The 101,238-nt window shown below is 40.0% G+C and carries 95 protein-coding genes and 1 riboswitch; of the genes, 32 read left to right on the top strand and 63 right to left on the bottom strand.

Annotation, left to right across the window (positions count from 1 at the left end):
- Positions 1-91 precede the first annotated feature (91 nt).
- The 4 genes from O0V13_RS17690 to O0V13_RS17675 all read right to left on the bottom strand — a co-directional run bounded on the left by O0V13_RS17690 (position 92) and on the right by O0V13_RS17675 (position 5,513).
- Positions 92-1,603, bottom strand: coding sequence for a DUF4301 family protein (locus O0V13_RS17690; protein ID WP_268036315.1), 1,512 nt, complete (start codon positions 1,601-1,603; stop codon positions 92-94).
- Between the two features lie 99 nt (positions 1,604-1,702).
- Entirely contained in the window at positions 1,703-2,455 is a 753-nt protein-coding gene (locus tag O0V13_RS17685; protein ID WP_268036314.1) for a LytR/AlgR family response regulator transcription factor, read from the bottom strand.
- Positions 2,452-4,278 carry a sensor histidine kinase gene (locus tag O0V13_RS17680; protein ID WP_268036313.1) on the bottom strand — a complete coding sequence of 609 codons (1,827 nt, stop codon included), beginning with the start codon at positions 4,276-4,278 and terminating at the stop codon, positions 2,452-2,454. Before O0V13_RS17680 ends, O0V13_RS17685 begins: the two co-directional genes overlap by 4 nt.
- Positions 4,278-5,513 carry a histidine kinase gene (locus tag O0V13_RS17675; RefSeq protein WP_268036312.1) on the bottom strand — a complete coding sequence of 412 codons (1,236 nt, stop codon included), beginning with the start codon at positions 5,511-5,513 and terminating at the stop codon, positions 4,278-4,280. Before O0V13_RS17675 ends, O0V13_RS17680 begins: the two co-directional genes overlap by 1 nt.
- A 291-nt stretch (positions 5,514-5,804) precedes the next feature.
- Between O0V13_RS17675 and O0V13_RS17670 the strand changes: the two genes are divergently transcribed.
- The gene (locus O0V13_RS17670) at positions 5,805-6,830 is read left to right on the top strand and encodes a hypothetical protein (RefSeq protein ID WP_268036311.1); all 1,026 of its coding nucleotides are present in this window, start codon (positions 5,805-5,807) and stop codon (positions 6,828-6,830) included.
- 2 nt (positions 6,831-6,832) lie between these two features.
- Here O0V13_RS17670 and O0V13_RS17665 read toward each other — a convergent pair whose 3' ends face one another.
- From O0V13_RS17665 to O0V13_RS17655, 3 genes are read right to left on the bottom strand one after another with little or no spacing between them, the layout of a single operon-like run.
- Positions 6,833-7,705, bottom strand: coding sequence for a biotin-dependent carboxyltransferase family protein (locus O0V13_RS17665; RefSeq protein WP_268036310.1), 873 nt, complete (start codon positions 7,703-7,705; stop codon positions 6,833-6,835).
- Positions 7,702-8,391, bottom strand: a complete 690-nt coding sequence (locus tag O0V13_RS17660; protein WP_268036309.1) for a 5-oxoprolinase subunit B family protein — start codon at positions 8,389-8,391, stop codon at positions 7,702-7,704. Before O0V13_RS17660 ends, O0V13_RS17665 begins: the two co-directional genes overlap by 4 nt.
- Positions 8,388-9,110 (bottom strand): LamB/YcsF family protein, encoded by a 723-nt coding sequence (locus O0V13_RS17655; protein ID WP_268036308.1) that lies wholly within the window; start codon positions 9,108-9,110, stop codon positions 8,388-8,390. The genes O0V13_RS17660 and O0V13_RS17655 overlap by 4 nt, the downstream gene beginning before the upstream one ends.
- Before the next feature lie 130 nt (positions 9,111-9,240).
- On the opposite strand from O0V13_RS17655, the gene O0V13_RS17650 reads away from it, so the two are divergent.
- Positions 9,241-9,360 carry a 30S ribosomal protein THX gene (locus O0V13_RS17650; protein WP_268036305.1) on the top strand — a complete coding sequence of 40 codons (120 nt, stop codon included), beginning with the start codon at positions 9,241-9,243 and terminating at the stop codon, positions 9,358-9,360.
- Between the two features lie 59 nt (positions 9,361-9,419).
- On the opposite strand, the gene O0V13_RS17645 is transcribed toward O0V13_RS17650, so the two are convergent.
- Together O0V13_RS17645 and O0V13_RS17640 are read right to left on the bottom strand one after the other, a co-directional pair.
- Positions 9,420-9,719, bottom strand: coding sequence for a dihydrofolate reductase family protein (locus O0V13_RS17645; protein WP_268036307.1), 300 nt, complete (start codon positions 9,717-9,719; stop codon positions 9,420-9,422).
- A 6-nt stretch (positions 9,720-9,725) separates the two neighbouring features.
- Positions 9,726-11,237 (bottom strand): IS1634 family transposase, encoded by a 1,512-nt coding sequence (locus O0V13_RS17640; RefSeq protein ID WP_268036306.1) that lies wholly within the window; start codon positions 11,235-11,237, stop codon positions 9,726-9,728.
- A 230-nt stretch (positions 11,238-11,467) separates the two neighbouring features.
- Here O0V13_RS17640 and O0V13_RS17635 point away from each other — a divergent pair, with 230 nt between their 5' ends.
- On the top strand, positions 11,468-11,587 hold the full coding sequence (locus tag O0V13_RS17635; protein WP_268036305.1) for a 30S ribosomal protein THX: 120 nt from the start codon (positions 11,468-11,470) through the stop codon (positions 11,585-11,587).
- 59 nt (positions 11,588-11,646) lie between these two features.
- Here the strand turns inward: O0V13_RS17635 and O0V13_RS17630 are convergent, their stop codons facing one another.
- Both O0V13_RS17630 and O0V13_RS17625 read right to left on the bottom strand, forming a co-directional pair.
- Positions 11,647-12,189, bottom strand: coding sequence for a dihydrofolate reductase family protein (locus tag O0V13_RS17630; protein ID WP_268036304.1), 543 nt, complete (start codon positions 12,187-12,189; stop codon positions 11,647-11,649).
- Between the two features lie 2 nt (positions 12,190-12,191).
- A complete protein-coding gene (locus tag O0V13_RS17625) occupies positions 12,192-12,701 on the bottom strand; it encodes a YdeI/OmpD-associated family protein (RefSeq protein WP_268036303.1) in 510 nt (169 codons plus the stop codon).
- A 154-nt stretch (positions 12,702-12,855) separates the two neighbouring features.
- Here O0V13_RS17625 and O0V13_RS17620 point away from each other — a divergent pair, with 154 nt between their 5' ends.
- The 3 genes from O0V13_RS17620 to O0V13_RS17610 all read left to right on the top strand — a co-directional run bounded on the left by O0V13_RS17620 (position 12,856) and on the right by O0V13_RS17610 (position 14,905).
- A complete protein-coding gene (locus O0V13_RS17620) occupies positions 12,856-14,004 on the top strand; it encodes a methionine aminotransferase (RefSeq protein ID WP_268036302.1) in 1,149 nt (382 codons plus the stop codon).
- Positions 14,005-14,087: 83 nt separating this feature from the next.
- Positions 14,088-14,342 (top strand): GlsB/YeaQ/YmgE family stress response membrane protein, encoded by a 255-nt coding sequence (locus O0V13_RS17615; protein WP_268036301.1) that lies wholly within the window; start codon positions 14,088-14,090, stop codon positions 14,340-14,342.
- A 263-nt stretch (positions 14,343-14,605) separates the two neighbouring features.
- Complete coding sequence (locus tag O0V13_RS17610; RefSeq protein ID WP_268036300.1) at positions 14,606-14,905, top strand: hypothetical protein; 300 nt, start codon at positions 14,606-14,608, stop codon at positions 14,903-14,905.
- 96 nt (positions 14,906-15,001) lie between these two features.
- Here O0V13_RS17610 and map read toward each other — a convergent pair whose 3' ends face one another.
- Positions 15,002-15,766, bottom strand: a complete 765-nt coding sequence (gene map / locus O0V13_RS17605; protein WP_268036299.1) for a type I methionyl aminopeptidase — start codon at positions 15,764-15,766, stop codon at positions 15,002-15,004.
- A gap of 315 nt (positions 15,767-16,081) precedes the next feature.
- On the opposite strand from map, the gene O0V13_RS17600 reads away from it, so the two are divergent.
- A complete protein-coding gene (locus tag O0V13_RS17600) occupies positions 16,082-16,534 on the top strand; it encodes a COG2426 family protein (protein WP_268036298.1) in 453 nt (150 codons plus the stop codon).
- 18 nt (positions 16,535-16,552) lie between these two features.
- On the opposite strand, the gene O0V13_RS17595 is transcribed toward O0V13_RS17600, so the two are convergent.
- The 4 genes from O0V13_RS17595 to O0V13_RS17580 all read right to left on the bottom strand — a co-directional run bounded on the left by O0V13_RS17595 (position 16,553) and on the right by O0V13_RS17580 (position 18,562).
- Positions 16,553-16,729 (bottom strand): Lacal_2735 family protein, encoded by a 177-nt coding sequence (locus O0V13_RS17595; protein WP_268036297.1) that lies wholly within the window; start codon positions 16,727-16,729, stop codon positions 16,553-16,555.
- Positions 16,730-16,739: 10 nt separating this feature from the next.
- On the bottom strand, positions 16,740-16,970 hold the full coding sequence (locus O0V13_RS17590) for a hypothetical protein (protein WP_268036295.1): 231 nt from the start codon (positions 16,968-16,970) through the stop codon (positions 16,740-16,742).
- Between the two features lie 56 nt (positions 16,971-17,026).
- Entirely contained in the window at positions 17,027-17,434 is a 408-nt protein-coding gene (locus O0V13_RS17585; RefSeq protein ID WP_268036294.1) for a hypothetical protein, read from the bottom strand.
- Positions 17,435-17,536: 102 nt separating this feature from the next.
- Positions 17,537-18,562, bottom strand: coding sequence for a sugar phosphate isomerase/epimerase family protein (locus O0V13_RS17580; protein ID WP_268036293.1), 1,026 nt, complete (start codon positions 18,560-18,562; stop codon positions 17,537-17,539).
- Between the two features lie 196 nt (positions 18,563-18,758).
- On the opposite strand from O0V13_RS17580, the gene arfB reads away from it, so the two are divergent.
- Positions 18,759-19,184, top strand: a complete 426-nt coding sequence (arfB, locus tag O0V13_RS17575; RefSeq protein ID WP_268036292.1) for an alternative ribosome rescue aminoacyl-tRNA hydrolase ArfB — start codon at positions 18,759-18,761, stop codon at positions 19,182-19,184.
- A 43-nt stretch (positions 19,185-19,227) separates the two neighbouring features.
- On the opposite strand, the gene O0V13_RS17570 is transcribed toward arfB, so the two are convergent.
- Entirely contained in the window at positions 19,228-19,905 is a 678-nt protein-coding gene (locus tag O0V13_RS17570) for a metal-dependent transcriptional regulator (RefSeq protein ID WP_268036290.1), read from the bottom strand.
- 128 nt (positions 19,906-20,033) lie between these two features.
- Between O0V13_RS17570 and O0V13_RS17565 the strand changes: the two genes are divergently transcribed.
- Entirely contained in the window at positions 20,034-22,307 is a 2,274-nt protein-coding gene (locus tag O0V13_RS17565; RefSeq protein WP_268036289.1) for a TonB-dependent receptor, read from the top strand.
- Here O0V13_RS17565 and O0V13_RS17560 read toward each other — a convergent pair.
- The 18 genes from O0V13_RS17560 to O0V13_RS17475 form a co-directional block, all read right to left on the bottom strand.
- A complete protein-coding gene (locus O0V13_RS17560) occupies positions 22,304-23,140 on the bottom strand; it encodes a hypothetical protein (RefSeq protein WP_268036288.1) in 837 nt (278 codons plus the stop codon). The two genes, O0V13_RS17565 and O0V13_RS17560, sit on opposite strands and share 4 nt — an antisense overlap.
- A 101-nt stretch (positions 23,141-23,241) precedes the next feature.
- Positions 23,242-23,937: a PepSY domain-containing protein gene (locus O0V13_RS17555; RefSeq protein ID WP_268036287.1), complete on the bottom strand. Its 696-nt coding sequence runs from the start codon at positions 23,935-23,937 to the stop codon at positions 23,242-23,244.
- A gap of 33 nt (positions 23,938-23,970) precedes the next feature.
- On the bottom strand, positions 23,971-24,555 hold the full coding sequence (locus tag O0V13_RS17550; RefSeq protein WP_268036286.1) for a DUF2911 domain-containing protein: 585 nt from the start codon (positions 24,553-24,555) through the stop codon (positions 23,971-23,973).
- A 13-nt stretch (positions 24,556-24,568) separates the two neighbouring features.
- A complete protein-coding gene (locus tag O0V13_RS17545; RefSeq protein WP_268036285.1) occupies positions 24,569-26,644 on the bottom strand; it encodes a heavy metal translocating P-type ATPase in 2,076 nt (691 codons plus the stop codon).
- Between the two features lie 49 nt (positions 26,645-26,693).
- Positions 26,694-27,125 (bottom strand): CHY zinc finger protein, encoded by a 432-nt coding sequence (locus O0V13_RS17540; RefSeq protein WP_268036284.1) that lies wholly within the window; start codon positions 27,123-27,125, stop codon positions 26,694-26,696.
- An 87-nt stretch (positions 27,126-27,212) separates the two neighbouring features.
- The gene (locus O0V13_RS17535) at positions 27,213-27,818 is read right to left on the bottom strand and encodes a DUF3347 domain-containing protein (RefSeq protein WP_268036283.1); all 606 of its coding nucleotides are present in this window, start codon (positions 27,816-27,818) and stop codon (positions 27,213-27,215) included.
- Positions 27,819-27,828: 10 nt separating this feature from the next.
- Complete coding sequence (locus O0V13_RS17530; RefSeq protein WP_268036281.1) at positions 27,829-29,604, bottom strand: efflux RND transporter periplasmic adaptor subunit; 1,776 nt, start codon at positions 29,602-29,604, stop codon at positions 27,829-27,831.
- 11 nt (positions 29,605-29,615) lie between these two features.
- Entirely contained in the window at positions 29,616-31,019 is a 1,404-nt protein-coding gene (locus O0V13_RS17525) for a TolC family protein (protein WP_268036280.1), read from the bottom strand.
- A 3-nt stretch (positions 31,020-31,022) separates the two neighbouring features.
- Positions 31,023-34,856, bottom strand: coding sequence for an efflux RND transporter permease subunit (locus O0V13_RS17520; protein ID WP_268036279.1), 3,834 nt, complete (start codon positions 34,854-34,856; stop codon positions 31,023-31,025).
- 80 nt (positions 34,857-34,936) lie between these two features.
- The gene (locus O0V13_RS17515) at positions 34,937-35,350 is read right to left on the bottom strand and encodes an HYC_CC_PP family protein (protein ID WP_268036278.1); all 414 of its coding nucleotides are present in this window, start codon (positions 35,348-35,350) and stop codon (positions 34,937-34,939) included.
- Positions 35,351-35,459: 109 nt separating this feature from the next.
- Complete coding sequence (locus O0V13_RS17510) at positions 35,460-35,669, bottom strand: heavy-metal-associated domain-containing protein (protein ID WP_268036277.1); 210 nt, start codon at positions 35,667-35,669, stop codon at positions 35,460-35,462.
- 163 nt (positions 35,670-35,832) lie between these two features.
- Positions 35,833-36,798 (bottom strand): Kelch repeat-containing protein, encoded by a 966-nt coding sequence (locus O0V13_RS17505; RefSeq protein ID WP_268036276.1) that lies wholly within the window; start codon positions 36,796-36,798, stop codon positions 35,833-35,835.
- A gap of 290 nt (positions 36,799-37,088) precedes the next feature.
- On the bottom strand, positions 37,089-37,937 hold the full coding sequence (locus O0V13_RS17500; protein WP_268036275.1) for a prephenate dehydrogenase: 849 nt from the start codon (positions 37,935-37,937) through the stop codon (positions 37,089-37,091).
- Positions 37,938-37,942: 5 nt separating this feature from the next.
- A complete protein-coding gene (locus O0V13_RS17495; RefSeq protein WP_268036274.1) occupies positions 37,943-39,085 on the bottom strand; it encodes a pyridoxal phosphate-dependent aminotransferase in 1,143 nt (380 codons plus the stop codon).
- Entirely contained in the window at positions 39,085-39,906 is an 822-nt protein-coding gene (locus tag O0V13_RS17490; RefSeq protein WP_268036273.1) for a prephenate dehydratase, read from the bottom strand. Before O0V13_RS17490 ends, O0V13_RS17495 begins: the two co-directional genes overlap by 1 nt.
- On the bottom strand, positions 39,896-41,125 hold the full coding sequence (locus tag O0V13_RS17485) for a 3-phosphoshikimate 1-carboxyvinyltransferase (RefSeq protein WP_268036272.1): 1,230 nt from the start codon (positions 41,123-41,125) through the stop codon (positions 39,896-39,898). The genes O0V13_RS17490 and O0V13_RS17485 overlap by 11 nt, the downstream gene beginning before the upstream one ends.
- Before the next feature lie 24 nt (positions 41,126-41,149).
- A complete protein-coding gene (gene aroB, locus O0V13_RS17480; RefSeq protein ID WP_268036271.1) occupies positions 41,150-42,184 on the bottom strand; it encodes a 3-dehydroquinate synthase in 1,035 nt (344 codons plus the stop codon).
- Between the two features lie 73 nt (positions 42,185-42,257).
- On the bottom strand, positions 42,258-43,355 hold the full coding sequence (locus O0V13_RS17475) for a chorismate mutase (RefSeq protein ID WP_268036270.1): 1,098 nt from the start codon (positions 43,353-43,355) through the stop codon (positions 42,258-42,260).
- Between the two features lie 593 nt (positions 43,356-43,948).
- On the opposite strand from O0V13_RS17475, the gene O0V13_RS17470 reads away from it, so the two are divergent.
- The 3 genes from O0V13_RS17470 to O0V13_RS17460 all read left to right on the top strand — a co-directional run bounded on the left by O0V13_RS17470 (position 43,949) and on the right by O0V13_RS17460 (position 47,655).
- Positions 43,949-45,136 carry a proline dehydrogenase family protein gene (locus tag O0V13_RS17470; RefSeq protein WP_268036269.1) on the top strand — a complete coding sequence of 396 codons (1,188 nt, stop codon included), beginning with the start codon at positions 43,949-43,951 and terminating at the stop codon, positions 45,134-45,136.
- Positions 45,137-45,270: 134 nt separating this feature from the next.
- Positions 45,271-46,977 (top strand): lysine--tRNA ligase, encoded by a 1,707-nt coding sequence (lysS, locus tag O0V13_RS17465; RefSeq protein WP_268036268.1) that lies wholly within the window; start codon positions 45,271-45,273, stop codon positions 46,975-46,977.
- A 96-nt stretch (positions 46,978-47,073) separates the two neighbouring features.
- A complete protein-coding gene (locus O0V13_RS17460) occupies positions 47,074-47,655 on the top strand; it encodes a hypothetical protein (RefSeq protein WP_268036267.1) in 582 nt (193 codons plus the stop codon).
- 27 nt (positions 47,656-47,682) lie between these two features.
- Here the strand turns inward: O0V13_RS17460 and O0V13_RS17455 are convergent, their stop codons facing one another.
- The 10 genes from O0V13_RS17455 to O0V13_RS17410 all read right to left on the bottom strand — a co-directional run bounded on the left by O0V13_RS17455 (position 47,683) and on the right by O0V13_RS17410 (position 55,601).
- Positions 47,683-48,162 carry a hypothetical protein gene (locus tag O0V13_RS17455; protein ID WP_268036266.1) on the bottom strand — a complete coding sequence of 160 codons (480 nt, stop codon included), beginning with the start codon at positions 48,160-48,162 and terminating at the stop codon, positions 47,683-47,685.
- Between the two features lie 193 nt (positions 48,163-48,355).
- Positions 48,356-48,673, bottom strand: coding sequence for a hypothetical protein (locus tag O0V13_RS17450; protein WP_268036264.1), 318 nt, complete (start codon positions 48,671-48,673; stop codon positions 48,356-48,358).
- 94 nt (positions 48,674-48,767) lie between these two features.
- On the bottom strand, positions 48,768-49,280 hold the full coding sequence (locus tag O0V13_RS17445; protein WP_268036262.1) for a hypothetical protein: 513 nt from the start codon (positions 49,278-49,280) through the stop codon (positions 48,768-48,770).
- Positions 49,277-50,908, bottom strand: a complete 1,632-nt coding sequence (locus tag O0V13_RS17440; RefSeq protein WP_268036261.1) for a sulfatase family protein — start codon at positions 50,906-50,908, stop codon at positions 49,277-49,279. The genes O0V13_RS17445 and O0V13_RS17440 overlap by 4 nt, the downstream gene beginning before the upstream one ends.
- Entirely contained in the window at positions 50,905-51,729 is an 825-nt protein-coding gene (locus tag O0V13_RS17435; protein WP_268036260.1) for a cupin domain-containing protein, read from the bottom strand. Before O0V13_RS17435 ends, O0V13_RS17440 begins: the two co-directional genes overlap by 4 nt.
- Before the next feature lie 161 nt (positions 51,730-51,890).
- Positions 51,891-52,391: an SRPBCC family protein gene (locus O0V13_RS17430; protein WP_268036259.1), complete on the bottom strand. Its 501-nt coding sequence runs from the start codon at positions 52,389-52,391 to the stop codon at positions 51,891-51,893.
- Positions 52,381-52,617 carry a putative signal transducing protein gene (locus tag O0V13_RS17425; protein ID WP_268036258.1) on the bottom strand — a complete coding sequence of 79 codons (237 nt, stop codon included), beginning with the start codon at positions 52,615-52,617 and terminating at the stop codon, positions 52,381-52,383. Before O0V13_RS17425 ends, O0V13_RS17430 begins: the two co-directional genes overlap by 11 nt.
- A gap of 34 nt (positions 52,618-52,651) precedes the next feature.
- Positions 52,652-53,668: an alpha/beta fold hydrolase gene (locus tag O0V13_RS17420; protein WP_268036257.1), complete on the bottom strand. Its 1,017-nt coding sequence runs from the start codon at positions 53,666-53,668 to the stop codon at positions 52,652-52,654.
- 57 nt (positions 53,669-53,725) lie between these two features.
- Complete coding sequence (locus O0V13_RS17415; RefSeq protein ID WP_268036256.1) at positions 53,726-54,703, bottom strand: phytanoyl-CoA dioxygenase; 978 nt, start codon at positions 54,701-54,703, stop codon at positions 53,726-53,728.
- A gap of 172 nt (positions 54,704-54,875) precedes the next feature.
- Positions 54,876-55,601, bottom strand: coding sequence for a DUF4197 domain-containing protein (locus O0V13_RS17410; protein ID WP_268036255.1), 726 nt, complete (start codon positions 55,599-55,601; stop codon positions 54,876-54,878).
- Between the two features lie 232 nt (positions 55,602-55,833).
- Between O0V13_RS17410 and O0V13_RS17405 the strand changes: the two genes are divergently transcribed.
- On the top strand, positions 55,834-57,048 hold the full coding sequence (locus O0V13_RS17405; RefSeq protein WP_268036316.1) for an arginine deiminase: 1,215 nt from the start codon (positions 55,834-55,836) through the stop codon (positions 57,046-57,048).
- A gap of 154 nt (positions 57,049-57,202) precedes the next feature.
- Here the strand turns inward: O0V13_RS17405 and O0V13_RS17400 are convergent, their stop codons facing one another.
- From O0V13_RS17400 to O0V13_RS17365, 8 genes are all read right to left on the bottom strand, one after another.
- Entirely contained in the window at positions 57,203-58,270 is a 1,068-nt protein-coding gene (locus O0V13_RS17400; RefSeq protein ID WP_268036254.1) for a branched-chain amino acid aminotransferase, read from the bottom strand.
- Between the two features lie 71 nt (positions 58,271-58,341).
- The gene (locus tag O0V13_RS17395; RefSeq protein WP_268036253.1) at positions 58,342-58,896 is read right to left on the bottom strand and encodes a cob(I)yrinic acid a,c-diamide adenosyltransferase; all 555 of its coding nucleotides are present in this window, start codon (positions 58,894-58,896) and stop codon (positions 58,342-58,344) included.
- 58 nt (positions 58,897-58,954) lie between these two features.
- Positions 58,955-59,671, bottom strand: a complete 717-nt coding sequence (locus O0V13_RS17390; RefSeq protein ID WP_073569912.1) for an ABC transporter ATP-binding protein — start codon at positions 59,669-59,671, stop codon at positions 58,955-58,957.
- Positions 59,672-59,741: 70 nt separating this feature from the next.
- On the bottom strand, positions 59,742-62,522 hold the full coding sequence (locus O0V13_RS17385) for a tetratricopeptide repeat protein (protein WP_268036252.1): 2,781 nt from the start codon (positions 62,520-62,522) through the stop codon (positions 59,742-59,744).
- On the bottom strand, positions 62,522-62,809 hold the full coding sequence (gatC, locus tag O0V13_RS17380) for an Asp-tRNA(Asn)/Glu-tRNA(Gln) amidotransferase subunit GatC (protein WP_073569914.1): 288 nt from the start codon (positions 62,807-62,809) through the stop codon (positions 62,522-62,524). Before gatC ends, O0V13_RS17385 begins: the two co-directional genes overlap by 1 nt.
- A 4-nt stretch (positions 62,810-62,813) precedes the next feature.
- Positions 62,814-63,542: a lysophospholipid acyltransferase family protein gene (locus tag O0V13_RS17375; RefSeq protein ID WP_268036251.1), complete on the bottom strand. Its 729-nt coding sequence runs from the start codon at positions 63,540-63,542 to the stop codon at positions 62,814-62,816.
- Positions 63,535-63,912 (bottom strand): globin domain-containing protein, encoded by a 378-nt coding sequence (locus tag O0V13_RS17370; RefSeq protein ID WP_268036250.1) that lies wholly within the window; start codon positions 63,910-63,912, stop codon positions 63,535-63,537. Before O0V13_RS17370 ends, O0V13_RS17375 begins: the two co-directional genes overlap by 8 nt.
- A 25-nt stretch (positions 63,913-63,937) precedes the next feature.
- A complete protein-coding gene (locus tag O0V13_RS17365; RefSeq protein ID WP_268036249.1) occupies positions 63,938-65,287 on the bottom strand; it encodes an NfeD family protein in 1,350 nt (449 codons plus the stop codon).
- A gap of 231 nt (positions 65,288-65,518) precedes the next feature.
- On the opposite strand from O0V13_RS17365, the gene O0V13_RS17360 reads away from it, so the two are divergent.
- The 4 genes from O0V13_RS17360 (at position 65,519) to O0V13_RS17345 (ending at position 68,991) form a co-directional block, all read left to right on the top strand.
- Positions 65,519-66,673, top strand: coding sequence for a LysM peptidoglycan-binding domain-containing protein (locus O0V13_RS17360; protein WP_268036248.1), 1,155 nt, complete (start codon positions 65,519-65,521; stop codon positions 66,671-66,673).
- Between the two features lie 257 nt (positions 66,674-66,930).
- Complete coding sequence (locus O0V13_RS17355) at positions 66,931-67,533, top strand: DUF6992 family protein (protein WP_268036247.1); 603 nt, start codon at positions 66,931-66,933, stop codon at positions 67,531-67,533.
- Positions 67,534-67,669: 136 nt separating this feature from the next.
- Positions 67,670-68,224, top strand: a complete 555-nt coding sequence (locus O0V13_RS17350) for a hypothetical protein (RefSeq protein ID WP_268036246.1) — start codon at positions 67,670-67,672, stop codon at positions 68,222-68,224.
- Positions 68,224-68,991, top strand: coding sequence for a TIGR02757 family protein (locus O0V13_RS17345; protein ID WP_268036245.1), 768 nt, complete (start codon positions 68,224-68,226; stop codon positions 68,989-68,991). The genes O0V13_RS17350 and O0V13_RS17345 overlap by 1 nt, the downstream gene beginning before the upstream one ends.
- A 60-nt stretch (positions 68,992-69,051) precedes the next feature.
- Here the strand turns inward: O0V13_RS17345 and O0V13_RS17340 are convergent, their stop codons facing one another.
- The 5 genes from O0V13_RS17340 to aceK all read right to left on the bottom strand — a co-directional run bounded on the left by O0V13_RS17340 (position 69,052) and on the right by aceK (position 75,222).
- On the bottom strand, positions 69,052-69,618 hold the full coding sequence (locus O0V13_RS17340; RefSeq protein WP_268036244.1) for a hypothetical protein: 567 nt from the start codon (positions 69,616-69,618) through the stop codon (positions 69,052-69,054).
- 50 nt (positions 69,619-69,668) lie between these two features.
- The gene (locus O0V13_RS17335; RefSeq protein ID WP_268036243.1) at positions 69,669-70,886 is read right to left on the bottom strand and encodes an ATP-grasp domain-containing protein; all 1,218 of its coding nucleotides are present in this window, start codon (positions 70,884-70,886) and stop codon (positions 69,669-69,671) included.
- Positions 70,887-70,890: 4 nt separating this feature from the next.
- Positions 70,891-72,312: a leucyl aminopeptidase family protein gene (locus O0V13_RS17330; protein ID WP_268036242.1), complete on the bottom strand. Its 1,422-nt coding sequence runs from the start codon at positions 72,310-72,312 to the stop codon at positions 70,891-70,893.
- Between the two features lie 2 nt (positions 72,313-72,314).
- On the bottom strand, positions 72,315-73,418 hold the full coding sequence (locus O0V13_RS17325; RefSeq protein ID WP_268036241.1) for an alpha/beta hydrolase: 1,104 nt from the start codon (positions 73,416-73,418) through the stop codon (positions 72,315-72,317).
- Positions 73,419-73,497: 79 nt separating this feature from the next.
- Positions 73,498-75,222 (bottom strand): bifunctional isocitrate dehydrogenase kinase/phosphatase, encoded by a 1,725-nt coding sequence (aceK, locus tag O0V13_RS17320; RefSeq protein WP_268036240.1) that lies wholly within the window; start codon positions 75,220-75,222, stop codon positions 73,498-73,500.
- Positions 75,223-75,629: 407 nt separating this feature from the next.
- On the opposite strand from aceK, the gene O0V13_RS17315 reads away from it, so the two are divergent.
- The 4 genes from O0V13_RS17315 to O0V13_RS17300 are packed head-to-tail and all read left to right on the top strand — an operon-like array spanning position 75,630 to position 78,499.
- Positions 75,630-76,295: a hypothetical protein gene (locus O0V13_RS17315; RefSeq protein WP_268036239.1), complete on the top strand. Its 666-nt coding sequence runs from the start codon at positions 75,630-75,632 to the stop codon at positions 76,293-76,295.
- 1 nt (position 76,296) lies between these two features.
- A complete protein-coding gene (locus O0V13_RS17310; protein WP_268036238.1) occupies positions 76,297-76,932 on the top strand; it encodes an NUDIX hydrolase in 636 nt (211 codons plus the stop codon).
- Between the two features lie 56 nt (positions 76,933-76,988).
- Positions 76,989-78,242: a DUF819 family protein gene (locus tag O0V13_RS17305; protein ID WP_268036237.1), complete on the top strand. Its 1,254-nt coding sequence runs from the start codon at positions 76,989-76,991 to the stop codon at positions 78,240-78,242.
- Complete coding sequence (locus tag O0V13_RS17300) at positions 78,242-78,499, top strand: (2Fe-2S) ferredoxin domain-containing protein (protein WP_268036236.1); 258 nt, start codon at positions 78,242-78,244, stop codon at positions 78,497-78,499. The genes O0V13_RS17305 and O0V13_RS17300 overlap by 1 nt, the downstream gene beginning before the upstream one ends.
- Before the next feature lie 4 nt (positions 78,500-78,503).
- On the opposite strand, the gene O0V13_RS17295 is transcribed toward O0V13_RS17300, so the two are convergent.
- Positions 78,504-78,824, bottom strand: coding sequence for a YbjQ family protein (locus tag O0V13_RS17295; RefSeq protein WP_268036235.1), 321 nt, complete (start codon positions 78,822-78,824; stop codon positions 78,504-78,506).
- Between the two features lie 202 nt (positions 78,825-79,026).
- On the opposite strand from O0V13_RS17295, the gene O0V13_RS17290 reads away from it, so the two are divergent.
- From O0V13_RS17290 to O0V13_RS17250, 9 genes are all read left to right on the top strand, one after another.
- Entirely contained in the window at positions 79,027-83,316 is a 4,290-nt protein-coding gene (locus O0V13_RS17290) for a PAS domain S-box protein (protein WP_268036234.1), read from the top strand.
- Between the two features lie 64 nt (positions 83,317-83,380).
- Positions 83,381-84,706 carry a hypothetical protein gene (locus tag O0V13_RS17285; RefSeq protein WP_268036233.1) on the top strand — a complete coding sequence of 442 codons (1,326 nt, stop codon included), beginning with the start codon at positions 83,381-83,383 and terminating at the stop codon, positions 84,704-84,706.
- A gap of 86 nt (positions 84,707-84,792) precedes the next feature.
- A riboswitch (SAM riboswitch) is annotated at positions 84,793-84,892 on the top strand.
- Between the two features lie 62 nt (positions 84,893-84,954).
- Positions 84,955-86,007, top strand: coding sequence for a homocysteine S-methyltransferase family protein (locus O0V13_RS17280; protein WP_268036232.1), 1,053 nt, complete (start codon positions 84,955-84,957; stop codon positions 86,005-86,007).
- A gap of 14 nt (positions 86,008-86,021) precedes the next feature.
- A complete protein-coding gene (gene metH / locus O0V13_RS17275; RefSeq protein WP_268036231.1) occupies positions 86,022-88,712 on the top strand; it encodes a methionine synthase in 2,691 nt (896 codons plus the stop codon).
- On the top strand, positions 88,709-89,662 hold the full coding sequence (gene metF / locus O0V13_RS17270; RefSeq protein ID WP_268036230.1) for a methylenetetrahydrofolate reductase [NAD(P)H]: 954 nt from the start codon (positions 88,709-88,711) through the stop codon (positions 89,660-89,662). Before metH ends, metF begins: the two co-directional genes overlap by 4 nt.
- A 97-nt stretch (positions 89,663-89,759) precedes the next feature.
- Entirely contained in the window at positions 89,760-90,497 is a 738-nt protein-coding gene (locus O0V13_RS17265) for an energy transducer TonB (RefSeq protein ID WP_268036229.1), read from the top strand.
- A 38-nt stretch (positions 90,498-90,535) separates the two neighbouring features.
- Entirely contained in the window at positions 90,536-91,393 is an 858-nt protein-coding gene (locus tag O0V13_RS17260; protein WP_268036228.1) for a hydroxymethylglutaryl-CoA lyase, read from the top strand.
- Positions 91,390-91,938, top strand: a complete 549-nt coding sequence (locus O0V13_RS17255) for a PepSY-associated TM helix domain-containing protein (RefSeq protein WP_268036227.1) — start codon at positions 91,390-91,392, stop codon at positions 91,936-91,938. The genes O0V13_RS17260 and O0V13_RS17255 overlap by 4 nt, the downstream gene beginning before the upstream one ends.
- Positions 91,939-92,059: 121 nt before the next feature.
- Positions 92,060-93,613 carry an alpha/beta hydrolase gene (locus O0V13_RS17250; RefSeq protein ID WP_268036226.1) on the top strand — a complete coding sequence of 518 codons (1,554 nt, stop codon included), beginning with the start codon at positions 92,060-92,062 and terminating at the stop codon, positions 93,611-93,613.
- Between the two features lie 40 nt (positions 93,614-93,653).
- On the opposite strand, the gene dprA is transcribed toward O0V13_RS17250, so the two are convergent.
- From dprA to O0V13_RS17235, 3 genes are all read right to left on the bottom strand, one after another.
- A complete protein-coding gene (dprA, locus tag O0V13_RS17245) occupies positions 93,654-94,781 on the bottom strand; it encodes a DNA-processing protein DprA (RefSeq protein ID WP_268036225.1) in 1,128 nt (375 codons plus the stop codon).
- The gene (locus O0V13_RS17240) at positions 94,753-95,106 is read right to left on the bottom strand and encodes a MerR family transcriptional regulator (RefSeq protein WP_268036224.1); all 354 of its coding nucleotides are present in this window, start codon (positions 95,104-95,106) and stop codon (positions 94,753-94,755) included. The genes dprA and O0V13_RS17240 overlap by 29 nt, the downstream gene beginning before the upstream one ends.
- Before the next feature lie 86 nt (positions 95,107-95,192).
- Positions 95,193-95,897, bottom strand: a complete 705-nt coding sequence (locus tag O0V13_RS17235) for a 16S rRNA (uracil(1498)-N(3))-methyltransferase (protein ID WP_268036223.1) — start codon at positions 95,895-95,897, stop codon at positions 95,193-95,195.
- A 186-nt stretch (positions 95,898-96,083) separates the two neighbouring features.
- On the opposite strand from O0V13_RS17235, the gene O0V13_RS17230 reads away from it, so the two are divergent.
- Both O0V13_RS17230 and O0V13_RS17225 read left to right on the top strand, forming a co-directional pair.
- Complete coding sequence (locus O0V13_RS17230; protein ID WP_073569942.1) at positions 96,084-96,422, top strand: PadR family transcriptional regulator; 339 nt, start codon at positions 96,084-96,086, stop codon at positions 96,420-96,422.
- Positions 96,415-99,021, top strand: coding sequence for an FtsX-like permease family protein (locus O0V13_RS17225; protein ID WP_268036222.1), 2,607 nt, complete (start codon positions 96,415-96,417; stop codon positions 99,019-99,021). Before O0V13_RS17230 ends, O0V13_RS17225 begins: the two co-directional genes overlap by 8 nt.
- Before the next feature lie 214 nt (positions 99,022-99,235).
- Here the strand turns inward: O0V13_RS17225 and O0V13_RS17220 are convergent, their stop codons facing one another.
- On the bottom strand, positions 99,236-100,999 hold the full coding sequence (locus O0V13_RS17220; RefSeq protein ID WP_268036221.1) for a DEAD/DEAH box helicase: 1,764 nt from the start codon (positions 100,997-100,999) through the stop codon (positions 99,236-99,238).
- Positions 101,000-101,238: the final 239 nt, after the last annotated feature.

Raw genomic sequence — 101,238 nt, 5'->3', positions numbered from 1 at the left:
AGACATAAACGATAAGTGAATGTGAATATTCTACTTATACGAAAACCCCCTCTTTCATTACCGTTTGTGAAGCTCTAATTCATGAATGTTTTTATTGGTGTTCGTCTCTCAAAAGATCATTGACCGTCTTCACCGGGTTGAACGTGATCAAAGGAACTTCCACAAAAAGGGTATTCCATCCAGACATCGAACCATTCCATAGCCCAGGAAGCTCCAATGCTTTTAGATCTCTTCCACTTTTTGACTTTTCGGTGATGAAACCTGTTTTCATATCTCTATACTCCAACAGATCAAAATCTTTGCCTTTGTAATCTTTGGTTCCACAAACCAAATCCACTGGGTTAAAGTGGGTAGAGGCCATCATATGCTTTTTGGATTCAGGATCCTCCAAGTCAATTTGTGCTGTTTCCAAAATCTGCAGCGATTGACTTCCATCATCCTCCAAAATCCAAAAAGGTCCACCGCCCGGTTCACCGGTATTTTTTACCATTCCGCAAACTCTTATGGGTCTGTTTAGCTTGCTTTTAAGGAAATTGGCCTTTTCCACCATGGTTTTATCAGCAAAACCTTCAGGCAATTTAGCTCCTAAGTCTTCTGTAAAGACTTGTTGAGCTTGGTCGACTGTGTCTTGAGAAAACTCTCTGTTCAATTCTTCCAAGGCGGCAAAAACTTTGGCTTGGATTTCTAATAGAAGTCCGCCTATTGCCATTTTATACTTTTTGGTTTCAGGCTTGAGTCTATCAGGAACAACATTGTCGATGTTTTTGATGAAAATCAGATCTGCTGAAATGTCATTCAGGTTTTCCAATAAGGCACCATGTCCCGCAGGTCTGAATAATAGGGTTCCATCCTCTTCCAAGAATGGTTCATTTTCCATCGTAACGGCAATGGTATTGGTAGCTCTTTTTTGCTCGGAATATGTCACTTTGAATTTCAATCCAGTCAAGGATTCCAATTGGGCAATAATGCCATTGACTTCTTCCTTAAACTTGATTTCATGCTCTGGAGAAACTGTGAAATGGATTTGGACTGTATTTCCATGTCCTACCGCATACTGCATGCCTTCTACCAAGTGCTCATAGGCAGGAGTCCTTCTTGCATCTGGATAGGAATGGAATTTCAACAAACCTTTCGGGAGATTGCCATAGCCCAATCCATCATCTAAAAGGAGAGAGGCAACTATTTCTTTGTAATCCTTTCTATCCAGACAATCCGAAATACTGGTTCCTTTATTTTCTAAAACAGCATTCAGATCATCGTAGAAAGCGAATTTTTCTATTTTATCGATGAACTTCTGAACGAAAGCACTTTTGGACAAATCACCGTCTCCATCCAAGAAAGCAAACAAATCTTTAAACATTCGAGATGCTGCACCAGAAGCAGGGACAAATTTGACCACATCAATGGAGGCTGCATTCATGGGGTAGGTTTCCACAAAATGATTGAGCTCTTCCTCAGTCATTACTTTGATCCCGTCCACTGGTGTGGCAGGTGCTGTAATGGTCAAAAAAGGGAATCCGTTCTTAAAGTTGTTGATTTGTTCTTCAACTGGGCCTGGGCTCATGCCTTGGCCTATAATTTTTTCTTTCAACAGGGCATCCATTTGTGCTAGGGTTAATTCGTAAAAGACCTAAGTTAACAGGAGTATACCCTTGACTCAAAATTGAAGCCGCATTAATTTTAAAAAATTTGAGCGCCTCATCTAAATCCCCATTCTTTTCAAAAACTCTTCACGTCTGGAATTGGAAATACTTACTTGCTGATCTCCATTCATGACTATATAGCCCCCCTCTGACTTGACAAATTTTTTCACTTCAGAAAGATTGATCAAATAGCTATTGTGAACTCTCATGAAATTCATGTCCGAAAGCATGTTTTCATATTCCTTCAGGTTTTTACTTACCATCATTTTTCTGCCATCCGTCAAGAAAAAGTCTGTATAGGACCCGTTTGCCTCACAGTGAGAGATTTGATCAGTTGGGATGAACTCTATGCCCTCTGAAGTCGCCAAACATATCTTTTTAGCCTCTTTGCTTCCTGAACCGAGATTGTTGAGTAGGTTTTCAAACAAATTCTGTCTGGACTCCTGCTCAGCTTGTTTCAAAGCTTTCTGAACAGCCATCACCAGTTCATCGATGTCTATGGGTTTAAGTAAATAGTCAATAGAGCTGAACTTGATGGCTTTGATTGCATAATGTTCGAAAGCGGTAGTAAAGATCAGATGAAAATCCAAGTGGTTGACTTTCTGAAGGACATCGAAACCAGTACCTGTCTGGAGTTCAATGTCCAAAAATACTAGTTGTGGCCTCAATTGGGAGATTTTTTGAATGCCTTCTTCCACATTCGTAGCCATATCCAAAAGCTCCACTTCTGGGCAAAATTCCTTCAAAAAACTCTTTAATGTCTCTCTGCTATGTACTTCGTCTTCTACAATTACAGCGGTGATGGATTTCATAGTTTGGGGATTTTGATTAGAACTTTCGTTCCTGGGTGACAATCTGAGAATTGAATCAATTCTTCCCGATCGATGGATTTATGAGCCATTTTCAATCGCTCCTCAGTGAGCATCAGGCCTCTGGAAGGTCTTGAATTCGGGGTTTTATTAGCTTTGGAAGCTGTTATTCCGATTCCATTGTCCATCACTTCACAATGGATAAATAGATCACATTCGTGAAAATGGATTTTCAATTTTCTATCTCCTTCTTTTTTGGGGAGCAAGCCATGCTTGATGGCATTTTCTACAAAAGGCTGAACGATCATCATTGGCACTTCCTCTTGATCAAGATTGGAGTCTGGGTCAATCTCAATTTCGTAGGAAAAAGCATGATCAAACCGTAATGATTCCAGGTCCAAATAAACTTTAAGAAGCTCTATCTCTTTTTCCAAAGTAATATGAATGTCCAAGGAATTCTCCAAAACTTGGTGCACAAACTTGCTGAACTTGGATAGATACCGAAGTGCTGCTTGATTTTGTCCACTGCTAATCAAGTGTTGAATAGAGGCTAGGCTGTTGAAAATGAAATGGGGATTGATCTGGGCCCGGAGTGCACCGAGTTTGGTTTGATAGGCCTCGATTTCAGCTTTTTGTTTTTGTGAACTGATTGCTTTGATCTTGTAAGAAAGACCAAAGGAAAAGATGATGCTCTCTACAGCTGACCCAGCAACCATGTAGTCTAGATCAAGCAAAAACATCGTGCAAAGGGCTCCAGTAGTAAAAATGACCGTTCCTGAAATCACAAACCAAACTAGATTGTCTGGGTAATTTCTCCAGAGATAAATGACAGCGAATAAGGTGAATGTGGCCATAAAAATCCTTTCCACATTCATCAAATCAGCCTGCAGGCGGCTGTAGGGATTAATAATTACCAAAACAGCCATCAAGAGAGTGAATCCGCAAAGCCCGTAAGCAAGCCCTTTCACGATCCGATCAAACTTGGGCATCTTTTCCTTGAAATCAAGGAAGTGCCTGATAAACATCAAGTAGGTCAAATTGATGATGACTTGGGAAACGGTCGTCATCCAGAAAAAGAACTTTGAATAGTGATAGCCGAAAACCTGGGCTAGAGTTGGGCTGATCTGGGAATAATACATCAATTGGAACAGGATAAACAGTCCGTAATAGATGTATTGCCGATCCTTCATATAGGAGAAGAGAATCAGGTTAAAAACCAACAGTACAAAGGCAACTCCCAAGAAAAAATAGGCCAGTACCTGGGATTTGAAACTGTTTCTACTGACTAACTGTGAAAAAGTAGCGTGAGCCTGCGGAGTGCTGCTATAGAATACTTTATTGGTGAGATTGGGTGAAATTCGGATGTAATTAACCCGCATAAATAACTTGCTCCCATGAAATAGGTTTTGAACGGGGATGGGGACATAGTTCAAGCCTGAGAACTCAGACCGCAAGAGGACATTTTCTTCAAAGCGATTTAAGGATAGCGAATCAAAATGGTCTTGATTCCAAACAAATAGGTTTCCTTTTTCGATTCCTACCGGATAAAATATCAAACTGTCTAAATCAGGATGATTTTCTAAAAACTCAGAAAAGTCAACTTCAAACCAATAATTCGTCTTTGCACGTGCTGAACCTAGATTTTCAGAGCCATGGAAAGTCCTCAAATCTGATAGATTTTGAATTTGTTTGATTGAAGCGACTGTGTCTAAAGCAAGGACTTTAGTTGGAATTGGAATTTGATAGTTGAGAGAAATGGACTGCGAGAAGGCAAGGTTTGAAAGCAAGAATCCCAGAAAAAGCATTAAAAAAATAGTCTTTCTCATTACATCAAGTTAGGAAAAATCAGTTCAACAACTTTCAAACAATGTCCATTTTCTGACTTTTCTTGCTTCACTTGGCTTTTGATCTGGTAGGGACGGATTTCATTAATGAGTTTGACATAATCTTCCCAAGGGGTCAATTCTTTAAAATATTCTGATTTTGACTGGGATTCACATTCATTTTCAGGGATTTCCAATTGGACTTTAAAATGTACTTCAAATTCTTTGATAGAAAAGAGGGCTTTGATCTTTAGATTTCCCTGACTTTGATTGATATGTTCTTCAAGAAGGTTTTCAATTAAGCTTTGAACTACCACAGCAGGAATTTTACTGGTAGGAAGAGAATCTACTCTGTGTTCCTCGATATCGTAAACAAATTTCTCCTCATACCTCAGCTTTTGGAGCTGTAGGTACCAATCCAACATTTGGATTTCATCCCGTACCAAAACGGACTCCTGATGAATCTGCCCCAGAAAATACCTTAACAGCTTTCCAAAAATGCTCAAGAAGCGGAGAGATTTTCGCTTGTCTTCCAACAAGATATAGTGTTGAATGGCATTCAAAGAATTGAATACAAAATGAGGGCTCAATTGTGCGGAAATAGCCTCCATTTGCATTCTATAGATGCGTTGCTGGACTTTCCATCTTTCAAACTGCTCCTTTTTGGCCTTATTTTCAGCTCTAAGACGAGCTATTTGTCCTGAGTAGATAGAAGCTACCGCATTGAGTATTCGCAGATGCTGATCAGTAAAGTAGTCTACACTTGAGTTTTCACTGTCTATAACGCCGATTACTTTTCCTTCCAAAAGTATAGGGACAGCCAACTCAGAAAGGCGAAAGGTATCATCTTGAATGTATTCAGGTTCGAGCCTGGTGTCATTGATGACGATTGGAAGGCCTGTTTGGGCGACTTTTCCCGTAACTCCAGAACCCAAAGGAATCTTCAAGGCATTGATCAATTCTTTTCCGTCTGGACTTTTTGGCCCAAGGGCAGCTTTTTGAATTAAGAAATTACCGGATTCATCCATGAGATAAATGACAGCATCTTCAAAGTCCAGAATAGAGATGCAGTTTTTGACCATATCCCAAAGCAGCTCCTCCTCAGAATCTATGGTATTCATAGACTTTGAAAAGTGTAAGAGGATTTCCTCAATTTCTGAAGCTTGAATGCTTTTCACGATATGCTGTTTTAATCTCAAATCCATTAATGCTTCTGGCAAAATGCCTATTTGAAGCATGTGAAAATTAGAGAATTAGTGATGTTTTTTATGCTTGATTTTGATGAATAGGGCATTTCAATTGATGGATTGGTCTTTTCATTTGACGGATGAAATAGTCCTATTAAAAAACTGTAAATCAGTGATTTAAATTGGATTTTTGCGTCTATCAATTCAAATCCTTCATCCGTCAATTGGATCCTATTTTCAATAAATTCTCCGAGGTAAAGAATTTCGATCCATCCTAAGTTTGAATCGTCCAACAGGGGAAATGCCCCAGAGATCGAAACCAAAAATAAATTTTATAAAATCATGAAAAAGTATCTTTTAATCTTAGGTGTAGGAGTGATGATTCTCCAAAGTTCATGTGACAGCATGGAAAACGAAGTGGTTGACCCACAGGTGCAAAGTGGAGAGCTTTCAATTGCAAATGCAAGAATGGCTGAGGTAGAAATGCTAGCTACCAATAAAATTGACAAGAATTATCAATTGGCAGAATATGCCTATGAAGGTTTGGAAGTTTGTATTCCAAAAAATAAGGCTTTGGAAAAACTTTTGGGAAGCCGGGACGAAGTTCAGTTCATCAAAGAAATGATCCAGAAGTCCATGTCAGTATTTGATTCAACTTTGAAAAAAAGAGGGCAGTTTTTAAGTCCACTTTCTCAAAGAAACCATGATGAAATGGCAGGGGATGAGCATGAGATTGAATTTGATATTGCGGCCTTTATTGAGGATGAAACTGCTGCTATCGATTATTATTTGAGAATTCCCGATATACCAGGTGAATCAACCGATGGTAGAGAACCGGGATTCCATTTTTCAAAAATCATAGGCAATAGCTCCACAACTTCGGCTGCAGAACCTTGCGACAATATCTGGTGTGACAGTATTCCTCCAGTTAAAAAGCCGGAAACTGAGGAGACTGCAGCATTACTTCTAGAGCTGTCCTATCAAAGAGATCCGGCTCAATCTGCTAGGTTGATTGAATTATTGAAGGTAGGAACAGGAATGGAGCCTGTTCAGGTAAGTTTGCTTTTACCAGCGGTGCAAAGAGTTAGAGAAGCCGCTAGATTAGGTGCAACTGCCAGAGGTAAAGCAGATATTTTGATCGAATCTTTAGGTAACTATTATGGAGTGGATCTTGAAAGTAAGGAAAATAAAATCCTTGCCTATGGAGGAGCAGGATCACTGGCCGAATTAGTATCTGAAGGATATGATGATGAAGGAGATATTGATTGGGCTACGATTCAATTGAACAGGAAAAAGTTTGAGATGGAGATGTTATTTTTCTGGAAAGCGTTTTGGGAAACGTACCATGGTACCCCGACCTGGGAGTAGGTCTAATTTTTAACCAAAAGGAACCGGAGCTTTTGCCCCGGTTTTTTTTGTGCCAAAATCCTGAGATCATCCTCCATTACCTGAAGAATTCGTGGATAGCCTCCTGTCACTTGAGCGTCTTGTAAAAGACAAAGCAATTTTCCGCCTGATGTCAATTGAATAGTTCCCGGGAAAACGGGCGCAGAGGCAATCCCTGGAATTTCATTCGGAATCAATTCCTCCAATTGAACAGCCATGCTGTTTTTCATAGTGGAAATATGGAAGGATTGGCCTAGAAGGAATTCTTGAATATGGGGGGTAAGAAGATTCCATTCAGGTCCCGGAAAGACTCGGACTAACTCTTCAGAAAGATATCGACTGTTCCACTTCACTTGAGAAAGTCTATTAAACTGAGGGATTTCCTGATTGGTAAAGTAGGGGACTTCATCTCCTTTTGCTATTTGAAAGGTTTTGGTAATCCCTTTTAATTGACTTCTAGATTTCAGGATTTGCTCTGACTGAAAACCATGCTTTACACCAATGTAAACAATTGACCCTGATTCAATATTTCCGATTTCAAGAATATCTTCAAAGTTAATTTCCTGTAAACCAGTATTATTAATGAGTTTGTTGTTAAGTTTTACTTTAGATAAGGCTCCTGAGATTGAAATGAGGGTAGGTGCTAAAAATTGAATTTTAAATCCTGGTTGACTTAATTCTAGCTGAGCATCATTTTCATTATTTTGAAGCAAATGATTGTTCCATAGAAAAGCCTGCAAATCCGCTGGACCTGACAAAGGAACTCCATATTGGGCATAGCCCAATCTTCCAAGATCTCGAATACTTGTTCCAGGTCCCGTTGCCAGAATTTTAGCAAATGTCCAGTCTTTGATCATTTTGCCTTGGGAAATTTGGGGTGAGCGGACATCCTATCATATTCGGCCATTGTAATAGGAGTAAATCTGATTTGATCTCCGGGTTTTGCCCAAACAGGAGGATCACAAAAGGGATCGAAAAAAGGAGTAGGGGTTTTACCAATGACGTGCCAGCCACCGGGGCTATCATGAGGATAAATACCGGTTTGATTTCCTCCAATGGCCACAGAACCGGCTTCAATGATTCGATCAGGAACAGCTTTTCTAGGATGAGTCAAGAGTGGATTTAAACCAGAGAGGTACATGAAACCAGGTAAAAATCCGTAGAAATTCAATTGGTAGCTTGACTCAGAATGAAGACCAATGATTTCTTGGATTTGCATAGACTTAGTTTCTGATACTGCTTTTAGATCCTTTCCAAAAGTAGGATCGTAGCAAACAGGGATTTCCCAAACATTAAATTCCGGTGTTTTAGAAATGTTTTGAACTTGATTCAAAAACTTCGACAAAACTTCATTTTCGGGCTTTTCCTTCCAATGAATGCAAATTGTTTGATATCCAGCTCTTGTTTCCAGGATTTCATTGGAGAATTTTTTTTGGATTGAGCTTTCTACTTGGATACGTTTCATTAAAAGGTCTCCAACCATCCAAATAGGCCAGGAAATCTCTGTGAGTTTTGGACCTATATGTTTGATTTCTGGATTCATATCCACCATTTCTTTCTGATTTGGGGGAGAATGGTCAATGCAGCAGGGTTATCTCCATGAAAACAAATGGTTTCAGCATTTACCCGTAGCAAATTGCCATCAATAGATCTTATTGACTGATGTTCAAAAACTACTTCTAATTGTCTATTAACCTGCTCAAATGAATGGAATAGGCTGTTTTCTTCCGATCTTGGTCTTAATTTCAAATCATTACCATAAGCCCTATCTCCAAATATTTCCCTTCTGATTTTCAATCCTTTGAGAAGTGCTGCCTTTTCTGTCTCTGATTGGGGCGGAACAAATAGACAGGCATTTGGATAAGTTGAGGCAATGAAATCTACCAAGGCTTTGGCCAGCGTAGGATTCTTAGCTGCATCATTGTAAAGAGCTCCATGAAACTTGATATGATCCATTTCCATTTTCAATTCTTTTCGGATAGATTCAAAGAGCGCGATTTGCTGTTCAATTGACTCCAACAGCTTCTCAACGGGGATATTCATACTGATCCGTCCAAAATTCTCTGGATCAGGATAGGATGGATGAGCCCCCACTTTCTTTTTAGAATTTTGACAAGAAATTAGAGTTTTTCGAATGCTAGCTGCCTTCCCATAGTGACCTCCACAAGCTACACTAGCAGCGTCAATATAGGGGATAATTTGATCCTCCCATTCGACTCCTTCTCCTAAGTCACAATTGATTTCTATTCTGTTTTCAAGCATCGATGAAAATTAAAAAGAATTTTGAGCTCCTATGAAATTTTGAATAAAAAAGAGGAGAAAAGGGGTCAATTTGACATGTACTGATGTGTTTTTTATCTTAAAGGATCTTTAAACTTAAACCTGAAAAATTATGGGAAAAGGAGATTTGAAATCCAAAAGAGGAAAAATCAGCAGAGGAACTTTCGGGGCGAGTAGACCCAAAAAAGAAGCGAACCGAAGGACACAACGTGAGAAAAACGGGTCTGATTAAAGACTAGTTGCTGAAGATTCTAGCCCCGATTTATTCGGGGCTTTTTTGTTCCTATCTCTTTATTTTTTCAATCTGATAAAGTGATTCTGAACATAGTTTCCTAAATACACTTTTGAGGATTTCAATTCAAAATTGATCAATGAATTTAGCTCACCAAATAAAGAGAATCCTCCTCCAAGTAGAATAGGTATGGTAGTGATTATCAATTCATTGATTAATCCTTCTTTCAGGAATGATTGAATTGTTTTTCCTCCATCGATATATAGCCGACTAAAGCCTTTAGAATGAATGGTCTCCAAGATTTCTTTTGGTTTTCCCTGAATCAAAAAGACTTTTTCCTGACTTCGACACGGGGACACCCAAAATCAAAAATCGAACAATTTTGCCAGTTTTTGCTGACTTTCGTTCAAAAGCAAGGTTTTTCTGAGCTTTTTTCCTGAAGATTTGAGTCGTATTTCAACTGTATAAATTCCTTTTGCAATCTCTATTGCCTTCTGTGGAGATAATTTAGATCCCTTCTCTATCAATTGTCTTTCCAGCTCTTTGTAAACTTTGTAGGCCGTGAACGCGATGCTGATATGGGCTTCGATTCTACGTTGTTTATTATGGAAAACCGGCCTGACTTTGATTTCATTTTTGGTTATCCTGAAAGTCTTTTCGATTTTCCATAGGTTGTTGTAGTTCTCAATAACCTGGTCTTTTTCAAGGTTGGTGTTGGTAATATAACCTTTGAGCCCATCCCATTTCGCATCCAGTTCAAACTTTTCCATATCTAGGGCGATCTTTATCTCCCCTTCCATTTTAAGGTACTTGTTATAACCCCTGTTGTTGATATGGGTTTTGTTTAACTTTCCGGTTTTTAGTTGTTTATCGAGCTTTTTGATACCTTTTTCCCGGTTGATCCTATCCTTTTTGGCTCTCTTTTCCGAATAACTGACAACCATCCTTAGCCCATCCTCCCAGTCCAGTAATCTGCTCTCGCCGTTTTCAAGGTTAAGGGTCAATACCTGTTCTTTGTTTTTATTAGCGGAAGCTTTTAGCCTTGCTCCCAGAATAAACTCATATCCATTGTCGAGTAATTCTTTGATATTGCTTTTTGAAAGTAAGCCTGAATCAGCAACCACTATCGGGGCCGGTAAACTGTACTTCTTTCTGAAAGTTTCAATGACAGGAATCATGGTGTGGCCCTCAAACTTATTGCCCTCAAAAATCTCGTATGCAAGAGGATATCCTTCCAGACCCACCAGAAGACCCAAAACGATCTGGGGATTTTGATGCTTGCCTTCCTTGGAAAAGCCTGTCTTTCTCAGCTCATCTTCCTGATCCACCTCAAAATACAGGGTAGTGACGTCGTAAAATACGATGTTGATTGTTCCTCCAAGTATTTTCTTGGTGTGCTCAAAACTGATCAACTGGATGATCTCCTTGTAATTGTTGTAAAGCTTGTCCATGTACCTGTACAGGTCATGGACCTGGAATTCAAGACCGTGATAGGTGAGCAGATAATCACAGGTTTTCAGCTTACTGGCAGGAAAACATAGCCTGGAATAGACAAGCCATTTAAAAATATCATCTTTAATTACCCCGAATCCGATAGCGTTAAAAATCCTGTCCAAAAGCAGCTCTGTGCCTGACACAGTAATGTTGTCAACACTTTCCAAAACAGAATCGGCAATTCGCTCCTCATCATTGAAAGGGATATCCAGAGTACCTTTAAAGTTTTTGATCCAGTCTTCTGCCAAGCTAACCAGTTGTTCAACTTCTGATTCAACTGAACTGCTCCCAAGTGTTTTGGCAACCTTATACTTGCCCTTAATCTTCTCGATTACCTGGACGCTGATCTTACCACTTTTATTAGGCTTTCTACGAACAAACATGACTAAAAATACTCAAAAACACCTCCAGGACACCCAAATTAACAAACTGAAAAAAATAAACAATTAAATATCAGTCGCTTACAAAAAAATGGGACTGACGACTGTCGAAGTCAGGAGAATTTTGAGCTCCTATGAAATTTTGAATAAAAAAGAGGAGAAAAGGGGTCAATTTGACATGTACTGATGTGTTTTTTATCTTAAAGGATCTTTAAACTTAAACCTGAAAAATTATGGGAAAAGGAGATTTGAAATCCAAAAGAGGAAAAATCAGCAGAGGAACTTTCGGGGCGAGTAGACCCAAAAAAGAAGCGAACCGAAGGACACAACGTGAGAAAAACGGGTCTGATTAAAGACTAGTTGCTGAAGATTCTAGCCCCGATTTATTCGGGGCTTTTTTGTTCCTATCTCTTTATTTTTTCAATCTGATAAAGTGATTCTGAACATAGTTTCCTAAATACACTTTTGAGGATTTCAATTCAAAATTGATCAATGAATTTAGCTCACCAAATAAAGAGAATCCTCCTCCAAGTAGAATAGGTATGGTAGTGATTATCAATTCATTGATTAATCCTTCTTTCAGGAATGATTGAATTGTTTTTCCTCCATCGATATATAGCCGACTAAAGCCTTTAGAATGAATGGTCTCCAAGATTTCTTTTGGTTTTCCCTGAATCAAAAAGACTTTTTCATTTAAGTGATCTGGAATTGAATTAAGGGTATTGCTCAGGACAAACACTGGCCTTGGATAAGGCCATTCTCCTTGAAATCCCAAAACTGTTTCATAGGTCACTCTTCCCATTACCAAGGCATCAATATTTTCCATAAACGAATTATATCCCATATCATCATGGTCGGGATTGGGGACCGAAAGGAGCCAGTCTATTCCACCATTTTTATCAGCGATATATCCATCCAAGCTGGTGGCGATGAAGATTGAGTTTTTGAATTCCATGCTCAGAGATTATTATAATACTTGATCAGTTCATTGAGTTGTTTGTAGTCCAGAACACCTTTGGCTAGTTTTAGGTGATGCATGATTGCCAAGGCCTTTTTCATCCTGCTTTCTGCGCTTTTTACTTTGGTGATGATATAAACCAATCCTCTCTGATGACCCGGTGTCAAAGCTTTGAAAGAGGCAGCTCCTTCTTCATCCTGATCCATCAACACCTGAAACTCCTCGGGTAATTCATGACCATACTCACTATGATCCCGCTCCAATTTGACAGTCACTTGATCTCCCACGTCAATTCGAAGTTTTTTTCTGATATCCTGATTGACTAAGATATACCAATAGGCTTTTGCTTTCATCAAGGCCATGTGGTAGGCTTCACTATCATTGATCCAAACCAAAACCCTTCGATGATTTTTGTCCATCAATTGGGTGGAAAATTCATCTGCTACTGGGATATGAACTTGCCAGTGATTGAAATCAAACTTTTGGAGCTTTTCTTCGAATTGAACCATAGGATTAGGGAATTTCTTTAGAAACAGAATGTGGAAGTTATAGAAACTTTCATTCTTTAGAATTCTTCAAAGGCTTTGTTTCCAACAAAGCACAGGAATTGTCGCTTTTTTTGAAATAAATCGATTACTTGAAGTTTACAGTATTTTTAAACCTATGAGATCAAAATTACCTCAAGTAGGAACCACCATCTTTACGGTCATGTCCAAAATGGCCCATGAGGAAGGTGCCATCAATCTTTCACAAGGCTTTCCTGGTTTTGGAGCCGATCCTGTTTTATTGGATTTGGTGGCCCATTACACCAAAGGTGGTTATAATCAATATGCACCGATGTCTGGTATTCCTCAGTTTCGACAAAGAATGACTGAAAAGACCCTCAGGTGCTATGGGGTAGAAATAAATCCAGATGAAGAAGTGACCATCGTTTCTGGGGCGACGGAAGCTATTTTTTCAGCAATTACAGCAGTGGTTCACCCAGGTGACGAAGTGGTGATATTAGAACCAGCCTATGATTCCTATGAACCGGCAATTCAATTGGCAGGAGGAATTACCATTCATGTTCCATTGGATTCCAAGGACTTTTCTGTGGATTGGGAAAGAGTCAAGCATGCCATTACCTATAAAACCAAACTCATTGTTATTAATACTCCGCACAATCCCAGTGGATATGTCTGGACAAAAGAGGACATGAAGCAGCTAGCGGATTTGGTAAGAGATCGAAATATTTATGTGGTTAGTGATGAGGTCTATGAGCATATCACCTTTGATCAGAGGCCTCACTTATCTTTGGTTGGACATCCAGAATTAAGGAAAAAGACCTTCGTATGTGGTTCATTTGGGAAAACCTTCCATGTGACCGGTTGGAAAATCGGCTATTGCATTGCTCCACCAGAATTGACTAAAGAATTTCGAAAAGTTCATCAGTTTGTCACTTTCAGTACCGTCACGCCCCTTCAATTTGCTTTGTGTGACTATTTGGAAAAACCAGAGCGATATGAATCAATTCCCACATTTTATGAGAAAAAGAGAGACTTGTTCCTACAAGGTCTGAGAAAGACGGATTTGATTCTGCAACCCGCTCAAGGAAGTTTCTTTCAAACTGCACGGTATGGACATTTGAGTAAAATAAGAGATAAAGAACTCGCCGAAAGAATGACCAAGGAATTAAAGGTGGCTTGTATTCCTGTCTCTGCATTCTACCATGATCATCAAGATGACAAAATCATACGCTTTTGCTTTGCCAAAGAAGATCAGGAATTGGAAGAAGCTTTGAAAAGATTGGAAAGACTCAATGAGTTATTTTAAAGGGTAAATGAATTGATCTGAAAACGAATAAATTTTGAAATTAAATCATTAGCTTTATAGAGTAACATTTAAAAGTTAATACCATGTGGAATTTCATTGTTTGGATCGCTTTAGGATTAGTTGCCGGCGCATTGGCTAAATGGATCAAGCCAGGAGATCAGGGAGGTGGTTGTTTGATGACTACTATTCTGGGAGTCATCGGCGCCTTTGTGGGTGGTTGGTTAGGAAGTTTTCTGGGAATTGGGACGACAGGAGGATTTAGCTTCTCAAGTATCATCACCGCAGTTGTCGGTGCCTTGGTAGTTCTTTGGATTTATGATAAAGTTTCGAAAAAATAGTTTGAATCGCCCTCAAAATCGAAAAGCACAGGTTTTAGAATCTGTGCTTTTTTTATTTTTTGTGGAATCCATTCTACATCCTGTGCAAATGCAAAGAATAAAAACAAAAATTTCTCCAATCCACCAAAAAACCAACATCTCCTTAAGTTGTTAGTAATCAGTATATTGGTAAATAAAAGCTAAAAAGGTGGATCTCTGGCGGGATTTTTCGTTTAAGTAGTATAGAATTTTAATAAAAAGTATAACCACTAAAAACTACAGCTATGAAAACGAATAATAAATCTTGGATGTATTGGTTGGGAGGATTGGTTGCAGGTGTTGCTGCAGGAAGCCTAGTGTACCAAAACCGCGATAAAATCAACCAAAAGAATCTCGACAAAATGATCGGGAGCATGAAAAAGACCGGAAATGAAATCGGTAAGCTGGTCAAAGAGATTAGTGCTCAAGCCGCTGAAAGAAGTAAGGAATTGACTGCTCAGGCAGCTGAGAGAGGGAAGGAATTGACAGCTCAGGCCACTGAAAAAGGTAAGGAGTTGAGTAAAACAGTATTGAATGAGAATTAAGAATAGGTTCGAATAGATTGAAAAGAGACCGGGAGTGTTCCGGTCTTTTTTTTTGCTTCAAAATCTATTCTTTCTCTTTTTAATGAAAGGAATTTTTTAATTCCAGAGCTCATTCATTGCTGTTAAAATCAATGGGGAATTTTCTCTAACAACAATTGTATGTTCGTGTTGGGCCATAAATCCTCCTTTGTTTCCTACCATTGTCCAACCATCAGCAAGAGTATCTGCATAGGTTGAGTCGGTGGAAATAAAAGTCTCAATTGCTACAACTGAGTTCTTTTTAAATCTGGTTCGATTGAATTTGTCCCTGAAATTGGCGATTTCTGAAGGCTCCTCATGAAGGCTTCTACCCACACCATGTCCTGTCAAATTCCTAATGACCTTATAGCCTCGTTTTTTGGCCTCTGTTTCCATCAAATGACCAATGTCTGAGATTTTGACTCCGCCCTTAATATTTGATATGGCTTTCTGAAGGATTTCTTTGGAAGCATTTACTAGCTTTTGATATCCATGGATATCTTCTCCCAAGACAAAAGAATTCCCATTATCAGACCAGAATCCATCCAACTCAGCGGAAACATCAATATTGACCAAATCACCTTCTTGAAGAATTCTTTGGTGGGATGGGATTCCATGGCAAAATTCCTGATTCACACTGATACAAGTATATCCAGGAAATCCATATGTCAAGAAAGGAGCGGACTTGGCTCCAAAATCAGCTAATATTTTTGCTCCAAACTCATCCAATTCTTTAGTTGATATGCCTGTCTTGGCAAAAGCTGTCATTTCTTTTAAGGTACAAGCAACGGCCTCACTGGCTTTTTTCATTCCTTCTAATTCAAGATCATTGGTAATGGACATAGGTAGTGGATTAGGATATTGATTTTATTTAACCAAAAGGTCGGAGTTTTAGTTTGTGGAAGCTTCGTTTATTAATTCTGAAAGAAATTATTATGATTAAAAGAACCTTGTTTTACAGCTAATATAAAATATTAATAATGTAAAAAAATGTAAGTTACTGGTTTACAGTATTTAGAGTTGAAAGTGTGATTCGAAATGAAAATGAGATCAGTTCAGCAACTTTATTTTCTTGTAAAAAGAATACAACCTAGGAGCCACTTGATCGTTATTTACACTTCAAAACTGCTTATTTTCGCCCTCGTTCAATTCCTATCAATGTTTTTAGATCTTCTTACAGCTATGCTCTGGAGCATGTCTCCGCTTGGTGAAGCCAAAGTCGGGATTCCATATGCATTGTTAAATGGTGTAGATATTTATCTGGCTTTGATCTTTAGCTTTTTGGCAAACCTGCTGGTTTTCCCCATCATGAACTTCTTTTTTGATGTGTGCAATCGCTACTTTCTAAGATGGTACTATTACAAAAAGGCAGCGATTTTCGTTGGACGAAGAGCGAAAACAGGTGCTGGTAAAAATGTAGAGAAATATGGCTTCTGGGGCCTGATGTTTTTTGTAGCCATGCCTGTTCCGGGAACAGGGGTCTATGCAGGCACTATCGCCGGCTATTTGTTTGGCCTGGATAGAAAAAAGGCCTTTCTAGCGAATGCAATAGGAATTTTGATTTCCTGTTTGATCGTTTGGGTAGCTACCTTGACAGCGATGAAGCTTTGATTTAAAATTTGGATAAACCTAATTAGTCCCCTTTTTAATTTTCTCTATTCGGTTCAAGATTTCATTCGCTTCGGCACTCTTTTGATCGCTTTGCTTCCTATTTATATGAGAAAGCTTATAAGATTCATCGAGTAACTTCTTGTACTGGACTTCCAATTTTTCGAGCTCAGACTTCTTTTTGAATAAATTGAACATGGCTGATTATTTAAAGGAACAACTCCAAGTTTTTAGATTTGTTTAGCTTATTCTGGGACGGGACATCTCTTAAATAGCTGAAAAGTGCATCTCGGCCCAGTTTGATCCCCATTTCCTTGAATTTATCTCCCAGTAGATGATGTAGTTTCCTGGTTCCCAAACGGGACATCTTCATCCGCTTCTCCAAGATCAAAGGTTTAATTTTAGACAATTCCTCTTTTCGGTAAATGGCTCTCTGCATTCCCTGATATAAAGCTTGGCGACTGATCCCAAACACCCTATAAGTTCTAGAAATACTTATTTGTTTTTCTTGCTTGAGGTGCCAGACGGTTTGGGAGAAAACTTTTTTCTGATCGCTGTTCCGTATTGCTGATCGGAGATGTCGATCATCTTATTGAGAACCAGGTTTTTCAATCGCTCGTCTTCCAACTCTCGCTCCAGACGTTTGATCTTTTGAGCGGGGGTTTCTTCTTGCTTTTTTGGATTCATAAAATGGATGGATGGATTGGACCAATCCAAGCTACCATGTTTTCGCAACCAAACCAAAACTGTCGATCTTCCTTGTATCCCATACAATTGCTGGGCTTGCTTATAAGTCAGCTCGCCTTTTTCAACTCGGGAAACCAACGATAATTTAAAGCCCAGATTATAGTCTTTCTGACTTCGTTTTTTATGCTTTGGAGATTTGAATGATTCATTTTCCATAATAAGTCGATTTGTTGTCAACTTATTCTAGGATGAGACAGTAAAATAAAAAAAGGCAGCTTTAAAATATGCTGCCCTCAGTCGTGTTAAGTAATCAGGTATTTATGCTAAACTCTTTCTACAGAATTCCACGCATTTCTGAACTTCAGCCACTGGATTGGAATTTTCAGGAACCTGATATTCCAGCTCAATGGTTGCCGGGAACTTGTATTTATTTTTTTGTATCGTCTTCAAAACATCTCCGATTGGCGTATCACCTTCACCCCAAACGACATTTCCTTTTCCATGCGCTGGAGTCTGTCTATCCTTGGTATGCATGCTCAGGATACGTCCATGCTGCTTTTCCAATAGTGGAAACAAATCTGTATTGCCAGCAGCGATGTAATGGCCCATATCCAGGTTCAAGGCATTCTTAGGACTTTGTGCCAATGCGGTATCCCAAAAATCAAAGGTTTGCTGCTCATGACCATGGTAGGCCACAGACATGCCGTATCGCTCACCCATTTTGCCCAGCTTCAAGGTATGCTCATCGTTGGCAGGATGCTCCAAAGTCACATGGCTAGCTCCCAGGGCTTTTGCAGCTTTCATTCCATAGGCGATCTCGGCATCGGTATTATTTCTTCCAAAAGCAGAAGGTTTGAAGGCATAAATGCTTACACCGGCATCCTTATACATCTTTCGAATCTGCTCAAAAGGTTTCATATCAGCATTGGCTCTCCAAGTAGCTACAGCTTGAGAATAGGCAGCGGATTCCTTTTGAAGTTCTTCCCATTCTTTCTTCTCATCATCTGTCAATTGCCCATCTCTGGCTTTTCTCCCCAGTTGCCACATTTGACCTCGTTCAAACGTTGGCGTAGGCATACCTGCAAAAGATTCAGCAGGGTCTCCCATCAATTCGATGGCACTGAGACCAGAATCGGTTACATATTTTAATGTTGCCTCGGCACTTTGGTCTGGCAATGAACGGAAAGAGTAGGTAATACATCCGATTTGCACTCCATTGAAATTGCTATCAGGCTTGTTAAAATTCTTGATAATGGCAGGAGCCCCTTTCAACCAAGCTGGGGCTAAAGCCAATCCAGCCGCTCCAAGGGTTGATTTGATGAGGAATTCTCTTCTGTTTTTCATGATCTTGGGTCTTGTTAATCAGGTTTGAGTAATTGATTTAATTCATGACAATTTACATCATGAATTCAAATTCCCTGAATTTCTGCTTAAAAAAGGAGTTTTAGTGAACCGTTGGTGGAAAAATAAAAATTGAAAAATTTCAAAATTGAAAAATTCCTGATGGCATTGAAGGTGATATTTAGTTTACATTTGAGCTATGATTCAGTTAGAAGCTAGGATAGAACGAGGCGATTTTTTGAAAGAATTGACTTTCCAAACGGCAAGGAGTTCTGGGCCTGGGGGGCAAAACGTCAATAAAGTGGAGACGAAAGTTTTACTCTTTTTTGATGTTTCTAATTCCCAGATCCTTACTGAGGAAGAAAAAGAGAAAGTACTTTCCAAATTTCCTAATAAAGTAGATCAGACAGGCGTCCTTCAACTACAGAGTCAGGAAAAAAGGTCTCAAATCCAAAACAAGGACCTAGTCATTGGGAAGTTTTATGATCTGCTTAGAAAGTCTTTTGAAAAAAAGAAAATCAGAAAAGCCAGTAAACCCAGCAAAGGAGCCATTGAAAAGCGCTTGAAATCCAAAAAACAACAATCCGAGAAAAAGAAAGCCAGAAACTGGAAGAAAGACCTTTGAGTTTTTATTGGTTCGTGCAGAAGCAAAGAAGGGCAGAAAAGGTTTACTGCGAGCTGTCCTTTGACTCAAATATCTTGACAAGCAATTTTTCACAAACTTTCTGACTCAAGGTTTCTTTTTCTGAATCCAAAAAACTAACCACAATACTTTGATCAAAGGCTTCCTTAGAAATGATTTTCAATTCTGTTCCCAAGGTTAGTTTTCGGCTATTCAAATACTCCAGAAACTCAGTGGAAGAATCCGAAAGTGCTGCCAAAATCACTTCTTGACCTGGTTTGGCTTCAGAAAGGCTTTTAAACTGCAAATCTTGAATTCTCCCTTGTTTGTCAGGAATAGGTGAACCATGAGGATCAACCGTCGGATAACCCATCATTTCATCCATTCTTTCAAAAAACTTGCTTGCATGAATGTGTTCAACCTGTTCGGCTATTTCATGGACTTCTTCCCAACCAAATCCCATTTTGGTCACCAAAAACATCTCAGTCAACCTGTGTTTTCTGACGATTAAGGCCGCTTCCTTTTTTCCTTTGGGAGTCAGGACAACGGGTTTGTACTTCTCATAGATACAGGAGCCAGCCTTCTGCAAAGTCTTCACCATGCTATTTGCCGTTGGCATGCTTACTTCCAGTTGATTCGCTAATTCTGAGATGTTTACCTCGCCTCTCTCATTGGCTAGGTTAAATAGCGCTTTCAGGTAATTTTCTTCGGTTGTCGAGGCCATTTGAACTATTTGATTAATCAAATATGCAAAATTATTTCTTTAAAATAAATTTGTTAGAATAATCTAACAATATACTTTTGTGATAATAATAGGATAATGAAGACTAAACTATCTTTTCCGAAAAGTCTATGAAACAGCTATTTGCGGTTCTTGTTTTTTCCTTGACTAGTATTCAATCCTCATTGGGACAAGAAAAGATCTATGGAAAAGTGGAATCTAAATCTCATGCTTTGGAGTTTGCCAATGTGTTTGTACCGGAATTGGGAAGGGGAGTAGTGACGGATTCTTTGGGGCAATTTGAATTGGCTCAGCTCAACTCTGGCAAATTCAAGATTGAGGTGAGCCTGTTAGGTTTTAGAAAAGAGGTTTTGGAGGTTCAGGTTCCTCAACGTGAGCCATTGAAAATAGAATTGGAGTCCTTGGATAATAGTCTGGATGAGGTGGTGGTCAGTGGAACCATGCAGGAGGTGTCCAGACTGAATAGCCCCGTTCCGGTGGAGGTGTATAAGGATGGTTTTTTTAAGGCTAATCCTACGCCTTCCTTATTCGAATCACTTCAAAATGTCAATGGAGTCCGCCCCCAGATCAATTGCAACATTTGTAATACTGGAGACATTCATATCAATGGCTTGGAAGGGCCCTATACGATGGTTTTGATTGATGGGATGCCGATCGTAAGTGGCTTATCCACTGTATATGGTTTGACGGGTATACCACAGGCTTTAATTGACAGAATTGAAGTGGTCAAGGGACCTGCCTCTACTTTATATGGCTCTGAGGCAGTAGGAGGCTTGATCAATATCATTACCAAAAAGCCTGATTTGGCCCCTGTTTTCAATATGGATGTTTTTGGAACAGGTTGGGGAGAACTGAATCTGGATCTGGGCTTGAAAACTGAATGGGGGAAATCGGTCCAATCTCTCACTGGTATCAATGCATTTTATTATGACAATCCAATAGACAACAATGGAGATGGAATGACTGATTTGACTTTGGCGAAGCGAATTTCTGTTTTTGAAAAACTCAGTTTTTATAGGAAAAGACGGAAAAGCATGAATATCGGGATTCGCTATCTCTATGAAGATCGATGGGGCGGGCAGATGAATTGGAATAAAAGCTTTCGCGGAGGCTCACAAGTCTATGGAGAAAGTATTTATACGAGCCGATGGGAGCTTTTTGGCAATTACCAGTTGCCAGGATCCGAGAACTTCAATTTTCAATTTTCTGCCAATGGCCATGATCAAAATTCAGTGTACGGAAATGTCGAATACTTAGGACAACAAACCATTGGATTTGGGCAGTTTACCTGGACCAAAGAAGCAGGGAATCATCAGTTGCTGACCGGTTTAGCATATCGCTACACCTATTACGATGATAATACCCCAGCGACGGCAGGAATAAGCTTGGATGAAAATAAACCTTCAGAAATTCATTTACCGGGTATCTTCATTCAGGATGAAATCAGGATCTCTCCAACCCAAAGTTTGCTTTTGGGAGCCAGATCAGATTATAATTCTATTCACGGTACGATCCTTTCTCCGCGTCTCAATTACAAGCTGTCCACTTTGGATCAAACAACTGTTTTCAGGTTTTCTTTAGGAAATGGCTTTCGGGTAGCCAATGTTTTTACAGAGGATCATGCTGCTTTGACAGGGGCGAGAGAAGTGATTTTTGCCGAAGAATTAAAGCCGGAGAAATCCTGGAATGTCAATGCCAACATGGTGAAGAATTTCTATACCGATAAAGGTACTTTCTTCAATCTGGATGGATCGGTTTTTTATACTTATTTCACCAACAGAATCATTCCTGATTATGAAACCAACCCCAATCAGATAATTTATGCGAATTTGGACGGCCATGCCATTTCCAAAGGAGTTTCCTTGAATTCCAGCTTTGCATTTCCTTCAGGCTGGGAGGGGAGTCTGGGAGCCACCTTGATGGATGTGAGTTTTGAACAGGAAGGTGTGATGACAAGACAATTGCTATCCGAGCGCTTTTCTGGAGTTTGGAATGTGGCCTATACAGTTCCGGGTTGGGATCTAAAAATTGATTATACCGGAAATATTAATAGTCCCATGCGACTGCCACTTTTGGGCGAGCTAGATCAACGATCTGCCTATTCACCTTGGTGGAGTATTCAGAATATTCAGCTGACTCAAGGTTTGGGAGAGAGATGGGAGATTTTTGGAGGGATTAAGAACCTTCTGAATTATACTCCTCCAGCCAATAGCATTGCAAGGGCCTTTGATCCCTTTGATCAAGGAGTAGACTTCGCATCGGACGGTTCGGTTATTCCTACTCCTGATAACCCTCAGGCTTTGACCTTTGATCCAACTTATATGTTCGCTCCAAACCAAGGAATCCGAGGTTTTATTGGTGTCAGGTTCACAATTTTGGATTAATAGCAATTGGGAGCATTTTCTCCGCTATTGGTCCTGAAATAATGCTCTCCGTTTAAATAGAGCTTGTTTTCTGCAAATGATAAGTTGTATGACCAGGTTTCACCAGTATAAGATTTTAAGAGTAATGCAGGAGAGCCGTCTTCTCCTAACCCTATTTCCCAGCTTCCGTTTCCTTTCCCTTTGTCATTGTTCATCCCCAATCCATCCATTTGAATGCTGCTGGAATTATTCATACTAAAATACCCTTCCGAGCAGAGGTCAATCACTCGTTTTTGAGACATTCCACCGGATATACCTCCCTCTGTGGCGCTTGGAGAATAATAAGAACTCATGTAAGTCAATCTATATCCTGCCAGAAATGCTTTCCATTCTTCAAATTCCTTGCTTCGGTCAACTTCCCTGAATTCAAAAGATCGATAAAGTTCCATGCCGGCAATTTTGAGTTCTTCAGTAAACCGGTCTGAATTGGCAGCGATGGATATAGTTACCCCCAATCCTTTATAGGGATTTTCAACTCCGATGATATAGGCTTTTGCCATGGCTCCCTGCAGGTAGCCATCAAAAGTCCCAGCAACGGCAGTAGGTGATAGTTCCTCCAAAGAACCCAATAGGGTCATGTAGGTTCCTTGTTCATCCTGGATAGGCTTGAGGGCCTCAGCTTTGATTTGACTGATGTTTTGATTGTGAGTAGAGATTAGGATAATCCCTCCCAAACTTTGGTTTTGTAATAGAACTCCATGGTTGGCTTCCTGTCCTTGCCATCCATTGGGTATTAAAAAAGATATTCCCAATTGTTCGTAATTGACCCTATTGGACTCTTGAGAATGTGCCATAAGGGTAAAGGTTAGGTAAAAAGCCGATAGCAAAACAAACCTCATAAGACACTGAAAATAAGTGTATTTAAATATAAAAAAATAAACTGAGACTAGAAGCCTCAGTTTTTATGTTTTCTTTTCTTGGGAATAGTCATGAAATAAAGCGTAAATCCTGATCCGATGGTTAATAATCCGAATAAGGAGAAAGCTCTCAAGAGTAAATTGTTGAAATCATCTCTACCCGCATAATCCATCGTATGGAACATCCAAAGGAAGTCAAACCATCTCCAGCTCCGATGTCTGATAGATTGGAATGAACCACTTTTTGCATCGATGTAAGCAATCAGTTTTTCCGGATGATCATATTTTACGGCCCAGACTGGAAGAGGCTTCCCCCTGAACTCATGATGATTTCCTGTTTCTGTCAGGTATTCGGCAGATTCAATTCCATAGTCTCCCTTGATATATACTTGAGCAATTTCTTTTGCCTCCTCTTCGGTGATTTCTGGTTTGATTATGCCCGTCTGGGCATTGTAAAGGGTTTTCCCATTGACCCAATAATAGGGTTGGTGGAGGACAAATCGAAGTTCTAAAGATGAAATCTCCAAGGTTGAATCCAAAGTACTGGGCTCTACCAAATCAGTGGCTGTCATGTGCATCATATGATCCCGATGGAAATGGTCTCCATGAATCTCATCGATATCTGTCCAAGAGAAATAGAGTCCTGATAGGGTCCAAAAAAAGAATTGGATACCGATAAATACACCCAAAAAGCGGTGAATCCTTCGGGCGTAATACTGATTGTTTTTTCTCATAACTGGGTGAATTGGACTGGTGGTTTTGGGGGATTAATCGTTTTGGAAGGTAAATGAGGCCTGCGTGTCTGACCATGCAAATCGGATTTCTCCTTGGTTATTTTCTTTTGGAATGACTTCAAAGGTCAAGGATTCAACTGGCTGCTCTAATTTTGTTGGTATGGCAGAGATTCTAATGACATCTTTTTCCAGAGAATAATCATCTGCTAAGTGCATATCCCACACTTGGTTTACTATAAATGTCCATTCATTTTCACCTGGAATGGTAAACAATCCATATTTCCCTGAAGGAATTTTTTGACCGTCAATTTGGATTGGTTTATCTATTTGAATAGAAGTCGCCTTGTGTGCTCCTGTTACCCAAACTTCACCGTATGCCACTAAGCCTCCAAAAATTTGTCTACCTCTGACACTAGGGGATGAATAGTCAATGTGGATATGATTGCCATCGACTACTGCCATTGCAGCAGTTCTTGGACTTTTTGATTTTTGGTCTTCATTGGTAGGGGCTTGGTGTTCACTGTGGTCCATGACATTCGTTCCTTCTGCATGTTCATTTGAACCAGATTTACAACCAATAAATCCTACTAAAAGGAATAAGAGAGTGTAATTTTTCATCTAAATAAATTGTTTAAAGCTTTCGTCTGAGTAGCTGGGCATTCAATGCGCAAATGATGGTACTGATGCTCATCAATCCCGCACCCAAGGCCGGTTGGATCATCAATCCGGGGATAAATCCAGTAGCCAAAGGAAGTGCAATGGCATTGTAACCTACTGCCCATCCCAAGTTTTGAATCATTTTTTTATAGGTAGCCTGTCCAAATAGGATCAAATTACTAATGTCTTTGGGGTTGCTGTTGACCAAAATAATATCGGCTGTTTCTACAGCGACATCGGTTCCCGATCCCACAGCAATACCAATATCTGCTTTTGCCAAGGCTGGGGCATCATTCACTCCATCGCCGGTCATGGCAACGAATTGCCCCTTTGCTTGCAAGTCTTCGATGATTTTAACTTTCCCATCTGGCAGAACTTCGCTGAAATATCCATCCAGGCCTAGTTTTTCACTGACAGCTTTTGCGGTTTTTTCATTGTCTCCAGTGGCCATGAAAACTTGAATTTCTTTCTTCTTGAAGGTTTGAATAGCATCTGCACTTTCCTCTCTGATTCCGTCTGCCAGTGCGATAAACCCTATTAATTTTTTATCCTCCAATACATAAACAATGGTTTCTGCTTGATCGCTTGCTGCATCTTTTGGAATAGAAATGTCATTTTCTTTCAAATAACCAGGACTGATTACTTTGATCGATTTTCCTTCAATTTTCCCAGAAATCCCTTTTCCAGTGATGGATTCAAAATCCGACACCTTTGGAAACTCAAGGTTTTCTTCCTTGGCTTTATTGGTTATGCCTCTTGCGATAGGATGTTCTGAGTTTTCTTCCATCGCAGCTGCCCAAGCCAAAAGCTTTTGATCATCTGTTCCTTCCAGGCTTTCGATTCTGGTTACTCCAAATTTACCCTCGGTGAGTGTGCCTGTTTTGTCAAAAACTATCGCAGTGACCTTTCTGGAGTTTTCAAAAGCTGTTCTATTTCTGATTAAAAGGCCTTTTTCGGCTGAAATAGAGGTGGAGATCGAAACAACCAAAGGAATAGCCAAACCTAATGCATGAGGACAAGCGATCACCATGACGGTTACCATTCGGCCCAATGCGAAATCAAACTCTTTCCCTATCACAAGCCATACAACCAAGGTGATAATCCCCATGCTCAAGGAAATATAGGTGAGCCATTTAGCTGCTTTGTTAGCTAGATTTTGTGTTTTGGATTTACTTTCCTGAGCTTCTTTGACTAGTCCAATGACCTGGTTGAGGTACGATTCATCACCTGTTTTGGAGATTTCAACTTTTATGGATTGATTGCCGTTGATGGATCCTCCGATGATTTCATCTCCTTTCCTACGCTTGACAGGCTTGCTTTCCCCTGTTAGCATGCTTTCGTCCAGATAACTTTCCCCTTCTATGATTTTGCCATCGGCAGGGATTTTTTCATGGGCTTTTACTACTATTTTTTGTCCCGATTTCAATTCAGAAGCTGGAATATCCTTGGTTTGATCCCCTTCGATCAAATGTGCTTCAGAGGGCATCAAATCGGCTAGTTTTTCCAAAGCTTTGGAAGCTCCCAAAATGGATCTCATTTCCATCCAATGTCCCAATAGCATGATGACAATCAGAGTGGCGAGTTCCCAATAAAAATCCTTTCCCTCCAAGCCAAAAACTACAGCTGAACTGTATAAATATGCCACCGAAATCGCCAAAGCGATCAAAGTCATCATCCCGGGATTTTTGGCACTTAATTCTTCTTTTAATCCTTTTAAAAATGGCCAACCTCCATAAAAGAATAGAATTGTCGAAATACCAAAAACGACATAAGATTTTGATTCAAATTGGATAGAGAAACCCAGCCAATCCTGGATCATATCTGAAAAAAGTAATACCGGAATAGTCAAAATCAGAGAGACCCAAAACCTCTTTTTGAAGTCTTGGATCATATGCTGGTGGTGATTTCCATGCCCTTCATGTCCACCTTCGGAATGACTTCCATGATCCATGGATTCATGATTAGAAGGATGCTCATGCTTGTGGTCATGAGAATCATGCTTGTGAGAATGGTCTTTGTTTTCGGTAGGGTTGTGTTGAGAATGGTTCATGTTAGATGTTTTTTAACTAATTGAAAAACAATCTTCTAAATGAATTCATTTAATCTTTTGGATTAGTCTCGAAGTAAAGGTGGTAATGCTTACTGCATCCAGGGTTAAATGATGATTTACAAGATGGACAGGTATTATCGGAGGCCATGTAGTCAGAGATGCTTAGCTCTGTTCCACAGACTCCACATAGAATTGCTTTTTGATCAAATTCTATTTTGGGCCAAACGCGAGGCTCATGATCTGCATCTTCCTCATGGCATGAATAACATGGATAATATTTTTCACAGCATTTGAATTTGATCGCTATAATATCCAATTCAGAATGCCAATGGACACAGCGGGTTTGGTTATCTACCGGTTTTCCAAAGACATTAATTCCTCGGATCTGGGAAACTTTCAATGGCTCCAGCACTTTTTCCTGAGCCATCGCAGCTGATGAAATCATAGCAGTAAGGAAGAATAAAAAGAAGAATTTTTTCATGGTTAAATAACCTTTGATTTGGCGGATGTAAAAGAATCAAATCCCCCTTTTCCAAAAGGGGCAGGGGGATTTATATCCTCATTCAGATTAATTCAAAGCTAAAGTCTCCTCAACTCTTCCGCAAGTCAACATAGAGCTTCCGAAAAGCGGGTTTTTGATGTCTTCGGAAGCGCTCAACCAAATACCACCCGTGTTGTTTTTATACATCGGGCAATATTGCTGATACAAAGTTCTGTCTGTTCCGGCAATCTTGATAAAGTCTTTCATCAAAACACTTAGAGCCTGGAAGCTTTCTCTCTGGGCAGCGATATCATCTGCAGAAAGATTTTCTGCTACCATAGCAGCCTCCATTTGTAGCCTTTCTAGCTCTTCAATGTCTTCTCCCTTTGAAGAATTCAAATCAAAAGCCTTAAGAGCATTTACCAATTCTCCACTTTGAGCAGCAGCGGCTTTAGAATCGTCACTAACCAATGCATTTTTTACAGCAAGGTAAGTATCAATGATGGCTGTGGTTCCTTCTGCTTTCATCATGGTAGAATGTTCTGAATCCGAGCTTCCCATATCATGACCATCGTGCATCTCACTACCTTCCATCTCATGGTCTTCGTGCATGGAGTGATCTTCTGTTTTGGAACCTGAGCAAGAATACAATAGGATTCCGAGGGCTAGGGCAAATAAACCGGTCTTTTTCATAGTTTTTTAATTAATGATTATGTGTTGTTTGAATTGTTGTTTTCGGTAATTGGGTATCTAGAACTGGCTGGCCTTTTAAGTAAGTCTGTTTGACTTCCCCACAGGTAAGCATGGATGCTCCAAAGTAGGGATTGGTAATGTTTTTACTTTCTGAAAGCCAAAATGCTCCCTGATCTCCAAATGCCATAGGGCAATAATCTTTGTAAACCACTGCCTTGTTGAGACCAAACCTTTCTGTCATTTCCAGGACGGCAGTGGAAAGTTCGGAGAATAACTTCCGAGAACTCTCCAATTCTGTACTTTTTTCCATTTGGTCCAAATTGGACTGAATTTGTTTCATCAGCATCATCCAGTGTTCGTGGGCAGTTCCTTCCAATAGCATCATATCTACTTTAGAAAGGGTATTTTTTGCATCTCTGACTCCTTTTTGACTCTCGGTCAAATCGTCTGAAACTAAGCCGTTTTTGATTTCAAAATAGGCATCAGCCAAAGCTGTGATCTGAGTTCTAAAGGCTTCTGGAACATCCAATGATTTGGATTCAGGTCTATTCATCATGCTGTAGCTACCTGAAAGCTGAGCAGCAGCATCCACAGCAAATACTCCATTGGTGACAATTTCTTCCCCTGGCATAATCCCAGATTCAACTCTGTAATCTTCACCCACCTTGGATCCTAAATTGACCTCGCGCATTTCAAATGCCGGAACCTCTGAGTCAGGAACTTTGACATAGACAATGGACCTTTTGCCTGTCCAGAGGAGGGCTGTTCTAGGGATTGAAAGTTCAGTAGGAGTGGAGCTGCTTTTCGAGGAGATTGTTGCCGTAACAAACATTTCAGGCTTCAATTTTCCTTGGGCATTGGATATTTCTGCCCGGATAGAGGCTGCTCGCGTATTGGGATTGATCAATGGATCGATAAAGCTGACCTTTGCTTTAAAAGTCTCCCCAGGAACTCCTGCAGCAGTAAATGAAACTTCATCGCCCACTTTCATAAATGGCAAGTCAGATTCATAGGCATCCATTAAAACCCAGAGCTTGGAAAGATTGACTACCTGAAATAAGACACTACCGGTATTCACATAGTCTCCAACAGAGATATTTCTCTGGGTTACCACACCACCATGCTCAGCAATCACGTCCATTTGTTCCTGGATCTTTCCAACGGACTCAATGGAAGCGATTTGTTGTTCGCTCAATTTCCAAAGTTTCAACTTTTCCTTAGCGGCTTGGTAAAGTTCAGGGAATGTGCTTTTTGACTTGGCCGCTTCGATTAATTCCTGCTGGGCAGTCATCAATTCGGGAGAGTAAATGCTGGCCAATTTTTGTCCTGCACGAACTTGTTCACCGGTAAAAGAGACGTAGAGCTTTTCGATCCGACCTGGAAATTTGGCGGTTATTGCTGCATTTTCACGTTCGTCGGTTTGAATTTTTCCTGTTAAAACCACCTCATTTCCTGAAGTGGATCCACCTACTTTAGTGGTATGGATATTTGCCAGCGCAACTGCATCAGGGGTCATTTCATACACCAAAGGATTAGAGTTTCCAGAAGAAGAATTGCTAGAAACAGGGATTAGGTCCATTCCGCAAATCGGGCAGGATCCTGGCTCATTTAACTTGATTTGAGGATGCATGGAACAAGTCCAAAGTTGATTTTCAGCCGCTGCACTGTGGTCATGTTCATTCTCTAGGGAAGAATTGGAGCTTGGCTTGACAATCCATCCGATGACAACTCCTACTAGGAGAATAGCCACAATTTTGATCCATTTATTTTCTAATAGCTTTTGCATAGCTTGATTTTTTAATTGAGTGAGCTTTCGGAACCCAGGGATTCCAATAGCGCTAGACTTTTGTGTTGTTGTACAATCGCAATCATGCGTTGAAGTCTATAATTCAACAGCTGCTGATTGACCCGAAGGACTTCTTCCATTTCTTGACCATCTGATGAAAAGGAAGTAAGCAAAAGACTTAAAGTTTGTTCTGCCAGTTTACTTTGCTCATCATAGAGGACAATATTTCGGTTGGCATCTTCCAAATCACGAATGGCATTAGCCCATTGCATCGCCAGCATATTTTCTTCCTTTTCCTTTCGCAAAAGTGTAGCCTCTCTTAGGTAGTCGGTTTCTTTGAGTTTGGAATTGGTTTTTTTCCTATAAATAGGCAAGGTCATAGTTACCATGGGCATGACCATGTTTCTTCCACCCATAGACATACCACTTTCAAGTCGTGGCTGAAAAGGCATATAATCTACTCCGGCACCAAACATGGGTCTTCCGTCCAAACGAGCCATTTTTTCTTGCTGATCCAGAACTTCCATTTCGGTATCATACATGGCAAGCATTGGGTTTTGGCTGGTGATACTGTCCAGCAGAACCATTTTATCCCAAATTAAACTGGTACTCTCCAGTGAATCTAAATTGGAAATCGGGCTATTTATGTCTCTGTTTAGCAACTGATTGAATTTGATCTGAAGTGGTATTAACCGGTCTTTTTGACTAGCAATCGTGCTTTCGAGCTCCTTGACCTGCATCCTAATACGGAGAATATCACTCATTCCAGTTCCAGAAGAAGTCATTCCACCAACGCTTGCCATCCCTGGATTTCCAACTGGAGCGCGGTTCGCCTGAGAACCATTCATTGATCCCATCCCGGATGCAGAACTGCTTGTGCTAGCATTCATGGCGGGTTGGGGCATGGAAGAGGAAGTTGCCCCTGGAGTAGATGAACTTTTGAACTTTACCAAAGCCAAGCGCTCATATTCCTTCAAGTATTCCAGGTTTTCCTGATTAATCTCGATTTCCTCCTGTGTTTGATACAACTCGTAATAGGTGGACTTTACTTGATAGAAAAGCTTGTTTTTGGCATCCAAAAACACCTGGTATTTGGCATGGGCCATCAGGTTGGCTTCTTCTTTTTTGACACCCAAAGTTCCAAACCAAGGAAACATCTGCATCAGTTTGAGGTCTGCTACCTGATTTCCCATCCACCGCTCCATAGGGGAAAAGAAAATCCCCATCGACAATTCAGGGTCTGGTAGGCTACCTACCTGTGGCGCTTTTTCAAGAGATGCCAGATATTCATGATAATAAGCCTGCAGTTCAGGGTTGTTTTCTCCAGCCTGAATGAGGTAATCATCCAGATTTTGGCTTCTGGAGAAAGTAGAAACGGCCGTAAGCAGGAATAATAGAATTGAAATTTTTCTCATGGCCTATTGATTTTCATCTGAAGTAAATACAGCAGAATTGTTCTTTAATTTTCTTTCAGCCCACCAACAATAGAGAGTCGGCACGATGAATACGGTCGTTAGTTCCAATACCATTCCTCCCAATGAAGGAATTGCCATTGGAATCATGATATCCGATCCTCTGCCTGTGGAGGTAAGGATAGGAACCAATGCCAAAAGGGTAGTGGCTGTAGTCATCAAGCAAGGGAGTACTCTTCTTTTCCCTGCTTCAATGACTGCATTTCGAACTTCTTGAGCAGTAGTCGGTTGATGTGCTTTGAAGCTTTGATCCAAATAGGAAGCAACCACCACCCCGTCATCTGTGGCAATACCAAAGAGAGCAATAAAACCAACCCACACCGCAACTGATAGATTAATGGTCTTCATTTGGAAAAGATCACGCATCGGAACTTCGAAAACAGAGAAGTTCATAAACCAATCCTGTCCATATAGCCATAGCATCAAGAATCCACCTGAAAATGCCATGGCGATGCCCGTAAATACAAAGAGGGTAGTAGAAACTGCTCTAAATTGGAAATAGAGAATCAAGAAGATCACTATCAGAGAAAGAGGAACTACGATTGAAAGCCTTTTCTCAGCGCGAATTTGATTTTCATAGCTTCCTGAGAAGACATAGCGAACTCCTTTTGGAACGATCAACTCGCCAGAGTCTATTTTACTTTGAAGGTAGTTTTGTGCATCCTCAACCACTGAAACCTCAGCATATCCCGCTTGTTTATCCAATAACACATAACCTACTAGGAAGCTGTTTTCTCCACGGATCATGTCCGGTCCAGGTCTGTAGGTGATATCGGCCAGCTGACCTAATGGAATATAATTACCCAAAGGTGTTGGGACCTGGATATTCTCAATTGCTCCTGGATCATCACGGAACTCCCGAGCGTACCGAACGCGGATAGGATATCGCTCCCGACCTTCGACTGTGGTACTAAGTTGCATGCCGCCAATAGCTGTTTCGATAAAATCCTGAACGTCTACTACATTCATTCCATATCTGGAAATCTCATCCCGTTTGATATCCAATTCCAAATAGGGCTTACCGACAATTCTGTCTGCAAAAACGGCTTCTTTTTTGACTGAAGGAACCTCTTTGAGGTATTTCTCCAACTTTAAACCAAACTCTTCAATAGTTTGAAGATCAGGTCCATATACTTTGATTCCCATGGGTGCTCTCATCCCGGTTTGCAACATGACCAAACGGGTTTCGATAGGTTGTAATTTTGGGGAAGAGGTAACTCCCGGGATCTGGATAACTCCGACAATTTCATTCCAGATATCATCAGGATTTCTAATATGAGTCCTCCATTGTCGGAAATATTCTCCATCAGGATCTTCCACCAATTGGGAGGTTTCGATCAGATGAGGTTCCATCGTTTGAGGATCAAAAAAGCTCCCATTTTTTAATTCAAACTGGCCATCACCATTGACCTTGAACCGGACTCTATTTCCATTTTGATCACTTATAAATTCACTTTTATAATTGATCGTATTCTCAAACATGGTCAAAGGAGCAGGGTCAATAGCCGTTTCAGCTCGACCGGCTTTGCCAACTACCAACTCCACCTCCGGAATTGCTGTGACCAGCATATCCAATTTTTGGAGAACGTCCTTATTTTCCTGGACGCCGGCATGTGGCATTGTAGTGGGCATCAGAAGGAAAGAACCTTCATTCAAAGAAGGCATAAACTCCTCTCCCAAACCAGGAAATGTATGGGAAAGCCCAGACCAAAGCGAGGTAGTTCTCATATTGATACCTACTTTATCCAAAGTCTTGGGGATAAATCCAAAAACTGTGGAGAAACCCAACCAAACAGATGCACCTAGGACCAAGACCAGCATTGGGAATGCAAGGAAGGTCTTTTTATTTTCTAAACACCAATGAAGAATTTGAGGATAAACACGAATGAAAAGTGTAAATCCTCCCAAAACCAAGGTTAAGATAATGGCAATAAATCCAAAGTTAATTGCATAACTATTCGAGACTCCCAGGGGCATCCATTCTGAAGTCAGCAGAGATGCAACTGCCAAAAGAGTTACCGCAATGATTAATGCATTCTTTCTGGATTCAATTTTTTCTGGAAAATGGAATGCCAAGGAATGGATCAATCCATATCCAACTAGTACCCAACCTGCCCAAGACCAAACCGTAAAGGCGATAATCAATCCTAAAACCATGAGAGCATAGTTTCCAAATCTTGAGAATTTCCCTTTATAACTCTTGAAGGAGAAAAACCAGTGAGAAAATGCAGGCATGATCAACAAGGTGAAGATAACCGCTGAAATCAGGGCAAACGATTTGGTATAAGCCAATGGCCCGAATAGCTTTCCTTCTGCAGCCTGCAGGGTAAATACCGGTAGGAAACTGACAATGGTTGTGCTGACAGCCGTTAAAATTGCCCCACCAACTTCGGCTGTAGCTTCATAGACTATCTGAAGTTTGGACTTACCTTCTGCAGGCATTTCCAAATGACGGAGGATATTCTCATTGAGGATAATCCCCAAATCCACCATGGTTCCGATGGCGATCGCAATACCGGATAGGGCCACAATATTGGCATCAACCCCAACGTATTTCATGAAAATAAAACACATCAGAACTGCCAATGGCAAAAGGGCTGAAATCAGCAAGGAAGCCCGCAGATTGTAAACCATCACAATAATCACGATGATGGTAATCAAAATCTGTAAGGAAATGGCCTCGTATAAGGTGCCTAGAGTTTCATAAATCAGATTGGTTCTATCGTAGAAAGGAACGATAGTAACTTTAGAAAGGGTGCCGTCAGCTAGGGTTTTGCTGGGAAGGCCGTCGGAAATCTTTTCAATCTCAGCTTTTACACCTTCTATGACTTTCAGCGGATTGTCACCATATCGGGCGATGACCACACCTCCTACAGCCTCAGCTCCGGATTTGTCTAGGATTCCACCCATATTTCTAGGTTGCGGACCAATATTGACCTTGGCCACATCCTGAATTCGTATAGGAACGTTGTTGGTAACCTTGACCACCGCTTGATCTAGGTCACTTAAATTCTCCACATAACCTAAGCCTCTGATGAAGTAATCTACTTTATTGACTTCAATGGTATTGGCAGAAACATCCAAATTCGATTTTTTGACTGCGGACATGACATCCATCAAACTAACTCCGTTTGCTTTGAGGGCTGCAGGATCTACATCTACTTGGTATTCTTTGATATAGCCACCAACAGAGGCTACTTCCGAAACTCCATCTACGGCCGTGAGAGAATAGCGAACATAATAGTCCTGGATGGATCGTAACTCATGTAAGTCCCATCCCCCTGCAGGATTTCCTTCCGAATCCCTGCCTTCCAAAGTGTACCAATATACTTGACCTAATGCTGTTGCATCAGGTCCCAACTTTGGCTGAACTCCTTCCGGAAGAAGGCCAGAAGGAAGAGAATTGAGCTTTTCTAAAACGCGGGATCGACTCCAATAGAATTCAATATCCTCATTGAAAATGATGTAAATACTGGAAAAGCCGAATGCTGAACTACTTCTGACACTTTTTACTCCAGGTAGTCCCAGTAGGGAAGTAGTCAATGGGTAAGTAATCTGATCTTCTACGTCCTGCGGAGACCTTCCCATCCATTCGGTGAAAACGATTTGTTGGTTTTCGCCAATATCAGGGATGGCATCAACAGGCACTGGATCACGAGGAATGATTCCAGTCTCCCAATTGAAGGGAGCGGTCGCAATGCCCCAGGCTACAATTAAAAGCAGTAGCAGGACAGTGACTAACTTATTTTCTAAGAAATATTTAATGATTGAATTGAGCATGATTCATTCTGATTGTGCAAAAAGAAAAGCATTGGATACGAAGTATCCGGGCACGATTGACCGAAGCCATCAGAATGATTTTAAATCAAAAAACTTTGATGCAGGACACATAAATCCTGATCAAGTGGGGGAGAGAAGTAAGGTGAATAGGAATTATTGGTATCAGCTTGCTGATTCAAACCAAAAATAAAAACCTGAACAAAAGCGACCGCGAAATTGAAATCCAATTGGCTTTGCTGCTTTTTTAGAGAGGTTTCGTCATCGAGTTGGATTTGCTGACTCTGATTTTCACAGCATTTACTTTTTTCCAAATGCGCTTTTCCATCCTCATTGGAGTGGGAAGAGGTAGATTCCATTCCACAATCCAAATGGGTGGCTACAAAACCCAAAGCAGTTTCCATTTCCTCTCCCATACAGATATGGGTGGTCTTGGCCATTCCCACAGAGGAGAACAGAACCATCAAGGATAGCGCTATGGAGATCAGCTTTTTCAACTGTTCAAATTTACGGAATAAATTTATGAATGTTTATGGTTTTGTTAAAAAGCTGAATATCAGTTGTTTAAATTCTTCCATTCAGCTTTCTAAGGTCAGCTTTCTTATTTTACTTCGGTGTTGCCAAAAAGCCTGATTTCAAAACGGTTTTCTTCACTTCTTCTGGAGAGAGGCTTTCTGTTTCCACTGTCAGTGTTCTTTCGGGATCTTCCAAATCTACTTTCCAAGATTCGATATTGGATTCGGCGTTGAGAATCGGAGTTACTTTTGCAAGGCAATTCCCGCAATTGATATTGGTTTTGAATGTTAAAGTTTTCATGGTTTTAACTAATTATAATTCTTCGGCTATTTCCTGATACAAAGTTGGCAAGAATAGCTCTAGAAGATTTACAATTTATTGGATGGTTTTTATAAGATTATGACTTTCGATTTTTCAAAAGTCACCTAATCAAAAACTTCTTAAATCTTTAAATGAATATCCTTTATTTAAACTCCATGACCTCGATGGAATTCAATTCCGGACCACCACCTCTATTGGCAGAACCTGCTGCTACATAGATTTTACCTTTATAGAATACGGTTCCGGTTCCATGTCTTCCTTGGTTTAATGGAGCAAGGGTTTTCCAAGTGTGGTCTCGTGTGTCCAAAACCTCTACCTCTGCATGAGCGGATTCCTGAACGCCGCTTTCTCCGTTCATGACCACCAAATAAGGTCCTATTCCCAAATTTGAATTTCCGGCTCTTGGTGTGGGAATATCCGCTTCAATAGTTTCCCATTTTCCGGTTTCAAAGTCATAAAAATCCACTTCATCGATAGTTGTCTCCAAGACTTTCCCGATTGCCGCATGAGAAGTTCTTCCTCCTGCTAAATACAGCCTGTTGCCGACGATGGCAGCACTGACATGATCCCGTGCCCTTGGAGCATTGGGAAGAGCTGTCCATTTTCCGGTTTTTGGATCCAATACATCAAACCAAGGCACGAACCCCTCATAATGGCCATCTTGAATTCCGCAAACCATATAGATTTTATCCCCTTTGACAGCTACACCTGCAGAACCTCGGTATCTTCCTTCGGGCAGTTTGAGGCCTTTTCGCCAGGATTTTGATTCAGGGTTGAAAATCCAAAGGTCTTCGATAGGGGTTTCATGGGGATAACCTCCGGTGAAAGCGCCGACCACCCAAATTTCATTATTGTAACTGACTGCTTGAAAATGGCTGATTTCCATCGGGGCATCAGCTACTTTTTGCCAAGTATTGGAGGTAGGGTCAAATTCATCCACAGATCGATCTCCTCTTCCTCCCAAGGCATAAAACTTTCCATTGCATTCCACAAATGAGTTTTCATGGCGTTTCATAGCATCTCCTGTTGCAGGTATAACCTTCCAAGTTTCCTGAGCCAGAAGAGGGATGGAGAAAAATAGGCAAACAATAAACGTGAGTGATTTCATGGTTATGTAGGTTTAACCCGGATTATGTATTAGGATCCGTTGTGAGAGTTCAAATTACAAGAAAATCAAGCATTTAACGAATGAGGCAAAGCACCGCTCTGGTGAAAGAGTTAAATGCAGCGAAGCGATTGATTTCGAAGTGATTTGGGCTCGGAATAGGAAGTCTAATGCATATTGCGGGTTTAAGTAGTTCCAAATTACGAATCTTCGGGTTGAAAACCACAGCGATCTCAGAGACAACAAAAAAACCACGAATTGCTCCGTGGTCTTAGGTTATCGATTGGGTCTAATTATTTCCCCAAATCCAGGATGTCCCGGATTTTATTGATTTCTGAAAATTCTTCGTAGATACCTTCGCTATCTGATTTGGCTATCTTTTCTCGCATCGCAGTTAGATTGGAGATGTAGCCGTCCAAAGAAGCCAAGATGTTTTCTTTGTTTTCTGTCAAAATCGGCGCCCACATAGCAGGTGAGGACTTTGCCAATCGGACGGTAGAGGCAAAACCTGATCCAGCCATATCGAAAATGTTTTTCTCATCCTCCATTTTTTGCAGAACGGTCTTACCCAACATAAATGAGGTGATATGCGATAGATGTGATACGAATGCCAAATGCCTATCATGTTCCTCCGGATCCATGAACCTTAGTTTAAGGTTTAAAGCGTCAAAGAGCTCATAGGCTTTTTCTTTTAGATTCAAATCTGTTTTTTCCAAGTCACAGATTATCATCACCTTTCTATCCAAAAGATCTGCAAAAGCAGCCTTAGGGCCAGAGTATTCTGTTCCGGCAATAGGGTGACCGGCCAGGTATTGTTTCCTTTTGGGATGGTCTGCAATTTCTCTACAAAGCTTGGCTTTGGTAGAACCCAAATCAATGACCAAAGTATCATCTCCAATTTGGTCCAAAGTCTCTTTTAGCAAATCTCCCAAGGTATCGGCGGGAGTGGCCAAAATCACCAAATCTGTATCAGAATCAGGTTTTTCCTTTGCCTCGGTGATGATCCCCAATGTCAAAGCATCTTTTAGGTTTTGCTCAGAAATATCAGTGCCGGTTACCTGAAGCTCCGGAAATTTTCTCAAGGCTCCCAGACCAAATGAACCTCCTAAAAGGCCTAATCCAACGATATGAATTTTTTTCATGATTCTTATTTTTTGATTCTGTTAATTGCTTCCAGGATTTTGAATTCAGGCATACAAAGGGAGAATCTGACATAAGATTCCCCAACCGATCCAAAGATCTTACCCGGAGTGATAAAAATATTCTTTTCGTAAAGCAGGAAGTCTACTAATTCCTCGGCGGATTGCCCTTCTGGTACTTTGCACCAGACAAATAGCCCACCCGAGTTCTTTTGATAGGTTAAATTCAACAAATCTGCCAACTTCCAGATGAGTTTTCTACGGTTTTCGTAGTGCTCATTCATGTCCTGAAACCAGGTTTTTCCCAATTTTAAGGCTGCAATAGCCCCTTTTTGGATTCCAAGAAACATACCTGAATCCATATTGGATTTCACTTTTAGTACGGAGGCGATCCAGTCTTCTCTACCGGAAAGCATTCCCACTCTCCAACCTGGCATATTAAAGGATTTACTGAGTGAATTCAATTCCAAAGCAACATCCTTGGCGCCTTCTATTCCCAAAATGCTCAAGGGCTCAGGGTTTAGAATGTGGCTATAAGGATTGTCATTGATAAGAACCAAATCATTCTTTTTGGCAAAATCTACGAGTTTTTGGAATAAGGCTTTGCTTCCCAATGCTCCGGTCGGCATATGAGGGTAGTTGATCCACATGAGTTTAACCCGGGTCAGATCAATGGCCTCTAGAGCTTCCCAATCTGGTTCGCCTGTTTCCTTCAATGAATAATAAACAGGTTCTGCTTCTACTAAATTGGTAACCGAACTATAGGTTGGATAGCCTGGGTTCGGAATCAAAACTTGATCGCCTGGATTCAAAAAGCACATGCTGATATGCAGAATGCCTTCTTTGGAACCCATTAGTGGAAGAATTTCTTTTTGTGGATTTAGCTCAACTCCATATTCTTTGAGATAAAAATCTGCCATGGAAATCCTCAATTCCGGGATTCCCTGATAGGATTGATATCCGTGGGATTGTGAATTTTCAGCTGTGCTTTTTAAAGCTTGAATCACTTCGGGTGCAGGAGGGAGGTCTGGACTACCAATTCCCAAATTGATGATAGGTTTACCTGCTGCCACTAGTTGAGCAACTTCCCTTAATTTTGCCGAAAAGTAGTATTCTTGGACGGTTTCAATGCGTTTTGCAAAACCTTTCATTATTTCTGGCTTTTGTATTCTCCGAATATTTTTAACTCTCCAAAATTCTCCTGAACCAGCTTCATTGCTTCTTGATAGGAATCGTAATTGCTAAAGACTGCATCAATGAAAAATGCATATTCCCAAGGCTTTTGGATCACAGGAATGGATTGTATCTTACTTAAATCAAGCCCTTTTTCAGCCAGCATGGTAAGCAATTGAGCCAATCCACCTTTTTCATTTTGAATAGTTACCTTGAAAGAAACCTTGTTGACATCAGTAGGCTTTTCTGAAGACTCTTTTTCTAAAATAATGAATCGGGTAAAATTGTTTTTTACGGTTTGGATATCTTCAGCAATTATTTCCAATCCGTAGATTTCTGCTGCGATTTTAGAAGCGATTCCGGCAATTCCTTTGAGCTGATTTTCGGCAATTCTTTGAGCCACAGCGGCAGTATCCACATCATCCTTGGCATCCAAATGAGGATATTGAGCCAAAAATGGTTTACATTGGAGGATCGCCATAGGATGGGAACGAACCTCCTGAATATCTTCAATTTTCTGTCCTGGCAAAGCCATCAATTGATGGGCAATCGGCAGGTAATATTCACCCCGGACGAAAAGGCCGTTGCGGTCGATTATTTCATAATTGGGAAGAATAGCTCCTGCAATGGAATTTTCTATGGCCATTACTCCGTAATCAGCTTCACCAGTGGCAACAGACTTGGCAACTCCCTCAAAGGTATTGAAAGGCAATACGGTGGTATCTTCCCCAAAAAGATTTAAGCTGACCTGATGGTGAAAGGAACCAGGGACTCCCTGGATAGCGATTTTATGACTCATGATTGACACAGCTGATTCCAGCCAATTGACAGTGTTTCCAGAAACTTGGATAGGATTTGTTTACCACTTCAGGATCCTCAATCAAAACTTTGGTTTTGGTTAAAAGTGGCATAAAAGCCATGGCCATTCTATGGTCATCATAGGTATGGATTTGCACTTCATTCGGCATGGTTACCGATGGAATTACCTGAAAGACTTCAGGTTCAACTTCGTTGAATTCCGCATTGAATTTGGCTAACTCCTGCTGCAAGGCGTAGATCCGATCCGTTTCCTTGATTCTCAAACTTTCTAAGCCGGTGAATTTGGCATCTTGACCCAAAATGGCACAAGTCACGGCAACTGTTTGAGCTAAATCCGGGCAGTGGGTGAAATCAAATTCTTTTAAACCAGTTACCGGAATTTTTTCCAATTTGACTCCTTCCTTATTAAAGGTGCTTTTGATTCCCAAATGAGACATGATCTCCACGATTTTGGAATCTCCTTGCAAACTGTCTTCTTTTAGTCCCTTCAAAAATAGCTCTCCTGAATCAGCACAGGCTAGCAAACTAAACCAGTAACTCGCACCAGACCAGTCGCTTTCTACCATGAATTCGGTAGGTTGATAGCTTTGGTGAGCTACTTTGATGATATTTTCTTCCCAGGAGTAGTTGATACCAAATTTGGCCATCAATTCCAGAGTCATTTCAATGTAGGTTCTACTTCCTACTTTTCCTTCTAGTTCGATTTCCAGTCCTTTGGGAAGAATTGGAGCGATCATTAGCATGGCAGAAATGTATTGGCTGGAAACGTCTCCTCTGATTTTTACATTATCTGAAGTTTGTTCTGCCAATCCATGAATTGCCAATGGAGGATAACCTTCCACATTCATATAATGAATTTCTGCTCCAATTGCTCTTAATGCATCCACCAAAATACCGATAGGTCTCTGACACATTCTAGCTGTGCCAGTCATGACTTTATTTTGGTTGGTGATGGCTGCATAAGCAGTCAAAAAGCGCATCGTTGTCCCCGCATCCAATACATCATAGACTGGAGGATTCTTTCCCAGCAGTCGAATCATGGTTTGGGTATCCCGAGCCTCAGCGAGGTTGGAGATTTCATTTTTGCCCTCAGTCAAAGCATCAATGATCAGAACTCGGTTAGATTCACTTTTGGAGGAAGGAAGTGGTATGGTCGTAGGAGCGAAGGCTGATTTTTGGCTCAGTTCTAAAATCTCCATGGTTTCTGTAGACAAGGTTGAAAATTAAATAGTGCAATAATAGGAGAGTGCAGCTTCGATTTCTTTTCTGCTGACAGGGATATTGTATGTGCAATTCCCAATATTTTCAAGGAGGGAAAAGAGAATTTCCTTTCCTTCATTCTTTTTGTCCTGAAGACAAAGGTCCAATGCTGCTCCAAAGTCATCTTTGGAAAGCTGGATTTTGCCGTAGACCTGTAAAAGTTTCTCCTGAATCTGGTTCAGATCCTCTTGGGATAAACCTGTTTTTTGAACAGAAAGCCATGCTTCACAGATCATACCTGCAGCAATCGCTTCTCCGTGAAGAAGGTGCTTAGGGCCATCCAGAAAATGAGTTTCCAAGGCATGTCCAATAGTATGACCAAAATTCAAAATTTTTCGAAGTCCTGCTTCTTTTGGATCTTCTTGAACCACAGCCTTTTTGATGGCAACCGAATGTTCGATTAAGTATTCCCAATCATTGGTTTTCCAATCCTCAAAATTGAGCATTTCAAAATAGGTGTGATCCTTAATCAATCCATGCTTGATTATTTCTGCAAAACCGGACCTTAATTCATTTTCAGGAAGGGTTTTTAGAAATTCCGGACTGATTAATACAAATTCCGGTTCATTGAAAACTCCCAAATGATTTTTTAATCCTTCAAAATCAATTCCCAACTTCCCTCCAACACTGGCATCAACCTGAGAAAGTAGGGTGGTGGGCATATTGATGAATCGGATTCCTCTTTTGTAAATACTGGCACAAAATCCTCCCATGTCTCCCAATACTCCACCACCGATATTGAGGCAAAGTGCCTTTCGGTCTAGTCCGGCCTCGGTCATCTCAGACCAAATAGAAGCACAGGTTTCTAGGTTTTTGTGGGATTCCCCCGCAGGGAAAGTGAATAGGTGATGTTCTTTAGGGAGTGCTTTTTGAATCAATGGATAGCAATGTTGCTGGGTGTTTTCATCTGTCAATACGAAAAGAGAAGAAAAACTTAATCCCTCCAATAATTCGGAAAGCTTTAGGACTGGTGAGGTACTTATGTAAACAGGATTCACAGGATGTATTAAATTGGAGTGATAAAGAAAGGGAGAAGATGCCTCCCTTTCTAATTTTACTCAGCCAATTGTATTATTTTTTCAAAGCTTCAGCTTCACGGAGTTGTTTTTCTTGTCTCTTCACGGACTCTTCGTGAATACAATAAAGCAACTCCTTCATAAACTTCTCGCTCAAATGCTTTTCCATACCTTTTTTGGTACGGCTTTCCATTACGTCTTTCCATCTGTCAGATTGGAAAACTGTCAAATGGTGCTCTCTTTTGTGTGCTCCAATTTGGTCGATCACAGCGAATCTTTCTTGCAAAATATCCAACAATTGATCATCCAGATGATCGACAGCTCTTCTCAGATCCTGAAGTTTTTCGTCTGGGGCCATTTGCTCTAGCGGTTCTTTGAAATCAATTGCATTGATGATTTCTTTCAAGGCCTTAGGAGTCACTTGTTGTTTGGCATCAGACCAAGCTTTGTCAGGGTTGTGGTGAGTCTCGATCATTAAACCATCCAAACCGAAGTTCATGGCTCTTTGAGAGATTTCCAAAATACCGTCTCTTCTACCTGCGATGTGAGAAGGGTCGTTGATAACCTCCATTCCTTTCCAAACTCTCTTCAAGTGGATAGGCATAGACCAGTTTGGCTTATTTCTGAAACGCTTGTCATAAGCATCAGAGAATCCGCGGTGGATTGCTGCCAATTTATCCAGGCCTACTGCATGCATTCTTTCCAATGCACCCACCCAAAGATCCAAATCTGGGTTCATTGGGTTTTTCACCATCACTGGTACATCAGAACCACGAAGTGCTTCAGCGATTTCTTGAACAGCGAATGGGTTTACAGTGGTTCTGGCTCCGATCCAAACTACATCTACCTTGTGTTTCAAAGCCAATTCAGCATGAGCAGCATTACCAACTTCTACAGTAATTGGAATGTTAAGATGATGTCTTACGATCTCCATCCATTTCAAACCGTCTTCACCGATTCCTTCGAAAGAGCCCGGTCTTGTTCTTGGTTTCCAAATACCTGCTCTGAAAAGCTGAGGAACCATGTTTTCTTCCTTCATTTCTTTACAGATCTGCTCGATCTGCTCAGGAGTTTCAGCGGAGCAAGGTCCTGCGATAATCAGCGGGGTAGAGAGTCCTAGCCCCCAGTCTTTAATTTGTTTGTGAGATTTCATACGGCTGAGCGTGTTTAAATGAAAAAAGCCCGACTCTTTCGAATCGGGCTTTTAGTTGTTTATGTTCTTTTAGTTTTTGGCTAGACAATACACAGCTCCGATTCGATTTTGGCTTCGAAAGTAAAAGTAAAAGAAGGTAAAATAAATCGCGGCTGTGATTAACATGCCGTAAATGTAAGCTGGTAAATTCTATTTGCAAAATATTTTTTTCAAATTTTAATTAATGAATACACAATGTTAGTAACCAACATTTATAATTCTTTTAAAATTCAGGTTAAAAAATCATGAATTCATTAATTCGGGGTTAAAAATTAATTCAATTCAGAATATTATTTGGAAAATGGATGGGGAAATTTTATTTATCTCTTTTTTGAAAGAGGCAAAGGAAATATGGAGGTTGGATTCTGTGGCTTTCAAATTATTTTTCAAGGGTTAAAAACCAATTTGATAATCTTGAAAATAGAGCCAAAACCAAAGCTTGGAAAATCCCTTTTTGACTTCCTTTTATTTATAGGTAGGAATCCGGCAAAATCCCTAACAAAACATAAGCAAAAACCTTTTTATTAATATCTTTGCACCTTTATTTGAGCAAGATGCCTGTAAAACCCCAAATATCTTTCGAGAATCTGAAAGTTGCATTCGCCTCAAAAAGCGATGCGGAGCTGCGCAAAATGTATTTGATTTTTGCAACGCTGAATAATAATTTGATTTCTGACCTGGGAATCGGTCTGGCCAATTTGGCTTTTAAACTGAAACTGCCGGTAAAAGGAATCATGAAAAAAACCATGTTTGGACACTTCTGCGGTGGAGAAACTATTGCAGAAACAATCCAAGCTTGTCATAAATTGGCCAATTATGGTGTGAAGTCCATTCTGGATTTATCTATTGAAGGGAAGGGAGATGAGGAGAGCTTTGAAAAGACCACAGCTGAGATTTTGGAAACCTTGGTAGAATCAGCTAAAACAGACTACATGCCCTTTGGCGTTTTTAAAGTAACTGGATTGGGCGATTACCACATCATGACCAAGATCCAGGCTGGTGAGAAGTTAACTACTGATGAAGAGCTGGCTTTTGAAAGACTGAGAGGAAGGGTGGATAAACTTTGCAAAGCAGCCCATGATTTGGGAATCAAGATCCTATCTGATGCTGAAGAAACGTGGTTTCAGGATGTGATAGATGATTTGACTTATGAGATGATGGAGAAATACAACACCGAAAGATGCGTGGTGTATAATACCTATCAGATGTATCGTCATGATTCATTGGAGAGATTGAAAAAAGCTCAGGCCGTAGCTGCGAACAAAGGTTATTTGTTAGGAGCTAAGCCGGTTCGTGGTGCTTATATGGAAAAGGAGAGGGAGAGGGCAGAAGAAATGGGGTATCAGGATCCTATCCAACCGAATAAGGCTGCAACAGACCGCGATTACGATGCTGCTATCCAATTTGCGGTAGAAAATGGGGTTTATTTAGTCTGTGCCACGCACAATGAGAATAGTAGTCTTCAACTGACTGAGTTGATGAATTTAAATGGAATCGACCCAAAGAGCGAACGAGTTTATTTCTCACAGCTTTATGGGATGAGTGATAATATTTCCTTCAATTTGGCAAATGCTGGATACAATGTAGTGAAATATGTGCCTTATGGTCCGGTGGAAAAGGTAATGCCTTATCTGACAAGAAGAGCGGCAGAGAATACTTCCATTGCAGGACAAAGTTCAAGAGAATTTGAACTGGTCAAACGGGAGATGAAGAGAAGGAAAGCAGTGATCAGTGGTCAGTGATCAGTTTTCAGAGTACAAATGAAAATTACGAAGTAGATTCTTGATGTTTGGAGTGGGATAGAGAGGAATCATCGGACATCGGACATCGGACATCGGACATAAAACAGAAAATTTAAAAATCTCAAACCAATACAATGCAACTTTTGAGCGAACAGGAAATAGAAAGAAGAAAAGATCGGGAAGAACTGATGCGATTGGGAGTGAATCCTTATCCTGCTGAAGCTTTCCCTATCAATGTGACCGCTGAGGACATTCATAGAAATTATGAAAACCGAAAGAACGATTACAAGGGTATTTCTATTGCCGGAAGATTGATGTCCAGAAGGATCATGGGATCGGCTTCTTTTGCGGAAATCCAGGATTCAACGGGACGTTTGCAGATTTATGTCAGAAGAGATGATATCTGTCCCGGAGACGACAAGACTTTATATAATTCCGTTTTCAAGAAACTTTTGGGTATCGGAGATTTCATTGGAGTGAAGGGATATATTTTCACTACTCAGACTGGTGAGATTTCTTTGCACGTAACAGAATTGAAAGTTCTTTCTAAATCCGTGAAGCCGCTTCCCGTGGTGAAAAGAGATGAAGATGGAAATGTATTTGATGGATTCACTGATCCAGAATTGAGATACAGACAACGTTATGTGGATCTGACGGTGAACCCTGAGGTGAAACAGACATTCTTCACCAGATCCAAGATCATCTCTACCATGAGAAGATATTTTGATGATCATAACTGGCTGGAAGTTGAAACACCAATTCTTCAGGCTGTTCATGGCGGAGCTGCAGCAAGACCATTTGAAACCCATCACAACACCTTGGATATGCCTCTTTTCTTGAGGATTGCCAATGAGCTATATCTAAAAAGGCTGATTGTAGGTGGTTTTGATGGGGTTTATGAGTTTGGGAAAATGTTCCGTAATGAAGGAATGGACCGAACCCACAATCCAGAGTTTACATCTATGGAAATCTATGTGGCCTACAAGGATTATATCTGGATGATGGAGATGGTAGAGGACTTGCTTGAGAAAGTGACCTTGGCCCTTCATGAGGATACCAAAGTGACTGTCGGAGAAAATGTGATTGATTTTGCTGGTCCATACAGAAGATTGACCATGTATGATTCTATTAAAGAATATGCGGGAATCGATGTAAGCAAAATGGATGAGTCTGAACTTCTTCAGGTTTGTAAAGACATGGGTATCGAAACCGATGAGACTATGGGCAAAGGCAAATTGATTGATGAGATCTTTGGTGAGAAAGTGGAAGCGAATTTGATTCAGCCGACCTATATCACGGATTATCCGATCGAAATGACACCTTTGGCTAAAAAGCACAGAACTGAAGAAGGTTTGGTGGAGCGATTTGAGTTGTTCGTCAATGGAAAAGAGATCGCCAATGCTTATACCGAATTGAATGATCCAATTGATCAGCGTGAGAGATTCGAAGATCAGTTGAAATTGGCAGCTAGAGGAGATGATGAGGCAATGGCTATGGATGAGGACTTTTTAAGAGCCTTGGAATATGGAATGCCCCCTACATCAGGATTGGGAATCGGAATTGACCGATTGACTATGTTGATGACCAATAAGACTACGATTCAGGAAGTATTGTTCTTCCCTCAAATGAGACCTGAGAAAAAGCAGGTGGAAATGACTGAAGAAGAGAAAATGGTCTTTGATCTTGTGGCAAAAAACTCTCCTGCGGAATTACTGATTGTCAAAGATCAAGCCGGATTGAGTAATAAAAAATGGGATGTGGCGATCAAAGGCCTGACCAAAAAAGGAGCCTTGAAAGTTGCTAAAGAAGGAGAGACCTTGATGGTTTCTGTGGTGGAGTAAAAAACACACATTTAATAAAAGTTAAAACCCGAAGCTTGCTTCGGGTTTTTTGTTTTTTGAGAAAATCGAAATAGTAAATTGAATGAAAAGTCGGTTATGAAATTCATTTATCTTTTTCTGGTATTGATTTTATTAGGATGTAAATCGCAGGTTCAAAATAAGCCATCTCAAAATGGGAATGTTCTAATTTCTCAAATATTAACTGACCTAATCCATGCAGGAAGAATAAAGGATGATGTTTTTATTTATCATTCTTTAAAGCCATACGAATATTATGAAATAGATATATCTGAAGATGGCCTTATAATACCACCAAAAGACCCTTTTGTAAGAAATGAGTTAGATATTGTTGAATCTCTTCAAAATGAAAAATTCCCAAATGATAGTTCAACCTTATTGCATCTAAAAATGCAGATTTTGGATCGGCCTAAAATTAAAACTTCATTCTATTTGAATTCTCTTTTGGAAAACCTGTGGACGAATAGTGAGGATTTACCTGAAGAGTTTTATGTGTTTTATATTCCACTATACAACATAGATTCAACAGCCATGTACTTGCAATATGATTATTTCGTCGGGTTTCCAGGGGGATATGGTGAAGGAGGAGCTTTTCTTTTGGAGAAGGATAAAGATGGGACTTGGTTTGAGAAAGAGTGGAAAAGTACTTGGGAGAATTAAGAACTCTCAATTTCATTGAGTACTAAACTATCTCTTGATAATGACCATTCCATCATTCAAATCATATCTTCTCAATTGTAGACCTTCGTATTTCTTGAAACTTTCAAAGGCGATCTCCATTTCATAATAAGAGGCTTTGACCCTATATTTTTTTCTGTTTTTTAGTTCAATGACCAATTTTGAAATAGTTCCTCCTGCACTAGGGTAATAAGTTATCTTGGAAATCTCATTAATTTCAAAAAATATTCTTTCGTCTGAGAACTCTCTTTTGACGTAAAGACCAATTTCTGTAAGGATAAATTCTTCTGAAAATTTATATAGAATTCCCGTTGCCAAAACTCCTAAAATGAAAATAACAATGGTTAGGGAGATTTCAGAATTATCAAATTCCGCTAAGAACAGGCAAAAAGATATGATTGCTAGAGCTGAAAGTAAAATGTAATTTTTAACGTTTCCTCCAATTAAAATGAAGCTTCCACCAAGCTTGTCATGGTTATTTTCCAGCATACCTATTGGAATATCAAATTTGGATTTGTTTTTATGTTTTAATTTTTCTCAACCCTAAAGGAAATATGGACAAATTTAAATCCACTAACCTACAGTTAAGAATCTAAGAGCTAGTTCAAACTTGTAAAGAGAGAAAAGTCAACAAACTCTGAATACGGCTACCAGTCAATTATAAAGGTTTGATAGCTATGTATTAATCGTTTTTTGAAAACTCTCTTTTAAAACCGGGTCGATCTCCATCCTGAAGGACAAGGGATTTAAAGCTTCCTTTATGACCATCCTTATAATCAATAGAAGCGCTAATTTTTTTAAGATGTCCAACAGAGTCAAATTCCAGGTAAGTATACTCAAGGTCCACATTTTGAGACTTTAAATCCAATTGGATATCATCTAAGTCTTTTTGGGTTAGTTCATTGGTAAAACCAACATCAATAACTCCAGTTCTGGGATTGCTGCAATAGGTTAAAAATAAGACAGATAAAATCGAAAAAATGGATAGGTTTTTTTTCATATTCTTAAGGTAGGCAGAACTTGATTTTTTACACAGCCTTGTCAGGCTTATTCTTGTGAAATTCCATTGATGGCGAAATTTCAATCTTAGCTGATCAGAGGGCCACACTCGCGAGAATCAATTCTGAATTCAGCCTATTTGCTAAACGCCTCGCTTGCTCTGTTGCTTTATCTTGATTTGAATAGTTAAATGTGAATACGGGTTGGTTGGAATCTGCATATAAGAGAATGCTATAATTAGTCACTTTGCCCGATAAAGTTGGGCTTATTCCATTGGGAATATTTCTTTGGACTCTAGTGGATGAAACAACTTTTATTTCCCTGATTTTGGGTAAATCTTGCCAAGAACCCATTCGAAACCCGATAATTGAAACATACTCTTGGAATTGATTCTTTGAAGTATCAATCAAAGTTCCGCTATAAGTGAAGATGATCAAAAGGCCAATTAAACAAGAGCCCGTACCCACAGATATTATTTTTGTCATGGAACTTCCGCTGCTCAAAAATAAAGGACTAACCAAGGCAAATAGTCCAGCAAATAGTAAAAGAATTCCTAATAAATGAATTCCTGAAAAAAGGTTTCGCTTTTTATAATTGAATTTACTCATTGATTCTTGGGTTTAGGGAATTTCCGAATGGGAGAATAGCGCTTATAACTGTCGAAAATCTCCTTGTCAGGACCGACTACGCGAGGATCTTGTGATCTGGTTAACTCTGACTTCAATTCTGATTCCAAGTCATTTTTAACTTCTTCAAATTCAGGTTTTTCTGCAAGATTATTGATGCAAGATGGATCCTTAGTCACTTTGAAAAGCTCGAATTCAGGTCTTTTGGCCATGGAAAGTTCAAAGAATGGGCTAACATTCTTATCGGAATGGTGCTCAATCAAGTAGGTTTTACTTGGGCTATCATCTATATCGGTAAATGCACCATCAGGGATGAACTGATTTTGAGAATCTAATCCATACATTGGTAAGAGGGTAGTACTGTCTTTTGGATCATATTTCTGAGGTGCTCCGGATGGCCATCTTTCAGGCTTCATATTCCAAACCAAAAGGTAATCTCCTTTACGAATGGCTCTTTGAGGATAGCCCCAATTCAGATAGCGAGAAGAGGAGTGGCGTTCTCTTCCAGAATAGGCAACTCGGTGTTGGAGAGATACCTGTCCTTCTTTTTTGGATTTTAAAATGTCCAGAAAACTCTTTCCTCTGATGGGGAGCATTCCCTCAGTAGGTGTCTGGCTAATTTCAAGCAGGGTGGGAGCAATATCCGCAAAACCAATGGCGTCTTCTATCTGTCGATTTCCCGGGAATTCCTTTGGATAGCGTACAGCAAAAGGTACATGGACTCCAAATTCATAACTGTTGGCTTTGGCTCTAGGAAAAGGCATTCCATTGTCAGCGGTGACAATGACAATCGTATTTTCCAATTCCCCAATTTCCTCTAGATAATCAAGCATGCGCTCCAAATGAAGGTCAAACCATTCAATTTCTACTGCATAGTCCAGCAGATCTCCTCGAATTTCGTCATTGTCAGGTAAAAAGGCCGGAACCTCTACATCCTCTAATTTTTTCCCCATTTTCTTCCAGGAACCCTTTTCATAAGCTCTGTGGGGTTCTTTTCCTCCATACCAAAAGAAAAAGGGCTTGTTCTCAGGATTGTTTTCTATAAAAGCTTTGAAGTTCTCAAAGTAATTGGTAGGAGAGATGCCTTTGGCAAATCGTTCATCATCTCCATTTGAGTATCTGATATCTGTATGTTCGGTTCCAGCAGCATCACCTTTTCGCCAAAGGGAATCTTGCTCATTTCTTGCGTATTGGAAAGGGCCAACTCCTTTTCCTGTTCTTCCGGTTTTATATCCATTAGCTTCCAATAAATCCACAAATGGAACATACTTTTTGAGCCAGGCAGAAGCATGTTGGCCGGCTTGTTCATTCTGCCAATGATGACGACCTGTGATGATGGCACTTCTAGAAGGAGCGCAACCAGGTGAACCGGCATATACATTTTTGAAGTAAACCCCTTCCCGTGCTACTCGATCAAAGCCAGGCGTTTTTACAAAGCCGGAACCTTCAAAACTGGTATGAAAAAAACTTTGATCATCACTGATGGCAAACAGGATATTGGGACGCTTTTGGGCAAATAAATTAGCAGAAAAACTAAAGAAAAAGGTTGCAACCCAAAAGGAGTATTTGATTTTATAAAACCTAATAATTTTTCTATTGCCTATAATCATTGGATCTCCACTTCTTGAGGAACCCGAAACAGAATCACACAGCCCTTTTCCGATTTTACGGAATGCTTAAAAGTGGGAGGGGTGTAGAGGTAATCACCTTTGACAAGTTTTTGATCGTTGAAATAGGCTTCTCCTTCTAAAATAAAGGCTTCTTCCCCTGCCGGATGATTATGATAAGGGTAGGAAGATCCTGGTTCAAACTTTAATAAAAAAGTAGGTGCCCTTTTTTCCTGCTCATCATATCGAAGGACCTTAACATAAAGTTCTTGGGTGTCTACCCCTTCTTCGATTAATGGCTTCCAAGCCATAGATTCACTGGAGGTAATGTAATTTTTCATTGATTCAGTCATGGTATTGGGATTTATTGAATTCGAGGATGTTTGGCTATTAGAAATGGGATTTTTCACCATTTCATGAAGAGCTTGGGAATAAAGGCTGGCATTTTCTCTTAGATGCTGCTTGAGAATAGGGCTTTTCGACAAAGCAGTATCCAAAAACAGCTTCAAAGATGTTAGATTTTCTTCGCCTAAGCTTTTCCTCAAAACGGCAATTTGTTCCAGATAATTAAGATAAACTTCAGCAATACTGAGTACCCGATTGTAATCTTTGTTTTCCTGATTTATCAGGCAATTGTCGAAGAAGTATTTCCGTAACTCGGGATATTCAATCAAATAACCCCGAATAGATTCCGCTTGCGAGTAGATGGAGGCATGAGTACTACTCCGAAGTGAGGCTTTTAAGTCCCTTAATTGAAGGTACAAAATTGGGATACCTACAGCAGTTACTAAAATCCCCAAATTTGGAAGGAAGTATTCGATCATGGAGGGAATGGAAATTTTGAAATTCTTTTTGACTTAAGCCGAATAAAAAAAATATTCAGATATCAGGTTTTCACCTAAGATATTCTTTGTGGTTTTAGAAAACAAATTATCCCGAAAAACCTTCAAACTTCTAATTGACCTCATTATCAGAAAAATATCCTCTAATCCATATTCAACTCATTATTCTTATTTCTTAAGTCCAAGCCTCCCAAAAGAATGGATTTGAGATTCAGGAGATAAAAAGTCCAGCCAGTTTTGCAGCCAACATGAAAGTTTAGCTTGGCATCTTCCTCGAGAGGGATGTTTTCTTGCACCAGTTGTAGGATCGTTTCATCTCCTTGCTGGTAAGTTTTCAAGCTGACAATTCCGGCTTTTCCAAAAGTGAAACGAATCATCTCATTGTCTTTAACCTCCAGAATTTTACCCTTTTCTATGACCTCATCGTTCCATCCATGCCACATCCATTGATAAGTATCACCAACTTGGATTGTTTCATTTCTACCTTTTTCTATTCCTTCCGGATTTTGAAATATTGCGGATCTCAAAAACCAGCTTTCCAAACCTTGTTGAGAGCTTAGAGCCTCAGAAATCATCTCTTTTGGGACGTTCAAAGGAATAGTAACCGTAAAACTACTCCACTTTGATTTTTCTTCAGTTTCCATAAGAATTGAGGCTTTCTAGTAAATCATTGGCTCGATCAAAATCGGTTTCTTGAATCAGGATTTCAGCTTCAAAATATCCACAGGCAGGGGATTTGAATTGAACCGGACCGGAATGGTCATTTACTTGAAATCTAATTTCATGTTCAGCAAACAGATTCAATTCTTTCAAATATTGCTCCCTGTCAAAACAAGAATGATGGAAAAGATAGGTTTCACTCGCAGTCATATTTTTAAGATAATCAATTCATCTGAAACTGCCTTTAATTCAATTCTTTCAAAACTTGAATCATTGCCTGATTAAATTCCTTTGGTTCCTCTTCCAATGGGCCATGCCCAGAGTTTTCAAACCAGATGATTTTCTTTTGAGGAGCCTTTAGGTCATCGAGCCAGGATTCAGCCAAAACCGAAGGGACATTCCAATCATATCTTCCCTGGAAAAGAACTACGGGGATATCCAATTCCTTAATTTCCCTTACATCTGCCACATACAGGTCTTTTTGCAAAACGGAAGAAGAAGCATTCCACACCGCATACCAATCATAGTTTTTGTAGTCTTCATACATGGTTTCCGCTTTCTCTACCTCAGCTAAAGTCTTTTCCTGATGGACCGCACCTCCAAATTGATTAACTATTAGGTACTGGTTGAAAAACCGATCATGCTCACTTTCATAATTTGAAACGTCTTCCAAACTATCAATTTTTTGCAATGCGATTTCATCCTTGGCTTCCATTGCTTTCTCTCGTACCCAATTTCTGGAGATTTCCATTCCCTCTCGCTTATTGATAAACTGGGAGATTCCAAAATAGGCTTTATAATATTCTGGATGCTGTTCTGCCATCTCCACTCCAACCAAACTACCCCAAGAATATCCAGCTAGATATAGTTGGTTTTGACCATATTCTTGGATTAGCCATTCTACTAATTCATTTCCATCTTTTACGATTTGGTCCAAAGTTAACCCACCGGGATTGGGATTCTTTTCATAGTTTTTTCCTGCTCCACGTTGCTCCCAAATTACAACCGTGTATGCTTCAGCTAATTCAGAGTTGAAATAGCGAATTTGAGGAGTTTGAGGCCAAGCAGGACCTCCATGAACAAAAAGTAAAATCGGGTTTTCTGTTGAAGTACCAATGATTTCAATGTATTGTTCTACTCCTCCAAGCTCAAGAAATAAGCTTTTATTGATTGATTCAATTTCTAGATTAGAGGTGTTCTGTTCTTTGCTTTGGCAGGCAAAAAAAATAAAAAGGAATAGATAGGGGAAGATGTTTTTCATATTCTGAATTTAGGATTTTCCTCTGTATTCAGCTTTAATTTTTTTATTAAGGATAGATTAGAGTTGTCTAAATTGGTACCTTAATTCTACTTCCGGTTCTAAATAATAAGTAAATGAAATTGAGTCTGTTTTTTGGTAGGGTAGTTCATATAAAACAGTCAAAGATGACTCGTTTCGATTCAATTCATGATCTTTATAAATATGAACTTTGGTGTCCATTAGGAGAAGGGGAGAATTCTCAACAGGTATAGAACAAAGCTTAAAAACCTTTTCAGGGAATTTTGAAAGTTGATCTGACTTTTCGGTCAATTCAGAAATTGACTTTCGAACGTCAAAAATTACTCCCTGTTTGGTTTCTGTCCCTCCTTTTTTTAAATGCAGATCAATAGAAACATTTTCAGGAATTAATACGACCTCTTTTTTAAACTGAGGAAGCATATTCATTAGGATTGGAACGTAACATTCTCGGTATAGCAGGGCATCGAGTGTTTCCGAAATAAGGATGTCGTAGGACTCTGCATTTGGGATTTGGAAAGTGGTAGCATCTTCTAAATAAATATGGGAAACGTACCGGTTCAATCCCATTTCTTTAATCAACTTTTTTGCAGAATCGATCGAATTTCTATTGATTTCCAAAAGGGAAAATTGGATTTCATCTGGCCGAAAAAGAGGAGCAATCAGGGTCATCAACGGGGCATAGGGACCACATCCTGCATAGAAAAGGTTGATTGTTTTTCCCGGATTTGACTTCTGTTGATCCAGAATTGCCTGATGAATGGCCAAAATAAATCGGTGAGTTCGGTGGTAATCAAGGAGGCATTGGGCTGCATGATTTAAGCCTACAGCCTTGCCTTTTGATGCTGGAATAGCTGCAAGATTTTCAATTGTTACTTCAAAGCCACTGATCTGGGTTTTTTGATGGAAATAAACATGAATAGAATCGATGATTTCTTTTAGTTCTTCGAATTGAAGATTGGGGTTTAAAAGTGATTTGATTGGTTGGGTTATGAAATTTTGTTCTAATGAACCAGACATAGTTTTAAAAGTGAACTTGCACAAATATTTTGAATCGAATTTAGGAGTTTATTCTATTTTGGAAAGTGCTATACCTTTGAGCTTTAAGGTAAAAAAGACACAAGTGAATTGATGAAATAAAAAAATCCCTTTTGGAGAGTACCAAAAGGGATATAAAAGATTTTGTATAAAATTAGCTACCAGTATTTTGACTTTCTGCATAGCCAAAAACTTTCTGTAAAAGGACAGTGCTTCTAGCAGCTACATTTTCTCTTATTTTCAATTCTTCTTTTGCGATCTCATAAAACAATCCATCGATGGCTTTCTGTGTCACATAAGCTGAAAGGTCTGGATTTACTTTGGTTACTAAAGGAACTTGGTTGTATCGGTTGATGACATCTCCCCAATATTTGGTAGCACCTACTTTATCCAAACTGCTTGAAATAATCGGTTCAAATTTTCCTTCCAACTGAGAAGTTGTTTTTCCTTCAAAATAAACCGTAGCAGCGTTGTCAGCACCTAAAAGGATGTTTTTGACATCTTGTATTGTCATTTCTTTAATGGCAGCAACAAAGATCGGTTTTGCTTCAATGGCTGCATCTTCAGCAGCACGGTTGACTGAGGTGATTACTTGATCACAAAGGCTACCTAAGCCAATGGAGCGAAGTGTATTTTCAATCTTTTTTGCTTCTTCTGGAAAAGTGATTTTGATCAATTGATTCCCCAGATACCCATCTTCCTGAGAAAGTCTTTCGGATGCATATCCGGTTCCTAATTCTAAGGCCTGTTTCAGTCCAGAGTTGATTTCAGCATCGGTTGGAGTACCCAAGCCCATCTGACCAGCGATTTGATTGACTGTATCGCAGCTGGAAAAGAAAGTGAATAAAAGTCCGAGGGTTAAAATGTGTAATTTTCTCATAATAGTTGGTTGATTGCTTCAAGTTCAATTTGTTTTAGTGCAATAATAGTTCCTCCTTTATTTTGTTCATTTGAATGGAGGAATAGCTCTAATTATACTTTAGGCGAAGAAAGGATTTTCAATCCTGTATTCCATCCTGAATTTTCCTAAAAGCACAATTTTTTCAATGGGTAGTAAAAAATTGCTCTTCTGTGGATAAATGGTTAAACTAGATGTAGAAGCCTATACCTATATGAACCTAAGACTCAATTCGGAATTCGGAACTTTACGTGCGGTATTAATGCACAGACCGGGGAAAGAAATAGACAGACTAACTCCCTACAATAAGGAGTTTTTACTTTTTGAAGATGTGCCATACCTGGATGCGCTCCAGCGTGAGCATGATGCTTTTTCGAATCTGATCAAGGATGCTTCTGGGGCCAAAGTTTATCAATTGAGAGAGCTATTAATCAGGGTATTATACGATGAGAAAATGCTGCTCGGATTGATTCGAGATTCCTTGAAGCGATCAGGGTTGACCCATCTGGCAGAAGACATAGTGGAGCGGTATTCCACAGCTGAATGTGCAGGTATTTTGACAGGAGGTCTCAAAGTCCATGAGCTGAAAAGAAAGATTCCCAATTTGGATACTGGGGAAATCATGGATTTTGCCTTTGCGATAGCTCCCTGTCCCAATTTGTATTTCCAACGAGACCCGATGGCCCTGACTCCTGGAGGGATTATCTTTTCTTCAATGAAAATGGAAGGAAGACAGCGCGAGGCAGATTTGTTGAGAACCATATTTGAAAACCATCCCGAGTTTAAGGACAATGTTAATAAAATCTATCCGGTCAATGGGCACGATAATCCTCCAAGCATTGAAGGGGGAGATGTGATAGTGTTATCTCATGAAGCAGTTGCCATAGGGAATTCAGAAAGAACGGACGAGAAAGCCATCTACCATGCAGCAAAAGCTCTGTTGGCCGAAGGATCTGTTCAAAGAGTCTATGAGGTTCATCTACCTAAAAAGCGCCAATACATGCATTTGGATACGGTTTTCACAGTGTTGGATGAAAATCTCGTATTGACTTACCCAGATGCGATGAATTCGGTATTCCAAACCTCCCTTTATACCCTGAAAGAAATCAAAGATGACAAAGTTCATATCAGAAGGGAAGTACTGAATGAGTCTTTGCTGAAAGTTTTGGAAAGGGAAATCCCTCACTTGGAAGTGTTGGCAACTGCAGATGGAAACCCTGATTATTCCATGCGCGAGCAATGGTTTGACGGAGCAAATGTTTTTGCGATCGGACCAAGAAGAGTCATTTCTTATAATCGAAACGTTCATACGAATCGTGCTTTAAGAGAAATGGGTGTAGAAGTGCTTGAAATACCTTCTTCAGAACTTTCTAGGGGACTTGGAGGACCTAGATGTATGACCATGCCTTTGAGTAGAGCAAGGGTTTGATTTGAAGAAACAAGAGTCGAGAAACTAGAGCCAAGAGTTAAGAATAAAATAAAAAATGATTGGATTTTTGGGTTGAGAATTTCAATGTTTTAGAAAAAAATACCCCCAATAAGTATCAATCCTATTGGGGGCTCTTTATGAAATCAGAATCTTATTAAATTTTAATGATCCATTCATGTGGATCTGCTTCGGTGCCATATTTTATTCCATCCAGAGCAGCAAGAACTCTGTGAGAGAAAGCATCTTCAGGTTTTTCTGGAAGGATATAATCTTTTCCATCAATATTGATCTTGAAGATATGAGCAATGGTAGCTGCTGTGCCAGTTCCAAAAGCTTCTTCCAAAGTTCCCGCTTCTAAAGCTTCTTTTAGCTCCGTAACTGTCAAAAATCTTTCTTCCAAGTCCTCATTCCAATCATTGGCTAATTGAATCACAGAGTTTCTGGTAATCCCTTTCAGGATAGTTCCTCCATCAATTGGGGCTGTAATGATTTTGCCATTGATCTTGAACATGACGTTCATAGTTCCACTTTCTTCGATTTTACTGTGACTTTTGCCATCGGTCCAAAGAAGTTGATCGTATCCAGCTTTCTGAGCCTGAAGAGCAGGGTAGAGGGAGGCGGCATAGTTACCTGCTGTTTTAGCAGCACCGGTTCCTCCTTCATTGGCTCTGGTAAACTTGGTTTCTACTTTTACACTTACTGGCTTAGAATAATAATTTCCTACAGGGCAAGTGAAAATGATGAATTTATATGTTTCGGATGGTTTTACACCAATGTATTCATCCATTGCAAACATGAAAGGACGGATGTAAAGAGAAGCACCTTTGGCAGTAGGAACCCAATCTTTATCCAATTCTAATAACTGAGTCAACCCATCCATAAATACTTCTTCAGGGAGAGACGGCATACACATTCTCTCTGCAGATTCATTCATTCTTTTCCAGTTGGCATCTGCTCTAAATACGAGGACTTCACCAGCATCATTTCTGTAGGCTTTAAGGCCTTCAAAAATGGATTGTCCATAATGCAAAGTTGCATTGGAAGGAGATAATTCAAGTGGCGCATAAGGTTCGATTCTCAAATCGGACCATTCGCCATTTTTGTAATCAGCGACAAACATGTGATCGGAAATAGTTTTTCCGAAGACCAGATTCGAAAAATCGGTTTGTGAAAGTCGAGACGATTGCGTCTTTGTTACCGGGATTGCTAGCGATGTTTTCATGCCAAAGCTGGTTAAGGCAAAGCCTAAATGGATAATTTATTATGCTGAAATGCTCAGAGGCAATTTCTAAGTTATTTTTTTAATCGTGGACTCCAGGTGACTTCTTCTACCTGAAGGTCTTGGGCCATTTTTCTGCCCAAAACAAAGAAATAATCCGATAGCCGATTAAGATACTGAATGACTAAGGAATTTACATCTTCTTCAGCCCCTAATTCGACAGCTCTTCTTTCTGCCCTTCTGCATACGGTTCTTGCCAAATGTGCAAAAGAAACTGCCTGATGACCTCCTGGAAGAATAAAAGCTTTTAAAGCCGGTAATTGTTCTTCCATTTGATCCATTTCTTTTTCCAATAATTCAATATCCTCAGGGAGAAGGTCTGGCTTTTTGACCTTGTCTTTTCCTGCAGGAGTTGCCAAATCAGCACCTATTGTAAACAGTCGATCTTGAATTTCTTTGAGGATTTCACTTCTTGATTCATTGATCTGCTGATCACGAAGTAAACCTACAAATGAATTCAATTCATCTACTGTACCATAGGCATCTATTCGAAGGTGGGATTTAGGAACTCTTTCACCGCCTAAAAGTGAGGTTTTTCCCTGGTCTCCAGTCTTGGTATAGATTTTCATTGCAATTGGCTGTAATTCTTCGACAAAAATAAGAATCTATTTGATTCTTTTAGAAGAATTAGACGGGCATTGCAACTCCTCTTGTTGGGTTAGGGTTAATTGTGTCAGTTTCTACCAAACCATCTCGCAATCTGACGATTCGATGCGCATAGTGTGCAATGTCATCTTCGTGAGTTACCATGATGATGGTATTGCCTTTGGAATGCAGTTCATGGAAGAGCTCCATGATATCGTAGGAGGTCTTGGTATCCAAGTTACCAGTAGGTTCATCGGCAAGGATAATACTCGGATCATTGACCAGAGCTCTGGCAATTGCCACCCTTTGTCTTTGACCCCCAGAAAGTTCATTGGGTCTGTGTTTGGTACGCTCGCCCAAACCCACATTGTCCAGGGCTTTAAAAGCCATTTCTTCTCTTTCTGCTTTACTATATCCAGCATAAACTAGTGGAAGAGCCACATTTTCGAGGCAGCTTGCTCTTGGAAGCAAGTTGAAAGTCTGAAATACGAATCCGATTTCTTTATTTCTGATGTCAGCTAATTCATTTTCAGTCATATCACTGACATCCTTATTGTTTAGGATATAAGTTCCTGCTGTGGGAGTATCCAAACAACCAATGATATTCATCAGGGTGGACTTACCAGAACCTGAAGGCCCCATAAAAGCCACATATTCCCCTCTATCGACATTAATCGAAACAGATTTAAGAGCCTGAATGATTTCAGCTCCCATTTTATAGGTTCTATTGATATCGTGGGTTTCGATTACTCTACTCATGCTAATTGGATTAGTGGTTTTAGTTTCCTGTTAAAAATAAAGGATTTCTGTGAAAATACGAGAATCCAGCTTAATAGTTGGCCAATTGAAGTCTTTCCAGATCTTTTGGCTCAACCCATTCCTGCATTTCTACCAATGCATCTGTGGCATAATTAGCCAATCCGATTTTTCTGGCCAAATTCACTTTTTTGATCCAAATAATAGGATCCTTGCTGAATTCAGTTGCGGTATTCAGGATTTCATAGCTGGCCACATCATCCTGACCGATAGCAATTGCAGACCAAATCAAAGGATTTAAATAAGGATTTGCAGTCAATTCATCACCAATGCCTAACCAGGACATCAATGCTTTAATTGCTTCCTTATTTTTCAAATCCGGCTTTTCCAGGAATTTGCTCAGATGCTCGTTTTCTCCGTGGGCTTTATGGATGTTATCACCCAAAGTTCTGAGATCGGATTCATCCAATCCATGAGCTTTGTAAGCGACTAGACGAACTGCCAAATCAGTTTTAAGTTCTGATTCATCCAATTCTTTCCAAGCATCAAAAAGCTGCTTTGGAAGCGTACGATTAAATTTCTCAATGATTTCCAAATAGGAGAGTGTATTCGCTTCTGGCTGGAGCAGATAGGATGGAATTTCTAATCCATATTTTACCCGAAATTCTTCAGCCTTTTCATAATAGCCTCCCATGGTCAAAATATTCCAATGATGAGGAGCGATGGCCTGATACCCTTTTTCTTCTGCGGCAATCAATTCTCTAGCAGCTTTTTGAAACCCCATCTGTTGAGCCATAATAGTGGAGGAAAGCTGAAGAAAATAACCCGCATCTCCCGGATTTCTAAAGGCCAAACCATTGAGGTTTTTAACCGCTTCAGTTACTCTGCCAGCTCCCAGACTTCGAATGACACCAGTTTCCTGTAAGGGCATGATATACTGCACATTTAGGCTGTCCTTCCAAAGGCTATCCAGCATTGCTAGATCCTGAGAAACCGAATTGAAATCCTTGATCGAAAAAAGATTTCTATACCCTGCCTGAACAAGCATTGGAGTTAATTCATGCTGAAGATCTTCTTTCAAATCATCAACCACCCTTTCTTCTGGGTAATTTCCTAATGCATTTTGTTTTGCCAGTTCATTGATCAAATCAGAAATAGTTTCCGGCTCTGAAGAGTCGAAAGTCCTATTGCCTAGCTTCAGTTGGATGGCTGCAAAATTCCCTGAACTTTCTTCCTTGGATAGCTCCATCAATGCCAAAGCCTCTTGATTCCGGTTTACTTTGATATAGAACAAAGCCAAGTTATTGATCAGATAGGGATTGCCGGGAAACCATTTCAACCCTTCCTCCAAATAATAGATGGATTCCAGAATCTTATTTTCCCGATGAAGCCTTTCTGCCAATAGGAGAATATTATCAACCTGCGGAGCTTCAGCAAAACTTTCTTCCAAATGTTGCTTAGCCAAGGTCGGTTGGTTCAATTCAAAGAGTAACTGGGCCGTGGCATTTTTGGCTTTGGGATTATTTCTATAGCGAAACCAAGTGTTTTCATAAATGATACTGGCTTCCAGTTTTTGATTGCTGTTGTAATAGTAATCACCTAAAATATGATTGCTCAATGAATTCACCTGTACTCCGACAATACCATCTGCATAGGCCATCATCACCAACATGGCAATGACTCCACCAATTCTCAAATGATAGTAAGGAAGGGAATAAGGTTTGAAAAGCACTTTTTCTATCGCTTTTCCAGTATTCATTACATTCATGAAATTGGATAGAATGTAAATCAGGAAAAATAGGCTAAAGCCAATCTGAGAATAGGTTATTAGATGCTTTACTAATTCTGAAGCAGGCTGATTTCCTGAAAGCTGAAGCTTCCAAGCCAACCATAAGGAAAGTCCAAATCCCAATAGATACAATCCTTGGATTACTCTGGGAGAAGCTACCAAATCAAGATCTGCTTCGGCCTTCTCCCGAATGGTAAACCAACCCAAAATCCCCATGGGAATCAATAGTAAAATCGGATTGAAAACAGGGATAAATTGGAGAGGACTTCCAGTCAAATCCAAAAGAATATTGAAAAGTAAAAGCAAATAAATCAGTGCGATTAAACTAATCTGAAGAGATATCTTCAAACTTAGATTTCTCCCAGCTTTTGCCAGTAAGATGTAAATGCCAGATAGTACTCCATGACCATTCCAGAAAATCCAGGCAATTGAAAGTGCGATCGCCGGAATTGTGATATGTTCAACCAAAAACAAAACCGGTTCTGGGCTTTCAGCTAAGCTGATCAAGGAATACGCTGCAAGTCCTGAGCTCAAAAGATTCAAAAGTAACCTGAGTTCGAAGCGTACTTTTTTGCCGGAAATATGAAAAAATACAGGAACTGCCAGGGTTCCCACAATGAAAATGATCAAGGGGTAATTGGTGTTTAAACCGCCAATATTCAGTCCATTGAGGTTGGAAAAAGTGAGTAGGACTATCCAAGCAATTCCAAAGCCCAGGAAATAGAATTTTTTAAATTCTGAAACCAAGGTCAGTAAAGTGGAAATTACCAGCCAAACTATGATTCCAAACCAAATACTTTCCTGGATGAATTGGAGAGGAGCAAAGTCCTTAAATTCCTGAAAAACCAAGAAATTATCCACCATGATGGGGAAGGAGATTGGCCCAAACTGAGCAAAATCAAAAGGAATGGGAATAGTATCCAAAAAGTATCCTGCTTCGATATCTCTGTAAGGACTTGGGTCGAAGAGTAAATAATAAGACGCAAAAAGCCCTCCCGTGATGATCAAGAGGAGGGCCGGGATAATTGCTTTAAGATTGAGTTTCTCTAAATATTCCTGATTCATTATTCAAGTACCTTGGGAACACGGAAGTAGTCAGCATCTCTTTTGGGAGCATTTTTCAGTCCAGCTTCATGATCCAAATGCTTTCCGACTTTATCCTCTCTCATGTCATTGACTTCAGAGGACATGGTGGTCAAAGGTTCTACATTTTCAGTATCTATTTCATTTAATTGCTCCACCCAATCCAAAATCTGACTCATTTCTTTGGATAGCTTTTCAGCTCCGTTTTCGTCAAACTCCAATCTGGCCAAGTGGGCTATTTTTTTGATCGCTTCTTTATCGATTTTCATAATTCTATTTTGAATTGTCTAAATCCAACTGTTTTTGAATGACTTCAAAGCACGCTTTTTTCAGACTTTCCTCATTGTCTTGTTCTGAAGGAACGATGGCTTCATGCAAAACCATCTTCGCTCTACCCAAATTTAAGAGCAATTTTCCGTCTTCGGGCAAAATTAGGTGATTATAGGATAATGTGACAGGGATAATCGGGATTTGTTTCTCCAAGGCCAACCGAAAAGCTCCGTTTTTGAAAGGTACCATCTGTGGCGGATTTTGGGTGTAAATTCCACCTTCTGGAAATAAGACAATGCTGGAGTTTTGTTCCAAAGCCAAGCCTGCTCTTCTCATGGTTTCGGCACGACTTTTCATTCTTGAGCGATCTACAGCGATGTGTAGATTTTTGAAATAATAGCCAAAAAGAGGTACTTTTCTAATGGAAGCTTTCCCTACAAACTGGGCGTCTCCTGGTATAAATCCCATCATTGCCACATCCAAATACGAGAAGTGATTAGCGAGAAATAAGTAAGGCTTCCCTTTTTCTATTTTTCCACGAATCTCCCTGTGAACAGGCATGAAAATCAAAGTAAAATAGATTCTTGCCCAGTATTGATTGATTTTTCTTCCAAAACGTTTCCATCCTGGAATCCAGATACAGATCAGGAAGAAAGGAAAAATCAACAGGAAACTCAAAACGAATAATACACCTGCGTAAACCGTATAGATTTTGCGAAGGATCTTACTCATGATTGACCATGTGGTTTGCAACTTTGACAAAGTAGCCCAGCATCAATTCGCGAACATCAGGCTCCAGATCAATCTGATCCATTGCCGTTAGCATGGCATTCATCCAGTGATTTCTGAATTTGCCATCAATCTTCCAATTTAGATGACGCATTCTGAGACGTGGATGACCTCTTTCTTCAGAATAGGTTTGGGGTCCACCAAAAACCTGAAGCAAAAACAGGAACAAGCGTCTTTCAGCCGGCTTCAAATCTTCCTCTGGATATAGCTTTCGCAATTCCTCATTTTTGGCAACCTCTTGATAGAAATAATGGGTGAGCTCTTGGATTTTTTCCTCCCCAATAGCCTCGTAAATGCTCTGAAACGGATTCATGGCCCAAACTTAGCAAAAGCTTTGATTAAGCTTGGTGTTTTTTGACTTTCAAGGAGGTTCCTTCGGTAGAAATGACGATGATTTCTTCTCCCTGATCAATGAATTCGCCGCGGGAATAAGCATCATAAATATCCCCGTCTATTTCCACTCTGCCACTGGGTCTTAATCTGGAATGAACGACTCCTACTTTTCCCAACAATTCATTTTGATAAAAACTGGAAGTGTAGCCTTCAGATCTTTGTTGGGTGGCCGCTAGAGTGATGGTTTTGAAAGCTCCCCATTCATTCACTTTGGGAGTGAGCCAAAATATCAAAACTACAGCGACTATCGAAGAAAGGATAACCGTCAATAGGGCGGCAAATAAGTCGGCCGATGGGACGAATTGGAAGTCAAAATTCTGATTGGGAAGCATGCCCAGAACCAAACCCGCGAGAATACAGACTATTCCTAAAACTCCAAAAATGCCAAATCCCGGTATGACAAAAAGTTCTATGGCCAGCAAAATGATTCCAACAACGAAAACAATCATTTCCCAGTTTTCAGCCAATCCATTCAGATAATAGGGGATGAAATAAAGAATGGTAGCAATGATGGACGCAAAGAGAGGAAACCCAACACCGGGTGTTTGTAATTCGAAATAGATTCCGCCTATGATTACCAAAATCAAAATACCACTAATGGCCGGATTGAGAAAGTAGGATATAATAGTTTCGGTATAGGAAACTTCATAATTGGAAATCTCCGCGTTTTCAATCCCTTTGGCCTGAAGGATTGCCTCAATAGAAGCATATTCTCCCTCACAGAAACCATGTTGAATAGCTTCAGAAACTGAAAATGTCAATACAGATCCTTCGGTGGTGATTCCATCTATGGCAATATTTTCGTCCACCATGGCTTCAGCTATTTTGGGGTCTCGACCTCTTGCTTCAGCAGTACTTCGCATCATGGATCTCATGTAGGATTGGTATTTATCAGGTGCTGCCATTCCATCTGTTCCGTTTACTACTGTTGCAGCTCCAATACTGGCTCCGGGAGCCATGTAAATACTGTCAGAGGCTATGGAAATCAAAGCTCCGGCAGACGCTGCATCTTTATTGATGAAAGTATAAACCGGGATGGGGGACTCCAAAAGCATGGTACGGATATCATCAGCGTCATTTACAGCTCCACCGTAAGTATCCATTTCAATGATGATCAGGTCGACTTTTTGTTCTTCTGCATCTTCCAGAGCCAGTTTGACACGCCTGTTCATGGCAGGATCAATATCTCGGTCTATTTTAAAAGTAAAGACCTTCTCCACTTTTTTTTCCTGGGCAGAAGCCTGAATGGAAAGTAATATCAAAAAGGAAAGAAGGAGGAATTGGATTCTGGGCATGGTCTATAAAATTCGATAAGATAAGATACGTATGAATTCCATCTTCACCTCAATTTTTTAGCTTTCAGGGCAATTTTTCTTGAATTCAAAGGTTTTCAATGGAAAGGATCAGGCAATGGAAAGGATCAGGGTCTCATTTCAACTTATTTTCTAAAGAGGATTCTTTAGCATAATTATTGATAAAACTAGTGAAGAATTGATTCTTCGAACGCACCTAATTAAGCTATTACTATGATTTTCAATAAGAGAACGTTCTATTTTGTTCCAGCGTTTTTGATTTCTGTTTCCAGTTTCGCCATCACCGAGATGGATTCTGTGGGAGTTGAGAAAGTGGGAGACAAAACTTTTATTTTACATAATGTCGATGCCAAGGAAACCTTGTTTGGGATTTCCAGGCGGTATCAGACCCCGGTAGGAGAGATTGTGGAAGCCAATGCCGCTTTGAAATCAGGATTAAAAGTTGGTCAACAGATCCGTGTTCCTTATGTAACCAAAGCAGAAGTACCATCCGGTTCCACTTTGCATAAAGTATCCCCGGGAGAGACACTATTTGCGATTTCCAAAAAATACAATGTATCGGTTTCCGAAATCATGACTTGGAATGGTTTGAAAGGAAACGATCTAAGCGTAGGGCAGGCCTTGGTAATTCAGGCCCCGCAAACAGCAACTAAACCTACTGTTGCTGAAACCAAAGTTTCTGAACCAGCTCCTACTCCAGTAGAGCCTAAAAAAGAGGTGGTAGAGAAAACTGTTGCTGTGGTAGAAACACCAAAGTCTTCTCCAAGTCCGGTTAAAGAAGAAAAGGTTCAACCGAAAGCTGAAACAAAAACAGCTACTCCTGCACTACCAACTGGAAAACCGATAGTTCCGGGAGATTGGATTTCTCATGAAGTGAAAACAGGTCAAACTTTATTCTCTATTGCAGGGCAATACAATGCAAAGGTTGAGGATATCATCAATTGGAATGGATTGACATCTAATAATCTTCGCGTTGGTCAAGTTTTGAAAGTTGGAAGAGCGGAACCAGGACCTTCTCAGGTACCTATCGTAGGGGAGCCTAGAGTAGTGGCTCAAGCGGAAGACATGCATGTTGTTCCTGATGGAGCTAGCTCTGGAGGTTTTAAAAATATCAAAGAAGTGGGTCAGGCTGAGCTGATTGAAGGTACAGGCGGACATAAAAAGTACCTGGTTTTGCATAGAACAGCTCCTGTTGGGACCATCATGAGAGTAAAAAACGAAGAAAATGATGCGACAATTTTCGCCCGTGTAGTAGGGACCCTTCCTGAAACCGGTGATAATTCAAAATTGGTCATCAAGCTTTCTCAAGCAGCATTTGATCAGTTAAAGGCTGTTAATGGTCGCTTCCCAGTAGAAGTGATGTATTAATTAGTCAATAGGTTATAGTCCATTGTCCATAGATAGTTAAGGAGAAATTAGATTGGAGATTTAGAGATTTCCAAAAGCCATAGAAAGCCCTGAAGAAACTCAGGGGTTTTTTGTATTTAGGTAAATTTTTCCCCCTTGTCCGTGTCTTCACGGACATTGACGAAATAGTTTATTGAGACCTCTTTTAAGTAGGCATGGAAATTCAAAGCTTTCTTTTTTTTAAATAAACTATTTCATTTCCAGCAAGTTTATCTTTTATGAATGCATCCACTCCATTTAAGGTTTTGTGCTTAATATTTTTCCTGTTTTTGGCTTTTGAAGGCTTTTCTCAACAAATCCCTGAATTGGAATCCTTCAATGAAACCCGACTTAACTACAACCAAAAAGGAATGCTGATTTTGGGTACATGGGCTGTTGGAAATATGATCTGGGGAGGTATCGGGGCAAGTAGAACATCCGGGGAAACCAAGGCATTTCATCAAATGAATCTGTATTGGAATTCTGTCAATTTGGTCATAGCTGGCTTTGGTTATTGGCAAGCTGCCAAAGAAGTTCCTTCTTCAGATTTTTGGGCAACAATGGATGCGCAGAATTCAATAGAGAAAATATTATTGGTCAATGCCGCTTTGGACCTGGCCTACATAGGAGGTGGATTGTATCTTAAAGAAAGAGGACTGCGAAAATCCAATGAACGGTTGATCGGTTTTGGAAAATCCATCATCCTTCAGGGAGCGTTTTTGATGGTTTTCGATGGAATTATGTATGGTATCCATCATTCTCATGCAAATCAAATCTCTGAAATAGCTCAGCATATTTCACTGGGCCCCCAAAGTTTTTCTTTTACCATTCCCTTGAAGTAAAGTGGCAAAACTTCGATATGAATCATTCGATATTCAATATTTTTCAAATGCAGTAAAAAGACTTCTTATTCGCTCTGTCTGGCATTAGTTTGCCTTTCTTCCTCTTCCAAGGTACCTTTGCAAGGAAATTCAGGTAATGAACAAGGTCCAACTATTCTTCCACCACATCTTCCGTTTTATTTGGAATGCCATCTTTGTCATTTCTTATCCAATCTTGGCAAGTTTTGGTTTGATTTTTATCGGTCTAACCTGGCTATTTTCCAAATTGTCTCAACTACTGACCCGATTGAGGCCGGAGGGGTCCAAAGTTGTGATCAAGGAAAGTGATTGGGAACCTCTTCCATATTCTAATGATTTGCTGGAGGCTAAACTGGTTAAACAAATTATGTTTGGTCCTTCTGGCTTTGTTTTGAGAAGGATTGATGGGGTACCAACGGTTTTGTCTGATCATGTTTTTGGAAACAAAGTCAGAGTGATTGAAGAGGGCTTTATTTTGGAAAAATGGAACAGTACCGAATCGAAAGATTTGCCTGATTTTGATATCTGCCTTTATGATCCTGATGAGGATTCCCTGAGGCCACTCACCAATATCAAATGCTTTGATTGGCATGTGTCGGATAAGGTTGAAAATGAACTCTCTTTCAAATGGTTTGATGGAATTCAAGGGGGAGAAGTGAAAGTTGCCCTTTGATGATGGATCTGAAAGGTTTTCTTGACGAAAAAGTCGAACAATACAATCAGCCAGGATTCATTCCAAATGATCCGATTTCCATTCCACACCGGTTTTCCAAGAAACAGGACATAGAAATAACCGGTTTTTTTGCATCCATCTTGGCCTGGGGTCAAAGAAAAACCATTATCAATAAGTGCATCGAGCTTTTCGAAAGGATGGATAATGCTCCCCATGAATTTTTGATGAATCATCAGGAGTCTGATTTACAGATATTTTTAAGTTTCAAGCACCGCACTTTCAATGATATCGATACCCTTTATTTTATCCATTTTCTTTCTTGGTTTTACCAAAATCATGATTCATTGGAGGAAGCATTTCTAATTGAAAGAAAGTCAGGAGATGTGCCCATGGAAAAATTGCTGATTAGCTTTCATGAGTTCTTTTTCTCTTTGCCTGATGCACCTCAGAGAACCCGAAAACATATTGCCACTCCGGCCAGAAAGGCTGCCTGCAAGCGTATCAATATGTTCTTGCGATGGATGGTAAGGAAGGATGACAAGGGAGTGGATTTTGGGATTTGGAACAAGATTCAACCATCCCAGTTAATCTGTCCCTGTGACTTGCATGTGGATCGAGTAGGGAGGAAGCTGGGGTTGATCACCAGAAAACAGACCGATTGGTTAACCGCTTTGGAACTAACGGATAAACTGCTTGAATTTGATCCCCTTGATCCGGTCAAATACGATTTTGCTCTTTTTGGATTGGGGATAGAGGAGAAGTTTTAAGGTGTAATTTGTAAAAATTAGAATTTTAGACCGATACCCTTACTTGAATATTTTATTTTCTTATTCAGGATTACTCAAATAAGGAAGCAAAATTTCAACTGCGAGAATTCGTTTGTTTATAAGGTTTTCGAAGTCTTCGTCTTTAAAAGAATTGACGGCTCCACTCGCTGCCAGAACGGGTCCAATATCTAACCCGGACTCAATGATAGAAATATATTCTGTAATCAAATCACTGCAGCCATTTAAATTTGATAAGGCTTTGATATACTCGCTTTTCCTTTTAATCGTAATATGCCTTACGAGTAAAAGGGAATCATTCTGTATATGTCCATAATTGAATATCATGGTGTCCAGGCTGGTCAACTTCTTCATCAGATCTTTTCTTTTTTCAATTCTTTCAACAAATAATTGATCATTCCCCTCTGATAAAGGCGTTAGAAAATTTCGGCACTTTTCAGCAAAATTGGAACCGTCTGATTTCATGATGTTTCGATCAAATTCCAGCGTTAATTCCTCCAATGCAATTGCATACTCTTCTCCAATTTCATTGTTGAATTTCTCCAGACAATCTTCCTGTTTTGTAGAACAAGAAAAGAAGATTAGCAGAATTGAAAGATATTTGAACATCCTGTTAATTACTATTTTATTATAGCTGATTTAGGGATAGCGGAGAAGTTTTAATGAAACTTCTTTACCTCTGGAGCAGCAGCCGATGTCGATAGTTCAGAGGCAAAGCGTGCGGCATAATGATCCAACAGTTCCATCACCCGTTCTTGTTTTTTGCTTTTGACAATTAAGCCTGCATGGTATTCCAATGGAACTCGAAAGCAGACCTCTGGATCATCAAAGGAACTCAAATCAGGATACTCATATTTGGAAAGAGTAAGAATTATCCCTGCATAGTTTTTAGCAACTTTTGGCAATTCATAAGCCGTTTCCTTTGCCAATGAATCCTCGATTTTTGCCCATTCAGCCCATAAATTGATGTCAGTGGCGGCTTCCACCATTTCAGCCAAATGCGCTCCACCTACCCGAGATGAGGTTTCCAAAAAGTAGATTTCTCCATCTTCGTGGCATTTGATAAATTCGGTGTGTGTAGCTCCTGATTGCATCCCAAAGGCCTTCATAATGGCCAGATTCGCTTTTTTGATAGCCTTGTCATCTGCAGAACCATAAGGCAGATTGGCTGATCTGAAAATCCCCCCACCTTGGGAAATTTCCATCGGAGTGGTCAGGTATTTGGAAACAGTCAAAAACAAACTTTTGCCTTGAAGCAATAGCCCGTCAGCATGATATACATCACCGGGTTTAAATTGCTCCACTAAGTAATAGAGGCGATTGTCTCCCAATTCATTGATGTGCTTCCATAGTTCTTCTTTGTTATAAACTTTGATGATCCCATGAGCGGAAGCCTCGGACCTTGGTTTCAGAACCCAAGGAGCAGGAATATGATCTGCAAACTGATTGATGTCCTCATTGTTGAAAAGAGGAGAGAAGGCCGGAACTTTGATTCCTGAATCCTGCGCTTTGATTCGCATGGCCAATTTATCCCTGAAATAACGACCTGTTGTTTGTCCCATGCCTGGGATACGAAGGTTTTCCCGAAGGAATGTGGCTTTTTCTACATCGTAATCATCCAAAGAAATGATGGAATCGATTTTATTGTCTTTCATCAATCCACCTACGCCTTGAAGCAAGACTTGCAAATCCCAATCTAGGTCCTGGCCAGGCATATAGAAAACTTCGTCAATGGATTCAAAGGCCCAAGGTTTGTCTCTTAGGTTTTCAGAAGTCACCAAAAAGACCCTGTTTCCTTGTTTCTTGAGAGAAGTTAAAAATGCATTTCCCTTAAAAAAATTGGAAATACACAAAAAAGTCTTGCCAGCATGTTCCATAAAACTACAATTGATTTTCGATGAATTTAAGTAATAATCCCACACCAAAAGCGGTTCCGGCTTTGGTTTTTGCAAAGTCAGTATCGGCATAGGCTACACCGGCTATATCCAAATGTGCCCAAGAAGGGTGCTCATGGGTAAAAGCCTGTAAAAATTTGGCAGCTGTAATGGCTCCTGCCAATGGTTTTCCATGGTAATTTCGGATGTCTGCTACCTCAGAATCCATCTCTTTTCCATAAGATTCCCACAGTGGTAAAGGCCAGGATTTTTCTCCCATGGCCATTCCTGCCTCTTGAATTGCTTTCTGAAACTCCTCGTTATTGGAGAATAGGGCAGCGCACTCATATCCGAAAGTACCCACAGCACTTCCAGTCAGAGTTGCGAAATCTATCACCTGATCCGGTTGATATGTTTCAATTAAATAGGAGAGCCCATCTGCCAAAATCAACCTGCCTTCTGCATCTGTATCCACCACTTCTATGGAAAGTCCTGCATGGGATCCGATGATTTCCGAAGGAAGAAAAGCATCTTTATCAACCGCATTCTCCACAGCTGGTACGATCGTAGTCAAATTGATGGGAATCTGTAGGTCAGTGATCAGTTTGGTAGCTCCCAAGACCGTGGCAGCACCTCCCATGTCGGACTTCATGTAATGCATGCCTTGAGTTTTGATGTTCAGTCCTCCCGTATCGAAGGTGACACCTTTTCCCACCAAACCCAGATGTTTGGAAGCTTGGGCATTTCTATATTCAACAACAATGAATTGAGGGGCTTTGGCAGAACCTCGGCCAACCGCCAAAAAGGCCTCCAAACCCAATTCTTGGGCTTTTTTCGTGTCAAAAACCTGAACAGTAACACCTGGGTTCTTCTCCAGATTTTTGGCCCAGCCAGCCAGGTATTCAGGGATGATTTTATTAGGTGGAAGATCAACCAATTCAAAAGTCTCAATCTTTGCTACAGCAATTTTTTGGGCTCTCTTTAAAATGGATTCGATAGAATTATCCTCTGAATTAATGCTGAGGTTAAGATCCTCAAAAGTCTTTTTTCTTTCCTTTTTGTAATGATCCAAATGGTAATTCCCCAAGAAAAAGCCTACCAAAGCCGCTTCTAGAAGCCCAGTATTCAAAGTTTGACCTAGGTTCAAAACCAAATGATCTGAGATGATTTCACCATGTTTGGAAAGGATTTTTCGGAAGCTAGTTTCTACGGATTTGTAATCAGGCTTTTCTCCCAAACCTACTAGTAAAAAGAGTTGACCAGCGGACTCCAAAGTGTAGAATGAGTCCTTTTTCCCCGAAAAGAGAGAAGAGTTGACTGGAATGATTTCACCTTGAGAATTTGTGAATTGGATGCTTGAAGCCTCTAAAAATGGAAGTACGTGCACTGATCCGGCTGGTACTTGATTGGGATTGATTTGAATAGTCATATTTACTCTGATTTATCGCTGAAAAAAAGCCATTCTATTGCTTTGGGGAACTCATCGCTCCAATAGCTTTCATTGTGTTTTCCTTGTTCATTGATGGAAAGTCGGACTTTCATCTTCCCCTGAAGACTTTCCCTTTTCAATAACCTCTTTCTGAATTTGGTTACGTGTTTGACCATGGTTTCGCTTTCGTCACCACCGGCATAGAGATACAATCTGGTTTCCTGTGGATCAAAGAAATCCAAAAAGCCCAGTTTGATTTTGGGAATCACCCAAAGAGAAGGGGAGAAGACCATGAGTTTGCCAAATACTTCGGGGTAAATTAAACCGGCGAAAATACTGACCAATCCTCCCATAGAACTTCCTCCGATTCCCGTGAATTCTCGCTCGGGTTTGGTTCTAAATTTTTGATCTACAAAAGGTTTAAGCGTGTCTGTAATAAAACGGATGTATTGTTTCCCGTCTCCTTTCCCAAGGACCGTTCTTCCAACATTGTATTCCTGCAGCCTTTCAGTTTCTCCATGCTCGATGGCTATGATGATTATTTTTCCGATCCCGTAGTCAGACATGACTGCTAGCTTCTTATCAATCTGCCAGTTTCCATAATCCGCATTTTCATTGAAAAGATTTTGGGCATCTTGAAGATAAAGCACAGGATATTCCTCGGTACTTGTATCGTAGTCATGTGGGAGTAATGCCCAGACTTTGCGGGTCTTATTGAGCTGAGGAATTTCGAATTCCTCTGAGATCAGATGGATCTGCGGAAGTTGACTGGGTCTATAAGGAAGCCAGTTTTTTCTCCATTTGGCTACTTTTTCAATTCGAGAATCTTTCCCATCATCCCAAATACGGTTAGGAGTACGATTTCCATAGCGATCAATTTCTACCTCAGACCAATCGCCTTTGGTGAATTTGTAAGTAAGTTTTCCCTTGAATTTTTCTTGATCTGGAAATTCAAACTCATACTTTCCGGTTTCGATTTTATTCATTTTAAAGTGAAAATCCTGGGTGGCCCAATCGTTGAAATCCCCTGAAATATAAACAGGGCGATCATCATCGTCTGGAGTTTTCAGTATAAGCTTTCGGGTGGAAATGGCAGTCTCTTTCAAAGGGTAATAAGGTGATATGTAGGGTCAAGAAAGACTTTTAAGATTTGCAAAAATACTGCTTCTGAGAGATTTGAGAAACTTAAACTTTCTCCTTAGGACGAAAACGGATTTCATTTGGGTAAGGAAAAGCATGGATAAACTCTCCTTTGAGGATTTTTTCTTGAATTTTCTGCCAGTATTCGGGATCAAAAAGGTTTTTATTATACTCCAGAAAATGTTGCTTCAAATCAGTTCTTCCTATCATCCAGCGCCTAAAATCTTCTGGAAAAACATCATTTTTGGCGATATCATACCAGGGTTCGGAGGCATAGATTTGTTCGTAGGTTTCCGCTTTAGGTTTTGCCCGGAAATTCATATCTGTCAAAAACTCGATTTCATCATAGTCATAGAAAATCACTCTTTTCTGGCGTGTCAACCCGAAATTTTTGGTCATCATATCTCCTGGAAAAATATTTGCCTGCGCCAATTGGAGAATGGCTCTCCCGTAATCCTCAGTGACATTATTTCCTTCTTCCGTACTGCAATCTTCCAGATAGATGTTCAAAGGAACCATCTTTCTCTCTGTGTATAGGTGCTTGATAATCAATGAATCTCCTTCTATTCGGAGCAGCGAATTGGTGGTGTTTCTCAACTCTTTGAGCAATTCAGGACTTACTCGGCTTAATGGAAGTTTGAAATACTCAAATTCATGGGTGTCTGCCATTCGACCAACACGATCATGCAGAGAGACAAGCTTATATTTATCCCGCACTTCCTGCCGGGTCATATTCTTGGGTGGCTCAAAATGATCCTTGATCAATTTGAAAACCACATTGAGGGAGGGTAAGGTGAATACAGTCATCACCATTCCTTTGATTCCGGGAGCTACTATAAACTGATCCAGACTTTGATCCAATTGCAAAAGGTAATCCCGATAAAAAAGGGTTTTGCCATGTTTATTAAAGCCAATAGCATTATAAAGTTCGTGGGTTTTTTTATGGGGAATCACAGAACTTAGGAAAGAAACCACCTGAGAAGGAATGTCCGCTTCCACCATAAAGTAGGAGCGAGTAAAACTGAACATGCTACTCATCATATTTGGGTCGAAAATGAGTGTATCCACAAAAATTCCTCTTGGACCATGGAGAATTGGTATGATAAAGGGCATCCATTTATGCCCTACGTAGGTTCTCCCAATCAGGTAGGCTGCTTTATTTCTATAGAAAACTGATTTTAGGATTTGTGTTGTAGTATCTGGGCTAGGTCTATACCGAGTTAGGATGACTTTTCTTACACTATTTACCAAAAACTGGATATCCGCCTCTTTGTCCATAAAAGGGGCACCGAAGTCATAATCATCCAGCATTTTCCTCAGAATAGGTTCCAAACCCATAGAGGAAGGGTAGATGTTGATCAAATCGTCAAGTGCATAGACTTCACAAGTATTGTGGCCTTCCATGAGGTACATTAGCTCTTCATCTGCGGCTAATCCAGTATAGACTTTTCTTATCACTGAGTTAAAAAAGGTCTCAGCCAATTCAATGTCTTGTCGAGAATGGATTAGATGGTTGTAATGATTCCTGATTTCTTTCCAGATTCCTCTATTGGTGTTTTCAGCTCCCAAAACTTCTTTGAGCTCATCTACCAAAGGAAAGAGCAAGTCCTTGTAAAGTCTCAGCCTTTGTCTATGATTCAGCTGGGTTGCGGTCCAGTTTTTTTCCCGAAAATATCGCGGAGCAAGCCTGGTGTAGGTTTTAAATGAAACTACATAGCTTAGGAATCCTTGGAAAATTCTTTCGGCAAAAGAATGTGTTGAATACGGCATTCTGAAAAATAGTAAAAAGATCCTTTTTCAAACGTTAGTTTGGTAGGAATTACTAAAATAATAGGAAGGTGATTTTTTAAGAATGAGGAAGAAAACGATGAATAATTTTTGATCCAAATCAACTTAAAATCTTTCAAAAAAAAGTTTGAAAAAAAATATTCTAAAATAGTGTTGATTCTGAGCGGTTTAAGCGGAAAATGTCTTGGGAAAGAAAATTTTGAAAAAGTTTCGCAATCGATTGTTTGGTGTATATAAAAACATTTTCTACTTTTCGGTCGTATTCATGAATTGAATATCTACAATAGGTTTAATAGGTTTGAGAGCAGGAAAAGGTCGGAGTTATATTCCGGCCTTTTTTGTTTTTTTAGGGCTCTTGATTTAGCTTCATATTTTGCAACCTGAATTTCATGGGAAGATCCATTTCAAATCTCTATATAGGAGTTTTTATTTTATTGGCTTTCGCCTGCCAAAACTCGACAGAAACGGAAGAAAAATCCACTGAATCCTCAACTGGAGTGAGCTTGGATGATTTTGCTACCCGATTGGATTTAGCTTTGGCCTCAAAAAAGGATTGGTATGAACATTGGGTTTCCAAAACCGGTAGATTTACTGGAGTCGATTTCGAATTGATGTTTGCTGATTCTTTAGATGGTTTTGAAATGCCTGAGAAGAATCCGATTCTGGAAAATGATCCGCTATTTCCCTATCAAATCAAGCATCCAGGTGGAAATGGGACTGTAGATATCTATTCTTATAAGGTAGAGGAACAGGATGAAAACGGAAATCCTTACCTCAATCCCGATTCGGAGGTTGCTTGGTATAAAGCCGATGGGATGAAGGAACGGCTACTTTTTATGGGACCTTCAGGAATGTTTGAGGAAGGAATGTGGTTGAATGAAGAGGAATTTCTCGTTTTGGGTTATTTCATGGAAGAGGAAGGCTATAGACCTATGGCTTGGCTAATCAATGTGAATAAACAAATTCTGGAGCAGTTTAGGATGAAGCGAGTGGCTCAAGATTACGAGAAGGAATCCTATCTTAATCAAAAAATCAAAAAATTGGAATTGAGCTAAAATGGAGTTTGAGCAGGTCGTTCAACGATTAAAATATTCCATCAATCAACCTTTGCCTGGAAAAGAGGCACAGATGAGGATGTCTCCCAGACCCATCAATATGAGTCGTTTCGATCCGAAACTTCCTCCAAATCACCGAAAAGGAGCAGTATTAATTCTAATCTATCCTCAAAATGGTCAAGCTTTTTTTCCGTTGATCAAAAGACCTGAATACCCAGGTGTTCATAGTGGTCAAATCGCTTTCCCAGGAGGGAAAATGGAGAAAGAAGATGAAAGTTTGATTTTTACGGCTTTGCGGGAGGCACAGGAGGAAGTTTCAATTGATCCAGATAAAGTGGAAATCCTTGGCAAAATCACGGATTTATTTGTGCCTGCGAGTAATTTTTTGGTGAGTCCCATCGTAGGGATTTCAAATGAAATTCCCGATTTCGTTCCGGAAATAAGAGAAGTACAGCGAATTATTCCCACTCAAGTATCTCAATTGATTTCTCCAGAGATTAATAAGACGACGATATTGGAAATCAATGATCAACTGAAACTGGATACTCCTTATTTTGAAATAGACCAAGAAATGGTTTGGGGTGCTACAGCCATGATTTTGGGCGAATTCATCCAGTTATTAAACACCGGGAAATAATCTCCTTGGGCTTCTTAGCTTTTGTTGGTATTGTTGCAATTGAGTAAATACAGACTATGGAAGAACACAGCCCTTTGATTACCAACGATGCAGTGGTATTTGGATTATTGATGGCCGTTTTGGCAATGATTTTTTATACTGCTGCAAGCAAAAGCATATTTTTTCAGAAGTTCTACAGGGTGGTTCCCTCCGTTTTGCTCTGTTATTTTATCCCTGCTCTTTTAAACTCCTTTGGAATTATTTCAGGAGAGGATTCCAATCTGTATTTTGTTGCCTCACGGTATCTATTGCCAGCTTCTTTGGTTCTTTTCACCATTAGTATTGATCTAAAGGCTATTTTAAAATTGGGACCAAAAGCCTTGACCATGTTTCTGGCAGGGACGCTCGGAATTATGTTAGGAGGCCCTTTGGCTTTGATGACTGTTGGGTTTATCCAACCAGACTTGTTGGGGGTGGAAGGTCCAGATGCCATCTGGAGAGGATTGGCTACGATTGCCGGTTCTTGGATAGGTGGAGGAGCTAATCAAACAGCCATGTTGGAAGTTTTTGGAGCTAGCTCGGATTTGTTTGCTCAGATGATTGCTGTCGATGTTCTAGTTGCTAATATCTGGACGGGATTCCTATTATACTGGGCCGCCAAACCAGAAAAAATCGATCGGTTTTTTAAAGCTGATACCCGTGCGATTTTCGAATTGCGAGATAAAATTGCTGAATTTCGAGCAAAAGTGATGAAGATCCCAACCCTTTCTGACACTATGGTGATTTTAGGGGCGGGATTCGGTATCACAGGTATTTCCCACATTATCGCAGATTTTCTAGCCCCTTTCATTTCTGAAAATTATCCATCGCTCAAGCAATATTCATTGGATTCAACATTTTTTTGGATCGTAGTAATTGCTACTACTGCAGGCCTTTTACTTTCATTTACAAAAGCAAGAAACTTAGAAGGAGCTGGTGCTTCACGCTTTGGATCCGTATTTTTGTATGTATTGGTTGCCACTATAGGTATGCAAATGGATTTGGGGGCGGTCTTGGATAATCCGATTTTATTCCTGATTGGGATTCTATGGATGATATTCCATATTATCATTATGCTAATCGTGGCTTGGATTATCAAAGCTCCTTTCTTTTATGTGGCGGTAGGATCACAAGCCAATGTGGGTGGTGCCGCTTCAGCTCCCATTGTGGCTTCGGCATTTGATGCTTCTTTGGCTCCTGTAGGTGTTTTGCTAGCTGTATTGGGATATGCGGTAGGAACATACGGAGCTTATTTGTGCGGGTTAATGTTACAGGCAGTTTCTGGAGGATAATGAAACATAAGAGGGAGTTGGTTTTTGTTTGCGCTGGGTCTGATTGCAAAAAAGCAGGCTCAAAGCAGTTGAAAAAGAGTCTGAAAAAAGAATTTTCAGAAGGTGAATGGAAAGGGACTTGCAAGTTGATTTCCACTAAGTGTATGGATATGTGCAAATCGTCTCCTTTAGCAATCGTTGACAATCATTTCATTAAAAAAGCTGATCATCCCAAGGTAATTTCAGCCATTAAAAAAGCCCTGGATAACCAGGGCTGATAATTTATAATCTCGAGGTTTTGACTGCAGTTCCAGCTGCGGTGACCATCAGCATTCCGTCCCGGATTGTTTCGTAGTCTAGGTCAATTCCGATAATTGCATTTGCGCCAAAAGAACGGGCTTGCATTTCCATTTCGGCCATAGCAGTTGCCTTAGCTTCTCTTAATACTTGCTCATAAGCACCCGCTCTACCGCCTACGATATCGGTGATACTGGCAAAGAAATCCTTGAATACATTGGCTCCGATAATGGTTTCACCGGATACGATTCCTAGATATTCTTCGATTTTGTGGCCTTCTAAATTGTTGGTGGTTGAAATAATCATTTGAAATAGGTTAAATTAAAACTATCAATTATCACGAAGGATTTCAGGATAGGTTGCTTTGATGTGATAAAAATATTTGCAATCAAGTAGAGGGGTGTTTGTCGTCTATCTGATATTTGTCGTGGGGGATGAAGTACTGAAATAATTACTTTCTTTGCTTAGTAGAACTAAAAGAGACCAAAGCAAATTTGCTCGATTACTAATGAGTGATTTTAATCAATTCGATATTTCAAACTTTTTCAATGAAGTCAAGGAGCCATTATTCTTAATGGACTCCGATGAGATTATTTTTTGGAATGATTATGCTAAAGAAAATTACGCTAATCTTTCATACGATTGGAAGGCTTGGTTTTCCAATCCTGAAATGATTGAGATGATCACTGACTTTTTTACAAATGGTGTAGTTCCTGATGTTTATTATTTTCACTCTCTCCAAAAGAAAAATGGTGAACTAGAACGGTTTGAATGGGGATTTGTCAATCTTCCTTCTTCTTACAGTTCCAAATTTTTGATTGTTAAGGCCAATAAAATCAGAAATTCCTTCGGATTCAATTCAGATTTTTCGATTCTAAAAAGTGAAAGTGAAGCAAATCAGAAGCTAGGCTACATGCAAAGTATCATCCATCATAGCCATGATTTGATAGCTATTTTGGATGAGAATGGGAATTACAAATTTATTTCGGAGTCTGTTGGTGAAAAGCTGGGCTTTGAAGTGGATGATATCATCGGCAGAAATTTCAAAGATTTTCAAGAGGCAGGAATAATTGAATTGGTAAAAGGTGATTTTGATGATGCTTTAAAAACCAATGAAGAAGTTTCAATCGATTTTTGGATACATAGTTCTAAAGGTGAGCATGTTTACTTGGAGAGTTATGCTAAGAATCTTTTGGATCATCCTCAAATTCAAGGAATTCTTTTTTCTAGCAGAGATATTACTGATTTTATAGAGACGGATAAATCCCTTCAGAAAAGGTATGAAATAGAGAATTTGATCAACCAAATCTCTTCTCGATTTATTAATAGTCGACTTCAGAATCTGGAAGATAATTTCCAGGAATTTTTGAGTAGGTTCAGTTATTTTTTGCGAGCAAGAAAATCAGCGATTGCGGTTTTAAATAAAGAAACTGAAGGTTTTGAAATATTGAATACTTGGAGTCTTGATAAGCGGGATATTTTCCAACCTAAGGAAATTGAGCAAATAATTTCCGGAAGGAAAAGGCGCTTGGAAGCCGAAATGGTAAAGTTGGTGGATCGCGAAGAGGATGAAAATTCAGACAAGATATTGATGATACCCATGGTTTCGATTTCTAAACTACTGGGAGTGATTTTGTTTGAAATTGAATCTGAAAACTTTGAATTAATTGAGAAGGAATTACAGATTTTTCGCCAAGTAGGCGATATTCTGGCCAGTGCCTATATTGGAAATTTGATGAACCGTAAGATCGAAAGGAATGAGAACCTTTTGACAACTACGGAGCATCTTTCTAAATCGGGCTCTTGGAAATATAGCCACGCAAAAGATGTGTTTTATATGTCTGGAGGCTTGGCAAAGTTATTTGGCTTGGGGGAGCAGCCTATATCAGCTGAATTTTCTTCTCTTATTCTAAAAATTGAAAATCCCTACAGAAAGGAATTTGTAAAAAACCTAAAACAAAGCATATCCAAAAAGTCAAAAGTCTCTGGGGAGTTCACCATCAAGAATAAAGAAGGGAAGACTACCTACATTGCCTATGAGATAGAGAGTAAAAAGGATGTTTTTGGTCAGGGACTCGAAGTAAACGGTTTTTGTACGGACATCAGTCACAAAAGAGCTGCAGAGGACTATTTAAGGCTTCAATCGCAAATTTTAACGCAGGTAAATGACCCGATAATTGTAGCCAATCTGGAGTATGAAGTCATATATCTTAATGAAGCAGCACTTCAATTTTGTGATTCAGAGAAAAACAGCTGTTTATCCAAACATATAGAGTCTTTAATTAATTGGAACCTGCCAAGAAAGGCCAAATTTCAATCAATAGCCGAAAATTTGAAGGTTGGTGATGTCTGGAAGAATGAGGTTTTTATCCAAAATTACTCTAGTGATAAAATTCCATTTGAGGTTTCAATTCAAGGGATTCATGCAGATGGAAAAGATAAAATAGGATACTCTATAATTCTTAGGGATTTAACCGACAAATATGAGAATGAAAGGTTGGCGAGTAGGGCAAGAGTGATTGTTGAGAACAGTCCTGCAGTGCTATTTCAGATAGACCCAAATGACGATTACAGGATTTATTACATTTCAGAAAATATAAGTCAATTTGGCTACCAGTCAAATGAACTCATGAGTCAGAAAGTTTCATTCTTGGATTTGCTTCATCCCGATGACTCCCAGATTATTCGGGAGATGCAAAAGAAATCTAGGAGGAATAATGGAGTGGTTTCATTCTCAGGAGAATTCAGGATAATCACTCCTAAGGGTGAGGTCATTTGGGTGGAAGACAAAACCAGCGATGTCAAAAATGAATCTGGGGATATTGTTCTCCATCAAGGATTGTTTCAAGATATCACGGACCGTAAAAACTTTGAGGCTTTTAAGGAAGAAAAGGAAAAGCAATATCGAGTATTGGCTTCGAATATCCCAGGTACCAATATTTTCCTTATTGATAAAGACCGGAAATATATCGTTGCAGAAGGAACCAACTTCGACTATTGGGAAATGACTCCTGAAGATTTTGAAGGCAAATATTTAAGTGATATAGCTTTGACAGATCAGCAGGTTGTTTCCGAAATTTTAGATAAAGTTTATAATGATCAGGAAATTGTGGAATCTGAATTCTTTATCAAAGAAAGAAGGTATCACAGGATCATTCGGCCAATTTTAGAATTTGGCAAGGTTGAATATGCCTTGAGCATTATCAGGGATATTACTGAGGAACACCAAGCTAAAGAGAACCTGAAGAATTCAGAGGAGAAGTTTAGAACCCTTGTAGAAAGCTCAACAGAGGTGATTTTCTCTTTGTCAGAGGATTTTACGTTGGATTACCTTTCTCCTAATATCAATCAGTTTTTGGGTTATGAAGCTTCTGAGGTAATCGGAAAAAATATTTTTGAATATATCAATCCAGATGATCTGGAAGTTTTTCAGGGGATTTTAGAGGAAAACACAGACTTTTTGGCCAAAAACCAATACCTGGAATTCCGACTGAGGCATAAGAATGGAGATTATCGGGTGTTCAATACCAATGGTCAAATGGTTTTGGACAAGGATGGAAAAACCAGAATGTATACCGGGATAGCACGAGATATTTCCAAACTCAAAGAAGCCCAAGATGAATTGGTAAAAGCAAAAGAGCGGGCTGAGCAGGCATCTTTGATAAAGTCACAGTTTCTTTCTGTTATGAGTCATGAAATTCGAACTCCGATGAATGCGGTAATTGGATTGGCTCATTTTCTCATGGAGGATAATCCTCGGGCAGATCAACTGGAAAATCTGAAAACTTTGCAATTCTCCGCTGAGAGTTTAATGGCTCTGATCAATGATATTCTGGATTATAACAAAATTGACTCTGGTAAAGTAGAGTTGGAAAAGATGCCTTTTGATCTTAAAAATCTGATCAGAAGGATCGTTCATTCGCATAGTTTCCAGGCGAATGAAAAGTCTCTGGAACTATTTGTTGAAATTGACGAAACGATTCCAAAGAGTATTTTGGGTGATTCTGTTAGGATAGGTCAGATCGTGAATAACCTACTTTCCAACGCCATCAAGTTTACTGAAAAGGGCTTTGTGAAAATCAAACTTTCCAAAAAATCGAAACCTCAGGATGGTATTACTTCTATTCAGTTTGGATTTGAGGATACAGGAATAGGAATCCCTGATGAAAAGCTGGAAACCATCTTTGAAGCATTTACCCAGGCCTCATCTGAAACAACAAGGAAATATGGAGGGACTGGATTGGGCTTGGCAATTGTCAAACGATTGATTGAGTTGCATGGAGGAGAAATTAAATACAAGGCCAACCCTTTAGGAGGAAGTATTTTTGAGTTCACATTAGAATTTGAGGTTGAAAAAGAGCAAGTAGATCAACTCCAAGAAAACGGAAAGCCTGCTCCAAAGTCTTTGAGTGGTGCCTCTATATTGGTGGCAGAAGATAACATGGTCAATCAGATTTTGATCAAGAAATTTCTCAAAAAATGGGATACCGGAAAAGTAGTAGTAGCTTCTGATGGACAAGAGACTTTAGAATGTTTTGAAAAAGAACATTTTGATTTGATTTTGTTGGATTTGCAAATGCCTGTTTATGATGGCTTTACTGTAGCTAAAATGATCAGGGAATTTCCTGATGATCACAAAAAACAGGTGCCTATTTTAGCCTTGACTGCGTCGTCTTTTCATGAGGTAAAAGAAAGTTTGATAGAATCGGGTATAGATGGATATGTACCAAAACCATTTACTCCAGAGGTACTTTATTCCAAAATGGTGAAATTTCTAGGACTAAAAGAAAAGACCTAATGCATGTTTAGCATTAATTTTGCCTGAGAGGCAGGAATAAAAGCCAATTGCCTCAATCCCTACCATGATAAAAGCTGATTTTTTCAGAATTCCGTTTTTGCTAATCCTTTTCTTGATTTGGGGAAACCAGTCTTTTTCCCAGAAACTTTATACAAAAAGGTCGACTTTCTATACACACTTGGGAGTAAGTGGTGCAAAACTCAACCAGTTTAATCAAATGCTGGAAGAAAGGGGGCTATCAGAGTTGAGGAATAAATATCATTCAATAGGCCTGGGATACCAGAGTAGGATCAATGATTTTGTGATCGGCATGGAGTTAATTCATAACCGAGGCTCCTATAGCGAATTCGATGGTTACAAAATGGGTTTTAGAACTTCACGCGCTCTATTAAATATTGGATATGCATTTACGGAGGAGTCTAAATTCCAATTGATTCATTATATGTCCTTGGGAGTTGGATACCTGAATTTTCAAATGCTTCCTTCTGAGAGACCTTCCAGTTTAGAATCGTTTCTAGAAGATCCTGAAAAAGGATTTATCCTTCGGAAAAACGACATTCAAAAAGGATCCAGGAATTATGGAGATTTTTTGACTGAAATTGGTTTCCAGTTGAGTTATGATTTTGATATTCCCGGAAGGGAAGAAGCTCTTTCCGTCATTGCAAAAATGGGATATGCATTTAGTCCATTTGAAGGAAAATGGCAAATGAATGGTCTTTCTTTTGATAATACCCAAAGTGGTGCTTTTTTCAGAGTTGGAGCGGGGATTTCCCTTCCGGATAGAAATTTCTTCTACAAAGACGCTTCTATCTCAGCCCATCTGATTACAGGCTTTCATTTTACTTCTCCTAAAAAATTCAATTCTATTTTGTCTGATCATGGATATGATGAATTGGATGGAACCCCTTCGAACCTAGGACTTAAAATACAGGGTGAAAATGAAAAGCTACTCTATGGTGCTGAGGTTTATAACTTGGCGATGAAAGGTGATGCTTCCAGCACTCAAACTCAATCTTTGAACAGTCTGAGGATATATGCAAATTTGGGTTATAAGGCGCTTCAATATAAAAACTTTGGGTTTGGAGCTACAGGAGGAATAGGATACGGGAACTTACGTTATACTATTTTGAAAAATGATAAGCCTGATTTTCCTGAGCTTTTCGAACAGAGAAAATTTGACGGCTATTTAAAGAATTCGGGCTTAATGGCCAAACCAGAAGTTTTTGTCGAATATGCGATTCCAATGACTAAAATGAAGCTTTTTGATCTGGTTTTTACTGCCGCTGCAGGGTATGAATTAGCTTTAGCAAATTACCGCTTAGGCGAATTGGATATGGCGGATTATATGACTGCACCTTACCTGATGTTTGGCATTGGAGTGAGACCTTGATCATTTGAGCCAATCCTTTTGATAATATTGATTGAAAATTCCAATCTACGGGCTGTTTTATTCTAAAATAGCTGTTACCTTTGGTCTGCTTATCGAGAAAGACCGAGGGAAGGGCCCAAAGACGTCTTAGCAACCTGTCTTCAAGGTGCTAACTCCCATTCTGGAAAAACCGGAAACAGATGAGCGGAATAGGTACTCTGTACTTTCCTCCGTGGTTTTGCTCGATTAGCTTTTTGAAAATTACAATTATGCAAAACAGAACGGAAACTCTTCTCAAATTACTTCAGGAACGTATATTGATACTGGATGGTGCTATGGGTACTATGATCCAACGGTATACCCTGACCGAAGAGGATTTCAGAACTCCTGAATTAAAAGATCACCCAAAAGCTCTCAAAGGCAATAACGATTTACTTTCTCTAAGTCGCCCAGATATCATCAAAGCAATTCATGCTGAATATTTTGAGGCTGGAGCAGATATTATTGAAACCAATACTTTCTCGGGAACTACTATAGCCCAAGCAGATTACGGATTGGAAAAATTGGCTTATGCTATCAATTTTGAGTCTGCAAAATTGGCAAGAGAGGTGGCAGATGAATTTACCGCCAAGAACCCTGAAAAACCTCGCTTTGTAGCAGGTGCGATGGGACCAACTAACCGTACAGCTTCCATTTCTCCTGATGTCAATGATCCAGGTTATAGAGCTGTGACTTTTGATGAGCTAGCTACGGCCTATGCCGAGCAAGTTCGAGGCTTGTTGGATGGCGGAGTGGATATACTTCTGGTAGAAACCATCTTCGATACTTTGAATGCAAAGGCTGCTTTATATGCTATTCAGGATGTTTTTGAGGAAAGAGGATTGCCATTGGACCCAAGAGAAGGTGGTATTCCAATTATGATTTCTGGAACCATTACAGATGCTTCTGGAAGAACACTTTCAGGACAAACCACTGAGGCATTTTTGATTTCTGTTTCTCATGTTCCATTACTTTCTGTTGGATTGAATTGTGCTTTGGGAGCCAAAGAACTGAGACCCTATCTAAAAGTATTGTCCAACAAAGCTCCGTTCTTTGTTTCTGCATACCCCAATGCAGGCCTTCCAAATGAATTTGGCGCTTATGATCAAGGAGCCAATGAAATGGCCGATCAGGTAAGAGACTTCATGAAAGAAGGAATGCTCAATATCGTTGGAGGCTGCTGTGGAACAACCCCGGATCATATCAAGGCTTTGGCAAAAATGGCCTCAGAATATCAGCCTAGAAAAACTGAAAGTGAAGAAGTAATCGAAACAGCTGACTGAGGAAGGAGAAAATCATGGACTATTTGAAATTATCAGGCCTAGAGCCTTTGGTGTTTACTCCCAATTTGAATTTTGTCAACATTGGAGAGCGAACCAATATCACAGGATCTAAAAAATTCGCCCGACTGATCCTAAATGGGCAATACGATGAGGCATTGGAAGTCGCCTTGGATCAAGTACGAGGCGGTGCCCAGGTGCTGGATGTTTGCATGGATGAAGGGATGCTTGATGGGGAAGCAGCGATGGTTCGTTTCTTGAATCTGATTGCTTCAGAGCCTGAAATCAGCCGGATTCCGATAATGGTCGATAGCTCCAAATGGAGTATCATTTTGGCTGGATTGAAGTGTATTCAAGGGAAAGGGATTGTGAACTCCATTTCATTAAAGAATGGGGAAGAGGAGTTTATCTCTCAAGCCAAAACCATCAAGAAATTTGGAGCAGCGGTAGTTGTCATGGCTTTCGATGAAAAAGGTCAGGCAGATACCTATGATCGTCGTGTTGAAATCTGCGAAAGATCCTATAGAATATTAGTCGATCAGGTCAAATTCAATCCTCAGGATATCATTTTTGATCCGAATATCTTCCCTGTTGCTACTGGGATGGAAGAGCACAGAAGAAATGCTCTGGACTTTTTCTTGTGTACAAAATGGATCAAAGAAAATCTTCCCGGAGCAAAAGTCAGTGGTGGTGTAAGTAATGTATCATTCTCTTTCAGGGGAAATAACCCAGTGAGAGAAGCCATGCATGCTGCATTCCTGTATCATGCAATCCATCATGGAATGGATATGGGTATCGTGAATCCGACTATGTTGGAAGTATATGATGATATCCCAAAAGACCTTTTGGAGCGTGTGGAGGATGTGCTTTTTGATAGAAGAGAGGATGCAACTGAAAGGTTGCTTGATTTCGCAGAAACCGTAAAAAGTTCTGGTAAAAAAGAAGCTGTCAGTGAAGCGTGGAGAAATGAACCTGTCTCCAAAAGAATAGAACATGCGCTTGTGAAGGGGGTGCTTGACTTTATTGTGGAGGACACTGAAGAGGCTAGATTGGAGTTGGAGAACCCGTTGAAGGTGATCGAAGGTCCGTTGATGGATGGAATGAATGTGGTAGGGGATCTATTTGGTGAAGGGAAAATGTTCCTTCCTCAGGTAGTGAAATCTGCTCGGGTGATGAAGAAGGCTGTTGCCTATTTGGAACCGTTTATGCCACTGCCCGAAGAAGGTCAGGAAGGTTCTAATCTGAAGAAAATATTGCTTGCAACTGTCAAAGGAGACGTCCATGATATTGGTAAGAATATCGTGGGAGTGGTTTTGGCTTGTAATTCTTACCAAATCATTGATTTGGGCGTGATGGTGGATGCTCAGGTGATCATCGATGAGGCCATCAAAAATAAAGTAGACATCATCGGCTTGAGTGGATTGATTACACCTTCATTGGATGAGATGGTCAATGTCGCCTCTGAAATGGAGAGACAAGGATTGAAGATTCCTTTGTTGATCGGTGGTGCTACGACTTCTAGAATTCATACCGCGGTAAAAATTGATCCAGTTTATTCTGGAACAGTAGTCCATGTGACCGATGCGAGTAAGTCTGTCCCAATCGCTGGAGAGGCTATTTCTGAGGAAACCAAGGCTAGTTATCATCTCCAAATCAAGGAAACCTATCAAAAGCTTCGTGAGGATCATGAGTCCAAGCAAGCCGTAAAGCAGATGGTTTCCTATTTGGAAGCAAAAGGAAATCCAGTTGAGATAGAGTGGGAGGGATATGAACCAGTTGTTCCTGAGGTTTTGGGAAGACAGGTCTTGGACTTGGATTTGGATACGTTGAGAAAATACATTGACTGGACCCCATTTTTCCAAACATGGATGCTCAGCGGGAAGTATCCCAAGATTCTGGAAGATCCAATTGTCGGAAATGAAGCGAAAAAGCTGTTTGCAGATGCTAATACCATGCTTGATCATATTATTTCTGAAAAATGGCTGGAGGCAAAAGCTGTTTTTGGACTTTATCCAGTCAAAAGAACAGAAGATGATGCGGTGGTTTTTGAGCCAAACGATGCGAATGTAGAACTTGGTAAGTTTCACTTTTTGCGCCAGCAAGGTAAAAAAGGAAAAGGTGTGCCCAATAGATCACTTGCAGATTACCTACATCCGGATAAAACCGATTATTTGGGATGTTTTGCGGTAACGGCAGGATTGAACATGGAGGCTAAGTTGGCTGAATTCCAGAAAATTGGAGATGATTACAATGATATTCTATTCAAGGCATTAGCAGACCGGCTGGCAGAAGCAGCAGCTGAATACCTGCACGAAAAAGTAAGGAAAGAGGATTGGGGATATGCCAAAAATGAGAGTTTAGAGAATGATTCCTTGATCCGTGAAGAGTATGCTGGGATTCGACCTGCTCCAGGATATCCAGCATGTCCAGAGCACTCCGAGAAGGAGATGATTTCTGAGCTTTTGGATATGGAAAACACTGCGGGTATCAAATTGACTTCCAGTTACGCCATGATTCCTACGAGTTCCGTTTCTGGTTTCTTCTTTGGACATCCTGATTCCAAATATTTTGGTTTAGGTAAAATCTCTGAAGATCAAGTCGCCAGCTATGCTGAAAGAAAAGGAATCACATTAGAGAAAGCCGAGCGTTTGCTTTCCCCTAATCTAGCCTATCAACCTAATAAATCGAAAGAAGTAGAAAACTCATGAAAATAACCGAACATCTATCCAACGCAGACAAAACCCTGTTTTCGTTCGAGATCCTTCCGCCTTTGAAGGGCCAAAGTTTGAAAGACCTTTTGGAAGGGATAGAGCCTTTGATGGAATTCAAACCTCCCTTTGTAGATGTGACTTATCACAGAGAGGAGTTTATTTATAAGAAGCATCCGAATGGACTTTTGGAGAAAATATCTACCAAAAAACGTCCTGGAACTGTTGGTATTTGCGCAGCAATTATGAATAAATTTCATATTGATGCAGTGCCTCATTTGCTGTGTGGAGGATTCAATAAGGAGGAAACTGAAAATGCACTGATTGACCTCAATTTCATCGGTGTAGACAATGTGTTGGCGTTGAGAGGAGATGCTCCAAAAACAGAAGGAAAGTTCGTTCCTGAGTTGGATGGACATCATTATGCCAGTGAATTGGTGGAACAGATTGTAGGAATGAACAATGGGAAATACCTTCATGAGGAAACTGAAACAAGTTTCCATACAGATTTTTGTGTGGGTGTAGCAGGATATCCCGAGAAGCATTTTGAAGCACCGAGCATGAAGTTTGACTTGAAATACTTGAAGGAAAAAGTCGATAAAGGTGCCGAATACATTGTCACTCAGATGTTTTTTGACAATCAGAAGTATTTTGAATTTGTAGATAAGGTAAGAGAAGCGGGTATCGATGTGCCAATTATTCCGGGAATCAAACCGATTACCACAGTCAATCAAATCACCATGCTTCCAAGGACATTCTTCCTGGATCTTCCGGATCCATTGATGGATGAGCTTGAAAAGTGCAAGACCAATGCAGAGGTAAAAGAAGTGGGTATCGAATGGGCGATTCAGCAATGCAAAGAGCTGATTAAAGCCAATGTGCCTTCCCTTCATTTCTATACCATGAGTAAGGCAAGTGCCACCTATGCAATAGCAAAAGAGGTGTTTTAAACTCAATACCGATAATTAATAGGCTCAATTCTTTAAAAAGTATTGAGCCTTCTTTTTTTTAAATGATATCTTAGTCGAAGAATTTTAACAGATTGGAATGAGAACTGTTTTATTGCTTATTGCTTTTTTATTTACACATGATTTTTGTAAAGCTCAATATGTTCGTTTTATTGATCGGTACGATTTAGAGGTTGAAGATACAACTCAGGCTGATTTCACCTATTTTGAGCTAATCAGGGAGTTCGGGCAGGCTGTAAAAATTGAGCGGTTTGGAAAGGATTCGGTTAAAGTTTCAGAGTCAACCACGCTTTTTGATAGTCTAGGAAATGTGAAAGGCCTTCGGATAAGAGAATTATTTGAATCCGGTAAAACCGAATTTGTCTATTCAGAGGATAAGCACAAAAGAGAAATCGAAAAAATCAGATATTATGAAAGTGGTGATGTCAAAAGCCAGAAATTTTATCAGGATGGTCAGCTCGTAAATGAGGCTTATTTTGATAAAGAGGGGCAAAGTATTTCCTACCTAGAAAGTAGAGAAGCAACTCCTAGTGGCGGTCATGAAGGCTGGACTAATTACATGATTAAGAATCTATCCTATCCACAGGCCGCTAGATCCGCAAGAGCAGTGGGAACTGTCATTGTCATTTGTTTGGTGGATAAAGAGGGAAATGTGAAAGATCCCCAAGTAATAAATAAAGGTGAATGCCATCCATCTCTTGAAAAGGAGGCAATCATGTTAATCGAAAAGTATCCGGATCGATTTACTCCGGCATTGGAAGATGGGGAAGTGGTAGAGTCATTTTTTAGGTTCCCTGTTCGCTTCAAATTATCCTAGCGGTTCCTCTTTTTTCTAAGTTCTCTTTACCTTCGGGTATGATTAAACTAGTCGAATGTCCCCGAGATGCCATGCAGGGGCTTCCTGATTTTATTGACACGGCAATCAAAGCTGCCTATATCAATCAATTGTTGGAGATCGGTTTTGATACGGTTGATTTTGGAAGCTTTGTCAGCCCAAAGGCCATTCCTCAAATGCGTGATACCGAGGAAGTATTAAGCTTGCTGGATCTGCATAAATCAAAATCTAAACTCCTAGCTATCGTTGCCAATTTGAGAGGAGCGGAGGATGCTTTTCATTTTCCTGAAATTGATTATTTGGGCTTCCCTCTTTCTGTTTCGGAGACTTTTCAACAAAGAAATACCAATGCCAGTATTGCTCAGGCTTTGGAGACTGTGGAGACTATCCAGAACCTTTGTCAAACCAAGGGGAAAGAAATAGTAGTTTACCTGAGTATGGGCTTTGGGAATCCGTATGGAGATCCTTATTCCCCCGAATTGATAGCGGAGTTTGTTAAAAAATTGGATGATCTAGAAGTTAAAATTATTTCTTTAAGTGATACGGTTGGAGTTGCTGATAATAAGTTGATTAAAGAATTATTTCAAGTGCAGGTGGACACTTTCCCAGAGATAGAGTTTGGAGCGCATTTGCATAGCAGACCAGAGAGTATTTCCGATAAAGTAAAAGCAGCTTTGGAGGGTGGATGTAAAAGATTTGATGGTGCTTTGAAAGGTTTTGGTGGATGTCCCATGGCCAAAGATGAGCTGGTTGGGAATATGGATACCGAGATCATGATTGATACATTAGAGTCTCAGGGATATCAATTGGACTTGAATAAATCAGAGCTCAAAGAGGCTGTAAAATTGGCTAATTACGTTTTCCAATCCCCTTTATGAGTAAATCAGTTCAACCAAAAGTAAAAGCCCTGCGCATATACAGGACCCTTCATAAATGGATTGGGGTTCCTTTAATTATTTTCTTTTTGGTAGTGGGAGTGACCTCTATTTTGTTGGCATGGAAGAAGAAAGTCGAGCTATTGCCGCCTACTCAGAAAACCCAAGTGGAAAATGGAACCTGGATTTTGCCATCTGAGATGGTCAAAATAGGGGAAGAGGAGATGAAGAAAATAGGTGAGGATCCGCAAGTAGATCGATTGGATATCCGACCTGATAAAGGGATCGCTAAAGTGACTTTCAAAACTCATTTTACCGAAGTGCAGGTGGATGGCTTTTCTGGGGAAGTTTTATCTGTATCTACGCGTCATTCTGATTGGATAGAGAAAGTTCATGATGGTAGCATTATCGATTTTTATTGGACAGGAGAGGAAGGAGCAAAGTTAACCTATTCCACTTTGACCGCATTGGGCTTGCTTTTCTTGGCATTCAGTGGTTTTTACCTGTGGTATTATCCAAAATTGATCAGAAGATTAAAGAAGGCTTAGCGGCAGGGAAATGGGATTATCCCTTGGATTTTCTTTCCTGACGCAACCTTTTAGCTAAACCGTTCATCTTAAAAAGTAGAAGAGCTTTTTTAGAAATTGTAAGCGATTAACTGTGGAAAGAATGGTGAAATTGAAAGTGTCAGGACTATTAATCCTGATTTTTGGAAATATTTTTTGGGTTCATTCCCAAACTTCCTTGCAAGAACTCGGCCTCCAAAAAGGACTTTATCCAGTAGGTTTTAAGCACTATACGATTGTTGATAGCAGTAGAACTTACAGCAAATTCTACGACTTTTCTACTCAGAAAATTGCAAGAATTATTCCTATAAGTATTTGGTATCCAGCTGAATCAGTGGATAGATCTGAAGCTTTGAATGTATTGGATTATATGAGGGTCCTATCCCAAGAAGAAGAATGGGAGCACTTACCCGATGATCAGATACTGAATTGGTTTTATTATTCCAATACTACTGAAAATCAGGACCACCTTGAACAGATCACATCGGCTTTTGCGCATGCTCCTTTCAGAAAAGGAACGTTTCCACTAATTATTTATGCCTCAAGTTTTCAGGCATCTTCCATTGAAAATTTTGCGCTTTTTGAATATTTGGCCAGTCATGGATTTGTGGTGATCTCTAGTCCTAGCCGGGGGACCGAGACTCGCTGGTTTACTGGGAACTTACCCATGGAAATAGAAACTCAAGCAAGAGATGTGGAGTTTTTACTAAATGAGGCGAATAAAATTCCAAATGCAGATTTGGATAAAACCGCTTTGATGGGTTTTAGCTTCGCGGGACTTGCCAATATCGTTGTCCAAAATCGAAATGATCGAGTTAAGGCTGTTGTAAGTTTGGATGGAACGGAGAGGTATCAATATCAATTGCTTGATAAATCCCCTTTTTTTAGTCCAGATAAATTAGATGTTCCCTACATCCATTTTGCCCAAAAAAACATCCCTGATCAAGTCTTGAAGGAAGATGAAATTGACCCACAATTAAATACCATTTTTCAATTGTATGATAGCTTGACTAGGAGTGAAGCCTATCAACTCAAGATGCACAATCTATCGCATAGCTACTTTAGTACACTTGGTGTCCTCTTTGAGAATAGGGATGTGAGGCAGGATAAAAGTGATTTGGAGATCATGGAATCCTATCGGCTCGTTTCCAAATATGTATTGAATTTCTTGAGTTCAACCTTACAAAAGGATAGAACTGCAACAGAATTCCTTTCCATTAATCCAATTGAACATGGGATTTCAGAAAATTTGATCAGCTTCAAATCCAAAGTGGCAGAGGAAAGGGCTTTCACTTTTCAGGATTTCAACGATTTGGCTTCCGAACAGCAATATGAAGGGTTAGTTAGGTTGTATGAGTCTGTGGTAAAGGAACACCCTGATTTCAAGATCCCGGAAGCAAGTTTAAATCAATTGGCTTTGCAGCTGGTTTTCAATCCAAAAACATCCCTACAAGGAATCAACTTGTTTTTATTGGGAACTCAGCTATTTCCCCAATCAGCCAATCTTTTTGATAGTTTAGGGGAGGGGTATTACTATATGGGTGAACAAGAGCAGGCCATTGCTAGCTTTGAAAAGTCTTTGGAATTGTATCCTGATAATCAGAATGCCATCAATCGTCTCGGTGAATTAAAGAAAGGAAGGAGGAAGGATTTTTGATTTTTATTCGAAGGGGTTAAAGCAAGGACTGAATTCAAATTCAAACCAACAATCGATACTTCTTTCCCGGTAGAGATTGAATGATTCCTTCGAACTCCATCTCCAGGAGTTTGGAAGAAAGAAGCCCTATTGGGATTTCAGTTTGAATGGAAATTTGATCAATTTTCATTTCCTTTTTTTCCAATAGGAGATTAAAAATAAGCCTCTCTTCTTCATCTCTTTGAGATAAATCCAGCTGAGGATTCTTATCGTTTTTTTTCTCCTTATTGTCCCAGTAAAGTGCCTCGGCAATATCATCGATTCTGGTATAGATACCGGCTTTCATTTTTCGGATGAGATGATTACAACCTTCACTGTATGGAGAATGCAAGTTTCCAGGTACGGCAAAGACTTCTTTATCATAGCTATAGGCAATCTCGGCTGTGATAAGTCCCCTGCCTCTTGCTGCCGATTCTACCACTACCAAGGCATCAGAAAGGCCTGCAATTATTCTGTTTCGGACTGGGAAATTGCCGGGAACTATTTTAGATCCCGGAGCATATTCACTGAGGATGGCCCCGTTTTCCATCATTTGTTCAACAGTTTCTCCGTGGATTGCCGGATAGATTTGATCGATGGGAGAACCCAGGACTCCAATGGTGGGAAGGTTTGCAGCCAAGCTTTCCCGATGGGCCTGGATATCTATTCCGTATGCCAATCCTGAAATAATGCTTGGTTGATATATGGTAGAATCCGCAATCAGTTTTTTTGTGACAGCCTTTCCGTAGGATGTGGCACTTCTCGTTCCAACCACTCCGATGGTTCTTTTAGGGTTGAAATCAGCATTTCCTTTTGCAAATAGCAGGATGGGTCCATCTTCCAGGGATTTGAGTCTTTGAGGGAAGTCTGATTCAAATAATGTCAGAATTCTAAATTCCTTCTTTTCGGAGAATTGAATCAGCTCATCGGCCTTTCGAAGTAAAAAATCTTTTGAATTTAGGATTTCAAGTAAACGGTAGCCGATCCGGGGCGTTTTAAAGACTTCCCCTTTGCTTATATGAAAGAAACTTTCCGCTGAACCAGCGTAGGCTAGGATAGCTTTGAAGATACCTGGACTTACTTTGGGCGCTAATGCTAAAGCTAAAAAGTATCTAAAGGACTCATGACTGGGATTTGGATTTGAACTCATCCCTCAAATTGATTAAAAAGTCTTTGATCTCCTGGAGTTTTTGAACCGCCTCGACTTTATTGAATCCCTGCTCTTTTCCTTGAGCAATGACCTCTCTGGCGCCCTCCAAGGTGTAACCTTTTTCTTTGACCAGGTGAAAAATATATTTAATCTTTTGGATGTCGTCTTTGGTGTAGCGACGATTTCCTTTTTTATCCTTTTTCGGCCGAATGATGTCAAATTCTCCCTCCCAATATCTAATCAATGAAGGTGCAACTTTAAACTGCTGAGCTACTTCCCCAATGGAATAATATTTCTTCTCTATTTCTCTCTCTTTGTACGGCACTGGATTTTCTTTATTACTCTAAATTAATGAAAATATAGCTTTCTCCTAAAGTAAAACTTGAGGTCTTTTGGTTTTCAACGAAAAAATTATCGATTCAGTATTTGAAGCATCTGGATAGCAGCCAATCCGGCTGTTTCAGTTCTCAATCGGCTTTTTCCTAGAGAAACAGCCTGGAAGTTTTGATCCATTGCTTCCTGGATTTCTTTGGGATCAAAATCTCCTTCAGGGCCAATCAGAATCACATATTTTCTTTTCGGCTTTGCTAAGTCCATCAAATGATGAGCATGGTTTTCATCTACATAGGCGATGAACTTCTCAAAATCATCAAATTCAGAATTTGTTATAAATGATTTAAAATCAAGAGTTTGATTGATTTTTGGAGTATGATACTTTAAGCTTTGCTTGCAAGCTGAGATCATCTTCTTTTGCAACCTTTCGGTCTTCAAAAAGCTCCTTTCAGAATTCATTGTCGAAAGCAAAGTCAATTCATGAAAACCGATTTCTGTGATTTTCTCTATCATCCATTCCATCCGATCCGGACTTTTGGTGGGAGCAATGGCTAAGTGGATATAAAAATCATCTGCCGGCACTTGCTCACTTGAAAGCACCTGAAGAATGGACTTCTTTGGATTTGCATCCGTCAGTTTGCATTCATACAGATTGCCTTCCCCATCAGTGATATGAATGGTGTCGCCCTCCCGCTTGCGAAGTACTCGAGTCAAATGTTTGGATTCCTCGGGCTCCAAAATGATCGTTGGAGGACTGATATGTTGTTGAAAAAAGAGCTGCATGAAGGTCCAAAATTAAAGTTTATTCTTGTAGAAAACACTCCTTAAATCAATTTCTAAATAATTAAGTGGGATTGGATGCGCGAATCTGATGGTGTAGGTTTTATCCAGACAAAAGAAATTCGTATTTAATTTACAAATATGAATTAAATACATTAGATTCATATTTGTAAATATAATAATCTAGGTATGAAAGGCTATCATCTAGGGGAGTTGGAGGAATTGGTCTTATTGATTGTGGGGATTCTAAATCAAGAGGCATATGGAGTTTCGGTTGTGGAAGAAATCAAAGGTCAAACCGGCAGAAAAGTAAATATTAGCGCTATTCACACAGTTTTGAATCGCTTGGAAGAAAAGGGGCTCTTAACTTCTGCAATGGGAGGAGCTACCGAAGAAAGAGGAGGGAGAAGAAAACGCTTGTTCAGTCTTTCAGCAAGTGGAAGAGCTGCAATCAACGAAGTAAAAGAAGTTAGGAATCGACTTTATGATCAGTTGCCTCCATTGGCTTTAGATTTTTCCCATGGATAAGAATCGAACCTATTATCCCCCCAAGCTAGCAGATCGGTTTTTGGAGTTTTACTGCTTGCCAGAGCTTTTGGAGCAGATCCAAGGCGATGCCTACGAGATTTTCTACATGGATTTGGAAGAGAAAGGTCTGGCTTATGCCCGATGGAGATACATTTTCCATGTGTTCAGTTTTTTCAAATGGAGGAACATAAGCTTAAGTAAATTCATCAATCAGAAATCAAATCAGGGAGCTATGGTAAGAAGTTATTTTAAAATCGGTTGGAGAAATATCCTCAAGCAAAAAGGCACCACCTTTATTTCAGTTTTTGGGCTCTCATGTGCTGTGGGTTGCTGCATTGTGGCCTATTTATTCATAGCCAATATCTGGTTCAAAGGCTTGAATCAACCCTATAAGGATGAAATCTATCAGTTGGTTTATACCGCAGAAGAAGCGGATGGACCCATAACATATGGGACAGTAGCCGAACCTATAGCTGAGCTGATACCCGAAAATCTGAATCAGGTGAAAAATCAAACTCAGGTTTTACTTGAATTTCCATTGCTGATCCATAATAATGAAAGTTTTTATCAGCGCTCTCTTTTCGTGGACCCGTCTTACATGGAGATGTTTGAATATCGGATGGATTTTGGATATCCCGGAGCCTTGGAAGAGACCGATCAGGTGATTTTAACCAAGCAGCTGTCCGAAAAGCTTTTTGGAGACAAGCATCCGATTGGGCAGGAACTGGCTCTTGTAGTGAATGGAGAAGAAAGACTTTATAAGGTTGGGGGAGTAATGGCGGATTTGAAGGATATGGTCATGTTTACCTTTGACCTGCTAGTCAATGTGGAATCGCATCCGGGTATCAAGCCTGATATCCCTTTGAAGGATGCTTGGAGTAGGGAATTGTGGACCTTTATTCAGGTGGAAGAAGAGGCTGATATGGCTCGAATTGAGTCAGAAATGGCTTCTTTTACCCTAATGCAAAATCAAATAAATCCCGATAAGCCTTACGTAAAAATGAGTTTGATTGCCTATCCTGATATCATTTATAATGTGGGCAAAATCCAGAGAGGGGTGAGGGATTTCTTGGGAATCGGACCTCAAATCCTATTGGGTACGATTGGATTGTTTATCCTGCTTTTGGCAGTATTCAATTATATCAATCTCTCAGTTTTGATGGCTTCCAAAAGACTAAAAGAGATCGGTGTGAGGAAGGTGATCGGGAGTAAAAGAGAACAATTGATTTTCCAATTTTTAAGTGAAAACCTGCTGATCTGCTTTTTTGCCATATTTCTGGGTTGTCTGATGGCTGGATTTATTTTCCTTCCGGGATTCAATGAAATAGCTTCTAAAAATCTTCAAATTGATTTATTCAGGGACAAAAACATCTGGATATTCCTTGGAGGAATGCTTCTGGCAATCACCTTGATTTCAGGATTGTATCCGGCCACTTACTTGTCCTCATTTAAACCCATCAGTATTCTGAAGGGAAATCAGAAAATTGGAAGTAAAAGTGTATTTACCAGTGTTTTGCTGGCCTTCCAGTTTACCTTGGCGATCATCAGTATGGTGGCAGGAATTGCGTTTGTACAGACAAATTATATCAATTCACAAAGGGATTGGGGATATAGTTCCGCGGATAAGATTATTGTGAACGTTCCGGAATCCAAGGATTATTTTCCATTGAAAAATAAGCTTTCAGCATTGTCTACTGTGATGGAAATCAGCGGGAGTCAAGATTATGTAGGGAATTGGATCCGTGACAAAGAGGTGTTTCTGAGAGATGAAAAGTATGAGGTCGATTTCCTGACTGCGGAGGCTAATTATCCAGAAATGATGGATTTAGAATTAAGAGAGGGGAGAATGTTTAATTCTGATTTAATAACAGATACTCAGGAATCCATTTTGGTCAACCAGACATTTTTGGACCGGCTAGGTCTGGATTTTCCATACGAAGGGGAGGTTACCATAGACAGTGCAGATTATCATGTTGTCGGAGTGGTGGATGATTTTCACACGACCTTCTTTAGTAATGGCATTGAACCTATGGTAATCCGTGCCTCTCCGGATACCACATTTAATTTTTTGACTTTGAAAATGAATCCTGGATCTGCAGAGGGCTCCATGGAAGCCGTCAAAAAAATATGGCATGAAACTGTCCCTCGAGGACTTTTCGAGGGGAAATTGCAAACAGAGGTCTTTGAAAGAGAAATCGCAGATGTAAATGGGATTACTAAGCTTATTTTGTTTTCAGCAACACTTTCTGTTGTCCTTGCTTTATTGGGGTTATTTGGCTTGGTTTCTCTGAATATGGCTGCCCATATCAAGGATTATTGCATCAGGAAGGTCTTTGGAGCCAATGTGGGTGACCTGTCCAAAAAGCTACTCAAACGATATGTGATTATTTGGGGAGTAGCGGCTGTGATCGGAACTGTCGTCTCCAGTTTCCTGATTTCCTCTTTCCTGGATAGCTTCTTTGCCTTTCATTCCGGGGTGGGGATTGTTCCGATAGGTTTTTCCTTATTGATCTTGTTTGGATTGATTTTCGGTACCGTAGCATCTCAAACCTGGAAAGTAATCAAAGCCAATCCGGCGGTAATCTTAAAGTCTGAGTAGGGGGAATTAAACAATCCATCTCAATAGGTTATAAAATCTAGTTTTATTAAAAATGTTCGTGGAGATACGAACATTTTCGAATTGTCCTGATCCATGTCTCTAAGAATCAATTTGGCGCCTACATTAAAATCATCTATAGAATAAGACACAAAAAAAAGCACACTCCCTGTGGAAGTGCGCCTTTAATAACCAAATTAACCTATAAACTAAAACCTTAACCTTTTGAATGTTCTAAATTGACTGGCTTCCCTTTGATAGTGTTGTTTTTCATAGCCTTGATGACTTGATCTGCATCACCTTTAGGCACATCCACAAATGAGAAGTTGTCATAGATATCGATACCTCCGATGCTTCTTCCGGAGATTCCAGCTTCACCAGCGATAGCTCCTACGATATCATTTGGACGGATTCTGTCTTTTTTACCTAGGTTCAAGAATAGGCGAGCCATGTTGGCATCACGACCTCTTTCAGATCTTCTACCTCCATCTCTATCACCTCTTCCGCCATCACGTCTGTCGCCTCTCTCAAATCTTCCACCTCTTTCAGATCTTCCGCCTCGGTCGAATCTTCCGCCACGGTCTCCACGGCCTCCATCTCTGTCACCACGACCTCCGTCTCTTTCTCTTCTTCTTTCGTTGAATGATGGCAATCCGAAGTCCTGATCTCTCATTTCTTTCACTGCCTCACCCATATTCATTTTAAGCAATCCCAATGCAATCTGCTCTAAGCTCATTCCTTCAGCCAACATTTGGCTAATGGTGTCTTCAAAGATCTGATTATCATCTTCTTTGCTCAATTGTCTGTTCACATCTTTCACCAATTGTGCTTTTTTCAAGTCGATCAGTTCAGAAACTGAAGGAGGAGCCATTTTGGTGATGGTAGCTTTGGTGTATCTTTCAAGATCTCTGATTTTCATGAAATCTCTTCTGCCAGTCACAAAGTTGATCGCAGTTCCGGATTTGCCCGCACGACCTGTTCTACCGATTCTGTGTACGTAGTATTCTTCGTCCAAAGGCAAATCAAAGTTGAATACTGCTTCCACATTATCCACGTCGATACCTCTTGCAGCCACGTCAGTAGCTACTAGGACAGTACAAAGTCCTTTACGGAATTTGTTCATTACTTTATCTCTTTGAGCCTGAGATAGATCACCGTGAAGTGCCTCAGCAACGATTCCTCTAGAACCCAACGCTTCAGTAGCCTCATCTGTCATTCTCTTGGTGTTACAGAAAACTACAGAAAGGGCATAATTATTTACAGTCATCAAGCGAGCCATCAATTCCATTTTCAAGGAAGGCTTCACTTCATAAAATACCTGCTCGATTCTATCTACTGTCAATTCCTTCTTGGCAACCTTGATGATATGAGGATCATTTTGGTATTTTCTGGTCAAGTCCATGATGGGCTTGGCCATGGTAGCTGAGAAGAATACAGTTTGTCTTTCTTCAGGCATTTCCTGCAAGATGGCTTCGATATCATCTCTGAAGCCCATGTCAAGCATTTCATCAGCCTCATCCAATACGATGATTCCGGCATCTTCCAATTTCAACGTACCTCTGTTGATGTGATCTTGCACACGACCAGGAGTACCTACTACAATCTGAACGCCTTTTCTCAAAACGCGGATCTGCTTATCGATAGACTCACCACCGTAGATCGCTACAGAATTGATTTTTCTGTGGAATTTGGCCAATTTCTGGATTTCACCTTCTACCTGAACAGCAAGTTCACGAGTAGGGCAAAGGATAATAGCCTGTGGTCTGTTGAAGTCTGGATCAACCAGTTCAATGATTGGAATAGCAAAAGCTGCTGTTTTTCCAGTACCGGTCTGAGCCTGTCCGATGACATCTCTACCTTCTAGTACGAAAGGAATTGCTTGTTCTTGAATAGGGGAAGGTTGGGTAAAGCCCATCTCTTCCACGGCCTGTAAGATTTCTGCTGAAATCCCCAGGTCTGAGAATTTTGTGTTGTTTTCCATGATGTTTCCTTACTTTTCTTGCCATGTACTCCTAGTGTTATCCCACGACAAGCGACAGTAAAGGATTTCACGGCTCAGAAAAATGTTCTGCGTCTTATTGACGGTGCAAAAGTAGAAGTAATTTATTTGGAAACCAAATACTCTTCAAAAGTTTTTAGAATATTCTTTAAAAAATCCGCAGTTTGATAAAAATATATTTGGTTAGATGCAGATAAATAAGGTTTTGGCAGTTGGTTCTT

This window comes from Algoriphagus sp. PAP.12 (genome assembly GCF_026652115.1).
Taxonomy (GTDB): Bacteria; Bacteroidota; Bacteroidia; order Cytophagales; family Cyclobacteriaceae; genus Algoriphagus.
Note: the sequence above shows the minus strand (reverse complement) of the source record. Positions and strands in the feature narration are given on the sequence as shown.

Excerpts from the sequence above, each read along its gene's own strand:
- O0V13_RS17235 (WP_268036223.1), bottom strand. The coding sequence starts at position 95,897 with ATGCAGCTCTTTTTTCAACAACATATCAGTCCTCCAACGATCATTTTG.
- O0V13_RS17475 (WP_268036270.1), bottom strand. The coding sequence starts at position 43,355 with ATGAAATCTCACAAACAAATTAAAGACTGGGGGCTAGGACTCTCTACC.
- O0V13_RS17385 (WP_268036252.1), bottom strand. The coding sequence starts at position 62,522 with ATGAATCAGGAATATTTAGAGAAACTCAATCTTAAAGCAATTATCCCG.
- O0V13_RS17295 (WP_268036235.1), bottom strand. The coding sequence starts at position 78,824 with ATGATTATTTCAACCACCAACAATTTAGAAGGCCACAAAATCGAAGAA.
- O0V13_RS17500 (WP_268036275.1), bottom strand. The coding sequence starts at position 37,937 with ATGAAAAAAATTCATATCGTTGGATTAGGCCTTTTAGGAGGTTCATTT.
- O0V13_RS17670 (WP_268036311.1), top strand. The coding sequence starts at position 5,805 with ATGAAAAAGTATCTTTTAATCTTAGGTGTAGGAGTGATGATTCTCCAA.
- O0V13_RS17640 (WP_268036306.1), bottom strand. The coding sequence starts at position 11,237 with ATGTTTGTTCGTAGAAAGCCTAATAAAAGTGGTAAGATCAGCGTCCAG.
- O0V13_RS17485 (WP_268036272.1), bottom strand. The coding sequence starts at position 41,125 with ATGGAGATTTTAGAACTGAGCCAAAAATCAGCCTTCGCTCCTACGACC.
- O0V13_RS17435 (WP_268036260.1), bottom strand. The coding sequence starts at position 51,729 with ATGATCGAATACTTCCTTCCAAATTTGGGGATTTTAGTAACTGCTGTA.
- O0V13_RS17665 (WP_268036310.1), bottom strand. The coding sequence starts at position 7,705 with ATGATCAAAGACTGGACATTTGCTAAAATTCTGGCAACGGGACCTGGA.
- O0V13_RS17600 (WP_268036298.1), top strand. The coding sequence starts at position 16,082 with ATGTTTTTAGATCTTCTTACAGCTATGCTCTGGAGCATGTCTCCGCTT.
- O0V13_RS17220 (WP_268036221.1), bottom strand. The coding sequence starts at position 100,999 with ATGGAAAACAACACAAAATTCTCAGACCTGGGGATTTCAGCAGAAATC.
- O0V13_RS17490 (WP_268036273.1), bottom strand. The coding sequence starts at position 39,906 with ATGAGTCATAAAATCGCTATCCAGGGAGTCCCTGGTTCCTTTCACCAT.
- O0V13_RS17460 (WP_268036267.1), top strand. The coding sequence starts at position 47,074 with ATGAAATTCATTTATCTTTTTCTGGTATTGATTTTATTAGGATGTAAA.
- O0V13_RS17405 (WP_268036316.1), top strand. The coding sequence starts at position 55,834 with ATGAACCTAAGACTCAATTCGGAATTCGGAACTTTACGTGCGGTATTA.
- O0V13_RS17265 (WP_268036229.1), top strand. The coding sequence starts at position 89,760 with ATGAGAACTGTTTTATTGCTTATTGCTTTTTTATTTACACATGATTTT.
- O0V13_RS17310 (WP_268036238.1), top strand. The coding sequence starts at position 76,297 with ATGGAGTTTGAGCAGGTCGTTCAACGATTAAAATATTCCATCAATCAA.
- O0V13_RS17440 (WP_268036261.1), bottom strand. The coding sequence starts at position 50,908 with ATGATTATAGGCAATAGAAAAATTATTAGGTTTTATAAAATCAAATAC.
- O0V13_RS17230 (WP_073569942.1), top strand. The coding sequence starts at position 96,084 with ATGAAAGGCTATCATCTAGGGGAGTTGGAGGAATTGGTCTTATTGATT.
- O0V13_RS17620 (WP_268036302.1), top strand. The coding sequence starts at position 12,856 with ATGAGATCAAAATTACCTCAAGTAGGAACCACCATCTTTACGGTCATG.
- O0V13_RS17690 (WP_268036315.1), bottom strand. The coding sequence starts at position 1,603 with ATGGATGCCCTGTTGAAAGAAAAAATTATAGGCCAAGGCATGAGCCCA.
- metF (WP_268036230.1), top strand. The coding sequence starts at position 88,709 with ATGAAAATAACCGAACATCTATCCAACGCAGACAAAACCCTGTTTTCG.
- O0V13_RS17470 (WP_268036269.1), top strand. The coding sequence starts at position 43,949 with ATGCCTGTAAAACCCCAAATATCTTTCGAGAATCTGAAAGTTGCATTC.
- O0V13_RS17610 (WP_268036300.1), top strand. The coding sequence starts at position 14,606 with ATGAAAACGAATAATAAATCTTGGATGTATTGGTTGGGAGGATTGGTT.
- O0V13_RS17450 (WP_268036264.1), bottom strand. The coding sequence starts at position 48,673 with ATGAAAAAAAACCTATCCATTTTTTCGATTTTATCTGTCTTATTTTTA.
- O0V13_RS17590 (WP_268036295.1), bottom strand. The coding sequence starts at position 16,970 with ATGCAGAGAGCCATTTACCGAAAAGAGGAATTGTCTAAAATTAAACCT.
- O0V13_RS17225 (WP_268036222.1), top strand. The coding sequence starts at position 96,415 with ATGGATAAGAATCGAACCTATTATCCCCCCAAGCTAGCAGATCGGTTT.
- O0V13_RS17560 (WP_268036288.1), bottom strand. The coding sequence starts at position 23,140 with ATGGCACATTCTCAAGAGTCCAATAGGGTCAATTACGAACAATTGGGA.
- O0V13_RS17660 (WP_268036309.1), bottom strand. The coding sequence starts at position 8,391 with ATGAATCCAGAAATCAAACATATAGGTCCAAAACTCACAGAGATTTCC.
- O0V13_RS17425 (WP_268036258.1), bottom strand. The coding sequence starts at position 52,617 with ATGACTGCGAGTGAAACCTATCTTTTCCATCATTCTTGTTTTGACAGG.
- O0V13_RS17415 (WP_268036256.1), bottom strand. The coding sequence starts at position 54,703 with ATGTCTGGTTCATTAGAACAAAATTTCATAACCCAACCAATCAAATCA.
- O0V13_RS17550 (WP_268036286.1), bottom strand. The coding sequence starts at position 24,555 with ATGAAAAATTACACTCTCTTATTCCTTTTAGTAGGATTTATTGGTTGT.
- O0V13_RS17290 (WP_268036234.1), top strand. The coding sequence starts at position 79,027 with ATGAGTGATTTTAATCAATTCGATATTTCAAACTTTTTCAATGAAGTC.
- O0V13_RS17545 (WP_268036285.1), bottom strand. The coding sequence starts at position 26,644 with ATGAACCATTCTCAACACAACCCTACCGAAAACAAAGACCATTCTCAC.
- O0V13_RS17250 (WP_268036226.1), top strand. The coding sequence starts at position 92,060 with ATGGTGAAATTGAAAGTGTCAGGACTATTAATCCTGATTTTTGGAAAT.
- O0V13_RS17565 (WP_268036289.1), top strand. The coding sequence starts at position 20,034 with ATGAAACAGCTATTTGCGGTTCTTGTTTTTTCCTTGACTAGTATTCAA.
- O0V13_RS17455 (WP_268036266.1), bottom strand. The coding sequence starts at position 48,162 with ATGCTGGAAAATAACCATGACAAGCTTGGTGGAAGCTTCATTTTAATT.
- O0V13_RS17335 (WP_268036243.1), bottom strand. The coding sequence starts at position 70,886 with ATGGAACATGCTGGCAAGACTTTTTTGTGTATTTCCAATTTTTTTAAG.
- metH (WP_268036231.1), top strand. The coding sequence starts at position 86,022 with ATGGACTATTTGAAATTATCAGGCCTAGAGCCTTTGGTGTTTACTCCC.
- O0V13_RS17570 (WP_268036290.1), bottom strand. The coding sequence starts at position 19,905 with ATGGCCTCGACAACCGAAGAAAATTACCTGAAAGCGCTATTTAACCTA.
- O0V13_RS17650 (WP_268036305.1), top strand. The coding sequence starts at position 9,241 with ATGGGAAAAGGAGATTTGAAATCCAAAAGAGGAAAAATCAGCAGAGGA.
- O0V13_RS17510 (WP_268036277.1), bottom strand. The coding sequence starts at position 35,669 with ATGAAAACTTTAACATTCAAAACCAATATCAATTGCGGGAATTGCCTT.
- O0V13_RS17370 (WP_268036250.1), bottom strand. The coding sequence starts at position 63,912 with ATGAATCCGTTTCAGAGCATTTACGAGGCTATTGGGGAGGAAAAAATC.
- arfB (WP_268036292.1), top strand. The coding sequence starts at position 18,759 with ATGATTCAGTTAGAAGCTAGGATAGAACGAGGCGATTTTTTGAAAGAA.
- O0V13_RS17280 (WP_268036232.1), top strand. The coding sequence starts at position 84,955 with ATGCAAAACAGAACGGAAACTCTTCTCAAATTACTTCAGGAACGTATA.
- O0V13_RS17255 (WP_268036227.1), top strand. The coding sequence starts at position 91,390 with ATGAGTAAATCAGTTCAACCAAAAGTAAAAGCCCTGCGCATATACAGG.
- O0V13_RS17630 (WP_268036304.1), bottom strand. The coding sequence starts at position 12,189 with ATGGAATTCAAAAACTCAATCTTCATCGCCACCAGCTTGGATGGATAT.
- O0V13_RS17520 (WP_268036279.1), bottom strand. The coding sequence starts at position 34,856 with ATGCTCAATTCAATCATTAAATATTTCTTAGAAAATAAGTTAGTCACT.
- O0V13_RS17360 (WP_268036248.1), top strand. The coding sequence starts at position 65,519 with ATGATTTTCAATAAGAGAACGTTCTATTTTGTTCCAGCGTTTTTGATT.
- O0V13_RS17615 (WP_268036301.1), top strand. The coding sequence starts at position 14,088 with ATGTGGAATTTCATTGTTTGGATCGCTTTAGGATTAGTTGCCGGCGCA.
- O0V13_RS17355 (WP_268036247.1), top strand. The coding sequence starts at position 66,931 with ATGAATGCATCCACTCCATTTAAGGTTTTGTGCTTAATATTTTTCCTG.
- O0V13_RS17315 (WP_268036239.1), top strand. The coding sequence starts at position 75,630 with ATGGGAAGATCCATTTCAAATCTCTATATAGGAGTTTTTATTTTATTG.
- O0V13_RS17260 (WP_268036228.1), top strand. The coding sequence starts at position 90,536 with ATGATTAAACTAGTCGAATGTCCCCGAGATGCCATGCAGGGGCTTCCT.
- O0V13_RS17540 (WP_268036284.1), bottom strand. The coding sequence starts at position 27,125 with ATGAAAAAATTCTTCTTTTTATTCTTCCTTACTGCTATGATTTCATCA.
- O0V13_RS17445 (WP_268036262.1), bottom strand. The coding sequence starts at position 49,280 with ATGAGTAAATTCAATTATAAAAAGCGAAACCTTTTTTCAGGAATTCAT.
- O0V13_RS17680 (WP_268036313.1), bottom strand. The coding sequence starts at position 4,278 with ATGAGAAAGACTATTTTTTTAATGCTTTTTCTGGGATTCTTGCTTTCA.
- O0V13_RS17285 (WP_268036233.1), top strand. The coding sequence starts at position 83,381 with ATGATAAAAGCTGATTTTTTCAGAATTCCGTTTTTGCTAATCCTTTTC.
- O0V13_RS17330 (WP_268036242.1), bottom strand. The coding sequence starts at position 72,312 with ATGACTATTCAAATCAATCCCAATCAAGTACCAGCCGGATCAGTGCAC.
- O0V13_RS17505 (WP_268036276.1), bottom strand. The coding sequence starts at position 36,798 with ATGAAATCACTCACGTTTATTGTTTGCCTATTTTTCTCCATCCCTCTT.
- O0V13_RS17365 (WP_268036249.1), bottom strand. The coding sequence starts at position 65,287 with ATGCCCAGAATCCAATTCCTCCTTCTTTCCTTTTTGATATTACTTTCC.
- O0V13_RS17410 (WP_268036255.1), bottom strand. The coding sequence starts at position 55,601 with ATGAGAAAATTACACATTTTAACCCTCGGACTTTTATTCACTTTCTTT.
- O0V13_RS17585 (WP_268036294.1), bottom strand. The coding sequence starts at position 17,434 with ATGGAAAATGAATCATTCAAATCTCCAAAGCATAAAAAACGAAGTCAG.
- O0V13_RS17305 (WP_268036237.1), top strand. The coding sequence starts at position 76,989 with ATGGAAGAACACAGCCCTTTGATTACCAACGATGCAGTGGTATTTGGA.
- O0V13_RS17495 (WP_268036274.1), bottom strand. The coding sequence starts at position 39,085 with ATGAAAGGTTTTGCAAAACGCATTGAAACCGTCCAAGAATACTACTTT.
- O0V13_RS17390 (WP_073569912.1), bottom strand. The coding sequence starts at position 59,671 with ATGAGTAGAGTAATCGAAACCCACGATATCAATAGAACCTATAAAATG.
- O0V13_RS17395 (WP_268036253.1), bottom strand. The coding sequence starts at position 58,896 with ATGAAAATCTATACCAAGACTGGAGACCAGGGAAAAACCTCACTTTTA.
- O0V13_RS17580 (WP_268036293.1), bottom strand. The coding sequence starts at position 18,562 with ATGAAAAACAGAAGAGAATTCCTCATCAAATCAACCCTTGGAGCGGCT.
- O0V13_RS17625 (WP_268036303.1), bottom strand. The coding sequence starts at position 12,701 with ATGGTTCAATTCGAAGAAAAGCTCCAAAAGTTTGATTTCAATCACTGG.
- O0V13_RS17350 (WP_268036246.1), top strand. The coding sequence starts at position 67,670 with ATGAACAAGGTCCAACTATTCTTCCACCACATCTTCCGTTTTATTTGG.
- aceK (WP_268036240.1), bottom strand. The coding sequence starts at position 75,222 with ATGCCGTATTCAACACATTCTTTTGCCGAAAGAATTTTCCAAGGATTC.
- O0V13_RS17535 (WP_268036283.1), bottom strand. The coding sequence starts at position 27,818 with ATGAAAAAGACCGGTTTATTTGCCCTAGCCCTCGGAATCCTATTGTAT.
- map (WP_268036299.1), bottom strand. The coding sequence starts at position 15,766 with ATGTCCATTACCAATGATCTTGAATTAGAAGGAATGAAAAAAGCCAGT.
- O0V13_RS17685 (WP_268036314.1), bottom strand. The coding sequence starts at position 2,455 with ATGAAATCCATCACCGCTGTAATTGTAGAAGACGAAGTACATAGCAGA.
- O0V13_RS17340 (WP_268036244.1), bottom strand. The coding sequence starts at position 69,618 with ATGTTCAAATATCTTTCAATTCTGCTAATCTTCTTTTCTTGTTCTACA.
- O0V13_RS17635 (WP_268036305.1), top strand. The coding sequence starts at position 11,468 with ATGGGAAAAGGAGATTTGAAATCCAAAAGAGGAAAAATCAGCAGAGGA.
- O0V13_RS17430 (WP_268036259.1), bottom strand. The coding sequence starts at position 52,391 with ATGGAAACTGAAGAAAAATCAAAGTGGAGTAGTTTTACGGTTACTATT.
- O0V13_RS17300 (WP_268036236.1), top strand. The coding sequence starts at position 78,242 with ATGAAACATAAGAGGGAGTTGGTTTTTGTTTGCGCTGGGTCTGATTGC.
- O0V13_RS17525 (WP_268036280.1), bottom strand. The coding sequence starts at position 31,019 with ATGAGAAAAATTTCAATTCTATTATTCCTGCTTACGGCCGTTTCTACT.
- O0V13_RS17345 (WP_268036245.1), top strand. The coding sequence starts at position 68,224 with ATGATGGATCTGAAAGGTTTTCTTGACGAAAAAGTCGAACAATACAAT.
- O0V13_RS17675 (WP_268036312.1), bottom strand. The coding sequence starts at position 5,513 with ATGCTTCAAATAGGCATTTTGCCAGAAGCATTAATGGATTTGAGATTA.
- gatC (WP_073569914.1), bottom strand. The coding sequence starts at position 62,809 with ATGAAAATCGATAAAGAAGCGATCAAAAAAATAGCCCACTTGGCCAGA.
- O0V13_RS17400 (WP_268036254.1), bottom strand. The coding sequence starts at position 58,270 with ATGAAAACATCGCTAGCAATCCCGGTAACAAAGACGCAATCGTCTCGA.
- O0V13_RS17420 (WP_268036257.1), bottom strand. The coding sequence starts at position 53,668 with ATGAAAAACATCTTCCCCTATCTATTCCTTTTTATTTTTTTTGCCTGC.
- O0V13_RS17595 (WP_268036297.1), bottom strand. The coding sequence starts at position 16,729 with ATGTTCAATTTATTCAAAAAGAAGTCTGAGCTCGAAAAATTGGAAGTC.
- dprA (WP_268036225.1), bottom strand. The coding sequence starts at position 94,781 with ATGAGTTCAAATCCAAATCCCAGTCATGAGTCCTTTAGATACTTTTTA.
- O0V13_RS17555 (WP_268036287.1), bottom strand. The coding sequence starts at position 23,937 with ATGAGAAAAAACAATCAGTATTACGCCCGAAGGATTCACCGCTTTTTG.
- O0V13_RS17375 (WP_268036251.1), bottom strand. The coding sequence starts at position 63,542 with ATGAGTAAGATCCTTCGCAAAATCTATACGGTTTACGCAGGTGTATTA.
- O0V13_RS17655 (WP_268036308.1), bottom strand. The coding sequence starts at position 9,110 with ATGCTTGAAAACAGAATAGAAATCAATTGTGACTTAGGAGAAGGAGTC.
- lysS (WP_268036268.1), top strand. The coding sequence starts at position 45,271 with ATGCAACTTTTGAGCGAACAGGAAATAGAAAGAAGAAAAGATCGGGAA.
- O0V13_RS17530 (WP_268036281.1), bottom strand. The coding sequence starts at position 29,604 with ATGCAAAAGCTATTAGAAAATAAATGGATCAAAATTGTGGCTATTCTC.